Source organism: Halosimplex rarum (assembly GCF_047715405.1).
Classification (GTDB): domain Archaea; phylum Halobacteriota; class Halobacteria; order Halobacteriales; family Haloarculaceae; genus Halosimplex; species Halosimplex rarum.
The window spans coordinates 1-102,610 of record NZ_CP180414.1 but is presented as its reverse complement, the minus strand read 5'-3'; the positions used below and the strand labels follow the sequence as shown (position 1 = coordinate 102,610).

The 102,610-nt window shown below is 68.1% G+C and carries 98 protein-coding genes and 3 rRNA genes; 45 read left to right on the top strand and 56 right to left on the bottom strand.

Annotated elements, in window-relative coordinates; translation table 11 throughout:
* Positions 1-191 precede the first annotated feature (191 nt).
* A complete protein-coding gene (locus tag ACMGFH_RS23020) occupies positions 192-443 on the bottom strand; it encodes an AbrB/MazE/SpoVT family DNA-binding domain-containing protein (RefSeq protein ID WP_415383531.1) in 252 nt (83 codons plus the stop codon).
* Positions 444-579: 136 nt separating this feature from the next.
* Here ACMGFH_RS23020 and ACMGFH_RS23015 point away from each other — a divergent pair, with 136 nt between their 5' ends.
* The gene (locus tag ACMGFH_RS23015) at positions 580-1,581 is read left to right on the top strand and encodes an LLM class flavin-dependent oxidoreductase (RefSeq protein WP_415383530.1); all 1,002 of its coding nucleotides are present in this window, start codon (positions 580-582) and stop codon (positions 1,579-1,581) included.
* 49 nt (positions 1,582-1,630) lie between these two features.
* On the opposite strand, the gene ACMGFH_RS23010 is transcribed toward ACMGFH_RS23015, so the two are convergent.
* Together ACMGFH_RS23010 and ACMGFH_RS23005 are read right to left on the bottom strand one after the other, a co-directional pair.
* Entirely contained in the window at positions 1,631-1,969 is a 339-nt protein-coding gene (locus ACMGFH_RS23010; RefSeq protein WP_415383529.1) for a DUF6788 family protein, read from the bottom strand.
* 238 nt (positions 1,970-2,207) lie between these two features.
* The gene (locus tag ACMGFH_RS23005; protein WP_415383528.1) at positions 2,208-3,560 is read right to left on the bottom strand and encodes a Cdc6/Cdc18 family protein; all 1,353 of its coding nucleotides are present in this window, start codon (positions 3,558-3,560) and stop codon (positions 2,208-2,210) included.
* Between the two features lie 867 nt (positions 3,561-4,427).
* Here ACMGFH_RS23005 and ACMGFH_RS23000 point away from each other — a divergent pair.
* Positions 4,428-5,093: a cyclase family protein gene (locus ACMGFH_RS23000; protein WP_415383526.1), complete on the top strand. Its 666-nt coding sequence runs from the start codon at positions 4,428-4,430 to the stop codon at positions 5,091-5,093.
* A gap of 14 nt (positions 5,094-5,107) precedes the next feature.
* On the opposite strand, the gene ACMGFH_RS22995 is transcribed toward ACMGFH_RS23000, so the two are convergent.
* The gene (locus ACMGFH_RS22995) at positions 5,108-6,568 is read right to left on the bottom strand and encodes a hypothetical protein (protein WP_415383524.1); all 1,461 of its coding nucleotides are present in this window, start codon (positions 6,566-6,568) and stop codon (positions 5,108-5,110) included.
* 220 nt (positions 6,569-6,788) lie between these two features.
* Here ACMGFH_RS22995 and ACMGFH_RS22990 point away from each other — a divergent pair, with 220 nt between their 5' ends.
* Positions 6,789-6,965, top strand: coding sequence for a hypothetical protein (locus ACMGFH_RS22990; protein WP_415383523.1), 177 nt, complete (start codon positions 6,789-6,791; stop codon positions 6,963-6,965).
* A 25-nt stretch (positions 6,966-6,990) separates the two neighbouring features.
* Entirely contained in the window at positions 6,991-7,437 is a 447-nt protein-coding gene (locus ACMGFH_RS22985; RefSeq protein WP_415383522.1) for a winged helix-turn-helix transcriptional regulator, read from the top strand.
* 23 nt (positions 7,438-7,460) lie between these two features.
* Here ACMGFH_RS22985 and ACMGFH_RS22980 read toward each other — a convergent pair whose 3' ends face one another.
* Both ACMGFH_RS22980 and ACMGFH_RS22975 read right to left on the bottom strand, forming a co-directional pair.
* Positions 7,461-10,844 carry a family 78 glycoside hydrolase catalytic domain gene (locus ACMGFH_RS22980; protein WP_415383521.1) on the bottom strand — a complete coding sequence of 1,128 codons (3,384 nt, stop codon included), beginning with the start codon at positions 10,842-10,844 and terminating at the stop codon, positions 7,461-7,463.
* A gap of 46 nt (positions 10,845-10,890) precedes the next feature.
* On the bottom strand, positions 10,891-14,535 hold the full coding sequence (locus ACMGFH_RS22975; RefSeq protein ID WP_415383520.1) for an Eco57I restriction-modification methylase domain-containing protein: 3,645 nt from the start codon (positions 14,533-14,535) through the stop codon (positions 10,891-10,893).
* 140 nt (positions 14,536-14,675) lie between these two features.
* Between ACMGFH_RS22975 and ACMGFH_RS22970 the strand changes: the two genes are divergently transcribed.
* The 3 genes from ACMGFH_RS22970 to ACMGFH_RS22960 all read left to right on the top strand — a co-directional run bounded on the left by ACMGFH_RS22970 (position 14,676) and on the right by ACMGFH_RS22960 (position 16,482).
* Complete coding sequence (locus tag ACMGFH_RS22970) at positions 14,676-15,188, top strand: CinA family protein (protein WP_415383518.1); 513 nt, start codon at positions 14,676-14,678, stop codon at positions 15,186-15,188.
* 85 nt (positions 15,189-15,273) lie between these two features.
* Positions 15,274-15,963, top strand: a complete 690-nt coding sequence (locus tag ACMGFH_RS22965) for a nucleotidyltransferase domain-containing protein (protein WP_415383516.1) — start codon at positions 15,274-15,276, stop codon at positions 15,961-15,963.
* Positions 15,964-15,984: 21 nt separating this feature from the next.
* Entirely contained in the window at positions 15,985-16,482 is a 498-nt protein-coding gene (locus ACMGFH_RS22960) for a hypothetical protein (protein ID WP_415383515.1), read from the top strand.
* A 42-nt stretch (positions 16,483-16,524) separates the two neighbouring features.
* Here the strand turns inward: ACMGFH_RS22960 and ACMGFH_RS22955 are convergent, their stop codons facing one another.
* The 3 genes from ACMGFH_RS22955 to ACMGFH_RS22945 are packed head-to-tail and all read right to left on the bottom strand — an operon-like array spanning position 16,525 to position 20,029.
* Positions 16,525-17,781: an ABC transporter ATP-binding protein gene (locus tag ACMGFH_RS22955; RefSeq protein ID WP_415383514.1), complete on the bottom strand. Its 1,257-nt coding sequence runs from the start codon at positions 17,779-17,781 to the stop codon at positions 16,525-16,527.
* Entirely contained in the window at positions 17,774-18,817 is a 1,044-nt protein-coding gene (locus ACMGFH_RS22950) for an ABC transporter ATP-binding protein (protein ID WP_415383512.1), read from the bottom strand. Before ACMGFH_RS22950 ends, ACMGFH_RS22955 begins: the two co-directional genes overlap by 8 nt.
* Entirely contained in the window at positions 18,818-20,029 is a 1,212-nt protein-coding gene (locus ACMGFH_RS22945) for an ABC transporter permease (RefSeq protein WP_415383511.1), read from the bottom strand.
* Positions 20,030-20,174: 145 nt separating this feature from the next.
* Here ACMGFH_RS22945 and ACMGFH_RS22940 point away from each other — a divergent pair, with 145 nt between their 5' ends.
* Positions 20,175-21,119, top strand: a complete 945-nt coding sequence (locus ACMGFH_RS22940; RefSeq protein ID WP_415383510.1) for an ABC transporter permease — start codon at positions 20,175-20,177, stop codon at positions 21,117-21,119.
* A gap of 31 nt (positions 21,120-21,150) precedes the next feature.
* On the opposite strand, the gene ACMGFH_RS22935 is transcribed toward ACMGFH_RS22940, so the two are convergent.
* A complete protein-coding gene (locus ACMGFH_RS22935) occupies positions 21,151-21,501 on the bottom strand; it encodes a hypothetical protein (protein ID WP_415383509.1) in 351 nt (116 codons plus the stop codon).
* 903 nt (positions 21,502-22,404) lie between these two features.
* Between ACMGFH_RS22935 and ACMGFH_RS22930 the strand changes: the two genes are divergently transcribed.
* On the top strand, positions 22,405-22,842 hold the full coding sequence (locus ACMGFH_RS22930) for a hypothetical protein (RefSeq protein WP_415383508.1): 438 nt from the start codon (positions 22,405-22,407) through the stop codon (positions 22,840-22,842).
* A gap of 311 nt (positions 22,843-23,153) precedes the next feature.
* Here ACMGFH_RS22930 and ACMGFH_RS22925 read toward each other — a convergent pair whose 3' ends face one another.
* Entirely contained in the window at positions 23,154-24,353 is a 1,200-nt protein-coding gene (locus ACMGFH_RS22925) for a Cdc6/Cdc18 family protein (protein WP_415383507.1), read from the bottom strand.
* A 1,046-nt stretch (positions 24,354-25,399) separates the two neighbouring features.
* Entirely contained in the window at positions 25,400-25,651 is a 252-nt protein-coding gene (locus tag ACMGFH_RS22920) for a hypothetical protein (RefSeq protein ID WP_415383506.1), read from the bottom strand.
* Between the two features lie 282 nt (positions 25,652-25,933).
* On the opposite strand from ACMGFH_RS22920, the gene ACMGFH_RS22915 reads away from it, so the two are divergent.
* Complete coding sequence (locus ACMGFH_RS22915; protein ID WP_415383505.1) at positions 25,934-26,407, top strand: four-helix bundle copper-binding protein; 474 nt, start codon at positions 25,934-25,936, stop codon at positions 26,405-26,407.
* 161 nt (positions 26,408-26,568) lie between these two features.
* On the opposite strand, the gene ACMGFH_RS22910 is transcribed toward ACMGFH_RS22915, so the two are convergent.
* On the bottom strand, positions 26,569-27,117 hold the full coding sequence (locus ACMGFH_RS22910) for a hypothetical protein (protein WP_415383504.1): 549 nt from the start codon (positions 27,115-27,117) through the stop codon (positions 26,569-26,571).
* 369 nt (positions 27,118-27,486) lie between these two features.
* Here ACMGFH_RS22910 and ACMGFH_RS22905 point away from each other — a divergent pair, with 369 nt between their 5' ends.
* Positions 27,487-27,954: an SPW repeat protein gene (locus tag ACMGFH_RS22905; protein ID WP_415383503.1), complete on the top strand. Its 468-nt coding sequence runs from the start codon at positions 27,487-27,489 to the stop codon at positions 27,952-27,954.
* 45 nt (positions 27,955-27,999) lie between these two features.
* On the opposite strand, the gene ACMGFH_RS22900 is transcribed toward ACMGFH_RS22905, so the two are convergent.
* On the bottom strand, positions 28,000-29,670 hold the full coding sequence (locus tag ACMGFH_RS22900) for an FAD-dependent oxidoreductase (RefSeq protein ID WP_415383502.1): 1,671 nt from the start codon (positions 29,668-29,670) through the stop codon (positions 28,000-28,002).
* A 186-nt stretch (positions 29,671-29,856) separates the two neighbouring features.
* Here ACMGFH_RS22900 and ACMGFH_RS22895 point away from each other — a divergent pair, with 186 nt between their 5' ends.
* The 6 genes from ACMGFH_RS22895 (at position 29,857) to ACMGFH_RS22870 (ending at position 36,295) form a co-directional block, all read left to right on the top strand.
* Positions 29,857-30,402, top strand: coding sequence for an iron transporter (locus tag ACMGFH_RS22895; protein WP_415383501.1), 546 nt, complete (start codon positions 29,857-29,859; stop codon positions 30,400-30,402).
* Positions 30,403-30,642: 240 nt separating this feature from the next.
* Complete coding sequence (locus tag ACMGFH_RS22890; RefSeq protein ID WP_415383499.1) at positions 30,643-31,491, top strand: YihY/virulence factor BrkB family protein; 849 nt, start codon at positions 30,643-30,645, stop codon at positions 31,489-31,491.
* A 4-nt stretch (positions 31,492-31,495) separates the two neighbouring features.
* Positions 31,496-32,722 (top strand): hypothetical protein, encoded by a 1,227-nt coding sequence (locus tag ACMGFH_RS22885; protein ID WP_415383498.1) that lies wholly within the window; start codon positions 31,496-31,498, stop codon positions 32,720-32,722.
* Positions 32,723-32,850: 128 nt separating this feature from the next.
* Positions 32,851-34,200 (top strand): cation:proton antiporter, encoded by a 1,350-nt coding sequence (locus tag ACMGFH_RS22880; RefSeq protein ID WP_415383497.1) that lies wholly within the window; start codon positions 32,851-32,853, stop codon positions 34,198-34,200.
* 107 nt (positions 34,201-34,307) lie between these two features.
* The gene (locus tag ACMGFH_RS22875) at positions 34,308-34,529 is read left to right on the top strand and encodes a dodecin family protein (RefSeq protein ID WP_415383496.1); all 222 of its coding nucleotides are present in this window, start codon (positions 34,308-34,310) and stop codon (positions 34,527-34,529) included.
* A 77-nt stretch (positions 34,530-34,606) separates the two neighbouring features.
* Entirely contained in the window at positions 34,607-36,295 is a 1,689-nt protein-coding gene (locus ACMGFH_RS22870; RefSeq protein ID WP_415383495.1) for an NADH-quinone oxidoreductase subunit D, read from the top strand.
* A gap of 231 nt (positions 36,296-36,526) precedes the next feature.
* Here ACMGFH_RS22870 and ACMGFH_RS22865 read toward each other — a convergent pair whose 3' ends face one another.
* A complete protein-coding gene (locus ACMGFH_RS22865; RefSeq protein WP_415383494.1) occupies positions 36,527-36,766 on the bottom strand; it encodes a PRC-barrel domain containing protein in 240 nt (79 codons plus the stop codon).
* A 23-nt stretch (positions 36,767-36,789) separates the two neighbouring features.
* Here ACMGFH_RS22865 and ACMGFH_RS22860 point away from each other — a divergent pair, with 23 nt between their 5' ends.
* Positions 36,790-37,728, top strand: a complete 939-nt coding sequence (locus ACMGFH_RS22860) for a hypothetical protein (protein ID WP_415383492.1) — start codon at positions 36,790-36,792, stop codon at positions 37,726-37,728.
* 281 nt (positions 37,729-38,009) lie between these two features.
* On the opposite strand, the gene ACMGFH_RS22855 is transcribed toward ACMGFH_RS22860, so the two are convergent.
* Positions 38,010-38,348: a hypothetical protein gene (locus ACMGFH_RS22855; protein ID WP_415383491.1), complete on the bottom strand. Its 339-nt coding sequence runs from the start codon at positions 38,346-38,348 to the stop codon at positions 38,010-38,012.
* Positions 38,349-38,503: 155 nt separating this feature from the next.
* On the opposite strand from ACMGFH_RS22855, the gene ACMGFH_RS22850 reads away from it, so the two are divergent.
* Positions 38,504-38,797: a hypothetical protein gene (locus tag ACMGFH_RS22850; RefSeq protein WP_415383490.1), complete on the top strand. Its 294-nt coding sequence runs from the start codon at positions 38,504-38,506 to the stop codon at positions 38,795-38,797.
* A 91-nt stretch (positions 38,798-38,888) separates the two neighbouring features.
* Here the strand turns inward: ACMGFH_RS22850 and ACMGFH_RS22845 are convergent, their stop codons facing one another.
* Positions 38,889-39,632 (bottom strand): hypothetical protein, encoded by a 744-nt coding sequence (locus tag ACMGFH_RS22845; RefSeq protein WP_415383489.1) that lies wholly within the window; start codon positions 39,630-39,632, stop codon positions 38,889-38,891.
* Positions 39,633-39,724: 92 nt separating this feature from the next.
* A complete protein-coding gene (locus tag ACMGFH_RS22840) occupies positions 39,725-40,525 on the bottom strand; it encodes a mechanosensitive ion channel family protein (protein ID WP_415383488.1) in 801 nt (266 codons plus the stop codon).
* A gap of 166 nt (positions 40,526-40,691) precedes the next feature.
* On the opposite strand from ACMGFH_RS22840, the gene ACMGFH_RS22835 reads away from it, so the two are divergent.
* The gene (locus tag ACMGFH_RS22835) at positions 40,692-42,026 is read left to right on the top strand and encodes a hypothetical protein (protein WP_415383486.1); all 1,335 of its coding nucleotides are present in this window, start codon (positions 40,692-40,694) and stop codon (positions 42,024-42,026) included.
* A 78-nt stretch (positions 42,027-42,104) separates the two neighbouring features.
* On the opposite strand, the gene ACMGFH_RS22830 is transcribed toward ACMGFH_RS22835, so the two are convergent.
* The 3 genes from ACMGFH_RS22830 to ACMGFH_RS22820 all read right to left on the bottom strand — a co-directional run bounded on the left by ACMGFH_RS22830 (position 42,105) and on the right by ACMGFH_RS22820 (position 43,883).
* Positions 42,105-42,704: a hypothetical protein gene (locus ACMGFH_RS22830; RefSeq protein WP_415383485.1), complete on the bottom strand. Its 600-nt coding sequence runs from the start codon at positions 42,702-42,704 to the stop codon at positions 42,105-42,107.
* Positions 42,704-43,522 carry a DUF2391 family protein gene (locus tag ACMGFH_RS22825; protein WP_415383484.1) on the bottom strand — a complete coding sequence of 273 codons (819 nt, stop codon included), beginning with the start codon at positions 43,520-43,522 and terminating at the stop codon, positions 42,704-42,706. The genes ACMGFH_RS22830 and ACMGFH_RS22825 overlap by 1 nt, the downstream gene beginning before the upstream one ends.
* 88 nt (positions 43,523-43,610) lie before the next feature.
* Positions 43,611-43,883: a hypothetical protein gene (locus ACMGFH_RS22820; protein WP_415383483.1), complete on the bottom strand. Its 273-nt coding sequence runs from the start codon at positions 43,881-43,883 to the stop codon at positions 43,611-43,613.
* Positions 43,884-43,959: 76 nt separating this feature from the next.
* Between ACMGFH_RS22820 and ACMGFH_RS22815 the strand changes: the two genes are divergently transcribed.
* From ACMGFH_RS22815 to ACMGFH_RS22805, 3 genes are all read left to right on the top strand, one after another.
* The gene (locus ACMGFH_RS22815; RefSeq protein ID WP_415383481.1) at positions 43,960-44,712 is read left to right on the top strand and encodes a GNAT family N-acetyltransferase; all 753 of its coding nucleotides are present in this window, start codon (positions 43,960-43,962) and stop codon (positions 44,710-44,712) included.
* Between the two features lie 196 nt (positions 44,713-44,908).
* Positions 44,909-45,610: an SWIM zinc finger family protein gene (locus ACMGFH_RS22810; RefSeq protein ID WP_415383480.1), complete on the top strand. Its 702-nt coding sequence runs from the start codon at positions 44,909-44,911 to the stop codon at positions 45,608-45,610.
* A gap of 214 nt (positions 45,611-45,824) precedes the next feature.
* Positions 45,825-46,469, top strand: a complete 645-nt coding sequence (locus tag ACMGFH_RS22805) for a helix-turn-helix domain-containing protein (RefSeq protein WP_415383479.1) — start codon at positions 45,825-45,827, stop codon at positions 46,467-46,469.
* 39 nt (positions 46,470-46,508) lie between these two features.
* On the opposite strand, the gene ACMGFH_RS22800 is transcribed toward ACMGFH_RS22805, so the two are convergent.
* Positions 46,509-46,931 carry a hypothetical protein gene (locus ACMGFH_RS22800; RefSeq protein WP_415383478.1) on the bottom strand — a complete coding sequence of 141 codons (423 nt, stop codon included), beginning with the start codon at positions 46,929-46,931 and terminating at the stop codon, positions 46,509-46,511.
* Positions 46,932-47,352: 421 nt separating this feature from the next.
* Between ACMGFH_RS22800 and ACMGFH_RS22795 the strand changes: the two genes are divergently transcribed.
* The 3 genes from ACMGFH_RS22795 (at position 47,353) to ACMGFH_RS22785 (ending at position 49,687) form a co-directional block, all read left to right on the top strand.
* On the top strand, positions 47,353-47,712 hold the full coding sequence (locus ACMGFH_RS22795) for a HalOD1 output domain-containing protein (RefSeq protein ID WP_415383476.1): 360 nt from the start codon (positions 47,353-47,355) through the stop codon (positions 47,710-47,712).
* A 349-nt stretch (positions 47,713-48,061) separates the two neighbouring features.
* Complete coding sequence (locus ACMGFH_RS22790) at positions 48,062-49,093, top strand: hypothetical protein (protein WP_415383474.1); 1,032 nt, start codon at positions 48,062-48,064, stop codon at positions 49,091-49,093.
* 243 nt (positions 49,094-49,336) lie between these two features.
* Positions 49,337-49,687 (top strand): hypothetical protein, encoded by a 351-nt coding sequence (locus tag ACMGFH_RS22785; protein ID WP_415383473.1) that lies wholly within the window; start codon positions 49,337-49,339, stop codon positions 49,685-49,687.
* 162 nt (positions 49,688-49,849) lie between these two features.
* On the opposite strand, the gene ACMGFH_RS22780 is transcribed toward ACMGFH_RS22785, so the two are convergent.
* From ACMGFH_RS22780 to ACMGFH_RS22760, 5 genes are all read right to left on the bottom strand, one after another.
* Complete coding sequence (locus tag ACMGFH_RS22780; protein ID WP_415383472.1) at positions 49,850-50,188, bottom strand: hypothetical protein; 339 nt, start codon at positions 50,186-50,188, stop codon at positions 49,850-49,852.
* A gap of 128 nt (positions 50,189-50,316) precedes the next feature.
* Positions 50,317-50,604 carry a HalOD1 output domain-containing protein gene (locus ACMGFH_RS22775; RefSeq protein WP_415383470.1) on the bottom strand — a complete coding sequence of 96 codons (288 nt, stop codon included), beginning with the start codon at positions 50,602-50,604 and terminating at the stop codon, positions 50,317-50,319.
* Positions 50,605-50,709: 105 nt separating this feature from the next.
* A complete protein-coding gene (gene dps, locus ACMGFH_RS22770) occupies positions 50,710-51,405 on the bottom strand; it encodes a DNA starvation/stationary phase protection protein Dps (protein ID WP_415383591.1) in 696 nt (231 codons plus the stop codon).
* Between the two features lie 136 nt (positions 51,406-51,541).
* Positions 51,542-51,781 (bottom strand): hypothetical protein, encoded by a 240-nt coding sequence (locus tag ACMGFH_RS22765; protein WP_415383590.1) that lies wholly within the window; start codon positions 51,779-51,781, stop codon positions 51,542-51,544.
* A 6-nt stretch (positions 51,782-51,787) separates the two neighbouring features.
* A complete protein-coding gene (locus ACMGFH_RS22760; RefSeq protein ID WP_415383589.1) occupies positions 51,788-52,234 on the bottom strand; it encodes a hypothetical protein in 447 nt (148 codons plus the stop codon).
* A 107-nt stretch (positions 52,235-52,341) separates the two neighbouring features.
* Between ACMGFH_RS22760 and ACMGFH_RS22755 the strand changes: the two genes are divergently transcribed.
* Entirely contained in the window at positions 52,342-52,896 is a 555-nt protein-coding gene (locus ACMGFH_RS22755; RefSeq protein ID WP_415383588.1) for a uracil-DNA glycosylase, read from the top strand.
* 25 nt (positions 52,897-52,921) lie between these two features.
* On the opposite strand, the gene ACMGFH_RS22750 is transcribed toward ACMGFH_RS22755, so the two are convergent.
* A complete protein-coding gene (locus ACMGFH_RS22750; RefSeq protein ID WP_415383587.1) occupies positions 52,922-53,092 on the bottom strand; it encodes a hypothetical protein in 171 nt (56 codons plus the stop codon).
* 74 nt (positions 53,093-53,166) lie between these two features.
* Complete coding sequence (locus ACMGFH_RS22745) at positions 53,167-54,393, bottom strand: CBS domain-containing protein (protein ID WP_415383586.1); 1,227 nt, start codon at positions 54,391-54,393, stop codon at positions 53,167-53,169.
* Between the two features lie 297 nt (positions 54,394-54,690).
* Between ACMGFH_RS22745 and ACMGFH_RS22740 the strand changes: the two genes are divergently transcribed.
* The 4 genes from ACMGFH_RS22740 to ACMGFH_RS22725 all read left to right on the top strand — a co-directional run bounded on the left by ACMGFH_RS22740 (position 54,691) and on the right by ACMGFH_RS22725 (position 59,167).
* Complete coding sequence (locus ACMGFH_RS22740) at positions 54,691-56,616, top strand: archaea-specific SMC-related protein (RefSeq protein WP_415383585.1); 1,926 nt, start codon at positions 54,691-54,693, stop codon at positions 56,614-56,616.
* 185 nt (positions 56,617-56,801) lie between these two features.
* Positions 56,802-57,503: a helix-turn-helix domain-containing protein gene (locus ACMGFH_RS22735; protein WP_415383583.1), complete on the top strand. Its 702-nt coding sequence runs from the start codon at positions 56,802-56,804 to the stop codon at positions 57,501-57,503.
* 61 nt (positions 57,504-57,564) lie between these two features.
* Entirely contained in the window at positions 57,565-57,948 is a 384-nt protein-coding gene (locus ACMGFH_RS22730; RefSeq protein ID WP_415383581.1) for a DUF4112 domain-containing protein, read from the top strand.
* A gap of 187 nt (positions 57,949-58,135) precedes the next feature.
* A complete protein-coding gene (locus ACMGFH_RS22725; RefSeq protein ID WP_415383579.1) occupies positions 58,136-59,167 on the top strand; it encodes an AI-2E family transporter in 1,032 nt (343 codons plus the stop codon).
* A gap of 4 nt (positions 59,168-59,171) precedes the next feature.
* Here the strand turns inward: ACMGFH_RS22725 and ACMGFH_RS22720 are convergent, their stop codons facing one another.
* The 3 genes from ACMGFH_RS22720 to ACMGFH_RS22710 form a co-directional block, all read right to left on the bottom strand.
* Positions 59,172-60,191, bottom strand: a complete 1,020-nt coding sequence (locus tag ACMGFH_RS22720; RefSeq protein ID WP_415383577.1) for a sulfite exporter TauE/SafE family protein — start codon at positions 60,189-60,191, stop codon at positions 59,172-59,174.
* 111 nt (positions 60,192-60,302) lie between these two features.
* The gene (rdfA, locus tag ACMGFH_RS22715) at positions 60,303-60,935 is read right to left on the bottom strand and encodes a rod-determining factor RdfA (RefSeq protein WP_415383576.1); all 633 of its coding nucleotides are present in this window, start codon (positions 60,933-60,935) and stop codon (positions 60,303-60,305) included.
* A 1,380-nt stretch (positions 60,936-62,315) separates the two neighbouring features.
* On the bottom strand, positions 62,316-62,552 hold the full coding sequence (locus ACMGFH_RS22710) for a hypothetical protein (protein ID WP_415383575.1): 237 nt from the start codon (positions 62,550-62,552) through the stop codon (positions 62,316-62,318).
* A 459-nt stretch (positions 62,553-63,011) separates the two neighbouring features.
* On the opposite strand from ACMGFH_RS22710, the gene ACMGFH_RS22705 reads away from it, so the two are divergent.
* Both ACMGFH_RS22705 and ACMGFH_RS22700 read left to right on the top strand, forming a co-directional pair.
* The gene (locus tag ACMGFH_RS22705) at positions 63,012-63,701 is read left to right on the top strand and encodes a CBS domain-containing protein (protein WP_415383574.1); all 690 of its coding nucleotides are present in this window, start codon (positions 63,012-63,014) and stop codon (positions 63,699-63,701) included.
* A gap of 54 nt (positions 63,702-63,755) precedes the next feature.
* Positions 63,756-63,998 carry a hypothetical protein gene (locus ACMGFH_RS22700; RefSeq protein ID WP_415383573.1) on the top strand — a complete coding sequence of 81 codons (243 nt, stop codon included), beginning with the start codon at positions 63,756-63,758 and terminating at the stop codon, positions 63,996-63,998.
* A gap of 83 nt (positions 63,999-64,081) precedes the next feature.
* Here ACMGFH_RS22700 and ACMGFH_RS22695 read toward each other — a convergent pair whose 3' ends face one another.
* The gene (locus ACMGFH_RS22695) at positions 64,082-64,306 is read right to left on the bottom strand and encodes a DUF1328 domain-containing protein (protein ID WP_415383572.1); all 225 of its coding nucleotides are present in this window, start codon (positions 64,304-64,306) and stop codon (positions 64,082-64,084) included.
* A gap of 405 nt (positions 64,307-64,711) precedes the next feature.
* Here ACMGFH_RS22695 and ACMGFH_RS22690 point away from each other — a divergent pair, with 405 nt between their 5' ends.
* From ACMGFH_RS22690 to rrf, 4 genes are all read left to right on the top strand, one after another.
* Positions 64,712-65,452: a hypothetical protein gene (locus ACMGFH_RS22690; RefSeq protein WP_415383571.1), complete on the top strand. Its 741-nt coding sequence runs from the start codon at positions 64,712-64,714 to the stop codon at positions 65,450-65,452.
* Between the two features lie 1,301 nt (positions 65,453-66,753).
* Positions 66,754-68,227 (top strand): 16S ribosomal RNA (locus tag ACMGFH_RS22685).
* Positions 68,228-68,583: 356 nt separating this feature from the next.
* Positions 68,584-71,506, top strand: a 23S ribosomal RNA gene (locus ACMGFH_RS22680).
* Positions 71,507-71,649: 143 nt separating this feature from the next.
* Positions 71,650-71,771, top strand: a 5S ribosomal RNA gene (gene rrf, locus ACMGFH_RS22675).
* The 16S, 23S and 5S rRNA genes sit together here, the layout of an rRNA operon.
* Before the next feature lie 117 nt (positions 71,772-71,888).
* Here rrf and ACMGFH_RS22670 read toward each other — a convergent pair.
* From ACMGFH_RS22670 to ACMGFH_RS22645, 6 genes are all read right to left on the bottom strand, one after another.
* Entirely contained in the window at positions 71,889-73,133 is a 1,245-nt protein-coding gene (locus ACMGFH_RS22670; protein ID WP_415383569.1) for a tyrosine-type recombinase/integrase, read from the bottom strand.
* A gap of 296 nt (positions 73,134-73,429) precedes the next feature.
* A complete protein-coding gene (locus ACMGFH_RS22665) occupies positions 73,430-74,821 on the bottom strand; it encodes an MFS transporter (protein ID WP_415383568.1) in 1,392 nt (463 codons plus the stop codon).
* Between the two features lie 6 nt (positions 74,822-74,827).
* Positions 74,828-75,976 (bottom strand): site-2 protease family protein, encoded by a 1,149-nt coding sequence (locus ACMGFH_RS22660; RefSeq protein ID WP_415383567.1) that lies wholly within the window; start codon positions 75,974-75,976, stop codon positions 74,828-74,830.
* A 115-nt stretch (positions 75,977-76,091) separates the two neighbouring features.
* Positions 76,092-76,880: a CbiX/SirB N-terminal domain-containing protein gene (locus ACMGFH_RS22655; RefSeq protein ID WP_415383566.1), complete on the bottom strand. Its 789-nt coding sequence runs from the start codon at positions 76,878-76,880 to the stop codon at positions 76,092-76,094.
* Positions 76,881-77,048: 168 nt separating this feature from the next.
* A complete protein-coding gene (locus ACMGFH_RS22650; protein ID WP_415383565.1) occupies positions 77,049-77,777 on the bottom strand; it encodes a precorrin-8X methylmutase in 729 nt (242 codons plus the stop codon).
* Positions 77,767-81,825 (bottom strand): cobaltochelatase subunit CobN, encoded by a 4,059-nt coding sequence (locus ACMGFH_RS22645; RefSeq protein ID WP_415383564.1) that lies wholly within the window; start codon positions 81,823-81,825, stop codon positions 77,767-77,769. The genes ACMGFH_RS22650 and ACMGFH_RS22645 overlap by 11 nt, the downstream gene beginning before the upstream one ends.
* A 34-nt stretch (positions 81,826-81,859) precedes the next feature.
* Between ACMGFH_RS22645 and ACMGFH_RS22640 the strand changes: the two genes are divergently transcribed.
* From ACMGFH_RS22640 to ACMGFH_RS22625, 4 genes are read left to right on the top strand one after another with little or no spacing between them, the layout of a single operon-like run.
* Complete coding sequence (locus tag ACMGFH_RS22640; RefSeq protein ID WP_415383563.1) at positions 81,860-84,061, top strand: VWA domain-containing protein; 2,202 nt, start codon at positions 81,860-81,862, stop codon at positions 84,059-84,061.
* A gap of 58 nt (positions 84,062-84,119) precedes the next feature.
* Positions 84,120-84,308 (top strand): CbtB domain-containing protein, encoded by a 189-nt coding sequence (locus ACMGFH_RS22635; RefSeq protein ID WP_415383561.1) that lies wholly within the window; start codon positions 84,120-84,122, stop codon positions 84,306-84,308.
* A 2-nt stretch (positions 84,309-84,310) separates the two neighbouring features.
* Positions 84,311-85,132, top strand: a complete 822-nt coding sequence (locus tag ACMGFH_RS22630; RefSeq protein WP_415383560.1) for a CbtA family protein — start codon at positions 84,311-84,313, stop codon at positions 85,130-85,132.
* The gene (locus ACMGFH_RS22625) at positions 85,132-85,479 is read left to right on the top strand and encodes a (2Fe-2S) ferredoxin domain-containing protein (RefSeq protein WP_415383559.1); all 348 of its coding nucleotides are present in this window, start codon (positions 85,132-85,134) and stop codon (positions 85,477-85,479) included. The genes ACMGFH_RS22630 and ACMGFH_RS22625 overlap by 1 nt, the downstream gene beginning before the upstream one ends.
* A gap of 30 nt (positions 85,480-85,509) precedes the next feature.
* Here the strand turns inward: ACMGFH_RS22625 and ACMGFH_RS22620 are convergent, their stop codons facing one another.
* The 12 genes from ACMGFH_RS22620 to cbiT all read right to left on the bottom strand — a co-directional run bounded on the left by ACMGFH_RS22620 (position 85,510) and on the right by cbiT (position 94,462).
* On the bottom strand, positions 85,510-85,974 hold the full coding sequence (locus ACMGFH_RS22620; RefSeq protein WP_415383558.1) for a type II toxin-antitoxin system VapC family toxin: 465 nt from the start codon (positions 85,972-85,974) through the stop codon (positions 85,510-85,512).
* Positions 85,971-86,327 carry a winged helix-turn-helix transcriptional regulator gene (locus ACMGFH_RS22615; RefSeq protein ID WP_415383557.1) on the bottom strand — a complete coding sequence of 119 codons (357 nt, stop codon included), beginning with the start codon at positions 86,325-86,327 and terminating at the stop codon, positions 85,971-85,973. The genes ACMGFH_RS22620 and ACMGFH_RS22615 overlap by 4 nt, the downstream gene beginning before the upstream one ends.
* A gap of 316 nt (positions 86,328-86,643) precedes the next feature.
* The gene (locus tag ACMGFH_RS22610; protein ID WP_415383556.1) at positions 86,644-87,015 is read right to left on the bottom strand and encodes a DUF3209 family protein; all 372 of its coding nucleotides are present in this window, start codon (positions 87,013-87,015) and stop codon (positions 86,644-86,646) included.
* Positions 87,016-87,051: 36 nt separating this feature from the next.
* Positions 87,052-88,275, bottom strand: coding sequence for a CbiX/SirB N-terminal domain-containing protein (locus tag ACMGFH_RS22605; RefSeq protein ID WP_415383554.1), 1,224 nt, complete (start codon positions 88,273-88,275; stop codon positions 87,052-87,054).
* Positions 88,272-88,973, bottom strand: a complete 702-nt coding sequence (locus ACMGFH_RS22600; RefSeq protein WP_415383552.1) for a cobalamin biosynthesis protein — start codon at positions 88,971-88,973, stop codon at positions 88,272-88,274. The genes ACMGFH_RS22605 and ACMGFH_RS22600 overlap by 4 nt, the downstream gene beginning before the upstream one ends.
* Positions 88,966-89,226 (bottom strand): ferredoxin, encoded by a 261-nt coding sequence (locus ACMGFH_RS22595; protein WP_415383551.1) that lies wholly within the window; start codon positions 89,224-89,226, stop codon positions 88,966-88,968. Before ACMGFH_RS22595 ends, ACMGFH_RS22600 begins: the two co-directional genes overlap by 8 nt.
* Positions 89,216-90,199: a precorrin-3B C(17)-methyltransferase gene (gene cobJ / locus ACMGFH_RS22590; protein ID WP_415383549.1), complete on the bottom strand. Its 984-nt coding sequence runs from the start codon at positions 90,197-90,199 to the stop codon at positions 89,216-89,218. The genes ACMGFH_RS22595 and cobJ overlap by 11 nt, the downstream gene beginning before the upstream one ends.
* Before the next feature lie 2 nt (positions 90,200-90,201).
* Entirely contained in the window at positions 90,202-91,131 is a 930-nt protein-coding gene (locus ACMGFH_RS22585) for a precorrin-3B C(17)-methyltransferase (protein ID WP_415383548.1), read from the bottom strand.
* A gap of 1 nt (position 91,132) precedes the next feature.
* A complete protein-coding gene (cbiG, locus tag ACMGFH_RS22580; protein WP_415383547.1) occupies positions 91,133-92,149 on the bottom strand; it encodes a cobalt-precorrin 5A hydrolase in 1,017 nt (338 codons plus the stop codon).
* A 2-nt stretch (positions 92,150-92,151) separates the two neighbouring features.
* A complete protein-coding gene (locus ACMGFH_RS22575; protein WP_415383546.1) occupies positions 92,152-93,030 on the bottom strand; it encodes a cobalt-precorrin-4/precorrin-4 C(11)-methyltransferase in 879 nt (292 codons plus the stop codon).
* Positions 93,027-93,860 (bottom strand): cobalt-factor II C(20)-methyltransferase, encoded by an 834-nt coding sequence (locus tag ACMGFH_RS22570; RefSeq protein ID WP_415383545.1) that lies wholly within the window; start codon positions 93,858-93,860, stop codon positions 93,027-93,029. Before ACMGFH_RS22570 ends, ACMGFH_RS22575 begins: the two co-directional genes overlap by 4 nt.
* Positions 93,857-94,462 carry a precorrin-6Y C5,15-methyltransferase (decarboxylating) subunit CbiT gene (cbiT, locus tag ACMGFH_RS22565; RefSeq protein ID WP_415383544.1) on the bottom strand — a complete coding sequence of 202 codons (606 nt, stop codon included), beginning with the start codon at positions 94,460-94,462 and terminating at the stop codon, positions 93,857-93,859. Before cbiT ends, ACMGFH_RS22570 begins: the two co-directional genes overlap by 4 nt.
* 148 nt (positions 94,463-94,610) lie before the next feature.
* On the opposite strand from cbiT, the gene ACMGFH_RS22560 reads away from it, so the two are divergent.
* The gene (locus tag ACMGFH_RS22560; protein WP_415383543.1) at positions 94,611-95,426 is read left to right on the top strand and encodes a MarR family transcriptional regulator; all 816 of its coding nucleotides are present in this window, start codon (positions 94,611-94,613) and stop codon (positions 95,424-95,426) included.
* A 24-nt stretch (positions 95,427-95,450) separates the two neighbouring features.
* On the opposite strand, the gene ACMGFH_RS22555 is transcribed toward ACMGFH_RS22560, so the two are convergent.
* Positions 95,451-96,068 (bottom strand): class I SAM-dependent methyltransferase, encoded by a 618-nt coding sequence (locus ACMGFH_RS22555; RefSeq protein ID WP_415383542.1) that lies wholly within the window; start codon positions 96,066-96,068, stop codon positions 95,451-95,453.
* A gap of 367 nt (positions 96,069-96,435) precedes the next feature.
* Between ACMGFH_RS22555 and ACMGFH_RS22550 the strand changes: the two genes are divergently transcribed.
* Together ACMGFH_RS22550 and ACMGFH_RS22545 are read left to right on the top strand one after the other, a co-directional pair.
* Positions 96,436-96,744 carry a hypothetical protein gene (locus ACMGFH_RS22550; RefSeq protein ID WP_415383541.1) on the top strand — a complete coding sequence of 103 codons (309 nt, stop codon included), beginning with the start codon at positions 96,436-96,438 and terminating at the stop codon, positions 96,742-96,744.
* 264 nt (positions 96,745-97,008) lie between these two features.
* Complete coding sequence (locus ACMGFH_RS22545; protein ID WP_415383540.1) at positions 97,009-97,788, top strand: FAD-dependent oxidoreductase; 780 nt, start codon at positions 97,009-97,011, stop codon at positions 97,786-97,788.
* 18 nt (positions 97,789-97,806) lie between these two features.
* Here the strand turns inward: ACMGFH_RS22545 and ACMGFH_RS22540 are convergent, their stop codons facing one another.
* Together ACMGFH_RS22540 and ACMGFH_RS22535 are read right to left on the bottom strand one after the other, a co-directional pair.
* Positions 97,807-99,210 carry a bifunctional metallophosphatase/5'-nucleotidase gene (locus ACMGFH_RS22540; RefSeq protein WP_415383539.1) on the bottom strand — a complete coding sequence of 468 codons (1,404 nt, stop codon included), beginning with the start codon at positions 99,208-99,210 and terminating at the stop codon, positions 97,807-97,809.
* Positions 99,211-99,287: 77 nt separating this feature from the next.
* On the bottom strand, positions 99,288-100,019 hold the full coding sequence (locus ACMGFH_RS22535; protein ID WP_415383537.1) for a hypothetical protein: 732 nt from the start codon (positions 100,017-100,019) through the stop codon (positions 99,288-99,290).
* Positions 100,020-100,095: 76 nt separating this feature from the next.
* Between ACMGFH_RS22535 and ACMGFH_RS22530 the strand changes: the two genes are divergently transcribed.
* Entirely contained in the window at positions 100,096-101,046 is a 951-nt protein-coding gene (locus ACMGFH_RS22530) for a hypothetical protein (protein WP_415383535.1), read from the top strand.
* A 23-nt stretch (positions 101,047-101,069) separates the two neighbouring features.
* Here the strand turns inward: ACMGFH_RS22530 and ACMGFH_RS22525 are convergent, their stop codons facing one another.
* The gene (locus tag ACMGFH_RS22525) at positions 101,070-101,582 is read right to left on the bottom strand and encodes a hypothetical protein (RefSeq protein WP_415383534.1); all 513 of its coding nucleotides are present in this window, start codon (positions 101,580-101,582) and stop codon (positions 101,070-101,072) included.
* Positions 101,579-102,418, bottom strand: coding sequence for a ParA family protein (locus ACMGFH_RS22520; protein ID WP_415383533.1), 840 nt, complete (start codon positions 102,416-102,418; stop codon positions 101,579-101,581). The genes ACMGFH_RS22525 and ACMGFH_RS22520 overlap by 4 nt, the downstream gene beginning before the upstream one ends.
* Between the last annotated feature and the right edge of the window lie 192 nt (positions 102,419-102,610).

Genomic DNA, 102,610 nt, shown 5'->3' with positions numbered 1-102,610 from the left:
CCAAGCGACTTAGCCGAATAGAGTAGCTGAGCCGCCCAGCTAAGTCACATAGCTGACCGGGTTAGTTGATCGGGCCGGCTGAACCACTCCACTGAGTCGGCCGCCTGAGTTGATCAGCCGAACCGTTAGCTGATCGGGATGGCTGAACCAGTCGGGCGCCGGCGCTTCGTGCGGACGCGCGCTCGCGACATCTACTCGACGTCGACGCTCCATGCGTCGTGGTCGGTCGCGACATCGGTCGTTTCCTCGCCGTCGTACCCGTCGAAATCTGCGAACGTGCCCGTCCGCTGCTGGACGACCTGGACGCGGATACTCCCGCCGTCTTCGAGGTGCCAGCGGAGGTGGTCTCCGTCGTCGATGTCGAGTTCGCGCCGGATTCGGGCGGGGAGGTTCGCCTGATTCCCCGACACCGTGCTTTCCTCGACGATCCGGTCGTCGCTCATATACGGTAGTTAGGAATCGGTCGTCAAAACTCTAGAGTGTCGACACATTATTGCGATCGAGTCAGGCGAGCATGGAGATTTGGGGTCTGGGACACCACGTCGTTTCATTACGTGCGGGTTCGACCGCCCGGACACAATGCAGTTCGACTGGATGGTCCAGTGTTATCCCGGCGTCGGCGTCCATCGCGACGCGCCGCTCCTGGAGACGCTCGACCGCGAGACGACGATGGCCGGCGTCGACGCCGCCGAGGCCGCGGGGCTGGAGGGGTTGTGGGCGCCCGACCACTTCATGCTCGGGCCGAAACACCAGGAGTACGAGGTCTGGACGCTCCTGAGCGCGCTCGCCGAGCGCACCGACGACATGGAACTCGGGCCGCTGGTGGGGTCGGTCACCTACCGAAACCCCGCGTTGCTGGCGAAGATGGCGACCACGGTGGATATCCTCTCTGAGGGGAACCTCCGCGTCGGCCTCGGCGCCGGGTGGCACGACGAGGAGCACCGGGCCTACGACTTCGACTACCCCGAGATCGAGACCCGCATCGAGATGCTCGAGGAGACCATCCGCGTCCTGAAGGCGATGTTCACCGAGGCCGAGCCGACGTTTCAGGGAGAGCACTACCAGATCGAGAACGCCTACAACGAGCCCAAGCCCGTGCAGGATCCGTACCCCCCGATCGTCGTCGGCGGCGCCGGGCCGACCCTGCTCCGGGTGGCCGCCCGCCACGCCGACGAGTGGAACGTCGAGATCAGCGGCCGCGCTCGCGGCCCGCCGATCGAGTACAAGGTCGAGAAGTTCGACGAGTACCTCGAAGCCGAAGGTCGTGATCCCGACGACGTCGAACGGTCGTGGCTCGCGCACGTCCTCGTGCGCGAGGACGAGGGAGAACTCCAGCGCCTGTGCGACGAGATCTTCCCGCTCCCCTGGGGAGAGGAGGACGACATCGACGAACAGCTCTCGAACGCCGAGGAGGCCAGGGAGAAGGGCGACTTCCTCATCGGCACGCCCGCGGAGGTGACCGAACAGATCGAGTCGATCCGCGACCTGGGCTTCGGGAAGCTCCAGCTCATGTTCCTCGACTTCCCCGACACCCACGGGATCGAACTGTTCGGCGACGAGGTCCGGCCGGAACTGCAGTGATTCCCGGGACGCTCGCGTGAGGTGAGCGGACCCGTCTGTCTCCGGACGGTCAGTCCGTCACGGGACCTCTATAGTCCCACTGGAGGCCGTCGCCCTGTCGCCGGACGACGTACTTGTAGGGGCCGTGCAGTTCGCCGCGCTGGCATTTGCAGTTGTCCTTGCCGCAACTGACTTTCTTGATCACCACGGTCCCGTCGCTCGATTCCTCGACGGCTTCGATCGCTTCGTTCTCGTCTGCGTCGATGTCGTCGGCGCCGAGGTCGTGGCGGTACTCGAGGAGGTCGTCGATCCAGTCACGGAGCGCGCGTAAGTCCGCGTCGTCTTGCTTCGGGACCCCCTCCGCGAGATACTGCGGAAGCGAGTCGGGAGCAGGTGGATGGGTCGACATCGTCTTACCAAACAATGGGGCTGAGAGAGGATGGTTGTTTGGTAAGACCGGATTCAGACACACCACTGCTTCCGGAGAAAACGGGCGGTATTAGGACTGTGGACACCAGATACACCCGGTTTGAAAGCACCGGAAACGGTGGTGGTCTCATGATGATGATTGCGGACACACCCGGGGGGTGTAAATAGCGACTCCCGACGAGCCGAACGCCGCTACCCGAGCGGCTGCCGATTTTTCATCAGTTTTTCACGAAGTCATCGAAGTCAACTGAATCGAACCGGGAGACGGCTTCAAGGACGTCGATGGCCGTCGACGGCTCGACACGGAGTTCAAACGTGTACGCTTCACCGCCGACAGAGCCGGATGCGGACTTACGCGCCCGAATGATGCTCAACATGTCAAGCTCAATGAGGTGGTCGCGCATCCGTCGCTGAGCCAGTTGATCGGCATCGATGTAGTCGGACAGCGATTTGTACACTTCATAGACGTCACGAGTCCGGATCTCGGAGTGGCTACCGAGTTCTAGAACCGTTACCGCGGCTAACGCGAGGTGGCCCTGTGTCGTGAGCTGTTCCATCCCCTCGATAATGAGCTCCCGTTCGGCTTCGCCCTTGGCGGTCCGAACGTGTTCTTCCGCGACCCGGTTATCGTCCTCTGATTCAGCGATGGCGGCGGCCTTTCGGAGATATTTGATCGCCTGGCGAGCGCTCCCTTTGTCCTGGGCGGCGTACGCGGCACAGAGGGGAATCACGTCGCCTGACAGTACGTTCGAGTCGATATGTAAGAGGGTGCACTCGCTCCGGTCGGCGTCGAGGGAGTCGAAGCTTTCAGCTAACGAGCCATTGTCGTCGTCAAGGTCAACGCTGATCTCGATCTCTTCGCCAGCTGGCGTTTCGTACACGAGCGACGTGTCCCGGAACGCCTTGCTCGCACGCCGGGAGAGGATGTCGCGAAGTTCGGTCGCGTCGTACGGGGCAAAGAAGATCGAGTCGTCGTAGAGACTGTCCTTCGCGGCTGGATCGAGGTTATCACGCCACTGAAGGTCGTTGCTGATCCCGATGATCGACGGATAGACATCGTCGTCGACGTAGTCCTTGTCGCGTGCACGGGGAAGAGAGTAGAGGATCTTGTCGTCGGTCCCGAGATTGTCGATCTCGTCGAGGACGATGATGATCGTTCCCCCGATCTCGTTCATCGCATCCCAGAGGTGATCGAGAACCTTCTGCATCGGATGGCCGTTGGGATTCTCGCCGCCCAGTTCCTCACAGAGCCCACAGGCGAGCGTGTAACTTGAAGAAATTCCCTCGCAGGAGAAAAACACCGTCGTCAGGTTGAGGTTCTGGGCGTCGGCGAATGCCTCCAACTCCGCGAGTTCTGCTTTTGCGGCCGCCGTCTTCCCCTGCCCAGCCTTGCCCGAGAGGAATGTGTTCTCTGCGCCGGCACCACGGGCTGCGGGCTTCAACGAGCGTCGGAGTTTCAGAATCTCGTCCTGTCGCTCCGGGAGGGTCGTCGGGGTGTGACCTTCCTTGAGGTAGTCCTCGCCGCCGACCGCGAAAATCTCCGACGTCGTCGAGTACGGGGAGGAATCCATCGTCTCAACTTCGAGTACGCCTCACACATAAAACCCCTGCGTCCGTAATGTCCGTTTCGTCCGGGTGGCCCCCCACCACGTCCGGAATCACCCTCGTTGGGACAACAGACTACTCGGTGTGGTCTGTATCGCGGTCCACCCGGGCCCCCGGGGTCGTCCGCAATTATTCAGAAAACGGTAGGCGAGGTAGCCGCTACAGTCGTCGTAGATTCTACCGAACTTGCATATTCGACACGAGTGGAGGAAGGCAGATCAAGAAGCATAATATAAATCTTTCTGTTGGGTGTAGTGTTTAGGGGTTATAGGCTATGATGATAGATTTTATATCCAATCTATATCCTCTTTAATACAATACTGGCGATCGCAATTCATCCCGAGACATGATTTCCGTGGAATTGCGGACGACCCCGGGGGCGGGGGTAGCTTCTGTGCGTACGTTAACCAACACCTCTAGACTGGCGTTTCACTTGCAACAGTGGTGTGTGAGACAGCGGCAGTTTCACTCGTACTGGTGGTGTGGTTCACGGGGACTAGTGGTGCGTCTCTCGTCTCGCCTCCCGTAGGGTTGTCTCATCTCGGTTTACTCCCAGTGAGAACAGCCGACACCTCCGTATCACCGGACATATATCTCTGAAGGGTCCCACCCCACTGGTTCCGCTGTAAATCTGCTCAATCGCAGATGGGCACGAGTTGAGAGTGCTGTTCACTCTAACAGCGGAACCAGTGGGGTGGGTGTGTCGGCTGCTCGTTATCAAGGCCCTTTCTCTCCACTACCCCTCCTCTCCACACATCTTCAACCAATGGCTTCCACCGACGAGAACACGGACTGCCCGAACTTCTATAGGCCGACCGGGCGCCCACACGGGCATGAGCGAGTGGATCGACCTGACGCAGACGCTGGGGGAGGACAGTCCGACGCTGCCGCCGCTGCATCCGAAACCGGAGTTCAAGGACTACGCGGCCCTGGACGAGGACGGCTACAACTCGACGATGCTCCACCTGGAGACCCACTGCGGGACGCACATGGACGCGCCGACGCACTTCCTCTCGAAGGACGACCACCGGACCATCGACGAGATCACGCCAGACGAGATGATCACCGAGGGCGTCGTCTGCGATTTCACCCACAAGGAGCCAGGTAGCGCCGTCACCCGGGAGGAACTGGCCGAGCAGGCCGAACGCTACGACCTCGCGGCGGGCGAGTACCTCATCTTCGACTGCGGGATGGCGCCGGCCGACACCGACGAGTACCTGAAACACTACGTCTACCCCAGCGAGGGCGCCGCGGAGTACATGGTCGAGCGGGACATCGCCTGCTTCGCCATCGACGCGCTGTCCGCCGACGAGCCCGGGGCCACGCTCGAAGCGCACCACGTCCACAACACGTTGTTCCCGGAGGACATCCTGATCGTCGAGGGCGTCGCCAACCTCGATCAGGTGTCGGCCGGCCGGTACGACGTGGTCGCGACGCCGATCCCCTACGCCGACCGCGACGGGTCGCAGATCCGACTGCTCGTCAGCCCCCAGGAGTAGGTCTCCCGGTTTCGCTACGGAACGGTTTCGAAGACGCCGAGCCTGCCGTCGCCGAACCCCACGTAGAGCGTCCCGTCGAACCCCTGGGCGGTGAACACCGTGTCGGTCGGGCGGTAGACCGCCCGCGGTTCGCCGGAGGTGGCGTCGACGGCGAACAGGCTCGTGAAGTCGGCTTCGTCCGGCGTGATCGCCTCCGCGACGACGGTGTCGGCCGTCGCGGCGAGCGGCCAGCCGTTGTTCGAGGGCGTGACGAAGCGGAACCGCCGGTCGCCGCCGGGGAGGTCGTACGCGTCGACGGCGTTCATCCGGACGTTCGCCCGCGTGTACAGCCGAGTGCCGTCCGCCGAGAGCAGCGGATAGTGGCCGTGGGCTCGCTCGCGCCAGGCGACCGTGCCGTCGCTCGTGACGGCGCCGACCGACTCGTTCATCACGTACACGCGGTCGCCGGCGGGGACGAGCCAGCGCGTCGACATCGGCACCCGCCATAGCGTCTCGCCGGCGGTCGAGACCCCGACGAGCGACGACTCGTCGTCGCTGGGCCCCACCGTGGCCACGACGACGTCGTCGAGCGCGGTCGTCGCCCGGACCTCGTCGGCGAGTTCGCGCTCCCAGCGTCGCTCGCCCGCCGGTCCGAATCCGGAGAGCGTCCGCCCGCTGGCGACGTAGACACCGTCGGCGCCGACAGTGACGGCGGAGAGTCCCGACACCGCGGTCGACCAGCGCTCGTCGCCGTCGGCGGTGTCGAGCGCGGAGACGACCGTCTCCAGCGGCTCCTCCGGCGTGTCGTGCGTGGATTCGGGTTCGAAGAACTCCGTCGCGCCGACGACGACGGCGTCGTCGACGAAGCCGTGCACGGCGAGTCGCCGGTCCCGCTCGACCGACCACCGGCGCGTCCCGGTCGCGGCGGTGAGGGCGTGGACAGCGGTCCACTCGTAATCGTCGCCGCGGCCGTTGACGCTGTAGACCGTCCCGTCCGCGACGGTCACGCCCCACGTGTCCGTCCGGTTCGTCGGTTCGACGTGCGACCCGGCCTCCGAATCCCCCGCGAGGGACCGCTGCCAGTCGAACCGCCCGCTCCCGGGCGACAACGCCGCGACCGCGGAGTTGCCGTCCTCGTCGTTCGCCGTCACGTAGAGGCGCCGGTCGTCCGCGTCCAGACCGAGGACGTTCGCGTACCCGACGTCGATCCACCGATCGGGACGCCACGCCGGGAGGTCGCCCGACACCCTGGTGACGGTGTCGGGCGGGGCCTGCTCGTCGGTCCGCGTGGCGGTCGCCTCGTCGGTCTCGCCCGGCGCGTCTGTGTCGGCGACAGTCGGCGTCCCGGTGGGTGCCGGCGTGGGCGTGGCCGTCGGGTCGCTCGACGGCACCGAGGAGGTGGGCTCGCGGTCGGCGGTCCCATCGTCCCCGAGACAGCCCGTCAGAGACGCCAGTGCCGCGGCCGAGAGCGTGAGTGTGCGGCGTCGCGTTGGCATACTGGTAGTGCGTCCCCGCCCCGAAAGTGCCTTCTGGAGCGTCAAACGTCCGCTGAATCGCCGGGCCCGAAAGACCTTCGTCGGTCCCCGAGCCGTCGACTCTCGCCGCTTCCAGTCGCTCTCGACCGTCTTCGCTTACCACCAGGTAACCAGGTGAGGTCAAGGTTACCTCGGGTATTTAGATACGGAAGAGTAATTTACTATTAGAAGGTAACCTACCATGTCAGTCAGAAGTAACAGCAGTGCGAGCGACGAAATAGGCGGGCCCGTCCCCGATACCGATCCGCGGTACGTGGATCTGTGCCTCGAAAGCGGCGACGTGATCGTCTACGATCGAGAGGAAGCGGACGCGTGGATCCAGTCGACGGCAGCCGTCGACCTGGAAGCGGCGGTCTGACGCGGTACCGACGCGAAAACACACTATGAGCGATCGACGAACGACGAGAGAGAATCCCAACGGCGAGGGAGTGGGCGAAGGGGCGGACGAGCAACTGGAAGTGTGGTGCGCGGGCCAGGAGTGGTGTCCGGTGACGACGACGGCGACGCTGATCGGCAAGAAGTGGCACCCCGTCATCGTCCATCGCCTCCTCGAACACGGCCCCAGCGGGTTCAACGAACTCCAGGACAACGTCGACGGCATCTCCAGCAAGGTGCTCTCCGACAGCCTCGACGACCTGGAGGAGAACCGCCTCGTCGACCGCGATATCGTCAGCGAGAAGCCGTTTCGCGTGCAGTACTCGCTGACCGCGCACGGCGAGTCCCTCGAACCCGTCATCGCCGCCATGCATGAGTGGGGCCGAGAGTATCTGACCGAGCCCGCCGAAGAGCCAGCGAGTGGCGAGTCCGACGACGACACCACCGAACGCTGACGCGACCGTTCTATTTCGAGCGATCAGCTCACGGTGAACTCGTAGTTCCCCGAACCGATCTCCACCACGAGCGCGTCGCCCGCTCGGTCTACTGACTGGATCCCTCCGGGCAGTGAATCGACCGTCTCCGCCGCCTCAGCGACCGCCGACAGCGAGTCGCCCGATTCCCGAACCGTCGCGTCCGCGGCGGCCGCGACATCCGGGAGTCGGACCGTCGCGCTCCCGTTCCACGGGACGGTCACCGAGAGGTCGTAACCCCCCTCGGTCCGCTCCCACGCGCTTTCGAGCGGACCGTTCGGCGTCTCGACGCGCCCCTCGGCCCAGTCGAGGTCGTCGACCAGCGCCGGCGACACCGTGACGTGCTCGGTCACCGGCCGGTCACCGATCCGGAGGCCAGCGAGGACCTCGTAGAGGAACTCCGAGACGTGCGTGAACGGCGAGTGGTTCAGCGAGTTCATCCCCGAGCCGACGCTCTCGTCGGAGTCCCAGCGCTCCCACATCGTGGTCGCGCCGTTCCGTGCCATGTACACCCAACCGGGTTGCTCGGGCTGGCTGACCACCTCGTAGGCCAGGTCGGCGTACCCGTGGTCGGCCAGCGTGTGGATCAGCGGGCGGGTCCCGAGGAAGCCGGTCCTGAGTTTGCCCCCGTCCGCGCGGACTTTCTCCGCGAGGTTCGCGGCGACGGCCTCGACCTCCCCCTCGGGCACCAGCCCGAGGAAGAGCGGGACGGCGTAGGAGGACTGGGTTCCGGGACCGAACTCGCCCGCCCCGGCGTCGAAGAAGCGGTCGACGAACGCCTCGGCGACCGACCCGGCGCGGTCGCGGTAGCGCTCGGCGTCGGCCTCGTTGCCGAGGACGCTCGCGATCTTCGCGAATGTGTCCGTGACCTGGTACAGGAAGGCGGTGTTGAACAGGTCGTGCGGGAGGCCGCGCCGGGGCTCCTCGGGGTCGGCGTTCTCGAAGGTCAGCCAGTCGCCGTACTTCCCGTAGGCGTCGTCGAGGACGCCGTCCTCGGCGGCGTCGAGCCAGTAGTCGACGTAGGCGCGCATCCCCTCGTACTGTTCTCGCAGGATCCCGACGTCGCCGTCGTGGCGGTAGCAATACCAGGGGATCATCACACGGGTGATCGACCACGTCGGGTCGGCTGGGTCTTCGGGCGACTTGTCCGGGATCACGTCGGGGACGTAGCCCATCGCGGAGGCCGCGTCGTCGTGGTCGCGCAGCCACTTCTCGTCGAAGCGGACCGCGTCGAAGTTGAAGAGGAGCGCCCGCGTCGAGATCTGGGCGTCGCCCGTCCAGCCGAACCGCTCGTCGCGCTGCGGGCAGTCCTCTGGGATCGAGTGCGTGTTGCCCCGCAGGCCCCAGACGGCGTTGTGCTGGACCTGATTCAGGTCCTCGTTTGAGCAGGCGAACTCGCCGCGACGATCCATCGCGGTGTGGACGACCTTCGCCGTCACGTCCTCGGGGTCGAGGCCCTCCGCGCTGTCGGCGTCGCCCTGGCCCGCGGTGTCGCCCTCGCCCGGGTAGCCTGACACCTGGACGTAGCGGAACCCGTGGTATGTGAATCGGGGTTCGTAGGTCTCGACCCCGTCGCCGGCAGCGACGTAGGTGTCGGTCGCGTCCGCGCTCCGCAGGTCCGTCGTCGAGAGGGTGCCGTCCTCCGTGAGCGCCTCGGCGTGGCGGAGCGTGATCTCGTCGCCCGCCTCGGCGCCCTCGATATCGAGTTCGACCCAGCCGGTGAGGTTCTGCCCGAAATCGAGGATCGGGCCGTCCTCGCGCTCGGCGACGACCTCGGCGTCGAAGGTGTCGACGACCCCCATCGGCTCGACCCGCTGTGGTTCGAGCGTCCCGCCCGGGGCGTCGACGACCGTCGCGGCGTCCCAGGAACCACCCGCGTGGCCGGTGTCGGCAGTGTCGAATCCAGGCGCGGCCCACCCGTCCCGTTCGCGGCGGGCGTCGTACGCTTCGCCGTCGTAGATGTCGTTTTCGACCAGCGGACTCTCGGCGGCGAGCCAGTCGGGGCCCGTCGAGAGTTCGCGCGTCCGGCCGTCGGCGAACTCGACGGTCAGCGTGGCGCGGGCCCGCGGCGAGCCGTCGGCGAGCCAGTGGGCGCTACGCTTGGCGAACCACCCGCGGCCGAGCCACAGGCCGAGCGCGTTCTCGCCCTCCGCGAGGCGGTCGGAGACGTCGTGACTCGAATAGAGCACGCGCTGCTCGTAGTCCGTCCACGCCGGGTCGAGTCGCCCCCTCCCGACGCGCTCGCCGTTGCAGTACACCTCGCCGTACCCCACCGCGGCGACGTGCAACCGCGCCGATTCGACGGGGGCATCCAGGGTGAACTCCCGGCGGAGAAGCGGCGACGACGACGCCATTTCGGACTCGCTGACCCCGTTCACGAGGTGATCGCGTCCCCAGGTGTCCGTCTCGACCGTCGAGGACGCCGCGATATCGCTGCCCCGGGCGAGGTCGATGCCGTCGCCGTCTCGGACGGCGATCGCGGCGAGCGCGAAACACGCCCACTCGTCGTGAGACTCGATTCGCCGACCTGCGCCGTCGCGTCCGGAGTCGCCACTGGTGTTCGGCGCGACGGCGGCGAGTTCGGTGGCGGTGACGCGGACGTACCGCCCGCTCGCGTCGACCTCGTGACGCCGGGCGCGTTCCCGATCCGCCGACCGGCCGTCGGCATCGGTCGCTTCGGCCGCGCCGTCGCCATCGCGTTCGACGACCGCGGTCGCCGATTCGAAGTCGGGGTCGTCGGCGACCTCGACGCGATAGGCGTCGGGGAACCCGAACCCCGCGAGCGGGTCGTCTCTCCATGACGACGTGACGGCGTAGTCGTCGGGCGTCCGAACCACGGTGACGGGGTCCACCGGATGGAGTGCGATCTCGGCGAGGGCGTGCGACGCTCCCAGATCGACCTGGACCCATGCCTCGCCGTCGGCGTCCGACTCCTGCCACCTGCTCCTCCAGCCGTTCGTGTCGCCGGCGCCGGGCTGGTGGGCGATCCACTCGCCGCGCCAGTCCTCGGGCGCGAGCGCCGTCGAGAACGGTTCCGGGTCGGCCCAGGCCGACTCGCCGTCTCCCGCCTCGCCGTCGCCGGTCCACACCCTGACCGACCAGTAGTACGTCGCGTCGGCGGCGAGCGCGGGGCCGTCGTACGCGACGTCCGTCGCTCGGCGGGAGTCGACCTCGCCGGAGTCCCACAGGTCCCCGCGGCCCGCGGCGACGGCGTCGCGGTCGCGACCGACGACGATCCGGTAGGCCGTCTGTCGGGCGTCGCGCCGATCCGTCGGGAACCGCCACGAGAACCGCGGCGCGCCCGTCGGATCGACGTTCTCCGGCGCTCGCTCGTACTCGACGCCGAGGTCCGTCGGCACCGGAACCCCGACGTCAGATGACGTATCCATGGGCCGTAGCCGGCGAGTAGACACGTAAAAGTTGGTGCGCAGGCAGTCAGCGATCCTCAGTCGGCCCGAACGTCGGCCGCGACTCGCCGTCGGTGTGCTGGGCGCGTTCGATCGTCTCCACCCACGGATGTTCGGCGATCGCCGCCAGTTCCGCGTCGATCTCCGGCGTCCGGACCGCCTCGGCGACCTCTGTCGCCGTCCGGAACAGGTCCGCGGAGAACCGGTCGGCGATCGCCGCGTCGCTGTCCGCCCGCAGATGCGAGGAGTACCAGTCGAGATACTCCGTCTCGTAGCCGTCGAGGAGATCCGACAGCACCCCGCAGAGGTCTGTCTCCAGACGGTTCGTCGTCGCGTCTCGCAGGTACAGTTCGTAGGTCACGGCGTTCGCGACGCTCTGGAGTTCCCGGTACGCGTCCTCCGCCCCGGGTCGTCCATCGTCCGCCCCCACGACCCCCGGCAGTTCGTCGTGCTCGACGGCGGTGGCGGTGATCGCGAGCAGGCCGTAGAGGTCGTCGAGCAGGTCGGATTCGGCCGCCGATATCTCCGTCGGGAGGACGAGGTGTTCGAGGAAGTACGAGTCCAGGTGCATGTCGCGGATCGCGCGGTTGAAGATAGAGAGGTAGACGAACCAGTTGACGAACTGCGTGTTCAACAGGACGGCCAGCGCCGGAGCGGTCAGGTCGCTCTCCTCGGGGATCACGACGTTCGTCACCGTCTCGAAGTCGGAGACGCCGACGGGGTCGTACAGCGCCGCGACGACGATGTGGTCGTAGGGGTTCTGCTTGTGCGCGATGATGTTCTGGGCCATCACCTTCGGCGTCTCGAGGCGCCGGCGCGTCGCCGCCGAGAGCCCATCGAGCTCGATGTGGTCCTCGGGCGCGCGAGTGAAGTAGCGCTGGACCTGCTTGCCGTTGTAAGCGATTGGCGCGTCGTCGACATCGGTGGCATCTGCGTCGCCGGCACTGCCGGCCTCGTCGGTGCTGTCGGCCTCGTCGCTGATCCGGGTGGTCGTGCTCGCGCCTCGCCCGGCGTCGGCGCCGACCGATCCCAGCGTCGGGTAGTCGACCTCGCCCAGGCCCGCCGCGACCTCCTGTTCTGCGACGGAGAAACTGACCGGCAGGGTACCCAGTTTCGCCGCGAACGCCCGGTCGACGGTCGCGGCGCCGTCGACGTGATAGGAGCCGACCGCCAGCGGGCCGCACAGGTAGTCGTCGCCGGCGGCGTCCCGCGAGAGGTGGATCGTGACCTGCTCGTGGTCGACGTTCCGGAACGCCTTCCCGAGGTCGACGCCGCGGTGCATCTCGTCGAGGCAGAAGGCGCGGAAGTCCTCCCAGTTGGAGTTGTACGTGCTCGGTTTGGGGACGACGTAGCTGAGTTCGCCCTCCGTGAGCGCCCAGCTCCGCTCGGTGAACAGTTTGGCGACCTCGCGGCCCCCGTCGATCAGGTCGTAGCTGTCCTCGAGGATCGACTTCTGCAACGAGCCGACGTCGCTGCCGTGGGGCGGGTTCCCGATCACGACGTCGAACGCCTCGTCCTCGGTGGGCGAGTACGCCGTCGGGAACTCGAAGAGCCAGTGGAACGGGTCGAGCGATTCCACGTCCTCCGCGGTGATGGGCCGCTCGACGGTGACCGATCCCCGGTCGGCCATCAGTTCGAAGATCTCCTCCACGCGCTCCGGGTCGGCCGTCCGGACGTCCGCGTGGTAAGCCGTCGTCGCCCAGTTGCGCTGCTCCCGGAAGCCCGCCGCCGAGACCTGCTCGCGCTCCTCCTCGGTCATCGCCGAGTCGAAGTCCAGATTGAGCTTGACCGAGCCGGTCACCTCCGCCATCGTCCGCTCGAATTCGTCGAACGATTCGAGCGGTTCCTCGACGGTCACGTCGCGCTCCTGAGCGTAGACCCGGTTCAGCTCCGCCCGGAGGATCGCCCGCTGGGTCGTGACCCGCTCGCGGAGTTCCTCCGCGCGCTCGCCCGACGCGGTCTGGTACGCCTCGATCGTCTCGCGGTAGTCCGCGACAGCCACCGGGTACGTCGTCCGCTCGCCGTCGACCCAGTCGAATTCGAGGTCGGAGACCGGCGAATCGCCGTCATCAGCGGTCGCCACGCCCACGAGGCCGTTGCCCCGCCGGACGTTGCAGTCGACGTTCGGGAGTGTCTCGACGTCCGGCTCGCCCGCGTCGAGGTCGATCTCGTTCGCGCCGATCAGCCAGAGCCACAGCCGGAGCTTGCAGACCTCGACGGCGCCGTCGAGCAGGTCGACGCCGTACAGCGATTCCCGGATCACGTCCCGCCGGAGCGCGTACCGGTCCCGATCCCCGTCGCCGTCGCTGCACTTGCGGCGCCACGCTTCGAGGATCTCGCCGGCGGTCAGCAGGAAGGCGCCGCTCCCCGCCGACGGGTCGATCACAGATAGGGAAGCGAGGACGTCCTCGACGTCGGCGAGGTCGACGGCGGTGAGGGCTGGATCGCCACCCGCGGCAGACTTGGCGTTTCCGTCGCCGCGAATCCGTTCGAAGAACTCGTCGGAGTCGGGGATCGCGGCCGCGTCGAGGTCGGTCCGCGCCGCGAGCTTCTCTCTGACCCTGTTCCAGAGGGTCTCGCGGGCGTTCTCGTAGGCGACGTAGTTCGGCGTGTAGTAGGCGCCGACCTTCCTGTTGCCTCGCAGGAACTGTTCACCGCTCTCGGAGACGTCCATCTCGTCGAGCTCCGCCAGCGACAGCGACGCCTCGTCGGACAGCTCGCTCACCGTGACGACGAACTTCTCGAAGATGTGCCCGAGCACCGCGGGCGAGAGCTTGTCCGGTGAGTCGGTCCCCTCCGCGGGCGACTGCTCGATCAGCCAGTCGTACTCGTCGAGTTCGCCGACGAGGCGGTCCCAGTCGCAGTCCGCCCCGTCGAGTTCGCGCTCGCGGATCTCGTCCCCGGAATCGGTGGCGATGGCGTGGTTGCGGAACAGCCCGCCGTTGAGGAACGGGACGGCGACCGAGAGCGCGTCGCTGACCTCGTACTCCGTCCAGCCGGTCGCGTTCAGGTGGTCGAAGAAGGTCGCCGAGAGGAACGCGTAGAAGTCCCCGTCACCGAGGACGCTCTCGAACAGCTCCGTCGGGTCGAGCGCGACCCGGTTGCCCGCGCTGTCGATGCCGTGGATGACGTCTTTCTCGACGAGGAAGTAGCAGAAGATCAGCCGGTCGATCGTGCGCTGGGCGGCCATGAGTCGCGCTTCGTCGTCGATTTCGGCGCCCGGGGGACCGTCGAACGAGCGCGCGATGTCGATGCGGACGTCCCAGAGGTCGCGGTAGAAGCGGTCGACGACGTCGCGGATGTCGAACAGGCCCTCCAGGCCGTCGTCGACGGCGGCCAGTTTCCCCCGCTTGCTGTCGCGGATGTCGGGGGCGTGCCCGACGGACTGATCGTAGACGAACCACTTGTGCTCGCCGTAGCGATTGTAGACGGCGACGCGGTCGGAGTCGGGGTTCCAGAACCAGTAGTAGTCGAAGTTTCGGCCGCGGAGGCGGAGTTCGTCGACGACCACCTCCTGGCGACCGGGGTCGACGCTCTCGAAATACGCGAGGCGGGCATCCGGATCGAAGCGGAACCGCTCGGGCTCGCCGTCCACCCGAGCGGCATCTGTGTCCTCCCGCTCAAAGTAGCCCCGCTCCCGCAGAAACGTCAGACCGTATCGCGTGGCGTCCATCTGCTACCGGGTAGTCCCCGCACTCGCCCATTATCGTTTTGGCTGGGGGTCCCGCGTTCGGTTTCTCCCCTCTCCCGCGCCACGCCGGCGAGTCACGTATAGAGACGAGCGTTTTACCGTGCCGAGGCGTAGGGCCCTGCATGACCGACGACCGACCCGCCGCGGAACGCATCGGCGACGCGCTCGCGGCGCGCGACGAGACGCTGGCCGTCGCGGAGTCGTGTACCGGCGGCCTGCTCGGGTCGACCGTCACCGGCGTCGCGGGGTCAAGCGAGTACTTCGTCGGCGGGATCATCAGCTACACTGACCGGACGAAGCGGCAGTTGCTCGCGATCTCCCGGGAGTCGCTGGAGCGCCACGGCGCCGTGAGCGAGCCGGTCGCGAGCGCGATGGCCCGGCACGTCCGCGACGAGACCGGCGCCGACTGGGGCGTCTCGACGACCGGGTACGCCGGCCCGACCGGTGGCGACGACGAGACCCCCGTCGGGACCGTCTACGTCGGGATCGCCTACGCCGGCGGCGACGACCCACGGACTGAGCCCTTCGCGGTCGTCGAACGCGACCAGTTCGACGGCTCCAGACAGGAGGTGAAAGAACGGATCGTCGAGCGGGCGCTGACCGCGGCGCTGGAACGGATCGAGTCGGGACGGTAGTTCCCACCGAGTGCGGTCCCGCCCGCGCTGGACCGCCGCTGGTCCTGCCCGAAGGTATTTATCCCTCGTATCGGTAGATCGGACAGTGACCGACGAATCGAAACGAGGGATAAAAGTCTGCATCGACGTCCCGCCGAGCGGCGGCGCGGGGGTCTTCCGCACGAGCGTCGCCGACGAGGTGCTGCGGCTGCTGGCCGACGCGCCGGGGACGGAGTTCACGATCCCGGAGCTCGTCGAGGCGACCGGCGCCGCCCGATCGACGGTGTGGCGTGCGGTGGATCTCCTCGACGACGTCGGGGCGATCCGTGTGCGAGAGACGCCCCAGCGCAGCTACGTCGCCGCCGATCCGGACAGGCTCCGAACGGACGACCCGATACTCGCGATCCCCCAGTCGGAGTTTCACGGCCCGGTACGGACCTTCCTCGAGCGCGTCGAGGCGGCGGTTGCGGATGCCGACGACGTGGACGACCTCCTCGGGGTCGTCGTGTTCGGGAGCGTGGCCCGCGGCGAGGCCGACCGACGGAGCGACGTCGACCTGTTCGTCGTCGTCGAGGGCGACCGGACGAGCGCGCGCCGGCTCGTGGCAGGGGTCGTCGACGACCTAAGCGAGCACCGGTTCGACGGCGACCGCTTCGCGTTCGAGCCGTACGTCGAGACGGCCGAGAGCGCCGAGCGCGCCGGGTCGAAGCTCCGGGAGATCTTCGAGGAGGGGATCACGGTGTACGGCGGGGACGAACTCCACGCGCTCCGGACGGCGGTGTTCGCCGATGCGTAGCGCGCTCCGAGGTGGCGGCGAATGAGCAGCACTCGCATCGAGGCGCTGGTCGGGGAGGTCCAGGCCGCCTTCGATCGACGGTCGACGGAGGTCGAGACCGGGCTCGACGTCGACGACGCGGCGCTCCTGCAACTCCGGAAGGCGTGTCGGCTGCTGGACGGCGCCGGCGCGCTCCACGGCGAGGGGTACTACACCCTCGTCATCGAGGCGTCGTTCGTCGCGATCGAGCGGACCGTCGAGTTCCGGCTGCTGGACCGCGGTGCGGTCGAACCGACCGACCTCCCCGGAACGCACCCGGGCGTGTATCGACAGGCCGCAAGCGTCGGCGTCTTCTCCGAGTCGCTCGCCGCGGATCTGGCGGATCTCTGGCGTGACCACCGGGCGAAGACCTATTACCAGGACGGACTCGCGAGCGCCGAGCGCGCCGAAAAGACATACGAACTCGCTCAGGAGGTCCACGCGTTCGTCATCGGACGGTCCTCGCGCGGCTTCGAGTGCCAGTGCGACGAGCGCGCCTGACCCACGGCGACTCCCACCGCGAGACCGCGCCGGCGGCGACTCTCACTCCGACTTCGCGGACGGCCGCTCCGACAGCTCCGCCGACTCGCCCCTCCGCAGACACGCCGCCGGGTGGCCCGCGTCGGTCGGTTCCAGCGCCGGGTCCTCCCGCTCGCAGACGCTCCCGAACGCCTCGCCCAGTTGCGCCGCGGCCGCGTCGACGTCACCGGCGACCAGCGACTGGATCGCCTCGCCGATGACCCGCTCGGCGTCGGGATCGGAGAGTTCCTCGGGGAGGCCGAACTCCGCGCGGACCGCCGACGGGTCGTTGAATTCGCCGGGCTCGACGGTTCCGTCCGCGGCCCCTAGCCGGAGGTCGTGGACCGCGCGGAAGCGCCCGTCGGCGAACTCGAACGCCTCGGGCGGGATGACACTCGGACACCGGGGGTGGAACGAACAGCCGGCGGGCGGGTCCGCGGGGTCGGGCACGTCGCCGGTCAGTTCGACGGCGTCGTCGCGAGCGCGCGGGTCGGGCTCGGGGATCGACGAGAGGAGCGCGCCGGTGTAGGGGTGCTGGGGGTCTCCGAAGATCGCGTCGACCGGGCCGCGCTCGACGATCTCGCCGAGGTACATCACGCCGACGCGGTCGCACACCTCCCTGACCACGCTCAGGTCGTGGCTGATGAGGACCACAGCGAGGCCGAGTTCGGTACGCAGGTCCTCCAGCAGCGAGAGGATCTCCGCCTGGACGCTCACGTCCAGCGCGCTGACGGGCTCGTCGACGACGAGGAGGTCGGGGTTCAAAACGAGCGCCCGGGCGAGGGCGACCCGCTGTTTCTGCCCGCCGGAGAACTGCCGGGGGTAGCGGTCCGCGTCCGCTCGGGAGAGTCCGACGCGTTCGAGCGCGTCGACGGCGACCTCCCGCCGGCGCTCGGGGTCGCTGAGCCCGTGGATCGCGAGCGGTTCGGCGACCGACTCGCCGACGGTCAGCCGCGGGTCGAACGCCGAGTTGGGGTCCTGGAAGACGATCTGGGCGCGGCGGCGGAACCGCTCCAGTTCGTCGCCGTCGAGCGACGACACCGCCCGCCCGTCGAAACGCACCTCCCCGCCGGTCGGGGCTTCGAGTCCCAGCAGCGCCGACGCGGTCGTCGACTTGCCACAGCCCGACTCGCCGACGAGGCCGAACGCCTCGCCGGCTCGCACGTCGAAACTCACGCCGTCGACCGCCTTCACGTGGCCGGAGACCCGGCGGAGCAGCCCAGAGCGGACCGGGTAGTGTTTCTGCAGGTCGCGGACCGACAGCAACGGGTCGTCAGTCATCGGCCACCTCCAGTTCGGGCGGCAGCGCGTTCGCATCGTCGTAGAGCACGCAGGAGGCCCGATGATCGACTGCGGTCTCAGATCTGCCACCGTCCGACTCGCCGTCGCCCGGTCCGATCGACCGGAACGCGGGCTGGTCTCCCTCCTCGCACTCGGGCAGCGCGTGGGGACAGCGCGGATGGAACCGGCAGCCCGCGGGCGGATCGGTCGGGTCCGGGATCGACCCACCGATGGTCTCGAACCGCTCGCCGCGGCCGGGGAGACAGGCCAGTAGCGCCCGCGTGTAGGGGTGGGCGGGCGCCTCGAAGACGTCGTAGACGTCGCCGGACTCCATCACGTTCCCGGCGTACATGACGACGACGCGGTCGGCGATCTCGGCGACGACGCCTAGATCGTGGGTGACGAACAGCAGCGCCATCTCCCGTTCAGCCTGCAGGTCGGCGAGGAGTTCGAGGACCTGCCGCTGGATGGTCACGTCGAGCGCCGTCGTCGGTTCGTCGGCGATCAGCAGATCGGGGTCACAGGCGAGCGCCATCGCGACGACGGCGCGCTGTTTCATCCCGCCGGAGAACTGGTGGGGGTAGTCGTCGAACCGGGCCGCGGCGTCGCCGATGCCGACGCGGTCGAGCAGGTCGATCGCTTCCGCGCGAGCGGCCGACTTCGAGACGTCGCGGTGGATCCGGATCGCCTCGACGACTTGCGCGCCAACCGTGTAGACCGGGTCGAGCGCGTCCTGCGGGTTCTGGAAGACGTGGCCGATCCGGCCGCCGCGGTACGATTCCAGCGCCGACTCCGAGAGGGTCGTCAGGTCAGTGCCGTCGAAGCGGACTTCGCCCGTAATCTCGGCCGAGCCAGTCGGGATCAGGCGCGTGATCGACTCGCAGGCGACGGTCTTGCCGGAGCCCGACTCGCCGACGAGACAGACCGTCTCACCGGACCTCACGTCGAAGTCGACGCCGTCGACCGCGCGGACGGTCCCGTCGTCACCGTCGAACCGGACGTGCAGATCCCGGACGGAGAGCAGCGACTCGGTCATCTACTGCACCTCCTCGCGCGGGTCGAGCACGTCGCGAACGGTGTCGCCGAAGACGTTGAACGCGACGACGAGGCCGACGATGACGAGCACCGCCCAGAGCGTCGTCCACCACTTGGCGTGCCAGGGCATGTAGCGAGGGCGGAGGCCGAAACGGATGACGCCGCCCAGCGACGCGGGGCGCGTGCGGTTGAGTTCGAGGTAGGCCAGGCCGACCTGGGCGAGGATGAGCAGCGGGATGCGGCGGGTGAGCGCGGTGACGATGGTCGCCGTCGAGTTGGGGACGACGTGCCGGCGGATCACGCGGAGGTCGCTGGCGCCGGCGGCTCTGGCGGCGCGGACGTAACCGGCGGTTCGCCGCTGCATCGCCTCGCCGCGGACGAGTCTGGCGACACCGCCCCAGTCGAGCAGGCCGAACACGAGGACGAACGCGAACAACCCGCCGTCGGAGATGTTCTCGACGTTGCCGAGGAACAGCGTCGCGACCACGATGTAGACGACGACGGCGGGGATCGTCTGCTGGATGTCGACGTATCGCATCAGCAGGTCGTCGACCCGACCGCCGTAGTAGCCCGCGGTCGTCCCGACGACCGTCGCGACGACGGCCATGACGACCCCCGCTGAGATCCCGGCCTTGAACGCGATGTGGATCCCCGAAATCAGGTGTTCGATCACGTTCTCGCCGATGTAGTTGGTCCCGAGCGGGTACTGCCAGGTCCCCTGACAGTAGCCGTCGACGACCGGACCGAGACAGGAGTAGCCGTCGGTGACGCTCATGTTCACGCTCCCGAACACCGGGGGCTGGAGGTTTTGCGAGGGTTTCGCGTACGTGAACTGGAAGGCGTCCGGCCCGAGCAGCCCCAGCACCGCGAACGCGACGAGGTACGCGAGCGACAGGGCGCCGGCGGGCCTGCTCAGGAACGCCCGGACGTGGCGAGCGGTCCGCTCGCGGTCCGCTACCAGCGGCACGAGGACGTACCTGGCCAGGACCGCGAGCGAGACGAGCACGATCCAGCCCACCTGTCGCACGTCCCACTCCAGGGGCGGGATCGTCTTCGAGGGGGCGACTGTCAGGTCGTACGCGAGCAGGGCGCCGATAGCGGCGAGCGCGAGGACGAACCCGAGCGTCCGGGCGGCCGGCCGCCGTCGACCCCCCGTCTCCGCGTCCCATTCGATCCTGGTGAACTCGGGCGGGTCGGGATCGCTGGAGGGCATGCCCCGGATTGGAACGGCCGTCCAAATGAAGTTTTATTACGTGGTATGACATACCACGGGAACGACCGATGGTCCTCCGGCGGTACGCCCCCGAACCGATCGCGGCGGGATCCGAGAGGGTTCCGACGGACGAGCGTCGAGCCAGATGAGTTACCTCCGATACCTCCTCAGACGCGCGGCGTTCGCCGTCCTGTCAGTGTACGCTGTCGTGACGGTGACGTTCCTGGTCGTCAACAGCGTCGTCCTGCTCCCGATGAAGCGCCAGGTCGCCCTCGCGGAGTGGGGCGGCGCGTCCGAGGAGCGACTGGAGGAGATCCGGCAGGGGTACCTCCAGGCCCGCGACCTCGACGTCCCGGTCCACGAGCGCTACGTCGGGTGGCTCGTCGACGTGACGACGCTCGACTGGGGCTACTCCTTCGCCTACCGTCAGCCGGTGATCGCCGTCCTCGACGGCCGCGTCCAGGCGACGCTCGGCTACGTGGTCCCCGGCGTTGCGCTCGCGGTCGTCCTCGGCGTCGCGCTCGGGCTGTTCGCCGCGCTCGCGAAAGACACCGGGTTCGACTGGTCGGTCCGGGTCGCGGCCTACGCACTGTTCGGCGTCCCCGTGTTCATGTTCGTCATCTACGTCCGCCACCTGGGGGCGACGAACGGGGCCGTGCCGTCGCTCGGCCGCCACGCGCTCGCGACGAGTGCCGTCGCGGTGAGCCTCCTCGCGGGACAGGTGCGGTTCGCCCGCGCCTCCGCGCTCGAACAGACCGGTCGGTCGTTCGTGAAGATGCTCCGCGCGAAGGGGGCCGACCGGCTCCGGCTCGCCAGACACGTCCTCCGCAACGCGGCGATCCCGATCGTCTCGCTGTCGATGACCGAACTGCTGGCCGTGCTCGTGCTCAACATCTACATCGTCGAGGAAGTCGTGGGCATTCAGGGGCTGGCCGCCGCGAGCCTCCGGGCCATCCGCGCCAGCGACACCGCGCTGGTCATCTGGACGACGATGGTCATCGTCGTCGTCGGGATCGCCGGCAACTTCCTGCAGGACGTGATCTACGGCTCGCTCGACCCGCGGATCCGCTCGGAGAACGAATCCCGCTGACGGGAGTCGGCGCGCGCTCGGCGGCGATCGGTCACGCTCGTTCGACGAACGTCGCGTCGGCCGAGGTACGCCCCCGGTTGAACGAAAGCACTCGCGCCCGGACCGCGTCGCCTTCACCGACCGAGTCCGGCACGTCCTCCGTGAAGAGGACGAACCCCTCGACCTTGCCGACGGCGACCCGCTCGCCCGAGTGGTGGTCCGTGAACTCCGCGACGCCGAACTCGTAGGTCTCGCCGATCTCGACCGGTGGCTCGCGCTCCTGTGCCGCGTCGTGCGCGCGCTTGGACTCGCGCCGGCCGGCCGACCGACGCCACCGGACGACCGCGACGGCGACCACCAGCACCGCGACACCGGCTCCGGCCGCGATCCAGACGTGCTCCATACCCGACCCACCGACCGAGCCCGCAAGAACGCTGTGGAGTTCGACCCGCGCTGGGACCGCGACCGAACGCGGCTCTGTCGACCCGCGATTACGTGCCCGGTCTTTCCGGTTCATCCGCGAAACCATATATTTACCAACATACAGTTCTACTCGATAAATTCTATCGCTAACCGTGCTCGTCCGCACCTTATCTCGATCTCCGAAGCACCTCTCACTTATCAATCGGCGGGAGGCGACGTCGCGATCCGACTGTGGATTGGCAGGTTATAGTATGATATATTATATTCCGAATGAGTGCTAAATTTCGTGAACTGTTTCACAGTGACTTCGTGATGGGTTCGCAACGGCCGTGAGTGCCGGCCCGACAGAGCCTCGCTCCGGCCGCGCGGTCGTCCGCAGTTTCCGACTGATTCTGTCCACGGCGTCGGACCGTTGGGCGGGCCCGTCCAAGCAGGAGCGTATCGCTCGATCCGGAATGGTCGACGCGCTCGATTCACTGCGCCGTCCGGCGAACTGATCCCGCGGACGGCTTACAGTCGTACCGGTGTAATGCCGGAGGTAAGCGAAGTATTACCGGACCGCAACCGTTCGTTCAGCAGAGATTACTCCGTTCTCGGGGGCATGGCCCCTCAGTATCACGTCGGTGAACCAGAGTAACCGGTCCATGTGGTGGTTCGTCGGAAGTAACGCCGACTTTCCGTAGACGGGACAGACCGAACGATATCGAGGGTTTATGCGAATTTGAGCGGTACGTACGGGTGCGACCGGACGACAACGACCCAGCGAACTCTCATCATGAGTCTTTACGAACCTACGCACGGTCGTCGCCGCGGTAGTTCCGGCGACGGCGATCTCGACGCTCGGACCGGATCAGACCAGAACGGTTCCTGGATCCATCGACAGATGGACGGGCAGAACCAGCGCGCGGATCGACCCGACGACCGACCAGAGGGGGCGGTCTCGGACCTCGGTATCGACAGCGACGGGGAGGCCAGCCAAGCGGGCGCCGATACCGAGCAGTTCAACCCCGAATCACGCCGATTCAGCACGGTCGAGGGCGACGAAGAGGCAGACGGCGAGACGTACGAGTCGGTCGTCACGTCGATCAGGAGGACGGTGCTCGTCCGAACCTCCGCGGAGGAGTCCGAACTCGACCCGACCGATCGGTGCGATGGGATGCAATCCCGCCTCGGCCTGCGCCCCGAGAGAGTCTCGCGCGTCGACGGATGTGCTATCTCCGACGTCGCGGCCCATCGTGCGCGATCGAGCGACCGGAGCGCCGACCGCGACGAGCCCGACCCGTGCGTCGCGCAGGCGTCCGGATACCTCGCGCGCGACTGATTTTCCGCGTCCGTTCCGGTCTTCGAGATACCCCTCACTGACAGTACAGAAGACGACCCGAAGGAGGCGCGTCCGGCGCCGTCAGACGCTCGGGGTTGGAGACACCGGATTTCCGGTGAATCGTACGGCGAGACACGAAATCGAGCCGAAATTTGCGAACGAGGCACACCGTGTTTCCAGTGAAACGCGGGCGCCGGACCGAGACAGCCACAGTACGGTGTGAGACACCGAGTTTCCGGTGAATCGACCGCCGACCGAGCGGTACCGGCGAGGCGGTTCGTCGTGGGGGCCGCGACCGGGTCCGCGACGGCTCAGATGGTGTCGGCGAGCACGTCCCGGACGACGGCGGGGTCTTCGAGGAGTTTGTGGTTGGTGTAGCTCCCCTCGGCGCTCCCGCCGCTGTGTCGCGACTGCTCGATGATGTCGAGGAACGCGTGTTCCTTGAGCAGGTCGCGCACACGCCGCAGCGAGAGCATGTCCGAACTCTCCTGTCGGCAGATCTCCTTGTAGACGTCGTATATCTCCGTCGTTCGGAAGCCGTCCTGGTTGGTCTCGTTCAGCGAGAGGACGGTCAGGGCCTGGAGGACGTATCTGGAGTGGGGCGTCGAGCCGCGGATGAGCTCGCGGAAACGGTCCGTCTCCGCGCGTTCGCGAGCGTCGACGACGAACTCCTCGGTGACGCGGTCGGCGCCGCGGGACTGGGCGATCTCGCCGGCGTAGCGGAGGATATCGATCGCCTGGCGCGCGTCGCCGTGTTCCCGGGCCGCCAGCGCCGACGCCTTCGGGATGACGCCGTCTTCGAGGACGCCGTCGCGGAAGGCGTCTTTCCGCGCTTCCATGATGTGGTTCAGCTGCGTCCCGTCGTACGGCGGGAAGACGAACTCCCGCTCGCAGAGGCTAGATTTGACCCGCTCGTTGAGCTGCTCTTCTTTGTACTTGATCTTGTTGCTGATGCCGATGACCCCGATCTTGCAGGAGTCGATCTTGCCGGCTTCGCCCGCCCGGGAGAGCTGCATCAGGATGTCGTCGTCTTCGAGCTTGTCGATCTCGTCGAGGATGACGAGGACGACGTCGTAGCAGTCGTCGAGGATCGCCCACAGCCGCTTGTAGTACGTCGACGTCGCGATGCCCTTGTCGGGGATCTTGATACCCGTCCGGTCGGGGTCGTTCAGCGACGCGGCGATGGTCTGGACGGCCTGCGTCTCCGTCGAGTCCTGGGCGCAGTCGACGTACGCGAACGTCGCGGCGACCGATTCGTCGGTGGCCGTCGAGACGAGTCGCCGCGAGACGTGTTTCGCACAGAGGGACTTCCCGGTCCCCGTCTTCCCGTAGATGAGGACGTTACTCGGGCTCTGACCGAAGATCGCCGGGTTGACCGCGTTCGCGAGATTCTGTATCTCCTCGTCGCGACCGACGATCCGTCCCTCGTCCGGGAGGTGGTTGATCTCCAGCAGCTCCTTCTGGACGAAGATCGGGTCTTCGCGGATAAACAGATCGTCGGAGTTTGACATGCGATGGTGACACCACGTTTCCGGTGAAATCACTTTATTCTTTCCTAGCTCCCGAGATTATCGAACGGTGGGGTGAACGGGGTGGGGAGACACACACACCACGTTTCCGGTGAAACGGGGAAATCGGGGGGAAGGGGTTCCAGATGAAACGGAGGTTTGTGGGGCGGACGGGGATTGGGAGGGGGGATCAGCCGACCGAACCGATGCCCGTCGAGAGTGAGATAACGAGTGACACAACGGGAGGAGCAGCGGCGGTGTGAGTCCCAGATCGGATGTGCCCATCGGGACCGTCGCGTTACCGCTAAACGTCGGTTCTCGCGACGAGAAAATGGCGATAGAATATACCTATCCCGCAAATACGGAGATATTCGTGACTACGAGTGAGACTGGAAATTCACCGGAAACGTGGTGTGTCACTCCGACTCGTCCCGACGGCTCTCGGGGGGCGATGCGTTCCGAAGACGGGAACAGTATCCGCCGAATAGACAGGGAAGTGAGCGAGTTCACCAACGGAGACGGGAGGTGAAGTGGATCTGGGACCGACTTGCTTCAGTCCATTCGAGTGGGATGGTCACATACACCACGATATTCCCTGCGACACTGTCGATCACTTAAAGAAGTATATAAAGGTATTAAAAAGAGGTCTAGCTATCTATCTAGTAGTGTAGTAGTAGAAGACGATGAGTTATAGAGCAGTCGTTGAATAGATGATTCATCACTCTTGAGACCGTGTCTTGATTTGACCAGCTATGTTTCCAACCTAGCGACCTAGAACGAACCGTTCAACGTTCGTTTCGAGTCTACTAGCTAGATCTCACTCGCTGCCACATATATTAATTAAATCTTTCTTTATCTATAGTTAGTAGTAGTGTAGAGGAGGTGTTACCCCATGATACCCACAGCGGATTCAGAAAGATGTGGCACTTAAGTTAGATCGGCCGATCTCGTGGTTTTGCGGATCCGGCAATATTGCGTCTCATTCTCACCCCCACCACCCTCTTACCCCCGTTTCACCGGAAACGTGGTGTGTGTGTCTCGGTCGACTCTCACCTCCCGTCTTTTCCCCATCGTATCCCCGTACCAGTCAGATCGATTATCTGAAGTTGCGACGATGCAACCAGACCCGCTGTCTGCGGGAGTTCGTCTGCCTCGACCGGTCGCTCCTTTTCCTCCAGCAGTTCGTCGACGGACTGTTGGACAATCCGAAGCGTTTCGACGTCTTGTTTCGCGAGCCCCTTCCGGAGGTACCTCGGAAGCGTCGCCACTCCCGTCGGCCGGTCGGGATTGACCTCGGACACGGACTCGACCTCGGATTCAGTCTCGGACTCGCCAGTTCCTCCGGCCCCGCCGGTCCGCTCTCGTGTCACAGACCGCTCGGAAGACCGAACGCTTGGTACAGGAGAGACGGCGAGAACGGTTCGAGCCGGTCGTCTCCCTCGCGATGGCGCGGAGTAAGACCACGTTTCCGGGCTGGAACGGCGTGGAGAACGGAGTAACAGCCGTATAGACGGGACAACTATCGGTCGTCTATATGTGATCTGTCGGGCAAACGACGGACGGGTTCACGCCCGGTGTCTATCATGTCACAGCAACTCGGATCGACGAGCCAGGGGAATCAGATGAGCCAACAGCCCGCGATGCAGTCCGGCGGAACGCTGCCGCAACAGACACGGAGCGCGCTCCACGAGGTCGCACACGCGGTTCAGGTCTGCGGCTGGTGTGCAGACCAGTGCATCCAGACGGCGGACCCGAACATGATCGAGTGCATCCGACTGTGCGAGGACGTCGTCGAACTCGGGGAGACGGTCCTCGCGACGGCGCCGCGGTCCTCGCGCTACACGGCACAGATCGTCCAGGCGTTCCAGCAGGCCGCCCAGGAGTGCGCGCAGGAGTGCGGTCACCACCAGGCGTCCCACTGTCAGGAGTGTGCGAGCGTCCTCCCGCAGACCATCTCAGCGACCCAGCAGCTGGCGACCCAGGGCCAGCAGGTAGGCGGCCAACAGATGGGCGGTCAGCAGATGGGGACCATGGGCGGCGCGCAGCAGACCTGGTAGGGGCTCGCGGACGACGCCGACCTCGAATCTGACGACTGCTCGCGACAGTTTCGTTCTCACAATTCTTTCCGAGACGCGGTCGGGAGTGGCGACGCTCGCGAACGACGAACGGAACCGTCTGCTCGAATGTCGGGCGCTTGCCCACTCACACCGCGAGTCAGTTACTCGCGGGCTGTCGTTCGGGTCCCGACCCAGGCTCCGAGCGTGATCCCGTAGAGGACGTGTCCGACGTGGAACGCGACGCGGTCGTCGGGGTCGACGCCGAGGAGTCTCCCGAGGACGACCCGTTCGCCGACTGCGGAGAGGACGAGGCCGTAGAGCAGTCCGGCGACGGTCGTCGGGACCTCTCCAGCGTCGGTCGGCGGGCCGGGCGGGCGGTCCCGCCCCGGGTCGCCGCGGGCGACCGATTCGCGGCCGGCGAGCAGCGCGGCGAACGCCGCGCCGGCGCCGGCGCCGTACGCGAAGTGGAGGGCGAGCGCGGGAACGGGGTAGTCTTCGGGTTCGCCGCCGCCGACAAACTGCGCCCAGAACTCGGCGGTCGGCGGTAGCGAGCGGCTCACCGGGAGTCGATAGACGGTCATCACGAGCGTCGCGAGGAGGCCACCTTCGAGTCCGCGGCGGGTCCGTCCCACGAGTGCGGTGCTCCCGCTGGAGACAGACCGGTCGCCGTGGGCGCCGCTCTCACGTCGTTCCGAAATTGCTCGGCTCACGGTCGATCCGTCGCGTCCTCGGTCCCTAAGTGCTCGGTACGCAGTGTCCGGGACCGGCAGGGGGATCGTCGGCCACGGGCGGTGAACTCGACCGGAGACGGGGAGTGGTTGGAATCCGGTATCCGTCCACCGGCAACTGGAAGCTGCCAGTCCGCCGCCGGGTAGGGGAGGCGAGCCTGCGATCCGGGGCGGCGGAGGTGGCCCCGGTCGGCGGAACAGTCGCGGGGTCGAACGGGTAGGGGCCGACGAGCGAACAGACGTACCGTTTTCGGCTGTTCAGCGTCTAGGGGTGCCTTTCTCGGTAGCGTCCCGTTGGACGGAGTCGGCAATATAAACGTCTCCAGACCCAATCGAAACCTGGCGATACCCATGAGCGAGAGCGACGCATACGACCAGGACGAGTACCGCGAGGACGACTACGACGAACGCGAGGTAGACACGAACCCGACGGAGAGCGGGAAGTGGATCTCGCTCCTCGTCGCGCTGCTCGGGCTGTGGATGCTCGCGCAGTCGTTCCTCCTTGACCCGATCGCGGGGAACTTCTGGAGTGACATCATCGTCGGCGCTGCGCTGGTCGTCCTCGGCGGCTACAACTACTACCGCCGCGCGAACGAACAGCTCGGCAGCGTCGGCGTCGGCGCGTTCGTCGCACTGCTCGGGCTCTGGCTGATCGCGACGCCGTTCATCCTCGGCTCGACGGAGGGGACGGCCGCGGTCGAGACGGACATCGAGTTCTGGAACGACATCATCGTCGGTCTGCTCACGTTCCTCCTCGGCGCCTACAGCGCCTACGAGGCGCGCGACACCGACGTCGCGACGCCGGCGGCGCGGACCTGACCGGGCCGTCGATCGGGAAGTGACCCGAGCGATATTTTTCGCAGTTCAGCGGTCCACGGGATACTCCACGTCGACAGCGTCGAGGTCGTCGACCGCCGGCGTGTCGAGGACGGTCCCGTCGACGTCGAACCGCGAGCCGTGACAGGGGCAGTCCCACGATTCCTCGCCGTCGTTCCAGGAGACGAGACAGCCCATGTGCGGGCAGACCGCCGAGACGGCGTGGACCTCCCCGTCTTCGTCGCGATAGGCCGCGACGGGGTCGTCGCGCTCGTCGGCGACGGTCGCCTCGCCGGGCGCCAGCCCCGACAGGTCGAGGTCGGGACGGGACTGGACGTACCCTTCGAACAGGTGCTTCATCGCGTGTTTGTTGTGCGAGAGCAGGCCGGACTTCGACGCGCCGAAGTCGAAGCGCGTCGGGTCGTAGACGTCCGCCCACGGGTTCTCGCGGTCGCGGACGAGGTCGGCGAGGAGGAGGCCCGCGGCGGTGCCGTTGGTCATCCCCCACCCGCCGAAGCCCGTCGCGACGTAGACGTTGCTGACCTGCGGGGCGGCCCGCCCGACGAACGGGACCCGGTCGACTGACGTGAAGTCCTGGGTGGCCCAGCGGTATTCGATACGCTCGACGTCGAACAGGTCGCGGGCGCGGCGTTCGAGCGTCCGGTAGCGGTCGGTGGTGCTCCCGCCGTGGCCGGTCCGGTGGTTCTGGCCGCCGATCAGGACGAGCGAGTCGTCGCCGGCGTGCGGTCGCACGGAGAAGTACGGCTCGTCGGGGTCGTAGTACAGCCCCTCGGGCGACTCACCGGCGAGCCGGGCGGCGACGACGTACGACCGCTTCGGGGAGAGCCGGGAGAAGTAGAGCGCGTCGTCCTCGACGGGGAAGTGCGACGCGACGACGACCGAGTCGGCGACGACGTCGCCCCGGTCGGTCTCGACCCGACAGGGCTCGCCGTCGTCGACGTCCCTGACGGTCGTCCGCTCGAAGATCCCGCCGCCGTTCCCAGCGCCGTCGTCCGCATCGTTGCCGTCGTCCGAACCACCGCCGCCGTCCGTACCGTCGCCGTTCTCACCGTCGCCGCTGGCGCTCCCGGTTCCGTCGCCCTGAGCTGCCACCGCCTCGGCGAGCGCGAGCAGGTACTCGCGGGGATGGAAGTACGCCTGGTCGTCGAACCTGACGGCGCCGCGGCAGTCGACGGGCAGGTCGACGTCCTCGACGAAGGTGGCGGGGAGGCCCAGGCGGCGGGCGGCGTCGACCTCCGCGCGGACCTCCGGTCGGCGTTCCGTCGACGTGACGTAGGTGTACGCCGGCGCACGACCGAACTGGCAGTCGACGTCGAGCGCGTCGACGGTCTCGGCGACGTGTTCGATGGCGGTCTGGTTGGCGTCGGCGTACTGGTGGGCGCGCTCCTCGCCGAAGTGATCGATCAGGTGGTCGTAGACGAGGCCGTGGAGGGAGGTCACCTTGGCGGTGGTGCGGCCGGTCGTCCCGTCGAGGATCCGGTCGCGTTCGAGCACGGCGACCGAGTGGCCGGCCTCGACGAGTTCGTAGGCGGTCGTGACGCCGGCGATGCCGCCGCCGACGACGGCGGTGTCGACGCGCAGGTCGCCGTCGAGGGGGCCGTAGTCCGTCCGCTCGGACGTGTCCATCCAGATCGAGCCGTGGCGGCCGGCGAGGTCGTCGCTCCCGGTCGCGCGAGCCGCGTCGTCTGAGGGTGTCATGTGCTCGGGCCTCCGAAGGAGTGAGACAGTCGCCCGGAGGGCGGTTGAAAGTTCGCCCGGAACGTGCGCGGGTGGGGCGGGAACGTTCCGGGATGGGGTGCTGGGCGGCTCCGCCGGGCGAGGCGGTGACGCGCCCTTCCTTTGCCGGCCGAGCGCTTACCGACGAGTCGGTCGAACTGTCGCGGTATGAGCCAGCACGGCAAGACGACGAGCGAGGAGGTCGACGACCGCCAGCTGGAACTGGCCCGCGCGGAGGGAGAGGCCTACCAGCGGTCGCTGCGCTACATGATCGAGGAGGTCGCCCACACCGGCGACATGACCGAAGTCGACGACTACGTCGTCGGGTTCGCCCAGGAGGAAGCCGAGGGGCTCTACGAGCTCACCGGCGAGGGGGAGTTCGCGTGGCGCGAGCCGGGCGACGAGAACTGCCACATCGAGGTCGCGGTCGCGGACGTGGACGACGGGCGGTTCGTGCCGGGCGCGGAGGTGAGCGTCCGGATCGCCGACGGCGACGGCGAGGAGGTGGAGGCCGCGACGCTGCCGCTGCTGTGGCACCCTGGACTGTACCACTACGGGGCGAACGTGCGGCTGCCCGGCGACGGCGCGTACACGCTGGAAGTCCGCGTGGAACCGCCGACGTTCCACCGCCACGACGAGGAGAACGGCGACCGGTACGGCGAGCCCGTGACCGTCACCTTCGAGGACGTCGACCTGCAGACCAGTCAGTCCTGAGAGACGGAGTGCACGCCGGTCCGACCGGGACGGGAAACGGGGCCACCCCGGTCGAGACGGAGTCAGCCCAGCCGGGAGGGGCAACGGGGTCAGCCCGACCGGCGCGGGCAGCGCGCCGCGGATCGCCGCGAGAACCGGGCACCCCATCGCGAACCACCCACGAGAATATACGTCTTGCGGCCGTTGTACCGACATGTCCCAGTCAGGGACTGGCGCGGTCGGGAGGGGTGAGTCTCGGCGATGAGCCTCGCGACTCGCCGGCCGGTCAGTCGCGCCGCGTCGTTCACGCGCGGCCTCGTCTCGGTGTACCGGCAACGAGACGTCCCGTTCATGGCCGGGAGTGTCGCGTACGCCGCGTTCGTGTCGCTCATCCCGCTGGCGGCGCTCCTGGTCGTCGTCGCGTCGGTCCTCGGCGGCGAGCCGCTCAGCCGGGCTGTCGTCGACCTGACGTCGGCGTACCTCACCCCGACGTCGCAGGGGGTCGTCGCGCAGTCGCTCGAACAGGCGGGAGAGAGCGTCCGGCTGTCGCTCGTCGGCCTCGTCGCGCTCCTGTGGACGGTGCTGAAGGTGTTCCGGTCGCTCGATATCGCTTTCTCCACTCTCTACGACACCGAGACCAACGACGGGCTCGTAGACCGGCTCACCGACGGCGTCGTCGTCCTCGGGGCGATGTCGCTGGCGGTCCTGACGATGGTCGCGGTCGGGGCGATCGCCGCCATCGCGCCGTCGCTCTCGACTGGTGTCCAAACGGGGGCCCCAGTGATACGGGCCGTCGGGCTCGTCGCGCTCGTCGTCGGGCTGACCGTCGCGTTCCTGCCGATGTACTACGTCTACCCGGACGTGGCGATGACGGTCGAGCGGGCGCTCCCGGGGGCGGTCGTCGCGGCGGTCGGCTGGGCGCTGCTGCAGGCGCTGTTCCAGGTGTACGTCTCCATGACCGCGACGAACGAGCTCTACGGCGTCATCGGTGGCGTCGTCCTCTTCATCACGTGGCTGTACTTCGGGGCCGTCGTCGTCCTGCTGGGCGCCGCGACGAACGTCGTGCTCTCGGGCCGACACCGCTCGCCCGGGTACGGGTCTTCCGGGTGACACCATGGGGAGCGCAGACAGATACGCGTTCGTCCGGCGGTACGCGTCCATCGCCGCCGGACCGTTCGTGGCCGCGTACCACCGGATCTCGAACAGCCGCCTCGCCTCGTGGCTGCTGTACACCGGCCAGCGGCCGATGGTCACGCTCGCGCTCCTGTGCGGGGTGTTCGCCACCTTCCTCGCGCTCGCGCTGTTGCGCCCGGTCGACATGCAGCAACTGCTCTCGGACACGAACACGCTCCAGACGCTGTTCACGACGCTGCTGAGCGGTGCGATCCTCATCGTCTCGGTCGTCTCCTCGATCAGCTCGATCGTCCTCTCGCAGGAGATAACCGACATCGAGACGGAGCAGTCGCGGATCGACGCCTCGATCGAGTTCCGCAAGCGCGCCGAGAACCTGGCGGAAGTCGAGGGGAGCCCGGGCCAGCCCGCGGCGTTCCTGGAGGTCATTCTCTACTCGATCTACCGGGAGACGCGGGCGTTGCAGCGGGCGACCGAGGAGTGCGACGACGAGGAGTTCAGGGAGCAGGTCGACGCGCTGGCCGAGGAGATCGTCGACGAGGCGAGGGGCGCGGCAGAGACGCTCGACGGCGCCCGATTCGGGACGTTCAACGTCCTCTCGGCGGGGCTACACTACGACTACTCCTGGCAACTCAACACCGCTCGGCGGATCCGCAACCGCTACGAGAGCGAGATCGGCGAGGAGACGGCCGACGCCCTGCAGGCGCTCATCGACACGCTGAAATTCTTCGCCACCGGCCGTGAGTACTTCCAGTCGCTGTACTACAAGCGGGAGGTCGCCCGGCTGTCGAGCAACCTGCTGATCGTCTCGCTTCCGGTGATCGTCTTCATCTCGTACCTGCTCCTCGCGTTCGACTCCAACATCATCCCGATCTTCCGGATCGGCCCGCTCTCCTCGCTCCCGGTGTTCGTCCTGCTGGCGTACACGATCTCCCTCGCGCCCTACGTGGTCCTGACGGCGTACGTCATCAGGGTCGCCGCGATCACGCTCCGGACGCTCGCCGCGGGGCCGTTCCTGGTGCGCCAGCCCGACCACGACGACATCGTCGAACTCCAGGTCGACATCGACCCCGACTCGTGGGACGAGCAGGCCGAATCGGAGGCAGAAGGACGGGAGGACGAAAGCGGCGAGCGCGCGGAGGATCGAGACCAGGAGGCGGCCGGTGAGACGGGTGACGCGGAGGGGGACCGACCGGCGGCGGAGGACTGAGCGGCGGGGCCGACGGCGATTCGCGCGCCCGGACGGTCACGCTCGGCCGTCCAAATTCTGCCGCTGGCGCGGGCTGACACGCGCTCACACGCCAAAAGTTCCTTTCGTGGCCGGCCCCAATACGTGCCATGGCAGTGTACGACATCGCCCTGCTAGTGGTGAGCCTCGCCATCCTCGGCGCCGTGGTGTTGCCGCGAGTTCTCGCGGACAAGCCGATGTCGTTCCCGCTCATCTACGTCATCGGGGGGATGGCGCTGTTCTCGCTGCCGCTTGGCGTGCCGGCGCCGGACCCGGTGGAGTCGCCGGTGATCGCGGAACACCTGACGGAGATGGTCGTGATCATCGCGCTGATGGGCGCGGGACTGAAACTCGACAGGCCGTTCGACTGGCGGGCCTGGGCGCCAGCCTGGCGCCTGCTCGGGGTGACGATGCCGCTGACGATCATCGCCGTGGCGGGGCTCGGGTGGTTCTTTCTCGACTTGCACCCGGCGACAGCGGTCCTGTTGGGCGCGGTCGTCGCCCCGACCGACCCGGTGCTGGCCTCGACCGTCGAGGCGACGCCGCCGACGGCCGAGACCGACGCCGAGGTCGACCCGGACGACCAGGAGGGGGAGATCCGGTTCGCGCTCACGGCGGAGGCAGGCCTCAACGACGGTCTCGCCTTCCCGTTCACCTACCTCGCGATCGTGATGGCCGGGGTGAGTCTCCAGGCGACCGAGTCCGCGGGGTCGGCCGAGGCCGCGCTCGGGTCGCTGATGCCCTGGATCGCCGAGTGGTTCGGCTTCTACGTCGTCTACAAGATCGCGGTCGGGATCGTCGGCGGCGTCGTCGTCGGCTACCTCATCGCGCGGTTCATCTTCGGCCGTCCCTCCAGCACCGACCTCGCGCGGGTCATGGAGGGCGCCGAAGCGCTGGCGGCGACGCTGCTCGCCTACGGGGCGACGGAACTCGTCTCCGGCTACGGCTTCATCGCGGTCTTCGTCGCCGCGCTCGTCCTCAGACACTACGAGTGGGAACACGAGTACTACCAGAAGCTCCACGACTTCGCCGTGCTGGTCGAGCGCCTCCTGATGGCGGCCGTGCTCGTGCTGTTCGGCGGTACCATCGTCGGCGGTATCCTCGACCCGCTCACGGTGACTCACGTCGTCGTCGGCCTCGCGACCATCCTCCTCGTCAGACCGCTGGCGGGCCTGATCGGCCAGATCGGGTCCGACTCGCTCTGGCAGGAGCAGCTCATCATCGCCAGCTACGGCGTCCGCGGCATCGGTTCGTTCTACTACCTCGCCTACGCCCTGAACACGGCCTCGTTCCAGGAGATCGAACTCGTGATCGCCGCCGGCGAGCTGTGGGCGTTCCTGGCGTTCGTCGTCATCGCTTCGCTCACGATCCACGGTATCTCGGCAGCGCCCGTGATGAACTCCATCGACAAGTGGCGCACCGAACACAAGGACGACTTCACCGCGCCGGTGGAGGACTGACGCGGCGGCCGAGCGCTGACTCGCGGTCTCGCGGGGCCACCGACTCGCGGTCGCTTGCGAGGGCTTGCCGTGGTACCACCCGCGCCGCCTCCGAAGGAGGGCTACCGATGACTGCAGTCAAAATCGTCAAAGTGCTGGGTACGTCCGAGGAGTCGTGGAACGACGCCGCCGACGAGGCCGTCGCGCAGGCGAGCGAGACGATCGACGACATCCGCGGCGTCGAGGTCGAGGACTGGACCGCGAACGTCGAGGACGGCCGGGTGACCGAGTACCGAGCGACGGTCGAAGTGGCGTTCCCGGTCCACGCGGACCAGCGCGGCTCGCAGTGACCGCGAACCGAGTACCGCCCGTCTCTCCCGACGAGACAGATGAACGCGACAGTCACCGCTGACGGAGCGAGTCCCCCATGAACACGGACACGGAACTGAGCGAGGCAGAGGCGACCGAGGCGACGGCGCAACCGAGCGAGATCGAGGCGATCATCGGCGACCGCCTCATCGGACGGGACGACCACGTCAACGCCCCGGGGTTCGTCGTCTCGCCGGGCGACGTCCGGTCGGTCCTGTTCGACCTGCGCGACGAGGCCGGCTTCGACCACCTCAGTTGCCTCACCGCCCAGGAGTATCACGACCGCTACGAGTCGATCTACCACCTCACGAGCTACGACGAGCGGACGCGGGAGGTCGACGTCGTCGTCCCGATGCCGAAGGACGACCCCATCAACGAGTCGGCGGCGCCCGTCTACAGCACCGCCGGCTGGCACGAGCGCGAAGCCTACGACCTCGTGGGCATCGAGTACGAGGGTCACCCCGACCTCCGCCGGATCCTCCTCCCCGAGACCTGGCAGGGTCACCCGCTCTCGCTGGACTACGACCAGACCGAGCCGCAGATCGTCCCGTTCAAAGCGAACCAGCCGCTGCAGTCGGCGACGAGTTCGCCCGAGGGGACCGACGAACCCGGGGAGACCGACCCCGGGACGATGTTCATCAACATCGGCCCGCACCACCCGGCGACCCACGGCGTGCTCCACCTCAAGACGGTGCTCGACGGCGAGCAGGTCGACGAGGTCGACCCGGACATCGGCTACCTGCACCGCTGCGAGGAGCAGATGTGCCAGCAGGGCACCTACCGCCACAAGATCATTCCCTACTCCGACCGGTGGGACTACACGGCGAACATGCCCAACGAGTGGGCGGTCGCCCGCGCCATCGAGGGGCTGGCGGACATCGAGGTGCCCGACTACGCGCAGGTCCTGCGGACGATGGCGACGGAACTGGGCCGGATGTACGGCCACTTCCTCGCCGTCGCGACGTTCTCGCTGGACGTCAACGGCGACTTCACCGCCGCCTTCCAGTACGGGTTCCGCGACCGCGAGTACGTCCAGAACATCCTCGAGGACCTGACCGGCCAGCGGATGATGTTCTACTACTTCCGGGTCGGCGGCGTGGCGTGGGACGTCCCCACGCCGCGCGAGGAGTGGTTCGACAAGGTCCGCGGGTTCCTCGACGACCTGCCCGAGCGGGTCGGCGAGTACCACGACCTGCTCACGAACAACGAGCTGTTCCAGATGCGCTGCGTCGACACCGGCGTCCTCCTCCCCGAGGTCGCCAAGTCCTACGGCGCGACCGGCCCGGTCGCCCGCGGGTCGGGCATCGACTACGACCTGCGCCGGGACGACCCCTACGGCTACTACCACGAACTCGACTGGGACGTGGCCGTCCAGGACGGCTGTGACAACTACGCGCGCGTCCTCGTCCGCCTGCAGGAAGTCGAGGAGTCGGCCCGCATCGTCTCGCAGTGTCTCGACCTCCTGGAGGACTGGCCCGAGGACGAGCGCGACATCCAGGCGAACGTGCCCCGCACGCTCCGCCCGGACCCCGACACCGAGATCTACCGCGCCGTCGAGTCGGCGAAGGGCGAGATGGGCGTCTACATCCGCAGCGACGGCACCGATTCGCCCGCCCGGTTCAAGATCCGCAGCCCCTGCTTCCACAACCTCTCGACGCTGCCGGAGATGGCCGAGGGCGAACTCGTGCCCGACCTGGTCGCGGCGGTCGGCAGCCTGGACATCGTCCTCGGCAGCGTCGACCGCTGACCTAGCCTCCCGATACCCCCGACAGGCCGAGCTTAACAACGGTATCACTGTTAGGCAAACGCGTGGCCGCCGTTCGCGTCCGGCCGTTCCGGTCGCCGGCGCCGGCGAGACGGGGCGTCGCTCGAACTGCCCGTCAGCGGCGCGAAAAAACGTGATTACCGGGGGTGGGAGAAATGGGAACGTCGAAACAGTGGCGCTGAGCGGCTCTCGCCGGCCGGAGCGGACCCCCCGTTAGGAGAGCCGGATCTCGTCGTCGGTGATGACGCCGATCTCGTCGGCGGGAAGCGGGTAGTCGTCCTTGTCGGCGCTACTCCAGCCCATCTTCGACGACACCTTGTCGGTGATCCCGGGGTCCGGGTCGACGTAGGCGGTCCCGCCGCGGACCTCGGAGACGACGCCGATCTTCTCGCCGTGTTCGTCGACGATGGGTTTCCCCTGGTCGTCGTCGGAGACGGTCGTTCGGTCGGCCATCGTCACCGACCCCCCGAACTGTAGTGGTCGCTCTCCTGCTCGTGCTCGCCACCGCTCCGGTGCTCCTGGTAGAGGCTCTGCTGGTGCTGCTGGCCCCCCTGTTGCTGATGCTGTTGGCCACCGTGCTGCTGGTGGCGCTGCTGCCCGTGCTGTCCCTGCTGGCCCTGCTGTTGCTGGCTTCGGTGTTGCTGACCCTGCTGTGCCTGATTTCCGTGTTGCCCGGCCTGCCGGCCGTGACCGAACTGGCCCTGCTGGTTCTGGCCGCGCTGATACAGCTGGCCTTCCTGCTGGCCCCGCTGCTGGCGCTGGTGTTGCTGTCCGCCGTGCTGTGTGCCCTGCTGTTGGTGGCGCTGCTGCCCGTGCTGTGTGCCCTGCTGCTGGTGGCGCTGCTGCCCGTGCTGTGTGCCCTGCTGCTGGTGGCCTTGCTGGTGTTGCTGTCCGCCGTGCTGCTGACTCTGCTGGTGCTGCTGTCGGCGCTGTTGCTGGTGACCCGGCTGCTGACCCTGTTGTCCGACCTGGTGCTGGCGGCTCCGCTCGCCGAACTCGCCGGATCCGCGCTCCCGCTGGTTCCCGTAGTCCTGCTGTGTGCCGTACGGTCCCTGATCGTAGGACTGCTGTCCGTACTGCCGGCCCTGCTGCTGGTGGCCCTGCTGGCCCTGCTGGTGCTGCTGGTGTCGCCCCTGTCCGCCCGACCGGTGCTGTCCGAACTGGCTCTGCCGGCCCTGGTGCTGCTGCCCGTGCTGCATGCCCTGCTGATGGCGGCCCTGCTGGTCACCGAACTGATGCTGTTGACTCTGCTGGTGGTGTCCCTGCTGCCCGTGCTGGTCCTGCTGTCCCTGCTGTCCCTGCTGGACGTGCTGGCCCTGCTGGCCCTGTTGCTGGTGACCCTGCTGGACGTGCTGGCCCTGCTGGTCGTGTCGCTGGTTGCGGTTCGACTGTCGCTGCTGGTCGCTGTGGTTTGAACTGTGTCGGTCCATAGTAGTGATCGGTGGGTGATCGCACCGCTCGTCGCTCGGCGGTGGTCGGTCTGCCCAGTTTCGACAAGGCCGTACCGGGGCATAGTTACACGTCGCTTAGCGATCGCCGGGGATAGCGCCGGATTCCCGGACCGATCTAACGAGAGGATACTCGCCGCCGTCGTGCGTTCAGTGGCTCGATCGACGCCGGAATCGCTCGTTACCGGGTTCTCGAACGTCGAAGAATGTCGCTGGCGGTCCGAACGGGCTCGTCGAAGCCGCGCCCCTCACGCGGCCGAGTCCTCGGCGAGCTGCACGGTCCCGGAGTCGGGGTCGAAGTCGATCACGCCGTAGTCGTCGAGCATCGGCAGCTGTCCGTGGTAGAACCAGGTCTGGACGCGTCGCTCGACGTCGGTCGAGACCTCGTCCGGCGGGCTGTCGGTGAGCTGAGAGACGACGTAGGTCGCGACCTCGGAGACGGAGGCCGGCTCGCCGGTGTCCCGGAGGTACTTCAGCAGGTAGCGGCAGTGCGGGTCGTCGAGCACGTCCGCGAGCCGTTCGCCGTGGTCGCTCGAGTCCGCTGCACGCTCCTCTTTGACCGCTGGATTGTCAACCCCGTGAGTCATGATTGGCACGTTTCGGCGCTACCCACATCAGGACGGTGCCTAAAGGAATAGACTGGGCCCTGAGGACGACGATCTACGAACGGCCGATACAGGCTCTCTAGGGGCCGGTATCGACCGTCCTGACACCTTTCCCGCTGGGTCCCGTACGTGGCGGCATGGACCGGAGGCTAGCCGAGGCGCGAGACGCGATCGATTCCGCCCGCGAGATCACCGACGATCCGACCGCGGAGGAACAGCTCGCCTCGATCCGCGAGGCGCTGGAGACGCTCGACGAGGACCCGGTCGACGAGGCCGCGATGGGCGACCGACTCGAGGAGATGGAACGACAGTTCACGACGCTGGGGGACGACCTCGCGGAGCTGCCGACGTCGCACCTGGAGACCGCCCGCGACCACCTCGACGCCTACCGCCGGGAGCGCGCACCGGAGTGGGAGGCCGACCGCGACTGAAGGCCCGGAGCGGTCGGCGCGCCAGGAACACGCTCGGCGCGCCGTCTGGACGTGGTGCCACGCACGAGAGCACTGCGGCACCGCGCGACGGTCACGCGACGAGGAGCACCGCGGTGTAGACGGCGACGCCGGCGGTGAACGACCAGAACTTGCCCTCTCGGTCGGCGGGCACCTCCTCGCGGACGACGCTCAGCATGATCCCGCCGGCGAGGAAGGCGAAGAGGAGGCCGAGCGTCGCCCGGTCGAGTTCGGTGACCGAGCCCACGCCGGCGCCGACGAGGACGGCCACCGCGAGCGCCCAGCGGCCGGTCCGGTGGTAGGCCTCCTCGTGTCGGTCTTCCAGCGACACGTCGTTCAACAGGAAGTGCAGCCCGAGCGCGAGCGCGAACAGCAGCAGGTTACTGACGCCGGGCGCCTCCTGATGGAAGAGCAGGTAGCCGACGATCGCGTTGTAGGCCGCGTAGGACCCGACGTGAACGCGGAAGATCCCGGGACTCGGCCTGTCGTCCAGCGACTGCTCGGCGGACTGGTGGGCCAGCTGTTCGAGCCCGTAGTAGGTGATGAAGCCGAGCATCGTCACGAGATACACCTCCTTCTCGGTCGGGAGGGCGATCAGCGCGTGTTCGTTCATCGGCTTCCGGAAGTCGTCGATCTCCGGGAGCACGTGGACGAACACGTATGCGACCGAGACGCCGCCCGCGAACGAGAGGAACCGGCCCCGCGAGAGCCGGGCCAGGAACAGTTCGCTGCGGGCGAGGAGGTGGGTCGACGCGAGCGCGACTGCGAGAACCGCCGGGAGGACGCGTTCCGCGAGAACTGCCGACGACGGGTCCATCGGGTGGAATCACCCGCCGGCCGCCACTCGTCCGCTCGCGAGCGGGGTCACGGTGGCCCCGCTCGTCGTGGAGACCCCGTCACGGTCGGGAGTCAGTCGTCGTCTGCACCGTCCTCGGTCGAGCGGTCGGACCCGCCGTCGGTGACGCGGTCCGACCCGCCGTCGGTAGCGGTCGCACCGCTGGGCTCGGGCGTCGCCGACCTGGCCGATCCCATCCAGCGTTCGATGTTCTCGGCGACGTAGGAGTGGCCGCCCCAGCCGAGCGCGATGCCGGCGCCGATGGCGACGGCGGCCGCGAGCCCCCACGCGAAGGCCTCGGCGAACGTGTAGAGGATGCTGACGTCGATTCCCATCGTGTCCAGGCCGATGACGATGGCGGTGAAGTACAGGAACATGCGTGTTCCCGTGGCGAACCACGACGTGTAGGCCGTCTCCGTGGCTGCCCGCGTCTTCATGATCGCGTCGCCGATGAAGTCGGCGACGACGAAGCCGACGACGATCACCAGCAGGCCGGCGATGAACGCCGGCAGGTACGAGACGGCCGTCCCGACCCACTCCGAGAGCAACTCGATCGCGAGGACGTTCGCGGCCGCCAGGACCGCCAAGGCGATGACGAACCACTTGGCCAGCTTGCCGAACGTGGCCGAGACGGCTCCTTCGGACCCGCCCATGACTCGCCCGAGCGGGGTGTCCATCGTCATCCGATCGAGTTCGATCGCGTCCGTCAGCCGCTGGACGGCCTTCCCGAGCGCGATGCCGACCAGCCAGCCGACGAGCAGGATGATGAGCGCACCGACCAGCCGCGGCAGGAACGCGACGATGTCGCCGATCGTCTGTTGGATGGTGTCCGATACATCTGTCTGCAGGATCGTCGATGTGTACTGTGTCTTCATGGCTGACAGCAGTTCGCATACGGGTCCTCGCGCGGAAAGCCGAGAGGTTGCGCACGCAACCCTCGCAGGTAAAACGGGGACAACTCTCGGGTATGCCGACGATACCGGACCGAGCGCGACTGAACTGACTGTGTTCTTTTGAGTCGTCACCCCGAACGTCCGTGTGATGTCGGGAGAACGAGACACACGGCGAGAGAGCCAGATCACGACAGACACGGATACGATCAGGAACTGGGGGGAGACACACGAGGCCGTCCCCGTCCGATACGAGGAGGGAGGTGAGACGCGGATGGCGTTCGTCCGCGAGTCGGACCTCGAAGAGCACCACGAGCAGCTCGACTGGACCGATTTCGAGACCGGCATGGACGAACACGAGATGGTCGCCGTCCGTCACGACGACACGGACGAAATGGAGATAGTCGACCGGAACGAGGTGGTCGGGCACGCGGCGATCACGGACGAAGACGTCGAGGAACGCCTGCTCGAGGGGGAGACGGTCAGGTCGGAGTTCACCGAGCGCTCGGTCGTCGAGCGTACTATCGTCGAGGAAGTGACCGTCGAGAGCGAGGTCACCGATCGCGAGATGATCGAGTCCGACACCGTCGACGCAGAGTTGATCTCCCGGGAGGTCGAGGACTGCGAGGTCACGAACGTAGACATGACCGACACCGGCATCGAGGCGCTGAACACCTTCGGCACCGGGACCCGATCGGAAGTCGAGTGCGACGTGGATGTCACGATCGACGAGGCCTGGACGGTCACGAAGGAGAACGTCGAGCGAGTCACGATAGAGAGCCGGATCGTGGAGACGGACGTCGAAGAGACCGACACGCTGGAGAGCGACACCATCCGGGAGACGGTGGATCTGGAGGGCGTCGAGCGGACGGTACTCCAGGGCGAACTCGTCGACTCGAAGCACGCGGCCGACCGGGCGATCGAACACGGACACGTCGAGAGCCGGTTCCGCGACGACGACACCATCGAGACGCACCTGATCCGCAGCCAGGTGGTCGAGGAGGACCTGTCCATCCGCCGGATGGTCTCCGGCGAGGTGCGCGACGCCGAGACCCTCTCCTCGGAGACCATCTCGCACACGGCCGTAGAGAGCGACATCGTCGAACCCGCGGAGTACGACAGGGACCTCGCCGCCGAGCGCGAGGCGGGGATGGAGGATACGGAGTCTCTCGACGAGGACGAACGGACCACGGCGGCCGAGACGGTCGAGGCCGACGAGACGATGACGACCGGCGAGGCCGCGATGCCGTCGGAGGACGACGAGGGGAAGACGGTGGTCAACGCCAGCGGAGACGAGATCGGGATGGTCACGGCCGTCGACGACGGGCAGATGTACGTCGACCCGCACCCATCGATCACCGACCGGATCCGGACCGCGCTCGGCTGGAGCGGCCACGACGACGAGGACACCTACCCCGTCGAAAACGACCACATCGCCCGCATCGAGGAAGACGAGGTCGTCCTCGGTGTCGACCGGAAGGGATAGACCCCGTAGGGGCGGGGCGGCTCCCGACCGGGTCGCGGGTGACGGTCCGGCGGGTCGGAACCCCGGTGGACCGGGGACTCAGGCGGGGATCCAGGAAACGACGTCGGCCGTCGGCGTCGTCCCGTTGGGACACCGGACGGTCGCGTTCCGGTGGGCGTTCGCGGGGACGTTCTCGAAAGTGACCTGTCGGGACGGACGGGGACAGTCGACGGCGACGGTCGCCGAGACGAGGCCCGCGTCGCCCTCGTTCCGGAGCGTGACGCCGTAGTAGGTGGCGTTCTCGGTCGCTCCCTGCACGCTCGTGACGTTCGCGCTCGGATCGACCGCCGCGGAGGCGGCCAGCGCCTGCCAGAGCGCGAACGCGAAGAGCCCGACGGTGACGGCCAGCGCGACGACCATCACCGCCCGCTCGGCCGCCGAGACCGCGGCCTCGTCCGGCGGCTCCCCGCTCGTCCCGTCGACGTCGTCCGCGTCGGCGGCGTTCGAGTAGCCGCCGCGCCCGGAGCGGTCGCTCTCTCCCTCGGTGGGTTCGCCGGTCCCGTCGGACTGGCCGGGCTCGTCGACGGTGTCGGGATGTTCGGCGCTGTCGGTCGTCCCGTCGCTCACGTCCCTGGAGCGGCCGGCGTCGTCGGTGTCGCCGCCGCCGGAATCGCCGTCGTCGCCGGTTCGGTCGCCCATCAGAGGACCACCTCGCCGGCGCTGGCCCCGGCGGCGGCGGGGAACCCGAGGACGACCGTGAGCTGGACGGACTCGATGGGGGCGCGGCCGTTGAACTGCCCGAACCCGAGGAGCAACACGGCGGCGACGGCGAGCGCGACGACGTACGCGGTCGCGGCGGTGCCGAGCTGGAGGACGTGCGTGCGGCCCTCGATGCGGTCGCGGTGGCCGCGGAACTCCAGTTCGTGCAGGACGAGGTGGACGACGCCGACCGAGAGAACCACGATAGCCGCCAGTCGGGGCCAGCCGGCGTTGCGCGCGATGACGACGACCTCCTCGGTCGCCGCGACCGGGAAGGTGAGAAAGACCGCGCCGAGCACGAACACGGCGAGGTTTCGCGGGAACGCCTCTTCCTCGATGGGCGCGTCGGTCTCGCCGAGCAGCCGGTTGGCCAGCGCCGCGCCGAAGCCGAAGGGGACGACGAGGACGAGGCCGAGGCGAACGACCGACGAGAGGGGGTCGCCGAGGGTGACGACGCCGAAGACCAGCAGGACGACGAACGCGGCGACGAAGCTCTGCGCGACGAGTTCGGCGAAGTCCGCGAGGACCCGGTGGAGGGGCTCGTCGCCGCCGTTGCCGTCTCTGAACCCGACCTTCCGGGTGAGGACGAAGACCGTCCCGAGCCCGACGGCCGCGAAGCCGACGAGGTGGAGGACGGGGAGCTGCCAGCTGAGCCACCAGATCTCCGCGGTCAGCGTCATCGCTACCCCGACGACGAGGAGCGCGCCGGTGACGCCGCGCCCCTGGGTCCGGAGCGCGTCCAGGACTTCGCTCGACATGTCTCCGCTCCTACGGGCGCCCGCGGTGTGTCTCGCCCACCCGTCGGCCGGTCGGCGGGAAATCGACCGCGGTTCGACGGCGCATCGCTCAGCTCTCCCAGACGAGTTCGAGCGACAGCTGCGCGCCGCAGCCGCCCTCCCGCGGGGTCTCGTCGTCGCTCTCGGCGTTCATCTCGTCGCCGTCGACGTAGCCCGGGCAGTAGCCTTCCTCGATGATGTGCTGGATGGTGACGGTCGCGCCGCACTGCGGGCAGTCGACCGCGAGCCCGTCCTCCTGTTCGTGGATGGCGTCGGGCTCGAGCATCATCCGCGCGCCCGCCGGTGCGTCGTCGCTGTCGGCACTGGAGTCGGAGTCGGTCATGCGTCCGTGTTTCGGGCCCTCGCCGGAAAAAAGAACGGTGCCCGGACTTTACAGGGGCGGCGGTCGAAGGACGGGTATGGAAGTCAGGGACGCCCGGACCAGCGACGCCGACGGGATCGCAACCGCCGCGCGCGAGTCGCTCCGCGCCTCGTACGGCCACGTGCTCGACGACGAGACGATCGACGAGGTGGTCGGCGAGTGGTACGACGAGGAGCGCGTCGCCGAGTTGCTCGACGAGGAGACGACGTACTGGCAGGTCGCCGAAGACGACGACGAGGTGGTCGGGTTCGTCCAGGGCGCCCTGCTGGACGCCGACCCGCCGGTCGGGGAGATCCACTGGCTGCACGTCGCGCCCGACGCGCGCGAGGAGGGGCTCGCGCGGCAGCTGCTCGGCGCCGCCCAGGAGACCTTCGAGAAGCGCGGCGCGGGGGTCCTCCAGGGGGACGTGCTCTCGGCGAACGAGGAGGGGTGGTCGTTCTACGAGACCGATGGCTTCGAGCGGGTCGACGAGCGCGAGGTGACCGTCGCCGACGAGACTCACGAGGAGTACGTCTACCAGCGAGCGATCGGCGACGTGGCCGACGAATCGGTCGTCGAGGCCGTCGAGACCTCGGAGGGCGAGCTATTTGTAAACTTCAGCGAGGGCGAGCGCGGGTCGAAGGCGCCGTTCTACGCCGCCTATCGGACCGAGGACCTGGAGGAGAAGTACGGCTGGTACTGCAGCAACTGCGAGTCGGTCGCCACGGCGATGGACTCGATGGGCCACATCGAGTGCAACGACTGCGGGAACCGGCGCAAGGCGACTCGCTGGGACGCCTCGTACCTCTAGATGAGCGGGCGTCGGCACACCGGGCGATCGGACCGATTCGGGACGGTACGATCGACGTACCCGCGAAGGGTTTAGGGAGGTAGATAGCATACCCCATCGCCACGGAACTGCCCGATGCGGGCGCCTCCCGCCGCCGCTCACGCGTAGACCCGCGGATCGCGGCGGGGTGGCCGATCGGCGTCGGGCGTCCCACACTATGACGCGAACGAGAAACACACGAGCGTCACTCTCGGACCAGCCGCTGGTGCCGGCGGAGCGAGTCGACGGCGGGGCCCTCGACGAGGCGTCCCGTCGGGCCTGGACGGAGGCGATGACGGTCCGGCCGTTCGGCGACGGCTACCTCGTCGACTGCGAGGACGGAACCCAGTACGTCTCGCTGGCGCCGAGCGACTGCTCCTGTCCCGAGTCGGCCGACGACGCGCGCTGTGAACACGTCAGGCGAGTCGCCATCGAGATCAACCTCGGCCGGGTGCCGCCGCCGGCGGAGCGGACGGTCCCCTGTCGGGGATGCGACCGTCAAGTGGCCGTCTCCGCCGCGGATTCGCCGCCGGCGCTGTGCGCGGAGTGCCACCTGGAGCCCGGCGACGTGGTCGTCGACGCGGAGGCCGACGAGGAAACGCCGCTGCTGGTCGTCTCCGAGCCCGGGCGACCGGCGGACGTGGTCGCGCTCCCGGACGACGACCGCACCGTCGCGAGCTACCCCGGAAACGACGGCTATCCGCCCGACGAGCCGGTCGTCGAGGCGGTGTACCCGCAGGCGGTCTCGACCCGCCGGGACCCGCGACGCTACCTGTTCCCGCTCGCGCGGCTCCGACGACCCGAGCGCGACCGCGCGACGCCGCCCGAGCGCGGCGACGAACCGCGCGGTGACGGCGCGTACGGCTGCGACGACGGGTGAATCGGACGAATCGCGAGCGCGCGCTGGGCCCGCCGCGGGACGCGGCCGGGGTGGGAGCGATGGGAGAGACGGGAGCGTCTCCTTGCGACGGCAAGGGGCCGATTTACGCGAACGGCCCGTCGGGTAATCGGGGCCTTTCGGTACGCTAACCCGGCATTTGCAACGGTGGGGTCCGTATACTATTGGCCGGCGAACGCGAAGGCCCGGTGTTCAGATGAGTACCATCGTCAAAGCCGGGTTGCCGGCCGAGCAGTTCGCGCTCGCGGACACGTTCGAGGAACTCCCCGAGGCGGAGTTCGACGCCGTCAGGCTCGTCACGCACGGCACCGACCGCGTCGTCCCGCTGCTGTGGGTCACCGACGCCGACTCGCCGGAGGTCGCGGAGGCCCTGGAGGCCGACGAGACGACCGACGACGTGTCGCTCGTCTCGCGACGCAACCACGACTCGCTGTTTCGAATGCGCTGGACCGCGCGGATCAGGTTCGTCACGCACGTGCTCGTCGAGGAGGAGGGCGCGATCGTCAGCGCCCGCGGGACGGACGACGGCTGGACGTTCAGAGTGTTCTTCCCCGAGCACGACGCCGTCTCGCGCACGTACGACGCCTGCGCGGAGCACGACATCGACCTCGACGTGACGCGGATCTACAACCTCGACGACGCCCCCTCGCTCGGCGGCTTTCACCTGACCGACGAGCAGTTCACGACGGTCAAGGCGGCGCTCGACCGCGGCTACTACAAGGTGCCGCGGGAGGCGACGCTGGAGGAACTGGCGAACGAACTCGACGTGTCCCACCAGGCGCTCTCCGAGCGGCTGCGACGGGGCCACCGCACGCTCATCGAGAACGTCATCGGCCCCTGAGGGGGTCGCCCGACGAACCGGTCAGTCCCGGCCCGGCGCTCACTCGGTCGTCGTGGACGCGCTCGACTCGCCGGCGGCAGTGCCCGTCGGCTCCGACGAGCCGTACTCGGTCGACTCGGTCCCGGAGGCGCGCTGGTCGTCGAACTCCGACCAGGTTGACTGCTCGGTCTCGCCGCCTCGCTTGCGGAGGGCGTAGACGGCGCCGGCCGCGACGGCGAGACCCAGGACCACGAGTCCCATCGACGGACCGCCGGAGCCGCCGTCGTCGTCCGTCTGGTCCTCGGCGTAGGACACCGTCGCGCCGCCGCCGTCCTCGTCGGCCGCTCTGACGTCTGCTTCCTCCCGGAGGGCCTCCTTGACGGCTTCCTTGACCGGTTCGCGGATCAGCTCGCGCGCCAGGTAGCGGGCGCCGTCGGTTATCGCGTCGCGTTTCGTGCCGGTGGCTGTCTGCTGACGTTGCATGCGTCCCCTCTCCGACTGGCTGGCCCGATACGATTCGGCTTGCGAATACAGGGAGCCGCCGAGACGGGGACGCCACGGTCGCCGCTCTCCAGACCGGGCCGCACGCCGGCTGTCGGGCTGGCTGCGGACGCCTCGTCGACGATCGGGAGCCCGCCCGATCGCAAGGAGCAACCGGGTGTGAGGAACTGACGCGTTCGGAGACCGTGTGAATGATCGATCGGTTTTCGCGGCTGTCGGGTAGCGCTCGGAGCCGGACGGATCGCCGCGAATAAGCCGAGATTACCGGGCGTTCCGCGCAGTTGCGGACGGCCCGAGGCGCCTGCGAACCCGCTCGCGTCGGCGGATTGGGTCCGTGTACTAACAGTTGACCGAGCAGAAAGGCTTTTAGTAATCGATGGATAATGAGAGCTTGTCACAAACAATGTATCGCAACCAAACGTACGTCAAACCGGTCGCCCAGGAGGGCCAGCGTGCCGGGGATGCGCAGACGTACTACGTCAAACACGACTTCGAGGGGTCGGCGGAGCTGACGACGACGCTTGCACACGCAATCTCGGACGTGACCGGTGTCGACGTGACGGACACGGGCTTCACCCTCAACGACCACGTGGACCCGGAGGCCATGGACCGCCTGTTCAAGCCGAAAGACGACGGCAGCCCGCGGATCAACGGTCACCTGTCGTTCACCATCTGGGGTCATCAGGTGACGGTGTACAGCGACGGACAGATCGCGATCGTGCCGCCGCGTCAGCCGGCCCAGCCCCAGCAGCCCCAGCGGTAACGGCCGCTCCGCTCTCCGCTCTCTGGTTTTTCTCGCTCGCGACCGGGGCGTCGGTCAGGAGTTCCTTACCGACGGCGCGCGCCGCTCGGTTGTGACTGTCCCGAAACGACGACTGATTACTCGGTGCGGCCGCGATCGAAAATCGCCGTTTCTGGCGGTAGTACCCCTCGAACGTGCGCATTCGGCCTGAACAGTACGGCCGATTTATGGGAATCCCGCGGTTCGATTGCGTTGCAGCCGACGGCGTTGCGGGGCCGGCCAGTCGCCGCCAGCGACTGCCAGTGGACAGGCGAGACGCCGTCCGCGACACGCACCGCCCGCTCACCGCCGCAGTTCCGCCGTACTACCAATGAGTCAGACAAATCAGATCTTCAGCAAAGCGATCGAACTCCAGCAGAACACACTCGAGAACAGCCAGCGCGCCATGGAACGGGCCATGGAGATCCCGATCGAGGGGACCGTCGACTTCCAGCGAAACGCCGCCCAGCTCATGCTCGACGGGCTCGAGATGAGCAACTGGATGAGCAACCAGAGCGTCGAACTCACCCGGAACGCGATCGACGCGTATCTCGAGACGGTCGAGGACACGGCGCGCGAGACGACCCAGATGGCCGAGCAGGGGATGCAGCAGGCGAGTGACATCGGGCAGCAGGGGCTCGCCTCGACGCAGCAGTTCGCGACGAGCGCCACTGGAAACGGGAGCCAGGCGAACGGGGCCGCGACACCACCGTTTGGGACGGCCAACCAGCCCGGACAGCCGCCGCAGGGCCAGCCCAACGGCGACGCCCAGTACCGGCCGCCGGCGCAGCCTCAGCAACAGCCGACCGGGCCCCAGCAACAGCCCCTTGGTCCGCAGCAGCAGCAGCAGTCACCGCCGATACCACAGCAACAGGCGACGACGCAGCAGCAGCCACCGGTGCCACAGCGACAGCCCCCTGGTCCGCAGCAACAGCCGACTGCGCCTCGGCAACAGCCGACTGCGCCTCGGCAACAGCCGACTGCGCCTCGGCAACAGCCTCCTGCCCCGCAGCAGGCGCCGGGGACCGGGCAGTACCAGCAGTCGCCCGCCACGACCCACCAGCAGCCGTCCGCGATCGGACAACCGCCGTCCGGCGCACAGGCGACCGACCAGGGCACGCAGCGGCCCACCGACCAGCGGCCGCAGGCGCCGCCCGCCGGGTCGCTCCCGCAGTTCCAGTCGGGCGTCACCACCCGCCCGCCGGCGCAATTCCAGACGCAGCCCCCGCAGCCGCCCCGAACGTCGCTGGACGATCAGTTCGAGCCCACCAGCGGGACGACGCCCGACGGCCAGCAGCCCAACCAGGGGCGCGTCGCGGAGAGCGAGTCGACTACCGAGGAGATGCCTGTCGAAAACTTCTGAGTCGCCGGGGGTTACGACCGCACGGGGCCGTTTCCTCGACGTCCGCCGACCATCGGCCGCGCCCCGCGAGGAGTCGATCCGTGGACGCGACCGAGCCGAGCGCGCCCGCGGGAGCGAATTTCGACGGGGTGACCGTAGCTTCGGGCGAATTCGCCGGTAACCCGACGGTACCCGCGGGGTCCGGGTGTGATAGTTCGCCGATACTTATTGGAGCACGCGCCGAACCGCCGGTGGTGTTTCACGATGCACGTAATCTGTAAGGACGGTACCGCGATCCAGTGTAACGACTTCGAGGCGGTCGACTCCGGCGTGCTCCTCTACCAGGAGCAGGGCCGGCGCGAGACGCGCTCCGAGGACGAGGAGGAAGCCGAGGAGGAGGAGCGTCGGGCGACCGGGTTCGTCCCCATCACCGAACTGAAGTTCGTCCTGCCGGACGAACTTGTCGGCGGGCAGCAGACGGCCGCGACAGAGCGCGCCCGGGGGACGCCGCCGGGCGCGCCGACCGGGCCCGGCGGGCAGGTCGCCCAGCAACAGCAGATGCAGCAACAGCCGGGCGGCCCCCGACAGCGCCCCTACGACATGGGCGGCCAGTGAGCGGCGCCGAGCGGTAGACCCGTCGGTTTCCGGTCGTCGCACTCCGTGCCGTCTGTTCTGCGGCCCCGCGGGCCGACCGGTCGGGCGCGCCCGGCGGCGGTGACGCTGTCGATGTCCGATCCGCGCCGCTGCGGCGGGCGACCAGTCGGCCCGATAGGATCCTCAGTCCTCCGTCCAGTACATCAGGTTCTCTTTCTCGGTGCCGCAGTTGGGACACTCGTCGGGGAGCCCGTCCTCGATCTCGCCCATCTCGCCGCACTCGGTGCAGCGCCACATGAGCTCGGCCTCGCCGAACGAGTGGCCCGAGCGGGCGTGCTCCACGCTGAGCGACTCGACGCCGTCCCGGGTCGTGACGAACACGCCGCTCTCCTCCATCCCGCGGACTGACCCGACGGGGATGCCGTTCTCGTCGTAGAGCGTCTGGCCGAACGACAGCGACGTGGCCTCGTCGGTGGCTTCCTGGTCCGATTCCTCGTCGGGAGTTTCGCCTCGTCCGCTCATACCTCCGATTGGGGTCCCTCGTGCAAAACTCTGGTCCCGGCGAACCGGGCCGTCAGGCAACGAGTCCGTCCGGAGCGCGACCTCGCTGTCGCGTCGGTCGTCCAGTCGACCCCGGGAGGGCGTCGCGGTCAGTCGACCCGGACGAACCGGGCGCTGCCGTCCTGGTCGACGGTGATCCGGTAGCTCTCGTAGGTGAACTCGACCTGGATCTGGGCCTCCGGGGAGGGCGGGTTCGAGAACAGGTGGTCGATCACGTGGTCGACGTGCTCGTACATCGTCGCGAGGTCCGTCGACTCACAGTTCTCCATGTCCGCCACCGCTTCCGCGACGGCCGTCGCGGGGTCGTCCTGGTCGGTGTCGAACTGCCGGTGGACGATCGAGGCCTCTTCGGACTGCTCCGTCTGGTTGTCCGCCATGCCAGCGGGTCACCCGTCCCGCTGAAGTTCTTTCCGACCGTTCGACAGTTCCCCCGCAGTAACTGCCTGCTTACGCGGGCGACGACCTCGACGCCGCGACGCCGCTTACTGCTGGGGGGTCTGCGAGTTCGGCGACTGCTGGAAGCCCGTGGTGGTCATCGACAGCCCGGAGGACTGCCCGCCGTGCTGGCTCCCCGCAGCGGGCGCGCCCTGCAGGTGCGCCTCCAGGAACCACAGCGACTTGGCGACCGCCCGGGAGATCTCGTTGAGGAGGTCGGCGGTGTCGAGGTCGTTCTGCTGGGTGACCGTCTGTAGCTGCTCGTAGAGGTTCGCGTCGAGGATCGCCAGTCGGTCCGCCAGCTCGGCGACGAGCGCCACGCCTTCCGTGGTCTGTGAGGGGAGCGCCGGGATCGTCGTGTTCTGCGCGACCTCGCGGGCGGTGCCTGGGGGGCGGCCCCCGAGGGCGCTGGCCCGCTCGGCGACCTCGTCGATGAACGCGTCGAACTCCTCGGCCAGGTCCTCGAAGAGCTCGTGGAGCTGGTAGAACTCGTGGCCCTTGACGTTCCAGTGGGCGGACTTGAGCTGCATGGTGACCGCCGTGAGGTCGGCGAGGCACTGGTTGAGGACGCCGATGCTCGTCGTTCTGACCTCCTGTGAGAGATAGCTCCGCGTCGGGAACAGCTGACCGACCGGGGCGGTCGGTGTCCCGGACTGTCTCTGTCCGCCGGTCGCGGGCTGCTGACCGGTGTTCTGTCGTTCGCTAGACTGCTGGTCGGAGATAGATTCGTAGGTCTGGCTCATGTGTCGCTCCGACCGGCCGGTTAGCGGGGTGACGCCATCAAGTTTGACGGTGGGTTTGCAAGCGCGCTCGCCCGCGAGGAGGACCTCCTGGTCGTACTCGGCCGGCTGACGGGGATGCCCGGGGTTCCGTCGGCTCCTACAGGTCGACTCGCAGACGAATCGTCTCGTCGCCGACGTCGGCGACCGCTTCGCGTTCGAGCGGGAAGGCCGCCTTCCCGTGGTCTTCGACGCCGAGTTTCGCCGCGACCGTCTCGGCGATCCCGGGGTTGGGGTCGACAAAGGGCGTCTCGTTCTCGTAGTCGACGAGCTTCCCGACCCGCTCGCCGTCGTGGACGACGGGTTTGCCGACGTCGTCTTCCGTGATCCGGTCGCCCACGCGCGGTCACTCCGGACGGGGGTCGTCGTCGAGGTCGTGGTCTGGTTCCTGGGCTCCACCCCCGGGTTCGGTCCGGCGAGTCGCGCCGTCGCGCTCGTCGTCGTCGATGGGGTCGAGCGGCCGACCCTCGTTGTACTCCTCTGGGCCGGCGGCCTCGCCGGTCAGTTCGTGGTAGATCGCCTCCCGGGCCTCCTCGGCGGACTCGAAGCGCTCGTCGACGAGCCGGTCGAACACCGACCCCAGCGACTCCGTCTCGTTGCCGAGGTCGATCTGCTGGTCGCCGTACTCGACGGCGAGCTCCTCGGTGGTGGTGGGGTACTTGGCCTCGCCCAGCATGTCGCCGACGCGACCGAGTTCGTCCTCGACGATCCCCGTCCGCTCGCGGCGACGGTCGACCGCGCGCTGCTGGACGCGCTCCGGGTCCGGGTCGTACGAATCGCCGTCGTCTGGCATCGATCGCCTTTGGCCGACGATCCGGAAGTGTCTGTTCCCGGCGCTCGCCCCGCGCCGGCGGCACGCGCCGTCGAAAGCCCGTTTGCCGTCCGCGCCCAACCGGGCGCATGGCCGAGTTCGACTTCGAGGCGCTGTTCGCGGAGGAGCTCGACGCCGTCCCCGACGAGTTCGTGGACCGCTCGCGGTTCGTCCCCGGTGTCGGGCCGGCCGACGCCGACATCGCGTTCGTCGGCGAGGCGCCCGGCGCGACGGAGGTTGAGGAAGGCGAGCCGTTCGTCGGCCGCGCCGGGAGCCGACTCGACAGCCTCTTCGGGACGACCGGGATCGACCGCGACGCCGTCTACGTCACGAACCTCGTGAAGGTGCGCCCGCCGGAGAACCGCGACCCGACCGCCGACGAGCGGCGGGCCTGGAAGCCGCTGCTGGACGCGGAGCTCGACCGGGTCGACCCCGCGGTCGTCGTGACGCTGGGGTCGGTGGCCAGCGGCGCGCTGCTGGACAGCGACGAGCCGGTCCGGGACCTGCGCGACGAGACCTACGAGGTGGACGGCCGGCTCGTCCTGCCGACGTACCACCCCGCGGCGACGTTCTACGACGACGCCGTGGAGCCGATGCTCGAGCGGGACCTGCGGGTGGCAAAGCGGATCGTCGAAGGGGAGTAAGCGGCCGGGTGATGGCGACTCCGATCTAGGAGTCGGCCTCGCCACCGCTGCCGAGGAGCTTGTCGACGACGTAGTACAGCAGGAAGAACGGCAGGAGCGGCAACAGGCCGACGAAGAGGATCGCGGCGATGCCGTAGCCGATCATGCTCATCTCGCCGTTCGGGTACATGCCGCGCGATTTTGAAACGGTGTCCATGGTGTGGGGTCTCCGTGTCGCGTCGGTGCCGAGTGCGTGGCGGCCGTCCGCGGTCGGTCGCTCGCCGCTCCGGATCAGGTTTCGAGCCACCAGCCGAGGAGCCGCTCGGCGTCCTCGGGGGAGCGCTTCCCGCGTCGCTCCTGCATCGTCTGTCCCTTGTCGTCTAGTACTGTTCGTTCGAGGTTGTCCCGCGCGGCGCGGATGGCGGGGGCGTCGCCGTACTCCTCGCCGGTGCCGGCGAAGCGGCCGCGGTCGGTGAACAGCCGGATCGTCGCCTGGATGAGCGGCGACCCGCGCTGGCGCTCCTTGTGCTTGTGGAGGATGACGTACGCCTCGATGACGTCCATCTCGTCGTACTTGCCCTCGACCTTGTCGATGATGTCCGCGACCTCCTCTCTGGTCATGCTGGTGAGGTAGCGCGTGCCGAAGATCTGGAGACGGGTCCCCCCTTCGTCGGGCGTCCAGGTGAGCGACCGGAGCACGTCGGTCAGCGTGACGATGCCGTCGACGCCTTCCGAGGGGATCTCGACGAGCAGCGAGGAGTAGTCGTCGTCGAGCATCTCGTGGACGGCCTCGCCGAGGCCGGTCGTCGGCCCGGTCGTCGCGACGGGCGAGTTCATCACGTCGCGCGCGGGCAGGTCGAGCAGGCGCGTCTCGACGCCGGCGCGCTCGCCGAACCCGCCGTGAGTCTGCGAGGTGTCGCCCGCGACCGACCCCTCGCCGAAGCCGCTGGCGTTACCGCCCTGTTCCTGGTTCGTCTCGCGGATCGTGAACTCCAGCAGGTCGAAGGTGCTGATCATCCCGACGGCGTCGCCGTCGTCGATGACGGGCACCCGGGAGATGGCGTTGGTGCGGAGTTCGTGGATCACCTCGCCGAGGGTCGTCTCGGGCCCGACCGACCGCAGGTCGCGGCTGTACACGTCGCTGACGTCGACCGCGTCGAGGAACTGCTCGGTCGCCGCGGCGACGCTCTCGTTGGTGACGACGCCCGCGAAGTCGTCGCCGTCGTAGACGGGGAGGATGGTGAACTCGCTCTCGACCATCCGGCGGGCGACCTCGCGGATGTCGTCGCCGCGGTCGACGTGCGGCACGTCGTCGCGCATGACCGACCGCGCCTTCTGGTCGGGGTCGTGCTGTGAACTGATCAGCACGTTGCGCGTGACGACGCCGACGATCCCGTCGTCGGAACCGATCAGCAGCCCCGGGTCGCGGTGCGTCTGGAACGTGCCCAGCAGCTTCGACACCGGCGTCTCGGCGTCGAACTCGCGATACTCGGTCGTGACGGCCTCCGCGATATCCATTCGTCTCCCGATTCGGGCGCTCGCGGGATAGGGCGCGGGCTTGCAGTCGCCACCTCCCGCCTGCGCGCGCCTCAGAATCGGCGACGCGCGCCCCGGAACCGGCGTGCCCGCCCCGGATCGCACACCCACCCGGCTGACGACGGGCGTGGACTTTTGCCCCGGCGAGGGGAAGTACGCCCGTCGCCGCCCCCGTCTCGCTCTCCGGCTGCCAGCGGCCGCGGACGTAGCGGTAAGCGGGCGATACTCCCGGTAAGCGCGTCCAAAGCTTGAAGTGTCGTCTGACACACCGGACTGTAGATGACGACGCTCGACGAGTCCGTGACCGTCTCCGTCAGGAACCTCGGGGGGATCGACGACGAGGAGGTGACGCTCGACCCCGGGGTGACGGTGCTCACGGGTCGGAACGCGACGAACCGCACGTCCCTGCTGCGCTCGATAGCCGCGGCGCTGGGCGGCAGCGCTGGCGAACTCAAGGCCGACGCCGACGAGGGCTCGGTCGAACTCGCCGTCGGCGGCGAGACATACACCCGCCGCTTCGAGCGCACGAACGGGAGCGTCGCCGACAGCGGCGACCCCTACACCGACGACGAGTCGATCGTCGACCTGTACAGCTGCCTGCTCGCGACGAACCCGGCGCGGCGGGCGGTCGAGCGGGGCGACGGCGAGGCCCTCCGCGAGGTCGTGATGGACCCGATCGACACCGCGGAGATCCGCGCCGAGATCGACCGCCGCCAGCGCGAGGTGCGCACCCTCTCGGAGGAACTCGCCGAGGCCGACCGCGAAGCCGAGCGGCTGCCCGACCTCCGCGAGCGCCTGGAGGCGCGCCGCGAGGAGCGCGAGGCGGTCGTCGACAGCATCGAGTCCGTCGAGGAGGCCGTCGACGCGGCGGAGATCGACGCGACCGACGCCGAGGACGCCGAACGGGTCGTCGAGGACCTCCGGGAGACCCGCGAGGAGTACGAGGCCGTCCGCGACCGGCTCGACACGCAGCGCAACTCCGTCGAGTCCCTCGAAGACGAGCGCGAGACCGTCGCCGGGAAACTGGAGGAGGTCGACGCGCCGCGGGCGGAACTGGAGGAGGCGGCCGACGAACTCGACGCGCTCCAGCAGCGCCGGCGCGCCCTCGAGAACACCATCAACAACCTCGTGTCGATCGTCGAGTTCAACGAGGAGCTGGCCGGCGAGTCCGCCGACGCGCTGCCCGGCGACGGCGGGGACGACGACGTCGTCGCGGCGCTGGACCCGACCGCCGAGACCGTCGACTGCTGGACCTGCGGGACGACGGTCGAGCGGGCGGCGATCGAGGAGCGCGTCGACGACCTCCGCGCCGTCGTCGACGAGAAGCGCCGCGAGCGCAACGAGTTACGGACCGAGATCGGCGAACAGCGCGAGTACGTGGGCGACCTGCGCGCGGACGTCCGAGAGCACGAGTCGCTGTCGGCCGAACTGGAGGACATCGACGCGGAGATCGAACGGCGGGAGTCGCGCATCGACGACCTCGACGGGCAGGCCGAGGAGCTACGCGAGCGGATCGAGGAGCTGGAAGCGGAGGCGGCCGAGTCCGACGACCTGCGCGACAGCGACCTGCTCGACCAGTACCAGCGCCTCTCGGAACTCGAGTACGAGCGCGGCCAGATCGACGAGGCGATCGACGCGCTGGAGTCGGAGATCGAGTCCGCCGAGGCGGAGGGCGACCGCCGCGACCGGCTGGAGTCGGAGATCGAGACCCACCGGGACGAGCTCGCGGCGCTGCGCTCGCGGATCGCGGACGTCGAGCGGGCGGCCGTCGAGACGTTCAACGACCACATGGAGACGGTGCTGGGCCTGCTCGGCTACGAGAACGTCGAGCGGGTGTGGATCGAGCGCAAGACCGACGCGGCGGCCGACGAGGTCGCGCCCGAGAGCACCTTCGACCTCCACGTCGTGCGGTCGACGCCGGCGGGGTCGGTGTACGACGACACCGTCGCGCACCTCTCGGAGTCCGAACGGGAGGTGATCGGCCTCGTCGTCGCGCTGTCGGGGTATCTCGTCCACGACGTCCACGAGGAGGTGCCGTTCGTCCTGCTCGACTCCCTGGAGGCGATCGACGCCGAGCGCATCGCCGACCTGGTCGAGTACTTCGCCGACTACGCGCCGTACCTCGTGGTCGCGCTCCTCCCCGAGGACGCCCAGGCGCTCCCCGAGCGCTTCGCGCGCGTCCAGACGACCGAAGCGGTCACCTGAACGGCGCGCTGTCGTCCGCCGGTGCGCGCTTCACGCTGACATCACTGTTAAGCGCGGCTTATCGGGCCTGTGGGCGCGGAGGTCGAGACGGACACGGCCGCGAGCGGGCCGGATTCCCGCGATTACCGGCGATCGAATCACGTAGGGGGCACGTTCTTTTGCCGGCCGAGTCGAACGTGTACCCGATGAGCACGATCGTCGAGGCGACCGTTCCGGCGGAGCAGTTCGCACTCTCGGAGACGCTGGCGACAGTTCCCGACGCGGAGGTACGCATGGTACGCCTCGTCGCGCACGGGGCCGAGCACGTGATGCCGTTCCTCTGGGCCGGCTGCGAGGACACCGACCGGCTCCACGACGCGCTGGTGAACGACCCGACGACGGAGGACGTCGACGCGCTCGCCGACTTCGACGGCGAGTCGCTGTTCCGGGTCGAGTGGGCGACCCGCGTGCGCGTCCTCGTCTCGATCATCGCCGAGGAGGACGCGACGATCCTCGACGCCTCCGGCCAGGGCGACACCTGGCACCTCCAGATCTTCTTCCCCGAGCACGAGCGCGTCTCCGAGACCGACGAGTTCTGCGCGGAGTACGGGATCGACCTCTCGCTCGAACGGATCAACCGCCTCTCCGAGGCCGCCGAGTACGGTCACCTCGGGCTCACCGAACGCCAGTACGAGACGCTCTGTAGCGCCTACGAGGCGGGGTACTACGACGTGCCGCGGACGGTCAACCAGGAGGAGCTCGCCGAGTACTTCGACGTCTCCCACCAGGCGCTCTCCGAACGGCTCCGCCGCGCCCACGAGACGGTCATCACGAACGCGCTCTACCACAAGATCCACCGCCGCGACCACGAGGTATCGCCGCGGATGCGCCACGAGATCGACACCTGAGCCGCGCGCCGCTCGGACCCCCCGACCAAACACGTAATCGTCGCCGGGCCCTACGGATCCCATGGCCGCGACCACGAACTCGGACCGCGAAACGACAGCCGAACCCGACCACGAGGCGGCGCTGGACCGCGCCCGCTCGGTCGCCCACGCCCTCGACGAATCGTTCACCGTCCCGGGGACGTCGTTCCGCGTCGGGATCGACCCCATCCTCGGGATCGCGCCCGTCTCGGGCGACTTCGTGGCCGCGCTCGCCTCGCTGTACATCGTCTTCAAGGCCGTGGAGGTCGGCGTCCCGACGCGGCGCGTGGTCGCGATGCTCGGGCGCGTCCTCGTCGAATTCGCCGCCGGATCGATCCCGGTCGCGGGCACGCTCCTCGACGCCGTCTGGAAGATCAACAAGCGCAACGTCGACGTGATGGAAGCCCACGTCGAGGGGACGGAGTGACCGCCCCGGTCCCGTGCTCCCGCCGCTCCCGACGAATGTCTCGGCAGTAACACGTCTCTACTTATTCCGACTCGGGCCCACCCTCCGCACGGTGTGACCCGCTCGTGGGCTCTCGTCACCGGTATCCGATCGTCAGGACGGTCCGAACAACGACTGTGACCGCTGTCTCCCGGAGCTTCGCCGGATCATGAGCGCACGACCGAATCGTTCGAACAGGTTCCTCACTGCCGTCGGAATCCTCGCCGGAGTGCTCTCCGTGCTGATCGTCCTGCCGTTCCTCAACTGGATCCTCGCCGGCGCGATCCTCGCGTACGTCCTCACCCCGATCGACGACCGACTCTCGCATCGGCTCGGCTCGGGGCCCTCGGCCGGGGTCACGATACTCGTCGGCCTGTTTCTCGTCGTGCTCCCGGTCGTTGCCGTGATGGGCGTCGCGGCGAGCCAGGCCAACCGGTTGCTGGGGACGGTCGAGCCCGGAGCCGTCTCCCGGATCGACGACGTGATCGCGACCCGATTCGGGATTCAGGTCGATATCGCGGTGATTCAGGACGCGCTGACGGCCACCATCAAAACGGGTGCGACCGGTCTCCTCGGCAACTTCTTCAGTATCCTCGGCGGGCTCCCCGAGCTCTTTATCGGCGTCACGGTCACGTTCTTCGTCCTGTTTTACCTGCTCAAGGACGGCGAACGGACCGTCGAGTGGATCCGGGCAGTGGTCCCGGTCGAACCCGCGGTCCGGGAGGAGCTGTTCGAGGGATCGAGACTGCTGCTGTACAACTCACTGGTAGGCACCGTGACCGTCGCGGGGGCGCAGGCGGTCCTGCTCGGCGTCGCCTTCTTCGCCCTCGGCATCTCGAACGTCGTCTTCTGGATCGCCGCGACGTTCGTCACGGGGATGATCCCGCTCGTCGGCGCCTCGATCGTCTGGATTCCGGCGACGCTCTACCTCCTCGTCGTCGACCGTCCGGTCGCCGCCGTCGGGCTGCTCCTCTTCGGAGCGGTCGCGATCAGCACGGTCGACAACGTCCTCCGTCCGCTCGTGATGGAGCGCGGGACCCAGCTCAGTCCCGCCGTCACGATCGTGGGTATCTTCGGTGGCATCGCCGTCTTCGGCTTCGTCGGTCTGTTCGTCGGTCCGATCGTCCTCGGGATGACGAAACTCGTCGTCGAGATCCTCGTGCGGGAGCCCCCCCGATCGGCACCGGTCGACGAGGGGTGAGCGCTCACCCGAGTAGCTGGACGAGCGCGAACGCGCCGATGGCGAAGGCGTAGAGCGGGATCAGGTACTTCAGCACCCGGCCCGGGAGGACGCGCACGAGATAGGGCGCGACGATCGCGGCGAGGAACGCGCCCGTGAACAGCGACGGGAACAGGCCGTACTCGATCGGGAAGCCGCCGAGGAACAGCCCGAAGTACGCGAACGCGCCGACGAGGGACACCAGCCCCTCCGCGAGCGACGTGATCGCCGTCGCCGTCTTCTCGTAGACGCCGGCGTAGATCTGTCCGAGCGTCGCGATGGGCCCGTAGCCGCCGCCGGAGATCCCCTTGTTGAGGCCCGCCAGCAGCGCGAACCCGGCGAGTCTACGCGGGCGGTAGATCACTTCGGTCGGCAGGAACTGCCGCAGGAGGCCGATGACGCCCATAGTGATGACCAGCACGGCGACGTACACCTCGATGGCTCGTTCGGGCAGCTCGACCACGAGGTACGCGAAGCCGATCGAGGCGAGCGTTCCGAGGACGCCCACGCCGGCCAGCAGCGCGACCGCCCTGGTGGCGTCGGTCAGCGGCGGCGTCACCGAGAACTGGACGTTCCCGAACTCGTGGTGGAGCGCGCCGGCGAGCAGTCCGGTCACGGTCTCCGTGACGAACAGCACCGGGACCACTTCCAGCGGCGCGTACCCGAACGACAGCAGCAGCGGGGTCAGCGACGTGCCGAACCCCATCCCCGAAGCAGAGTCCAGCGTCTCGAAGACGAACCCCGCGATGAAGACGCCCGGGAGAAACAGGGCCCGAATCGACCGGGTGTCGGCGGGGCCGTCGCCGACGACGAGCACGCTCCCCGCGAGAACCACCAGATACCCCGTCACCAGCAGCACCAGCCGTCGACGGGTTCGACTACCGAGCCTGATCCTGTCGCCGACGGACTTCTCGTCGAGTCGGCGGGCCGCTCTGTCGATCGCCGGCTCCGCGTAGTCGACGGGTTCCGCGAACGCGGAGTCTGTCTCGGTGGATGGGTCCGACATCTGGATAGAACGGTGTCTCGCGATACGTGGCGCGACGGCTATTGTTTATGCCCCGTTATTTCACCGTTGTGTCGGATTACGGCCACGAACCGCGGGTCCGGCGAGCCGGTTCTACGATCCGCCGCCCTCGGCGGTCGGGCAGTCACAGCCGCCGCGGTCGACGAACTCGTCGACGGGCGCGGTCGCCCCGCAGTCCTCGCAGGTCACCCGGACGACGTGAGCGGTCGTGAGGTCGCCCGCGGTGAACCCGTCGGTGTCGGCCAGTCGGTCGAGCGTCCGCTCCACGATGCCCTCGCTGCGCGAGCGCGCCCACTCGACGGTGCCGCGGGCGTCCTCGACGGACAGCGGCGTCCGACGGTCGGTGTCGTAGTCGAGGCACTCCCGGAAATGGGTGCGGACGGTCTGGTAGGAGACGAAGTCCTCCTCCAGAGCGTCGACGTCGACCCCGGCGCGGGCCAGTCGGTCGCGGAGTTCGGCGCGCTCGCCGGCGCTGGCGGCGTCGCCGGTCAGCCCCTCGTAGACGCTCGACACGTCGCCGATCACGTCCGCGTCGGCCTCGCGGAGCGCGGCGCGCAGGATCGCCTCGTTGACGACGGTCTCCAGGTCGCGCAGGCTCGCGCCGTCGCGCCGGCGGTCGGTCAGCGTCCGGTCGAAGGCGCCGAGGCCGTAGCGCCGAACGTTTCGGCCGATCTTGCAGGAACAGCCCGCATCACCCGCACCGTCGGCCGCGTCGGAGTCCGTCATTGTCACTCTCTAGTGAAAACGGACACTTAGAGGCTACGCGTCCGCCTGGGGGAGTCGGCGTCGGATCCGTGACCGCTATCTCGGCGGTCGGTCCGGGCCGCGCTGTCGATCCGGGTCCGGCGACGACCCGGGCGTCGGCGCGGGACCGCGGGGCGGACGGACGTTCCCAGCCGGCGGCCCCGACCGCGAAGTTTCGCGCCCGGGCGGTCCCGCCTGTGGATTCGCGCCCCCGGGCTGGGGATCCTGCGGCCGCGCGTTTGCGAACGAATGCGGCTGTCCGGCCGGACGTGTGGGCGGCGCCTGGCGCGCAGACTCCGCGGGCGCTCGATCGCGTTGCCCTCCGGACATCTGCCGTCGCTGGGGACGCTCGACGGTGGAAACCCGATTCGACCCGACCGGGCGCCCGGCCCAGTCGACCTGCATCGGCACGAGGTCGAGCGCGGGCGGCAACTCCCGTTCGACGCTCTCGCCCGCCGATCGCGGCGCGCTCACCGGTGCGGTCGCGGCGGGCGTCTCGGGCTGTCGGCGCCGCTCGATCGACGGGCCGCCGGGATTCCCGGGCTGTCCTGCCGGCGGTCCGCCGGAGGGTGCTCCGTTCGGCGGTGTCCCAGCCGGTGGCGCTCGCTCGGCGGGACGGGACTGCTGTTCCGTCGCCGGGCGCGACTGGTGTCCCTCCGCCGGCGGCGAACGGTCGGGTGGGACCTGCTGGGCCCCCGTCCCCGGTGGACTCCGTTGCGGGCTCGATCCTGGGGGCTCCCGCGGCGGTCCGGTCGCGGGAGATCCGTTCGGCGAGCGCCCGGGTCCCGGGGAACCGGATTCCCCGGTCGGATCGGGGGGACGACCGACGGGCGCGTCCGCCGTACTCGACCGTCCGCCGGGGGCTCGCTGCCGCGATTCGGGGACGCGCTGCGCACCGGTTGCGCCGTCGGTCGCACCGCCGGCGTCCGCGGGCTCCGCGTGCGCGCCCTCGCCCCCGTCCTCCTCGCTCTCGTCCCCCGCGTCGGCGTCTGTCCCGCCGCGTTCGTCTTTCGGCAGGAACTGCCCGGTCTCCGGGTCCCGGGGCTGACCGTCCGATTCGGTCCCTCCCGCGGGCGCCACGTCCGGGGCGCTGTGCTCGCTGTCGGCCGTGTCGGTGTCGTCGGAACTCATGGTGATCGCCAGCCGTGCGACGCGCTGACACGGGCAGTTCCGGGTGCTGACGCTTAAAAACGGGTGACGATTCGAGCGGTTTCCCCGGCCTTACCCGGCGAGCGCGCGGGCTTTCGACGCTCCCGACCGTTGCAGTCGGCGGTCGACGGTGGCCGCGAGAGCCGCCCTCGGTCGGGAGGTGCGACTCGCGGTACCGCCGGCGGGCGGGACGTCGGTCCGAGACTGGGGCGGTCAGCCCGGCCCGGCGCACTCCTCGGGGAGGTCCCGCTTCGAGAGCCGCTCGGCGCCGCAGGTGACGCAGCGGTAGAACGACTCGCGATAGCCGCGCTGGCCCGCGTGGCCGCGGTGTGATTCGGGGTGCCGCCCGGGGACCCACTCGGTCTTGTCGATGACCAGGTGTGGGCCGACCGGTTCGGCGTCGGGGTAGGACGGTGCGACGGATCTGACGGTGCTGTTGTGGGTGCTCATGTTTCTCGGTCCCACGGCGGTCTGACCCGGCCGTCGACCGCGAATCGGCGCGTCGAGGGGGTCGCCCTCTCTACGCTGTCGACGGGCATAAGCGACTCCCCTGGCAGGGGAGTGACCTGTCGCGGTCCCGGGGTTTCGGCGGCGAATTCACCATTAGCCGTTCGACCGCGTTCGCCGGGCGAGTGGGCCGAGAATCCGGGGGGCCGGCAAAGTTTATTGAGCAATGGAGCGAACGTTCGCCCGTCGGCCGGCGAGCGGAGCGTCCGCGCCGACGCACTTGCCATGACACCGAATCAGGGAGACCCGTCCGACCCGCGGGCACGACAGCAGCGAGGCACCGGCCAGCAACCGCCCCGACAGTCACAGGGCGCGCCGCCGCACCCGCAACCGCCGCGGACACAGCCGCAGGCGCAGCCACCGCAGCCCCAGTCGCAGGGACCGCCCCAGCAGGGCCAGCCGATGCAGGGACAACCACCGCAGGGGCAGCCGTTGCAGGGGCAGCCGTCGCCGACGCCCCAGCCGTCCGCGTCGCAGTACGGGGCGCCCCAGGGGCAGCCCCCCCAGCCGCCGATGGCGCAGCAGGGGATGCCGACGAGCGAGGGATCGCCGGGCGCCCAGCCCCAGCAGATGCAGCAGCCGCCCCAGTCCGAGGTCGGGGCGCAGGGCGGTCGGCAGTCGCCGCGGACGCACAGGAGCCAGACACCGCGAGGGCGATCGCTGCTCAGGCCGGTATCGGTCGACGACGTCGTCGCGGAGGACGTCGTGACCGCCGAGCGGGACGCGCCGGTCCGCGAGGCGGTCGAGAAGATGCGCGAACGCGACGTCGGTGCGGTCGTCGTCGTGGAAGACGACAAGCCGGTCGGCGTCCTCACGGACCGGACGGTCGCCCTGTCGCTAGCAGACACGCCGAACGTGGCGGACACGGCCGTCGAAGAACTGATCGGAGACGACCTGATCTCGGTCGACGCCTCGACGGACATCTTCGAGACGCTCCAGCTGATGCGCGACGAGGGGATCAGGCGGCTCCCCGTCGTCGACGACGAGGGCCAGCTCCAGGGGATCGTGACGCTCGACGACGCGCTCGTCTTGCTGGGGAGCGAACTCGACAAGCTCGCGACGACCGTCCAGAAACAGTCGCCGCGGCTGTGATCGGGGTCGGTCTGACCGAAGAAGTTATAATCGTCGATTAGAAAGCCCGTCTTAATGGCGACCCGAGACCGCCCGTCCTTCGAGGAAATGTGCCGGGCGTTTCCGATCCGGACGAGCCTTTTCACCTTCGGACCGCTCGCAGTCGGTGCCGCGCAGTCGCTCAACGCCGTCGTTCACGGGACGAACCTCTGGATCGTCGCGCTCATCGCCGTCGCGATGGTGGCGTACTCCGTCCTCGTGACGAACTACCATCTGGCCTCGTTCCGGCGGCGGACGATCTGCCGAGGAACCGAGTAAGATGCGGCGCCAGCCCCGGCGCGGACCGATCCCGTCTCAGGTCGCCGTCTCTGTGGGACGATTCGCGGACGGTCGACCGCCGGTCACAAGACCAACGAGACGACCGCCAGTACGAGGAAGATGAGCACGAGCCACTTCGCTATCTCCATGCTCAACCCCGCGATACCGCGCGCGCCGAGCAACGCGGCCACGATCGCGAGGACGAAAAACGCGATCGCGAGCGTGATGAAGTCCCCCGAGAAGAACTGCAAGGGGACCGCGGTCAGCGCGCTGAGCGGGTCGGACAGTCGACCGGCTGCCGTGAGCATACTGAACATGCGTTCTCACCGATGGCTACTCGCCGGCGCCTCATTGTAATAGAGCGGGTACCCCACCTAACGCCGCGTTATTCCCCGAACCGGGGAGTAACGCCGTCTTACCCCGATACACGCCACTTTCAGACCTGGTACCGCTTCCACCCGCACGCCCCACGAACGCGACCGACGCGCCAGTCGCGGCGTCCGCTGCCGGACGGCACGAGACCGACCACGTGCGAGATCGAACACCGGAGCGGCGACGTCGGTCGGTAGGGACGGAAACCCCGGCGGGGAGAGCGGGCCGTCGTCTGAACTGATCGCGATCTGACACAGGTAGGATAGTGCGGAGTGAGCGGAACATTCTTACGTCAGTCTTTCCGATGGTACGCCGACGCTACCGGCGCCGGATCCCAGAGTATGCCAGACGAACCCACCCCCGATCCCCGAATGGAGTCTGACTACGTCGAGACGTACAGCGTCGCAGACGGCGACGGGTCGGTGACGCTCGTCGGCGTCGTTCACGACCACCCGTCCAGCGTGTATCGCGTGCGTCGCGTCGTCGAGCGAGAGCGCCCCGCCGTCCTGGCGGTCGAACTCCCCCCGCTCGCGGTGCCGCTCTACGAGACGTACGCGTCGGACCAGGAGACGCCACCCCCGTTCGGCGGCGAGATGAGCGCGGCGATCCAGGCCGCCGAGACCGACCACGTGGTCGGCATCGACGGGCCGTCGACGGCGTTCTGTCGCCGTCTCGCCCGAACGCTCGTCGCCGAGCGGGCGTCACTCGAGACGGCGGTGCGATCGGTCCGCGGGGTCGCGTCCGTCGGCAAGACCGCGCTCGCGTGCCGCACCGCCGCGGCGCTCACCAATCGCACGGGCCTCCGGATCGCCGTCGGCGACCCGACGAGTCACGAGGTGACCCGGACCGACCCGCCGCGACAGCAGGCTGACGACGAGGGTCGACAGATCCGGACCGCCACTGCCGTCCTCGACGCGCTCGAATCCCCGCCGGCCTCGCGCGTCCGGTCGGAGACGCGCGAGGCGCACATGGCCGACCGACTACGAGACCTGTGCGCGCGTGGCGACGTCGTCGCCGTCGTCGGACTCGGTCATTTCGAGCCGATCCGCGATCGGCTGACCGACCGCCACGAGACGGCGTAGTCACCGGTCGGCCTCTCGCGTTGACCCTGTCCCTCCCCGAGCAACTCTGTTCCAGCAGCACGCGTTCGCTCACCCACGTTCGGCAGTCCGTCTATCCGTTCCCAGATATATTCGAATTATCTAATACTTCTAATTTTGGTATGACTGCTCGATATTGGCCGGGGACTCCGGATCGTTAATATCCTATGAGAATTGATCAGATCCCACGAGAATAGATCGAAAGACCTCACAATATGGCGAGTATTTAGTACTAAAATACAGATATTTGAGCGAATCTCGGACGACACTCCTCTTAGCGGCCGCACTAGCTGTCGGTCCCTGGCTATACTATCTACCTCCAGATTTACTCGTTATACCGTCCAATATCTGGGAGTACGGCTTTCCACATTGTTGTTCGACTACTCGGCATATCACTCGCGACTGTTCCGGAACGATACATATATTTAGAGTGGCTAGAATAGTTTTCTAAAATAACTCTGTCACTCTCGCTATCCGGTTCTGGTGCGAGATCGGGTTGCCTCGATTCAGTACCGCGGGGGCACTGGTCAGCTGCGCTTCGGAAGCCACGTTACGTATCTCCCCAGGTCAACGCCAACTCGTCCAAGTCCCGTGCGCCTTTCGCCCGCACGCGCATGAAGAGAAACCCAAACTCGAATTGTCTGTCGTCAGCATCGGGTCGGCCACGTCGACTCGTCGAGGTCCGTACGTGTGCGAACGGTTCGAACCACGCAGGCAAGTCGAAAGTATTTAAACTAACTACCTTGGTATTGAGCCATCCCCACGCCTTCGTGTGGTTATCACTCACAGAGGTGGTCTGTTTTCGCAACGTTTAATATGGGTAGCCGTCTACGATTATATCCGTTCGAGGGCAGTGGAAGCGGGGACGTCCCGTGGTCCATTGTCCGCGACTACGCGGTGACGAAGCCCGGACCCGACCGCCGGATCGCACTTAAGGTCGGTGTGGCTGCGATTGTCACACCGGCGCCGTCGTGTGATTTCGGGACACGGTGGGTGCGGACTTCGAAACCATTAAGTGGGGTAACCCACTACGATGATATCCGCACGAGGGAAAACGGGACGCGGCCTCAGGCCGCACCGTCTTCCCGACCCATGAGGATTCCACCCCTGCGGTCCGCCGTACAGATGGGATCTGATGTGAGCCTTGACAGTTCGGTGATACCCGATCGGAACGGCCGATGTGGTGTTACCGACTGACGGACCAGACATACGCACACGTTCATTCGTGTGCACACACGTTGATAGCGTGTCTCCGCCAGATCCCAGCCTCGAGCTGGGAAACCATTCCGGTTGATCCTGCCGGAGGCCATTGCTATCGGAGTTCGACTTAGCCATGCTAGTCGCACGGGTTCAGACCCGTGGCAAATAGCTCAGTAACACGTGGTCAAACTGCCCTACAGATCGGGATAACCTCGGGAAACTGAGGCTAATCCCGAATCGGGCTCTCAGGCTGGAGTGCCGAGAGTCTCAAACGCTACGGCGCTGTAGGATGTGGCTGCGGCCGATTAGGTAGACGGTGGGGTAACGGCCCACCGTGCCGATAATCGGTACAGGTTGTGAGAGCAAGAGCCTGGAGACGGAATCTGAGACAAGATTCCGGGCCCTACGGGGCGCAGCAGGCGCGAAACCTTTACACTGCACGACAGTGCGATAGGGGAACTCCGAGTGCGAGGGCATACAACGCCCTCGCTTTTCTACACCGTAAGGTGGTGTAGGAACAAGTGCTGGGCAAGACCGGTGCCAGCCGCCGCGGTAATACCGGCAGCACGAGTGATGGCCGATTTTATTGGGCCTAAAGCGTCCGTAGCTGGCCGTTCAAGTCTGTCGGGAAATCCAGTGGCTCAACCACTGGGCTGCCGGCGGAAACTGGACGGCTTGGGACCGGAAGATCCGAGGGGTACGTTCGGGGTAGGAGTGAAATCCTGTAATCCTGAACGGACCACCGATGGCGAAAGCACCTCGGAAGCACGGATCCGACAGTGAGGGACGAAAGCTTGGGTCTCGAACCGGATTAGATACCCGGGTAGTCCAAGCTGTAAACGATGCTCGCTCGGTCTGGCGCAGGCTACGAGCCTGTGCTGTGCCACAGTGAAGACGCAAGCGAGCCGCCTGGGAAGTACGTCCGCAAGGATGAAACTTAAAGGAATTGGCGGGGGAGCACTACAACCGGAGGAGCCTGCGGTTTAATTGGACTCAACGCCGGACATCTCACCAGCACCGACAATGTGCAGTGAAGATCAGGTTGATGACCTTATTGGAGCCATTGAGAGGAGGTGCATGGCCGCCGTCAGCTCGTACCGTGAGGCATCCTGTTAAGTCAGGCAACGAGCGAGACCCGCGTCCGTAATTGCCAGCAGCACCCTTGTGGTGGCTGGGTACATTACGGAGACCGCCACGGCTAACGTGGAGGAAGGAACGGGCAACGGTAGGTCAGCATGCCCCGAATGTGCTGGGCAACACGCGGGCTACAATGGCCTGGACAGTGGGTTACAACACCGAGAGGTGGCGTTAATCCCCTAAACCGGGTCGTAGTTCGGATTGAGGGCTGAAACTCGCCCTCATGAAGCTGGATTCGGTAGTAATCGCGTGTCAGAAGCGCGCGGTGAATACGTCCCTGCTCCTTGCACACACCGCCCGTCAAATCACCCGAGTGGGGTCCGGATGAGGCTCGGATACCCGAGTCGAATCTGGGCTCCGCAAGGGGGATTAAGTCGTAACAAGGTAGCCGTAGAGGAATCTGTGGCTGGATCACCTCCTACTGACCGAGACCGGGGCGACGCCCCGGCTCACTTACGAAAGTCCTGCCCTCGTGGCAGGCACCCGGTGACACTCCCGGTCGTCGCGATCGGGCACCGAACTGTCAAGGCTCACACTTCCCTCTCACGAGGGAGACCGAGCAGGCAGCGCACCTCTTTGAGGTGTTCTCGGTTCGAATCCGAGTCGGTCAATATAGCGGGCATCGCGCCCGCAGAACATATGCACCATCCCGCGAAAGCGAGGTTGGGAAGGGTTCGATGCCGTCTCCGACGACCGCCGGAGGCGCGCGATGACGGCCGTGTGTACGTGCAATCCAGACGTCAACTGGATCCGTATCATCGGGATACGTGTATCCGACGAAGTGGCTACTATGCCACTCGGTGAATGGCTCGGCTCGAGTGCCGACGAAGGACGTGCCAAGCTGCGATAAGCCTGCGGGAGCTGCATGGAAGCGAAGAACGCAGGATGTCCGAATGGGAATCCCCACCGCAATTGCTTCGCGCAATGGGGAACGCCGGGAATTGAAACATCTTAGTACCGGTCGGAAAAGAAATCAACCGAGATATCGTCAGTAACCGCGAGTGAACGCGATACAGCCCAAACTGAAGGCCTCACGGCCAATGTGGTGTATTGGGCCGGCGATCAGCACCAGACCCTTTCTGTGAAGTCTCCTGGAACGGAGCGCGATACAGGGTGAAAGCCCCGTAACGGAAGGCAGTACGGTGTGAGCCGGTTCCGGAGTAGCGGGGGTTGGAAATCCCTCGTGAATACAGCAGGCATCTACTGCTAAGGCTAAATACTCCTCGAGACCGATAGCGAACAAGTAGCGCGAGCGAACGCTGAAAAGTACCCTCAGAAGGGAGGCGAAACAGGGCCTGAAATCGAGTGGCGATGGAGCGACGGGGCATACAAGGCCCGTTCGAAAACGACCTGTGGGCGACCACACAGTAGGACCGAACGGGAGCCGATGTTCCGTCGTACGTTTTGAAAAACGAACCAGGGAGTGTGTTTGTTTGGCGAGTCTAACCGGTTCATCCGGGAAGGCATAGGGAAACCGACATGGCCGCAGCGCTTTGCGCCAGGGCCGCCGTGTTCAAGCGCGGGGAGTCAAACTGACACGACCCGAAACCGGACGATCTACGCGTGGGCAAGACGAAGCGTGCCGAAAGGCACGTGGAGGTCTGTTAGAGTTGGTGTTTTACAACACCCTCTCGTGACCTACGTGTAGGGGTGAAAGGCCCATCGAGTTCGGCAACAGCTGGTTCCGACCGAAAAATGTCGAAGCATTACCCCTGCCGAGGTAGTTCGTGGGGTAGAGAGACTGATTGCGCGGACCGCCCTCGAGAGAGGTCGGCCGTGCTGTCAAACTCCGAACCTACGAACGCTGTCGACGCAGGGAGTTCGGTGCGCGGGGTAAGCCTGTGTACCGTGAGGGAGACAACCCAGAGTCGGGTTAAGGTCCCCAAGTGTGGACTAAGTGCGATCGAAGGTGGTCTCAAGCCCTAGACAGCCGGGAGGTGAGCTTAGAAGCAGCTACCCTCCAAGAAAAGCGTAACAGCTTACCGGCCGAGGTTTGAGGCGCCCAAAATGATCGGGGCTCAAGTCCACCACCGATACCTGACCGCAGATTTCAACTTCTGACCGTGTAGGTCGGCGTTCTGATTGGGTGGAAGCACGGCCGAGAGTTCGTGTGGACCGATTAGAAACGAAAATCCTGGTCATAGTAGTAGCGAAAGTCGGGTGCGAATCCTGACGGCCAAAAGAGCTAGGGTTCCTCAGCACTGTTCGTCAGCTGAGGGTTAGCCGGTCCTAAGTCTCACCGTAATTCGAATGAGACGAAATGGGAAGCAGGTTAATATTCCTGCGCCGCTGTTCATTGAAAGTCGACGCCTTGGGTTCACCTGAGCCGGGCAATCGCCCGGTCGACCTGTCCAACTCCGTGGAAGCCGTAATGGCACGAAGCGGACGAATGGCAGTATAGCGCAAGTCAGGCTACCCTGGGGCCCGTGAAAAGACGAGAACAGTGTCCGTACCGAGAACCGACACAGGTGCTCATGGCGGAGAAAGCCACGGCCTGTCGGGATCAATCGACGTTAGGGAATTCGGCAATCTAGTCCCGTACCTTCGGAAGAAGGGATGCCTGCCTCGGAGAGAGGCAGGTCGCAGTGACTCGGGGGCTCCGACTGTCTAGTAACAACATAGGTGACCGCAAATCCGCAAGGACTCGTACGGTCACTGAATCCTGCCCAGTGCGGGTATCTGAACACCTGGTACAACAGGACGAAGGACCCGTTAACGGCGGGGGTAACTATGACCCTCTTAAGGTAGCGTAGTACCTTGCCGCTTCAGTAGCGGCTTGCATGAATGGATCAACGAGAGCCCCGCTGTCCCAACGTTGAGCCCGGTGAACTGTACGTTCCAGTGCGGAGTCTGGAGACCCCCAAGGGGAAGCGAAGACCCTATAGAGCTTTACTGCAGGCTGTCGCTGGGACGTGGTCGCTACTGTGCAGAGTAGGTAGGAGCCGTTACACAGGTACCCGCGCTAGCGGGCCACCGAGGCACTCATGAAACACTACCCGGTAGTGACTGCGACCCTCACTCCTGGCGGAGGACACCGATAGCCGGGCAGTTTGACTGGGGCGGTACGCGCTTGAAAAGATATCGAGCGCGCCCCAAGTCCATCTCAGCCGTGTCGGAAACGCGGCGAAGAGTGCAAAAGCAAAAGATGGACTGACAGTGATCTTCCCAACGAGGATCGCTGACGTGAAAGCGTGGTTTAGCGAACCAATTCGCCCGCTCGATGCGGGCCATTGCTGACAGAAAAGCTACCTTAGGGATAACAGAGTCGTCACTCGCAAGAGTACATATCGACCGAGTGGCTTGCTACCTCGATGTCGGTTCCCTCCATCCTGCCCGTGCAGAAGCGGGCAAGGGTGAGGTTGTTCGCCTATTAAAGGAGGTCGTGAGCTGGGTTTAGACCGTCGCGAGACAGGTCGGCTGCTATCTATTGGGGGTGTCATTGGTATCTGACGGGAACGTCCGTATAGTACGAGAGGAACTACGGATGGTGGCCACTGGTGTACCGGTCGTCCGAGAGGGCGCTGCCGGGCAGCTACGCCACACGGGGTAACGGCTGAACGCATCTAAGCCGGAAACCCACCTGGAAAAGAGATACCGCCGAGGTCACTCGTAGAAGACGAGTTCGATAGACTCGGGGTGTACGCACCGAGGCAACGAGGTGTTTAGCCCGCGAGTACTAACTGACCGAAGCCACCAATCATAACCGCATTTGGATATACGGACCCGTGATACGGGTCCAGGCGGAACCTGGATTGCACGTACATACGGTCGTCGCATCGGATCACCGATACTGGCGTCCCGGACATCGTCCGGGCGCGCGGTTCGATTCCGCGGATCGGCGTTAGGGCGGCCATAGCGGCGGGGTTACACCCGTACCCATCCCGAACACGGAAGTTAAGCCCGCCTGCGTTTCGGCGAGTACTGGAGTACGAGAGTCTCTGGGAAACCTGATTCGCCGCCTCCATTCATCTCCGGCCACATCCGGCCGGGCCCGTTACCCTCGACCAGTCTCAACGCTGGTCGAGGGTTTTCGTCGTTTATTGCAGAGTACCAACAGCGTCGCGTCGGAACTCGTCTGCGCTTAGAGGCCGTCGACGTCTTCGAGCGCCTCGGTCGCGACATCGCCGAGCTCGCCGGCTTCGATGTGGGAGTAGCGCTCGCGGACCATCTCCTCGGAGTTGTCGAGGTAGCGGGCGGCGACGGTGTAGCCGAACGCGCGGACGAGGACTTCGCCCATCCCGCGGCGGCCGCCGTGGGGGGCGAGGTAGTCGTGTTTCGGGTGGTCGACGTCGATATCGGCTGCGTCGGTGAGCCGTCGGAGGACCGAGCGCGCGCCGTCGGTCGTCATCGACGGTGGGCGGACGTCCTTGTCGAGAGCGAGGAGGAGATCGCGGGCGAAGCCGTCCCGACGTTCGTCGACGGCCTCCGGACGGAGACCGCGGTCGGCCAGCTCGTTCTGGACCAGAGTCGCGAGCGTTCGATGGTCGAACGTCGGGAAGACGGGCCAGCGTTCGGAGGGGGGATCGAGCAGGCGACGGTAGGTGGCGAGCGGTCTGTGGGTGGGGTCAGGGAGACCGGCAGCGTCCCACTGCTGCTTCTTCCGGTAGACGGTCATCCGGCCGTCGTCGAGGTCGACGTCCTCCCAGCGGACGCCGCGCCGCCGCGGATCATCGGGGTCGCGGAGGAGTTCCCCGACGCGGACGGCTGTGTACGCGAGGACGAACACGAGCGCGCGGTCGCGAGCAGCCCTGATCGCGCCGTACCGAGCGCGCTGTCGGTCCGTCCGATCGTATTCGGAGTCGGAGGTTCTGCTTCGATATCCCGCGAATCGTTCGACCGCTTCGCGAGCGCGTTCGTCGACGTGGCGCGTGAGGCTGTGGCGCTGCTCGGCGCTCCAGGCCTGTTGGTCGCCTGGCTTGCGGCCGTCGTCCTCGGGGAGCGGCGCCATCGCGCTCGCCCGCTGGGCGTAGTGGGCCTCCAGATATCCTTCGTTGACGCACCAGCCGCACCACGCGGAGACGTAGGCGTAGTACGTCCGGACGGTGTTCTGTTTCAGCCCGCGGTCGCCGGCGAGGTGGCGCGCGTACTCGCGGAAGACGCGCTCGTCGAGGTCGGTAAACGCCGGATCGCGCTCGGCCTCGGTGGGGGTGATACCGTGCCAACTGTCGCCCCCATAGTTGCCGGCGGCCCACCCGCGGAACCGATCGAGTTCGCGCGCGGCGTTCCGGCGATAGTTCCCGCCCTCGCCGCCGCGGCCTTTCCCTTTGTCCCGCAGGTAGCGATCGAACGTCTCGTCGAGTGAGGTCGAGCGCGCGCGATCAGTCATCGAGCACGCTCCGCAGTTCGGTCGGACTCAGTTTCAGCGGCGCTACCCCGGGGGAAGCCCCTCGCTCAGACGGTGGTCGCATTCGTGCGTCACCGACGGGGTGACCACACTTCAAACTGGTCGTGATTATCAGCGTAATCGAGCCCACCTGGCATGCCGATGGTAAGAACCGATATGCCGTTTCTGAGCCCGTCAACACGCCGTTTCGGGAACATCAGCTATTTATAAATCCTATTTCGATATACGAATTTGGGGCAGAGATACGAGTTAGCGGCGTGGACTTCCAGAAGGTTCGGTTAGTCCATCCGTTCGTCGCTGGCGGCCGCCGTCGATAGCGCTTCCCCGGCCTCGGTTTCGGAGCGGTCGGGCGTCGGGTCGGAAGCCTGTTCGACCGTCCGGGTCCCACCGGACAGCGCCCGGAGTGAGAAGACGAGGACTGCACCGAGAAGCACGAGTGCGCCTGCGACGCCGAAAGCCACAGCGTACCCGAATGAGGCTGCCCAGCCGCCGAGTAGACCACCGATCCCGCCGGCAACGGCGCCGAGCGCGGTGTGGACGCCGAGGACGTCCCCGCGGACGCTCGGCGGCGCGAGGCGCGTGACGATGGCGGTGCCGACCACGGCGATGACCGCCCAGGTCAGTCCGATGGCGGCCAGTCCGACGCCGGCGACGCCGAGTCCGACCGACAGCGCACCGATCCCGGCCACGAGAGCGACGGCGGGGAAGAGGAGGCCGCGAGCAGCGAGCGCGGCCGACTGGAGCAGGCGGACGTCGTACTTCGACGCGAACCGCCCCGCGCCCTCGTAGAGGACGGCGGACGCGAGACTGGACACCAGGTACAGGGCGAAGATCTGGCCGGAGTCGAACCGGACGTCGGTGAAAAAGAGCGGGAGCGGCGCCCAGAAGGCGGCGAAGCCGGTGAAGAAGAACACGACCGCCACCAGGTACGTCGCCAGTGCGGGGTCGAGTCGGCGAAGCGCCTGCCGTGGAGCGAAGTCGCGAGTCGTCCAGTACAGCCGGTTCGGCGAGAACGCGAACGTGGCGCCCCTGACGTTACGCCGGGAGTTCGTCACGAGTCGCGCGATCCGTCGCACCTTCTGCTCGCCCGTGACGTGCGCGTCTGCAGAGGGCCGAGGCAGCGTTCGCGCGGCGCTGAGCGCGCTCGCCCCCGCACAGGCCGCGAGCACCCAGAACAGCACGCGAGTGGCCGCGTCCGCGCCGACGACGCGGACGCCGACGAGCGGCCAGACCGTCCCGAGCACGAGCCCGCCGGCCCAGCCGTACCCCTGATACTTGTTGAGGAGGCCGATCCGCTCGCTCCACGCCGACTCCGGCGCGTCGTCGACGACGACCATCGTCAGCACGGGTGCGACCGACGCGACGACCAGCCACAGGACCGCGTTGGCGGCGATCACTGCACCGACGTCGGTCAGCAGCGGGACCGCCGCGAGCGCGAGGGCGACCGTCGCCAGCGTCGCGAGGACGAGCGAGCGGCGGTGGTCGACCCGGTTAGCGAGCCGGCCGAACGCGACGGCACCGGGCGCGCCGATGAGCGCCGCCGTCGACGCAAGGATTCCGAGCTGGAACGGCGAGGCGCCCAGCTGCACGAGATAGAGCGGCACCAGCAGCGAGGCCCCGCCGAACGCCACCGAGCCGAGGCCCCACGAGTACAGCCAGCGTTCAGCCACGGGGTCTCAGAACGCCTCTTTCGGGGCGACGCCGACGCCGTCGCGGCGGAACTGGAGCACGTGCGTGAAGTCGTCCATCGACACCAGGCCGACCGCCCGGCCGTCCGATTCGATGAGAGCGAGCCCGGAGGGGTGCTGGCTCAACTGGGCGAACGCCTCGAAGGCGTCGGCGTCGAGCGCGAGCGTCGGCACGTCTTCGACCATGATCGACCGCACCGGCGTCGACTCGCGGTCGGCTGCGTCCGAGCGCCGCACCGCGTCGAGTGTGACGACGCCGACGATGGACCCGCCGTCGGTCACGGGGTAGACGGTTCGGCGGTCGCGGACCATCCGGTCGGTGAACTCGGCGACCGACGCGTCGGCGTCGATGGGCTCCGCGTCGAGCGTGGCGACGTCTTCGAGCGTGACCCCGTCGAGCAGCGCCTGCAGGGCGACGGCCCGCGACTCCGAGGAGGCGGCGCCGTAGAGGAACAGCGAGAGGAGGATCAGCAGCGGTGCGAAGTTGAGGACGCCGACGATGGCGAACAGGATGGCGAAGGCGGTGCCGAAGCGGGCGGCCGACCGGGTCGCGACCTCGTAGGGCTGTGTCCGCGCCAGCAGCGCGCGGAGGACGCGACCGCCGTCCATCGGGAACGCCGGGAGCATGTTGAACACCGTCAGGACGACGTTCGTCACGACGAGCCAGCCGAACACGAACGTCGTGATCGGGGTCGACGCCGGCAGCGCGAGCACGACCAGGTAGCAGGCGGCGGCGACGAGCACGCTCGTGATCGGACCGGCGATAGCGATCCAGAACTCGCGGTTCCACTCGCGGGGCATCGACTCCAGCGCGGCGAGACCGCCGAGCAGCCACAGCGTGATGGACTCGGTGCCGATACCGTACCGGCGGGCCGCCCAAGCGTGGCCGAGTTCGTGGATCCCGACGCTGACGAACAGCCCGACGGCCGCCGTCGCGCCGATCACCCACGGCGTCGAGCCCTCCCGGAGGGCGGCTGCGTCGACGGCGTGGGGCGCGAAGCCGTCGACGATGCCCGCGTAGGTGTCGATCTGCGTGCCGCTCCCGATGACCCAGGCCAGGATGGGGAGGAAGACCAGCAGAGAGACGCTGATCTTGATCGGAATACCCCAGATGCGCGCGATGGTGTAGTTTCTCACTGGCCTATTTCGGGTCTCGTGGACGGTAATACCCATTGGTCGCGGCACCTCTGGGGCGGTCGCTCGGCCGTTGTCTCGGCTCGTCGTGTCAGTTCACCGCGTCGGCTCGACTGGGTCAGCGACGCCGGCCGTCCCCGTCGGTTGCGAGCGGGCGTCGGGATTCGGCGAATCCCGCCTCGACAGACGGGGACTGCTCGACGTCGCGGGCCGCGAGCGCGCGCCGTCGCTCGACCTCTGCCTGGACGGCGTCGGTGACTCGGGGATGGGTTCCGAAGGGGTCGGCGTAGGCCATCCCGCCGCGCTCGAGTTCGAGCGCCGCAGGCACCCGTTCCTCGGTCGCCTCGGAGCGGGTCACGAAGAGCGGAACCGCGACGGCCGAGTCGTTGGTCACGTTGTACCTGACACACTCCACTGCCGGATTCTGGAGGAGATAGCAGGTCACGATCTCGCCGTAGTCGGTCCGCTCGCGGAGGCGAGTCGCGTGGTAGTCGGCGGTCCGACGGTGGTACGGCTTCGAACTGCTGCCGAAGCCGACGAGGACGAGCGACGCGTCCGCGGCCGCCGGCGCCAGTTCCGCGCCGCGTTCCGCGATGACCTCGGTGACTGCCGGGCTCGACCCGATCGGCTCGCAGTACCGCACGTCGCCCGAGAGGTACGACAGCGCGCGGGGGACGCGGTCGAGCGTCTCGTGGGTGTGCGCCGCGCACATCGGGACCGCGTACACCGTGTCGGCGTCGATACCCTCGAACTGCGCGCGCAGTTCGCGGACCGGTTCGCGCTCGTAGGTCGCCACCTCGACCGCGTCGACGACGCCCCGCCGCCGGAGCCTGTCGGCGTGGGCGCTCATGACCTCCCCCCCGTTTCGCGCCGCGCGGCCGACGAGCAGGATCGATTCCGTCGTCATGTCTCGCCCTGTATAACAATCATACTTGAACTACACCAATCTCGGTTGTGTTATCGGGTGAGTCGGGCTCCCAGATAAGTGTTGGCCACCGGCGTCCGCGGTCGGAACTCACCGTCGGTCGGCGAATGGTATCTGGTCGCGAGAAGCGTCTATTCGGGCGTTCTCCCGCTATGGGAGTTCGATCGACCCGTTCCGCGCGTCGCTGGCCACGTGGACGAGTTCGTTCGTCAGTCCGGCCGCCAGACCGCTCCCGCCGCGTCGGCCGACGTTCGTGATCGCCGGAACGCCGTGGGAGGCGGCGACCTCTCGGAGCCGCTGCCGGCTCTCGGCGGCCTTCACGAATCCGACCGGCGTGGCGACGACGACGGCCGGCCGCGTTCCGTCCTCGATGCAGTCCGCGAGGGCGAGCGCCGCGGTCGGTGCGTTCCCGACCACCGCGATGGCGTCGTCGTAGACGCCCCCCCGGTCGAGTTCGAGCACCGACGCGGCGGTCCGGGTCATCCCGGTCCGCTCGGCCAGTTCCGCGCCGTTCCCGATGGCTTTGCGGACGGGGCAGTCGTGGCCGCGACCGGTGATCCCGGCTTTCACCATCGTGATGTCGGTGACGATCGGTCGCTCCGCGCGGACGGCGTGCGCGCCGGCGACGACGGGTTCGTCCGCGGTCTCGCCGGTGAACCGGACGAGATGCTGGAATTCGGGGTCGCCGGTCGCGTGGACGCTCTTCTGGCGGATCCGGTCGGCGAGCGTCTCGTCGGGGACGAGTTCGCGCACGCGGTCCATCGAGGTCTCGGCGATCGCCATGGCGTCCGCGGTGGTCGCACCGAGGTCGGCGTACTCGTCGGTGTCGTCGGCTCCGCAGGACTCGCCGGTCGCCGCTTCGCCCCCCTCAGTCGTCATCGCTGAGTACCCCTGGTGGGCCCGCAGAACCCGCGCGTCCCTCGATATCGCCGTCCGCCCGGAGGTTGAGGTCGCGGAGCCGGTCGGCGGTCGCCTGGTCGGCGTCCCACAGCCCGCGGTCGATCGCTTCGAGGAGAGTGTCGGTGATCGACTCCAGCGCCCACGGGTTCACGTCGCGCAGCCACGCCTGGCGCTCGTCGTCGAAGGCGTAGCGCTCGGCGACCGAATCCCAGAGCGCGTCACTGACGACGCCGGTCGTCGCGTCCCAGCCCAGCACCACGTCGACCGTCGACGAGAGGTCGCCGGCGCCCTTGTAGTCGTGGTCCTCCATCGAGTCGAGCCAATCGGGGTTGAGAACCCGCGCCCGCATCGCCTTCCGGACCTTCTCCTCGTTGGTGTACACGTCGACGTTGTCGGGATCGCTGGAGTCGCCGACGTAGGACGCTGGCTCCTCGCCCGCGGCCTCTGTCACGGCAGTGATGAACCCGCCGTGGAACGCGTACCAGTCCGAAGAATCGAACTCGTCCTGTTCGGCGGTGTCCTCGATCTTGACCGTCGCCTCGACGCTGCCGAGGCGGCGCTCGAAGGCGTCGTGGGCTTCGGTCGTCTTCCCGCGGGAGCCGAGCGCGTAACCGCCCCACTGGACGTACACGTCGGCGAGATCCGATCTGTCTTCCCAGTTGCCTTCGTCGACGGCCTTGTTCGTCCCGGCGCCGTAGCCGCCGGGCCGCGTCGTGAACACGCGGTGTTTCACCGCGGATTCGGCGTCGCTCTGGTCCATCCCGTCGGCTGCCAGCTCCGCCGCGTCTTCTTCGACGTGCTTTTTCACGTAGTTCCGCTCGTGCGGTTCGTCGAGCGCGACGACCGCGTCGACGGCGTCGTGGACCACACTGGCGGCCTGCGGGAAGGCGTCGCGGAACAGGCCGGAGACGCGCGTCGTCACGTCGATCCGCGGGCGGCCGAGGTCGTCGAGCGGGATGGGGTCCACGTCGTCGATCCGCCCGGCGTCGGTCCAGACAGGCTCGACGCCCATCAGCGCGAGCACCTGTGCGATGGTCTCGCCGCGAGTCCGGACCGTCGGTGTGCCCCACGCGACGACGCCGATCTCCTCCGGATACTCGCCCTCCTCGTCGTGGTGTCGTTCGGCCACGCCGTGAGCGACCTCGCTGCCGACCTCCCAGGCGGACTTGGCGGGCACCTTCCGGGGGTCGAGCGTGTAGAAGTTCCGCGCCGTCGGGAGCAGGTCGACGCCGCCGCGGGTGGGAGCACCGCTCCCGCCCGGCGGGACGTACTCGCCGGACAGTGCTTCGGCGGTCCGCGGAATCTCCTCGGCGGCACCCCGAACGCGCGGCGCGGCCTCCTCGCAGATGAACTCGAGCACTTCGCGCAGCTCGTCGTGCGCACCGGGTCGGGCACGAGCGTCGCCGAGGGGATCGATGTCGACGACGAGCAGGTTCATCGTCGTCTCGTCGTCCGGACCGGCCTCAACCTCGCTCGCCGGCAGATCGAAGCCGTGGTCGGCCAGCGTCTCGACGAGGTCGAGGCTCCGCTCGTACACCGCGTCGGCGGCCTGCGCGTAGGTCGTGCCGAGGGCCTCGTCGTACTCGCCGGGTCGGGTCCGCATCGCGTCGTAGTCGACGCCGAGCACGCCCGCGACGCTCTCGCGGAGGCTCGGCGCGCCGGGGTTCTCCAGGCGAGTGAGTGCGACGAGGTATTTAGTGAGTCGCTCGCCCGCCGGCGGTTCGCCCATCGTGTGCAGTCCCTTGCGGATCTGCGTCGTCTTCACGTCCGTGAGGTACTCGTGGACGCGCTCGACGAGTTCGTCGATGTCCACGTCGTCGCCGGACACTTCGCCGTCTGCGAGCGTGGTTCCGGCTTCGTCGGGTCCACGTACGTCCGCTCGGTCTCGCAGGTCACTTCGCTCCCCGCTCGACCGTTCCGGGGCGCTACGCGCCCCGCGCTCGTCGATTTCTCCGGCGATACCCAGCTCGACGGCCAGGTCGAGTTCGTCGACGGCCTCGCGGATCAGGTCGTCGAGGTGGTCGCCGTCGTCGCTGCGGGCGTCCTCCATGCCAGCCTCACGGTAGCGGTCGGCGAGCTCCTCTAGATCGGCGAGTTCGTCGTAGGTGCCGGCGGTGTCCATCACGGGCGTCAGGTAGTCGACGACGGCGGCGTACGAGCGGCGTTTCGCCTGGGTTCCCTCGCCGGGGTTGTTGACGATGTAGGGGTAGACGTTCGGGATATCGTCGATCAGCTGGTCCGGCGCGCTCTCGCCGTCGAGACCGACGGTCTTGCCGGGCAGCCACTCCAGGCTGCCGTGCGTGCCGAGGTGGACGACGGCGTCGGCCTCGTAGGTGTTGCGAAGCCAGCGGTAGAAGGCGACGTAGTCGTGGGGCGGCTGGAGGTCCGAGTCGTGATACACCTTCGAGGGGTCCATCCCGAACCCGCGCGGCGGCTGGACGGTGACGAGGACGTTCCCGAACTCGACGCCCGGGATCGCGAACGGTCGGTCAGGCGGGTCGCCCCACTCCGCGACGACGTTCTTGCGGAAGTCGGCGTCGAGCGCGTCGAACCACTCGCGATACCGTTCGGGTGCGACGGTGTCGACGCTCCGCTCGCGAACACCGACGGACGAGTCCGTCGAGCCCGCGCTCGCGTCACTCGCGCGGACGTCTTCGGGCGCGACCCAACGGTCGTCGAGGGTGAGCTGGGCGGTGAGTCGTTCGACGAGTGACTGGCCGCTCTCGGGGAGCGGACTCGTCGACGCGCCGTCGGTAGCGCCCAGATCGTAGCCGCGGGCATCGAGTTCGTCGAGCAAGTTGACCGTGCTCTTCGGCGAGTCGAGGCCGAACGCAGTGCCGATGCCGTCGTCGCTCGGCGGGTAGTTGTGGAGGACGACCGCGACGCGCTTCTCCTCGTTCGGAGTGTGGCGTAGCTCGGCCCAGTTGACCGCGAGCCGGGCGGCGTGGTCGACGCGATCGTCGATCGGGAAGTGCCGTTTCGGCGCGGTGCCGATGTCCGCTTCGTCCTCCGTGCGTTCCTTGCCGCTGATCGGGTGGGTGATCACGTTGCCGTCGAACTCCGGGAGCGCGACCGAGAGCGCGAGTTCGAAGCCCATCACGCCCGTCTCCGACCCGTCGTAGCGCGACCGCGAGCGCATCGTCGTGACGGTCTGCAGGACGGGGACGCCCAGTCTGTCCAGGAACACGTCCTGTGCGCCGTCGCCTTCGTCGTCGCCGGACTGCGTCCGGCTGCCTGAGGGATTCCATCCCTCTCCGCTCGCCGACCGGCCGCGCTCGTCCATCGACAGCGAGAACATGAACGACGAACAGACGGCGTCGACGACGGGGTCGCCGTCCTCCAGCAGCCACTCCTCGGTCACCTGCTCGGCGTCCCACTGCCCCTCGGTATCGGTTGCAGGTTCGCAGAAGACGGGGAGCGCGTCGGCGCCCTGCGCTTCGATGGCGCGGACCTGCGCGTCGACGTAGCGGGTGTTCTCGTGTGTCCAGTGGGACTCGTAGAACCAGACCGCGACAGTCGGCCTGTCGGGGTCGTGCGTCGCGCGGAGGTCCTCGTAGGACGCGCCCGGGTGGTCCGGGTGGTAGACGCCCTCGGTGGGCAGGGCGACGGGGTCGTCGTACTCTCGGCGTTCGCCGCCGTACTCGTCGACGAGGAAGCGGACGCAGTTCGCGAGGTTGCTGGCGCCGCCGCGGTCGAGGTACTCGCAAACGCGCTCGCGGTCCGCCGCGGGGACGGACGTGTCCTCGACCGCGTAGGCGTCGCCGGTCGACGCGACGGCGAGCGGCACGCCGGCGTCGGCGAGGCGGTCGACCGCGTGGTCGTACCCCGGCATGCTCTCCTCGGCGCCGTGGAGCCAGAAGACCACCGCCGTCGCGTCCTCGATTTCGTCGACGAAGGCGTCGACGTCGGTGCCGTCGTCGAAGTCGCTCTCCGAACGGACGACCAGGTCCGCCTCGCACTCGTCCGCCGCCCGCTGGAGCGCTCCCAGTTCGTTCTCCGTCGCGGTGTAGAGACCGATCGTTGGCATAACGTTGTTAAACCCTCATTGCCCTAATACAAGTATGATTGATTTCGGCGCAAGTATAAATGCTTCGCAGGGGCGGAGGGACGGGCTCGCGTTCTCGGCGATCGTCGGGCAGGACGAGCTCAAGCGAGCGTTGCTCGCGGTGGGGGCCAACGAGCGACTGGACGGGCTGTTGATCCGCGGCGAGAAGGGGACGGCGAAATCGACCGCGGTCCGGGGGCTGGCTGATCTGCTGCCGGAGCAGACGGTCGTCGCGGACTGTCCGTACGGCTGTCCGCCGGACGACCCCGACGGCCAGTGCGTCGACTGCCGCGAGCGGGCGGACCCGCCGACGGCCCAGCGAGCGGTCCCACTCGTGACGCTCCCGCTCGGCGCGACGCGCGACCGGGTCGTCGGGACGCTCTCGACCGCCGGGGCGCTGGCCGGCGAGCACGAGTTCGAGCCGGGACTGCTCGCTCGCGCCAACCGGGGGATCCTCTACGTCGACGAGGTGAACCTGCTCGACGACCACCTGGTCGACGTGCTCCTCGACGCGGCGGCGAGCGGCGTCAACCGCGTCGAACGCGACGGTGTGAGCGTCACGCACCCCGCCGAGTTCACGCTCGTCGGGACGATGAACCCCGAGGAGGGCGACCTCCGGCCGCAACTTCGCGACCGGTTCGCGCTGGGCGCGACGGTCACCGCCTGTGAGGACGTGGATCGCCGAGTCGCGATCATCGACCGGGCGCTCGGGCGGACAGCCGCCGACAGTTCCGAGTCGGCGGACAGCGAGACAGACGCGAACGGCCCCGACACAGCTAGTTCCCACGAAGGAAAAACAGGAGACCGTCAGTATCGTCGCCGGCTTCGGGAGGCTCGCGATCGGCTCGACGGCGTCGACCTCCCCGACGAGTTCGCCGCGGAGATCGCCGAGCTGTGCCGGGACGCGGGGCTCGACGGCCACCGCGGCGACATCGCCACCGCCCGCGCCGCGCGGACGTTCGCGGCGCTCGACGGCCGGTCGAAGGTGATCGAGCCCGACGTGCGGCGGGCGGCGACGCTCGCGATCCCCCACCGTCTCCAGTCGCGACCGTTCGAGGACGCCCCCGACCCCGACGAACTCCTCGACGAGCGGTTCGGCGACGGTGACGACGAGGAAGGCGGACGGGGTCCGGACGATCAGCAGACGGACGACCAGCAGGCCGAGGAGGGGAGTCAACCGGCCGACGGCGACGACGCGAACGGCTCGGCTGAGCCGGGTGACTCAGCCGACGAGGACAGCCGAGAGCGCGAGCCGGATCGCGACTCGTCCGGGCCGAACGCGGAGAGCGGCGCGGCGGTTGAGACGGAGAGCCGCGATGCAGCGGGCGACGAAGGAGACACCGACGGGCACGATGCCGACGGGTGCGACGCCGACGGGTGCGACGCCGACAACGGCGACGAGCGGGAAGCGACGCCGGTCGTTCCGGGACAGTCCCGTGCAGCGGTCGGGAACGCGAGTGCGCCCGATATCGAGGTCTCGGAGGCCGTCGATGCAGGCGCGGCCGACGGCGGGAAGCGAGCGCAGGCCCGGCCCACAGCCGACGGCGACGGGCCGCGCGTCCGGGAGCGGCGTGCAGACGACGCGGATGACGTGGACGCCGCGGCGTCGGTCCGGGCGGCCGCCGCCCGCGGTGCGTCCTCGGTCGATTCGCGGGATCTGCGTCGGTCTGTCCGGCGGAGCGACGCCGGTGCGCTGGTCGTGTTCGTCGTCGACGCGAGCGCGTCGATGCGCTCGGCCATGCGGGCGGCGAAGGGCACCGTCATGGAACTCCTGCGGGGCGCCTACCAGCAGCGCGACGCGGTCGCGTTCGTCGCGTTCGCCGGCGACGACGCCGAGGTCCTGCTTCCGCCGACCGACAGCGTCGCACACGCGGCACGTCACCTCAAGGACCTGCCGACGGGCGACCGGACGCCGCTCTCCGCCGCGCTCGACGCCGCGGGCGACGTGCTCGACCGCGCCGACCCCGCGGCCGGCGTCGTCGTCCTGGTCACCGACGGCCGGGCGAACGTCGCCAGCGAGAGCCCGGTCGCGGAGACCCGCGAGGCCGCGAAGCGACTCGATCGCCGCGACCCGCACGTAGTCGTCGTCGACGCCGACGCTGACGCTCCCGGCCTCTGTGACCTGATCGCCGACGAGACCGACGGCGCCCGTGTCCCGCTCTCGGCGCTGTCCGCGGACCGGATCGACGCGGCCGCCGGCGCCGTCCGCGAAAGCTAGCTTTCGTTCGTCCGGTAGATTTACAATCTAATTTGTTGTAGTCCAACCGTAGTTTCATATGTCGACCGCCAACGACACCGTTCACGGCCGCATCGAACAGGCACGGGTGGAACTGACCCCGACGCAACTGATCGCGGGGCTCGGACTCGCCGTCGCGCTCGGGTTCGCGCTGCTGTTCGTACAGGAACCGACGATGCACGACGCGATGCACAACTTCCGGCACGCCGCGGGCGTCACCTGCCACTGACCATGCTCGCACGACACGTGACGCGGGGGGTGAAAACGGGGCTGGTCGCCGGGCTCGCCTTCGGGCTGCTGGTCGCGCTCGTCGCCAATCCGCTCGTCGCGTTCGCCGACGAACTCGGCCACGAGGGAGGCCACGCGACCGGCGGACAGCACGCCGACCACGCCGAGGGCGCTCACGCCGGCGGAGGCGACACCGGTGCAGACGGTGCCGACCACGAATCGCCCCACGACGGCGCCGTTTCGGCGGCGGTCACTAGCGCCGTGAGCGCCGTCTCGGGCGTCCTCTGGGGCGTGCTCCTCGGCGGCGTCGTCTTCGGCGTCGCCTTCGCCCTCCTCGAACCGGCGATCCCCGGGACCGGCGCCGCGAAGAGCTACGTCCTGGCCGCGGCCGGCTTCGTCACCGTCTCCGGCGCGCCCTGGCTCGTCCTCCCGCCGCAGCCGCCGGGCGCCGAGCAGGCGCTCCCGACGGCGACGCGACTCCCGCTCTACGCCGGGATGATGGTCGCCGGCGCGCTCGCCTGTCTCCTCGCGGGCGCGCTCTACCGGGAGCTGCGCGAGCGACGCGGACGCGTCGCCGCGGCGGCCGCCGCGTCGCTGTCGCTCGGGCTCCTCGCGGCCCCGGCCGCACTCGCGCCGGCGAACGGAGTGACGCACTCGCTGCCGGCCGCCCTCTCGTCCGGGCTGGTGGGACTGGTCGTCTTCGGCCAGGCGTTCCTCTGGCTGGTCCTCGCAGCCGCCCACGCGCGGCTCCGCCGCCCCTCGACGGACGAGCGGGTCAGTGAGGTCGCGACGGAGCCTTCCCGAACGAGGGCCGCGGCGGACTGATGCGCGATCGCACCGAAGAAGTCCGCGAGCGCGGCTTCTCCGACCACGTGCTCGTCTGTACGAACGACCGCGACTCGGAGTACGCCGCCTGCGCCGAGGCCCACGGGGCAGAGGTGTACGAGGCAGTGACCAACTGGCTCCGCGAGCGTGACGTGTTCTGGTCGCGCATCCACGTCGCCGAGACGAGCTGCCTGGGGCTCTGCAGCGCCGACGGGACCGCCATCGCGATCCACCCGCGCGGCCGCTGGTTTTCGGACGTGGTCCCCGGCGACGTCCCCGCGCTGCTCGAACGCGAGTTCGGTCCCGAGGCCACGCGTCTCGGAATCGGTGGCGACTCTATCAGGTGAACGAGTCGAGAGTTCCGAGCGGACGGGACACTACTCGCTGAATCGTGCGACATCGCCCGTCTCAGCCGGGACGGTCGTGAATCCGAGCGTCTGAAAGTCACTATCGAACGTGAAGACGAACTCGATATCGCGGCGTTCGGCGAGCACGCCGGTGAGGTGGTCGACGAGCGTTATCTCCTGATCGTCGTAGCGTTCCAGTGCCTGACAGGCTTCCTCGAAGGCCGCCTCACTCGGGTGAACGACGGTGAATAGCGCCGAATCGCGGACGCGTTGCACGGCCCGTGCCGCCGCGACGGGTCCACCGTACTGGAGGGTCAGCGTGGCGAATTCCGCGAGAACATGCGTGTTCACGTACAGCGGCCGGTAGACGAGATTGCCAGCGGCGATACTGCGAAACACCGTGACGGCTTCGTCGTGGTGCTGGTCGTCGTCGTCGAACCGGGCGTACAGCGCGCCGGTATCGACGAAGAGCGGTGTCGTGCCGGGGCCGCTCATCTACCGTTTTCGTCGTTGACTGCGGCGGCGAGCTCGTCGTCGACCGATTCGGAGACCCCGCTGCGGCCGCTGGAGAACGTCTCCGCGTTCATGAACGGGTCGTCGCTGGACGTCGGTGCCGGCTCGTCGGCGCTGTCGGGGAGCCACCAGACCGCACTCCGGTCACCGACGTCCTTCCGTCGAACGGCGCCTTCGTCGGCGAGTCGAGCGAGTCGCCGGAGCGCCGTCCGTCGAGAGACGTCGACCCCGTCGGCCACTTCCGACGTCGTGAGGACGTGTTCCCCGCTCTCCCGGAAGTACCGGAGGATGTCTTCGTCCGTCACCGACTGCGGACGTCCGCCAGAGTCGCTCATGCAGGTACGTCGACGGGCGAACGGCAAAGGTCTTGTCCGTGAAGGGACGTAACACCGCGGACTGAGTTTTCGTTTTTATAGTTGAGGCCTAAGAAGGACATTTGGGTCGACTCACCTGGGACGGTAGCTGTAGGGGCGGGCGGGCACCGCACTCGACGTCCTCGTGCAGTAGACGGCGAGTTCTTCCACGGGTGCGACCGTCGAATCGTCCGGTGGGACCGCTGTGATGACGCCGTCACCCGTCACGTACACGTAGTATTGTGACGTATACAGTCGCTCTTCGTCGACGGTCGTCTGGGTCCCGTTTTCCGTCGTCTCACTCCTCGACCGGGAACGCCTCGTGGAGCACGTCGTGGGCCTCGCCGAGGCCGTCGCGGACGCTCTCACCCTGTGCCGTCAGCCGGCGGACGGCCCGCTCGGCGTCGCGGACGGCGACGAGTCGGCCGCGCAGGTAGTCGTACTCGGGGTCGTCGGTGTCGGTCGCGGCGACCGTCTCTTCCAGATCGACGAGCGCGGCGTCGAGGTGGCGTTCGACCGCCGAGAGGGTCTGTGCCTCCGCGAGCGCGCCGACGGGGCCGTCGCGGTGGCCCTCCAGTTCCTGCTCCGCGTGTTCGCGGGCGTGGTCGTCGTCCGTGCCGAGGACGTTCATCAGTCCGAGTCGCAGCGCTTCGAGTTCGTAGCAGCTCATGAGTCTGTTGGGTGTTGTGGCGTCGATATTCGCCGTTCAGAGCGTCTGATCGACGAGGTCGGAGACGATACGGTCGCGGTCGAGGTGCGACGAGACGATGCGGTCGGCGTCGGCGGCGTCGACGTCGCTGTACCAGACGCCGTCGGGGGAGACGGCCACCATCGGGCCGTCGCCGCAGCGGCCGAGACAGGACGAGCGAGTGATCCGGGCGTCGCAGGCCTCGGAATCGCGGGCGGCCTGGCGCAGCCGTTCGAGGACGGCTGGCGCCCCGTCCGCGGCGCAGGTCTGGTTCGTGCAGACGGCGACGTGGTGGTCGGGGGCGTCGTGGACGTGCGGGTCGTCGTCGACGGCCTCCCGGTCGGCGTGTGCCTCCCGGTGAGTGAGCGCCCGGAGCATCGCCCGCGCGCCGCCGGCGTCCTCCTCGTAGCCGTCGAGTTCGACCTTGTACTTGCACGTGTCGCAGGACATGTCGACGCTGTCCGTTCGGGCCTCCTGCCAGCGGTCGCCGAGGACGTCCAGCAGCCGCGGGTCCGTCCCGAGCGGGTCGCCCGCCGCCGCGTCGACGTAGGGGTACTCCGCGTCGAATTCAGCTGTTCGGTCCCGGATCCGCCCCGCCAGCACGCCGTCGCCGAGCATGTACGGGAGCACGACGACCGCGTCGGGCCGCCCCTTGGCGACGGTGTGAAGCGTGTCGTCGAGGACGGGTTCGGTGACGCCGATGAACGTCGCCTCGACGCGGTCGAACGCGCGGCCCTCGTAGAGCAGGCGGGCGAGTTTGTGCGCGTCGCCGTTGGCGTCGGGGTCGCTGGACCCGCGGGCACAGAGGACGATCGCCACGTCGTCGGCCGCGCGGTCGACGCCCAGCGAGCGCTCGACGGCCGCCGCCCGGTCGTCGAGCAGGTCGACGAGCGCCGGGTGGATCCCCAGGTGAGCGCCGTTGTGAACGGTGATCTCGTCGTGGTCGGCGCGGGCCCGCTGGACCGCCAGCGGCACGTCGTTTTTGACGTGGCTCGCGGCGAACAGCGACAGCTGGACGACCGTGATCCGGGAGACGGTGGCCGCGAGGCCGGCGATCGCCTCCGAGATGGCCGGTTCGGCGAGTTCGAGGAAGCCGGCGTCGGCGGGGACGCCCAGCCGCGCTTCGAGGTCGGCGGCGAGCGTCCGGACCTGCTCGTTCGACTTCTCGCGGCGGGAGCCGTGGCCGACGAGCAGGACCGCCTCGTCGTCGAGGTTGCCCGGCGCGGCCTGGGTGGCGGTCACGAGAGGTCACCCACCTCCGCGCCGGTCGCGCGTTCGACGCTCCGGCGGAGTTTCCGCCGCCGGTCGGCGGCGTACAGCCCCGAGTCGCCGCTGCCGGCGTAGACCCAGTCGGCGAATCCGGCCGTATCCGCCCCGTCGGCCAGTCCGAACCAGTAGCCGCCCGAGGACGTCTCCGCGAGGTCGTCGGTGGGGGCGTGGGGTTCGGCCGCTCCGAGGAGCGTCCGGACCGTCTCCAGCAGGCGCTCGTCGTCGTGGACGAACGAGACGCCGACCGAGCCCGCGGACTCGCGGAAACAGACGGTGCCGCAGGCTTCGAGGAGGCCGCGGACGAGCGGCGCCCGGTAGTCGTCGAAGGCGTCGAAGCGGTAGCCGCCGGGTCGACCGTCCAGCGGGAGCCCGAGCGCCGCGCTGGCTCGCTCGGCCGGCGCGCCCATCACCTGAAGTTCGTACTCGTCTTCGAATCGGACGATGGAAGCGTCGTGGGCCGACTCGCGGGCCGCGACGCGGCGGTCCGGCCGGTTCGCGCCGGCGACGGTCGCCAGCGCGTCGGCCGCCTGCTCGTCGCCCGCGCGGACGGTCACGCAGTCCGCGACGAGTTCACCGTCACCGGCGACTCGCCCCCAGAAGTACGCCGTCGCCGGCGTCGCCGCGAGCAGGTCGACGGCGGGGTCGGGCGTCGGGCCCTCCGCCTCACTCATCGCCGACCACCGTCACGTCGATGGCGTCAACCGGGCAGGCGCTCGCTGCCTGCCGTGCGTCGTCGAGTCGGTCGTCGTCGAACGCCGCGACGGTCTCGTCACCGTCGTCGCGAGTCCCCACCGGTTCGGCCGACCCGCCCTGGATCCCGGCCAGTCCGTCGGTCGCTTCGACGAATCGGTCGTCGCGGACGAGGCAGGCGAAGACGCCGTCGCAGGCCTCGCGGTCGAGGCGCACGCGGTACTCAGTAGTCATACTTGGACTCGTAGCCTCGCGGCGTGACCATGCGGTCGTCCCAGACGTACGTCTCCGCGTTGCCGACGATGATCGTCGTCGTCATGTCGATAAGGTCGGTCTCACCTAGCTCAGCCAGGTCGCCGAGTTCGACGATCTCGACCCGCTCGTCCTCGCGACCGGCGCCGTGGACGATCCCGACCGGCGTGTCGGCGGCGCGGTGTTCGCCGAGGATCTCGCAGCACTTCTCGAAGTTCTCGCGACGCTTGCGGCTCCAGGGGTTGTAGATCGAGATCGTGAACCCCTCCTTGGCGGCGGCGTGGAGGCGCGACTCGATGGTCGGCATGTCCGTGAGGTGGTCCGACAGCGAGATGCTGACGGTGTCGTTCACGAGCGGCGCGCCGAGTCTGGCGCCGCAGGACTGGGCCGCCGGGACGCCCGGCACCACGTCGAAGTCGACCATCGACGCCGTCGCACCCTTCGATTCGAGGATTTCGAGCGCGAGTCCGGCCAGCGCGTAGACGTTCGGGTCGCCGCTGCCGATGATCGCCACGTCGTTGCCGGCGAGCGCGCGGTCGATCGCTTCCTCGGTGCGCGAGACCTCGCCGCACATCGGCGTGTCGTACAGTTCGTCGGCCGCCTCGCGGACCTCCTCGGGCAGCAACTCGACGTAGGTCGTGTAGCCGACGACGTGCTCGGCGTCCAGCAGCGCCTCGCGGGCGCGCTGAGTCATGCCCTCGGGCTGGCCGGGGCCGAGACCCACTGCGACCAGCCGTCCGGGGTCGGCGTCGAAGTCGTCCACCGTCGATCCGACTTTCTCGTCGGTCGAATCGGACGAGCCGCCGCAACTCGATCCCGAAGCGGACGACGACGTGTCAGATTCCGACGACGCACCGCAAGATGACGACGTGTCCGTTCCGTCGCTCGATGCGCCGCAGGTCGGTTCCGCGTCTGTGCTCGCGTCCGTGGTGTCGGTGGTATCGTCGGTGCTCATGGTCAGAAATCGTCGACGTCACGCCCGCCGCGCGGGGTGACGAGGTGTTTCCCGCGGTCGTTCTCCCAGACCGCCGTCTCCGCGTTCCCGACGAGGATGGAGGTGCCCATCCCGCCGACCTCGTCGTCGTGGTCCGTCGCCTCGCCGAGGGTGGTGATCGTGTAGGTCTCGTCGTCGAGATTGCGGCCGGCGTCGCCGCGCCCGGTGTCGTTGACGATGCCGACGGGGACGTCGTCGGCGCGCTCCTCGCGGATCACCGCGATCGCCCGCTCGTAGTCGCGCCAGCAGTTGTAGAGGACGATCACGAACCCCGAGATGGCCGCCGCTCGCAGTTTCTCCTCGATCTCCTCCCAGCCGCGCCACTTGTCCGACAGCGAGACGGTGCAGAAGTCGTTCGACAGCGGCGCCCCGAGGTTGGCCGCGCCGCCGAGCGCCGCCGTGACGCCCGGGACGACCTCGATCGGCACGTCGTAGGCCTCCTCGGCCTCGGCCATCGTGAACAGCAGGTCGCTCTTGCCGTAGACGTTCGGGTCGCCGCCGGAGACGTGGGCCACGTCCTCGCCGGCGCGGACCCGTTCGAACGCCTCGCGGGCGAGTTCGACCTGCCTCCCCATCGACGAGCGGACGAGCGTCTGCCAGGCGCCGCTGGGCCGCTCCAGCAGTGTTCCCGACTCCGAGCCGGCCGTGGCACCGTCGTCGGTCGCGGTGCCGCCGTCGGTCGCGGCGTCGGGGTCGTCCTCGACCTCGGCGCTCTCCGGCGGCAGGGTCCCGTCGCGGCGGAGGAACTCCTGGTAGAGGGTCGACGCGACGACGCAGTCGGCGGTCTCGATCACGTCCTTGGCGCGCTGGGTCATCGCGTGGGGGAGCCCGGGACCGATGCCGACGACGTAGAGGGTTCCCAGGTCGTCCGCGTCGGCGGTCGCGTCGCTCACGCTACCGCCCCACCGCGACGGTCACGGCGTCGTCGAACCGCTCTTTCTCCCGCGCGAGTTCGTGGTCGCGACCGCCGGCGATGGCCGAGGCCTCCGCGATCCCCGGCCAGCCGATGAGCTCCTTCGATCGGGAGGGCGAGGGACCCTCGAAGCGCTCCAGCGTCTCCTTCTCGAAGAGGACGACCCCGGCGCCGATGGAGTCGGCGGCCTCGTAGAGGCCCTCCTCGCCCTCCTTGCGGGTGCCCGTGGCGACGAAGTCCACGTCGTCGACGGTCAGGTCGAGGTCGTCGAGCGCGCGCTCCCAGGCGTCGACGACCTGCGCGGCGTCGACACCTGAGACGGTGCCGGTGCCGAGGACGACGCCGTCGTCGGCGTTGCGCTTCAGCACCGTGACATCGTCGCCGACGAGTACGGCGCGCGGACCGTCGAGGCGGGCGACCGGGCCGAGTTCCTCGTTCAGTACGGCGAGATTCGTCGCGACGGTGGAGTCGCCGTTGACGACGTGGGTATCGAGGGCTTTGGCCTTGCTCTCGACGCCCTGTTTGCCGGCGGCCTCGCTCGCGGTCGTCATCGCGGGCACGGCGCCGAGCTTCGAGAGGTCGTGGGCGACCTGGTTGGCGCCGTGGTGGCCGCCGGTGATCGGGATGGCCCACGTGAGCGCCTCGTCGACGACGACGATGGCCGGGTCGTCCCACTTGTCGTCCAGCAGCGGCGCGGTCTTGCGCATCGCGATGCCCGAGGCCATCAGCCCCACGAAGCAGTCGTACTCGCCCCAGAGCTCCGCGAAGACGTCGCCGTGGTACTCGACGATGTCGATGGTCTCGTACTCGTCGCCGATCCCCTCGGCGATCTCCTCGGCGGTGTCGAGCTTGCGCTCGAAGCTGATGATCGCGATCTCCTCGGCCACCTCCCCGTCCGAGTCAGGGGTCGAACAGTGGCCGCCGGAGTCGTTCGCGTCGTCCGATGCGTCCGATGCGTCCCTCTCGGTCGTGTCGGTGTCGTCTGTCTCCGTGCTCATTGTCAGTCGTCCGCCTCCTGTTGGGAGTCGTCCGGACTCTCTCCGTTCGCGAACCCGTCGTAGAGGTACGAGCGCTCGTAGCCAGCCTTGCGGGCGGCGTCGCCGATGAGAACCATCGCCGAGGCGCGGTAGCCCGCCTCGTCGAGGCGTTCGCCGATGGTCGCGACGGTCCCCTCGATCACGTCCTCGTCGGGCCAGGAGGCGTGATAGACGACGGCCACCGGGATATCGGGGTCGTGGCCGGCGTCGAGCAGGCGGTCCATCGTCTCGGCGACCGCGTGGGTCCCGAGGTAGAGACAGGTCGTCACGTCGCCCATCCCGACGAACTCGCCGATGTGGTCCTCCTCTGGGTCGAGCGTTTTCCCCTGCGGGCGGGTGAACGCGACGTGGTTGGCGACGCCGTTGAGGGTGAGTTGCGTTCGTAGGGTCGCGCTGGCGGCGAACGCCGAGGTGACGCCCGGGACGACGTACGTCGGCACGCCCTCGTGTTCCAGCGCGTCCATCTGCTCGACGGCAGCGCCGTAGATGGCGGGGTCGCCGCTGTGCAGGCGGACGACCTCGCGGCCGTCCTCGTAAGCGTCGGCCATCAGCGGGACCAACTCTTCGAGTTCCTTCCCGATGCTTGACACCTGGTCGGCGTCGGCGCAGTACTCGGTCAGGAGGTCGCTGTTGACCAGCGACCCAGCGTGGACGACCAGGTCGGCGGCCTCGACGAGTTCCCTGCCGGTGACGGTCAACAGTCCGGGATCGCCCGGCCCGGCGCCGACGAACGGGATCCCCTCCTGGACCTCGCCGGCGGTGCGGTCGGCGACGCGAGGGTCCCGTTCGGTCGCCGCCCGGGCGTCCGCCTCGGCGTCGATGGCGTCCTGCGGGTCGGTCATCGGGCCGCCCCCGGGAACTCGTCGCCGCAAGCCTCGCCCTCGGCGCGTTCCAGCCGCTCGCGCTCGCGGTCGCGATCGCCCGCGTTCGCGTCGCCGTCCGGTACCCCGCCGTCGGTACGGACACGTCCGGTCGACTCGTCGTCGGCGTCGGCGAACGCCGCGGTAGCGGGTTCGTCGTCGAGGCCCGCCTTCTCGGCGTAGGCGAGCGTGTAGTAGTCCCGCTCGGCGAGGTCGGTCGGGTCGTCGGTCACGACCGTCTCGCCCTGCTCCATGAACAGGCGGCGGCCGTAGACGACGTCGTATCCCTCGGCGACGAGTTTCTCGTGAGTCGTCGGTGCGTCGGTGACCTTGAACAGGAGCAGTCGGTCGGGGCCGGTCGGGGCCGCCCCGCGGGCGGCCTCGCGGAGTGCCAGGCTCGCGCCCGCGGCGATCTCGACGTCCAGCGCGGTCGCGAAGGCGGTCACGGCGCTGACGCCGGGGACGGTCTCGACGGCCACGTCTGGGTGAAAGGCGTCGAGCGTCCGCCGCAGGTGGCCGAACGTCGAGTAGACGTTGGGGTCGCCGAGCGTGACGAACGCGGCCGTGCCGTCGCGGGCCCGCGGCGCGATCTCGCTCGCGGCCGCCTTCCAGGCCCGCCGGAGCTCCTCCTCGTCGCGGGTCATCGGGAAATCCAGGTCCCCGATGCGGTCCTCGGGGACGTGCTTGGCCGCCACCGACCGCGAGAGGCGGCCGGGCGAGTACACCACGTCCGCCGATTCGAGGACTTCGCGGCCGCGGACGGTCACCAGGTCCGCGTCGCCGGGGCCGAGCCCGACGCCATAGAGGGTCACCGTTTGCCTCCGTCCGTCGCGACCTCCTCGTCGCTCCTGTCGGTCGCGTCGTCCTCGGCTCCGTCGACGCCACCGACGAGCATGTAGACGGGGTTGTCCGACTCGAAGCTCGTCGCGCCGGCCAGTTCGTAGCCGTGGCTCACCTGGAACTGGACGACGTCGTCGAGGAGCCCGCGCTCGCGGAACGCCTCGGTCGCGGCGCCGGCGACCTCCAAGCGGGAGACGTTCATGACCACGCGGTCGACGCCGGTCTCGACCGCGCGGTCGAGCACCGCCTCGTAGTTGCGGCTGCCGCCGAGGAACAGCGCGTCGGCGTCCGCGGGGAGCCCCTCGGGCGCCTCGGCCTCCCGGAGCTCGACGTCTGCGGTCGTCTCGTTGGCGGCGAGGTTCTCTCTGGTGACGGCGAGTCGTTCGGGCTTGCGTTCGAGCGCCGTGACCCGACCGGCCCGCCGCGCCGCCTCGATGGTGACGGCGCCGGTGCACGATCCGACCTCCGCGAAGTGGTCGGTCGAGTCGAGGGCGAGTTTCCGCTGCAGGACGGCCCTGACCTCCGGCTTCGTCGGCCCGGCCTTCGCGTCGTTGGGGAGCGAGACGTGCGCCATGGCCGAAGACAACTGCCGTAGATCGTAAAACAATTTTGGTTGTTTTAGAGAAATCGGAGTTGTGTTAGAGAGCGAGATTCGGGCAGATACACCAACTACACGCTCGCTAGGGCAAAAATACTTGAACTCAAGGGACCGAGGGGACGTAATGGCGAACGACGCGGGCGACGCCGACAGGTACGGGGTACTCCGGAGCAAGCGGAACGCGACGCGGTACCAGATCCTGGTGGAGATCGCCGAGCGCCAGCCGGCGGTGAACCAGCAGGAGATCGCCGACGCGATCGGCATCACGGCCCAGGCCGTCAGCGACTACCTCCAGGACCTGGTCGAGCAGGGGTACGTCGACAAGCACGGCCGCGGGCGCTACGAGGTCACGAAGGAGGGCGTCGACTGGCTCATCTCCCAGACCGACGAGTTGCGCACGTTCGTCCGGCACGTCTCCGAGGACGTCATCGGCCAGGTGGAGATCGAGACGGCCATCGCGACCACGGACGTCAGCGAGGGCGAGACGGTGACGCTGACGATGCGCGACGGCGCGCTGCGGGCGATGGCGGGCGACACCGGGAGCGCGACCGCCGTCGCGGTGACCGGCGCGGCGACCGGCGAGGACGTCGGGATCGCGAACTTCGAGGGCGTCGTCGAGTACGACCTCGGGGACGTGACGATCGTGTCGATCCCGCAGGTCCAGAACGGCGGCAGTTCCGTGGTCGACGCCGACCGAATCGCGGCGATGGCCGACTCGCACGACCTGGTCGCGGTCGCCGGCGCCGAGGCGCTCGCCGCCGCGTCGGCCGCGGGCCTGGACCCCGATATCCGGTTCGGGAGCGCCGCCGCCGTCCAGGAGGCCGCCGCGAAGGGGCTAGACGTGTTGCTCCTCTCGGCGACGGACGCCCTCTCGACGCACACCGACAGGCTCCGCGACCAGAACGTCAGCTACGAGGTCGTCGACGCCGCCGAGGAGTGAGCGCCGTTTTCAAGCCGGACGCGCTCAGAGCGCGCGGAAGGCCCGTATCGTGTCGCGGTTGGTCGGCTCGCACACCAGTTGCGCGAGCCCGAGGTCGGAGAAGACGCGCTTCCAGTCGCGGTGATACAGCGGGAAGTCGTCGTCGACGTAGCTCACGTCGTCGTCCGAGCGGCCGCGGTCGGGGCTGTTGCCCTCGTTCTCCGCGGTGACGAGCAGGTCGCTCGTGATCCGAACGAGTTCCTCGAACACCCACTCGTCGTCGGGGTGGACGTGCTGGAGCGTCTCGACGGAGTAGACGACGTCGAACGCGTCGTCGGAGAACTCGGGGACGACCTCCTCGATCGGTCCGGTGTGGAAGGTGCCCGTCTCGGCGAGGGCGGGGTAGTACTCGGCCATCACGTCGAACGACTCGTCGTTGATGTCGATCCCGGCGAGGTCCTCGAACCCCTCGTCGCGCAGGTGCGCCAGGTGGCGGCCGGAGCCGCAGCCGACTTCGAGGATCGCCGCGTCGTCGTCCGCGTAGTAGTCGAGGACGGTCGCGAGCGTCTCGCTCACCTCGTTGGGGCCGATCTCCGCGTAGTACGCCGGCGAGTACGCCTCCGAGCGGTCGGCCCAGACGCGACGGTTGTCCTCGGGGTCCATACCGAGCGGTACGCGAGCGCGCCCGTAAGTCCGATCGGTTCCGGCCGCGGCGTCCCGGTCGTGGCGACCCAGTTCCGGTCCGCAGCGCCCCGGTTCCAGTCCGCGGCCGGCGCCACCAGGCCGCCCGCCGCTCGCCACCACCTCGCCAACCCCGCCGTCGGGCCTCCGCCGGCGGAACCCCTCGCCGATCGGAACACGTACCGACCCCGTACGGAGTCCGCGCCGATTCCACGCGAGCGCGGCGCCGTTTCGCCGCCGTCGACCCGTTCGCCGAGTGTACTATCGACCTAATCACTTCTAGCGTGACCTTACGGGTGAACGGACACTTTGTCGAGTTAGACCGACGGAAGAACGTAGAGTTCCTATCATGACGGACACAACTACCGACCGATCGACCGAGTTCACGAGTTCCGCAAACCTCTCCGACGCCGACCGATATCTGCTGTTCAGTTCCGAGCGCCGCCGGCTGGTGCTCGACGTCCTCTCCACCGAGTCCGGCGTCGTGGCGCTGGACGAACTGGCCGAGGAGGTCGCTGCGCAAGAGAGCGATCTCGACGCGGCCGACGAGCAGGCGATGGAGCGACTGAAGACCACGCTCCACCACAATCACCTGCCCAAATTAGCTGACGCGGACGCTCTCGACTACGATCCGACCTCTCATCGAATCGAACCGTAGCGGGAGCGAGAGCGGGGAGCGAGAGGGTTCACGGGGGTGACGAAGTTAGATGCGTGTTCACGCCTCCCATCCCCGTGTCGAGGCTGGGGCCCGACCCCCAAGAACCCCCGAATTGAGGAGTATCATCAACGGTTCGTCGGCTGACACCGGAGCGGTCGAAAGCCGTTCTTACTGGCCCACGATCGCCCGGCCGATCCCCGCCGGTCGCTCCGACCCGCCGGCCGGGCCCGGAAGGCTCATTCCAGTGACCGGAGACGTACTCGTATGACGCGCGAATCTACCGCACGAACCGGTCCGTCGAGCGGCGAGAGCGATCGATACGCGGTCGCGGTCGTCGGCGGCGGGATCGCCGGGCTCTCCGCGAGCGCGTTCACCGCCCGCGCGGGCCTGGAGACGCTCGTCCTCGATTCGGGCGGGTCGCTCCTCCGCCGGAACGCTCACCTGGAGAACTTCCCGGGCTTCCCCGCGGGCGTCAACGCCCGACTCCTGCTCGACATGCTCGGCGACCAGGTCGAGAACGCCGGCGCCGAGCGGCGGGAGGCGACGGTCGCGACGGTCGAGACCCGCGACGACGGGTTCGCCGTCGAGACGGCCGACGGCGACCGCTACTACGTGGACCACGTGATCGCCGCGACGAAGAACGAGACTTCCTACCTCGACGGGATCGACGGCGTCGGGATCGTCGACCGCGGCAAGGAGTACGTCGACACCGACGAGCGCGGCCGCACGGGCGTCGACGGGCTCTACGCGGCCGGTCGACTCGCCGAGAAACCCCACCAGGCGGTCGTCTGCGCCGGCCACGGCGCGGAAGTGGCGGTGACGCTACTGGAGGAGGCCGACCGGGGATTCTACCACGACTGGGTCGCGCCAGAGGGGTATTTCACCGGCCGCGACCGCGACGTTCCGCCCGGTTGCGAGGAGATCGACGCCCCCGAGCGCGAGCGCCGAGAGGCCGAGTCGCTCGACGCGATGCCCGAGTACTTCGCCGAATCCCACCCCGACGAGCAGGTCACGCATCCGAGCCTGCGCGAAGAAGACGAGTGAGTCGGTACTGCTGATCGCTCACGGGCTGTGCGGCCAGTCGCGTTCGGGGACGGCGTCCTCGTCGAGCGTCGGGCGATGGATCCGCCCATCGAGTTCGGGATCGAGGCCGGTCTCGCGGACGTACTCGACGACGGCCTCGTACTGGCGGCCCCAGCGGTCGACCACGTCCCCCGGGCCGAGCGCGGGGAACAACCGGTCGCTCGCGACGAAGAACTCGGTGGTCGCGACCGCGTAGGACGACGCCGGATCGATCCGCTCGCCGTCGACGCGGGCCTCCCGGAGTTCGCCGGTGGCGTCGTCCCAGACGACGCGCGCGCCGCTCACGTGGCCGAAGTGCCACGCCGGGAGGTCGGCCGGGGCCGATTCGAGCGCCAGCGCACGGAGCGTCGCGGTCAGGGCCCCTCCGTCGACCTGGAGGCGCACGAGATCGGCCGCGTACGGGGTGACGCTCACGAGGTCGAAGGCGGTCACGTCGCCCGCGAGCGAGGCGCGGCGCCGGAACCCACCGCCGGAGTTCACGGCGACGTCCGCGCCGGTCCGCCAGCGGTACGCGTCGGTGATCAGGTTCCCGATCCGGCTCTCGCCGCGCTTGCACGCCCGCATGTCACAGACGACGGGTTCCGTGGCGGTCCCGACCACGTCGGAGAGTCCCGCCGCGTCCATCCGGTCGCAGATCGCGTCGGCCACGTCAGCGTCGAGCGGCGCGTCGTCGACCGCGTGGTGGGTCGCGGTCGGTCGAGCGCCCTCGAAGGAGACTTCGAGCAGGGAGCGCCCGGTCCCACCGGGTCGGCAGACGAGCGTCCCGTCGATCCGGTCGGCCCACCGCTCGTGGTCGTGCCCGCCGAGCACGAGGTCGACGTCGACGGCGCGGGCGAGGTCCGCGTCGTCGCCGCAGTGCGAGACGACGAGCGTCCGGTCGACGTCCCGCGCCCGGAGCGCGTCCGCGGCCTCGCGGACCGCCGGTATCGGGTCGGTGAACGCGACGGGGGCGGCGTTCGGGTTGATCGCGGCGGTCTCGGGATGGGCGACGCCGACGATGCCGACTCGGATCCCGCCGGCCTCGGTGATCGTCCACGGCTCCACGCCCGCCTCCGCGCCGAACGGTTCGCCGTCGCGGGTCGCGTTGGCGCACAGCCACGGCTGGGGCGCGTCGGCGACGACCGACAGCAGGGCGTCGACCCCGTGGTCGAAGTCGTGGTTCCCGAACGTCTCGGCGTCGGGGTCAACCGCCCAGAAGAACTCGAGCGACTGGCGGCCGTCGGTGACGACCGAGAGGACGCCCGGGCCGGTGTCGTCGCCGCCGCCGCAGACGACCGTCTCCGCGTCGCGCAACTCGTCGACCAGCCCGGCGAGTCGCCCGACGCGCTCGGGGGCGTCGTAGGCCGCCTCGACGTCGGCGTAGTGGAGGACGCGGAGGGCCATTCGTGCGGCCGGTCGGCTGGCGAGGACAAAACCGTTCTGGCGGGAGCGGCGACTGCAATCGCGTCGATTGGACGGAGCTACTCCTCGCTGTCGCGGCCCTTGAACGCCCGCTGGCCGGTCATGGCCGACCTGACGGTCTCGATGGCGACCGTCCCGCCGACGGCGTCGCTGTCTTCGGCGATGCGGTAGATCTGTCCGGGGATGTCGGCGACGCCGGCGAGCAGGATGACGGCGCCGACGGCGACGGCGGCGGGGAGGTAGACGAGCCCGGTAAAGGCGGCGACGACGCCGACGCCGAGGCCGAGCGTCCCCGCGACGGTCCCGAGGATGGCGAGCGTGACGAGGAACGCCTTCCGGAGGTTCGTCCGCTGGTTGTGCCGGATCCAGTCGGCGTAGCTGTCGACGAGCCACGCGAGCGACTCCGACTCCGAGAGGTCGGCCGCCGCCTCCAGCCCCTCGGGGTCGGCGCCGACCCGCTGGCCGGCGGTCGCGTAGGTCAGCCCCGAGGCGGCCGCCGAGAGCACGAACAGGCTGACGCCGATCCCGACCGATGGGTTGAGTACGAGCGAGACGGCCGCCGCGTCGGTCGCCGCCGCGAACGACAGCGCCGAGAGCAGGACGCCGACGATCGTGACGTTCAGTCGGAACACCGACAGCGCCTTCCCGTCGATGTCGTCCAGCGTCGACAGCTGCGCGTCCAGCGTCGTCCGCGCCTCCTCGCGAGCGATCCGGAGCGCCTCGACGTCGGCACCACCCGTGTCGCCCGCACCGTCTGTATCGACCGCCCCGTCAGTCGGACCACCGGACATATAACCCAGTCGTAGCTTCACTTGCGTAATACTATCGGACAGAAAGGTTATATGACAGTGTGCGTGAATACTGGGCATGGATATCCCGCGATCGGTCCGCGAGGACCTCGAATCCCGCGAGAACGTGGTCGGGACCTGCATCGGTCCCAAGCGCGTCGGCGACCAGCCCACCGACGAGGAGGTGCTCATCGTGCTCGTCTCGGAGAAGCTCCCGGAGACGCACCTCGCCGAGGTCGACCGGATACCGCGGGAGATCGAGTTCGACGACACGCGCATCAGGACGGACGTCCAGGAAGTGGGTGACGTGCGGACCCAGGCCACGGCCACCCAGCCGGCCGAAGAGCCCGACCGCGAGCGGCGGTGGCGACCGGCGCCCGCCGGCGTCTCGCTGGGTCACTCCGAGATCACCGCCGGCACGCTCGGGAGTCCGCCGCTGGAGACCGAGGACGGCGAGACGGTCGTCCTGACGAACGCCCACGTCGCGGCGCCGATCGACACCGCCGAGCCGGGCGACGACATCCTCCAGCCGGGCCCGGCCGACGGCGGGACCGACGACGACGTGATCGGGACGCTCGTCGAGGGGAGCGAAATTCGCCCCGACGAACCGAACACGACCGACAGCGCCATCGTCGAGGTCGACCCCGAGCAGTTCACGGGCACAGTCCTGGGCATCGGCGAGTTCACTGGATTCACCGAGATGTCGGCGGATGCGACGTTCACGAAGAGCGGCCGGACGACCGGCGTGACGACCGGTGACCTGCGCGGCCGGGACGCCCGGATCAAGGTCCGTGGCTACCACGACGAGCCGACGGTCTTCGAGGGGATCGACGTGTTCGGCCCGATGAGCGCCGCCGGCGACAGCGGCAGCCTGATCGGGATCGACGGCGACGACGGGTTCCGCGCGACGGACCTGCTGTTCGCCGGGAGTGACCGGACGACGCTCGCCGTCCCGATGGACGCCGTCGAGGAGGAACACGGGGCGCTCGCGCCCGTCGAGTCGGAGAGCGGTGGCGGAGTCGAAAACTGACGAATGCCGGCCTGATCAGTCGTTCACGACCAACCGTAGCCCCACTCTTCGAGCTTCGCGAGGACGAGCTCGGGGTTCTCCTGGGCGACGGCCATCGCCGCCTCGGTCACATCGGTCTTGTAGACGTCCGCGTCGAGTTCGGCCTCCATCTCCGCGACGAGGTCACCGATGCCCGCCTCGACGTGGTCGCGCAGGAAGACCGGCCGCTGGGTCCGCCCCTCCTTGACGCCGTCGCGCGCGTGGATGTACGGAAGCGTCTGGCGCTCGGAAGTCGCATCGCTGCCCGAGGAGCCGGATTCGTCGCTCGCGTCCGTGCGCTCGCGCTCCGCGGACGCCGACCCGCTGTCGGCGGTCGTCGACGCCGGGTCGATCGATCCGGTCGCCGGAGCGGAGTCCTCGCCGTCCGCATCCGGTCGGTCGTCCGCGACAGCGTCACCGTCCGCCGCGTCCGGCTCGGCCGGCTCGTCCGGTTCGTCCCCGGCGTCGCCGTCCTGCGGTTCCTCGGCGAAGGGATCGTCCGTCGAACCCTGCTTCATGCTTCCACCGCCTTGGTCTCGCGGATGCGCTCGGCGAGTTGTTCGATCTTCTCCAACGTCTCGGTCTCGTGCTCACGCTCGCGGTCGCGGTGGGCCTCGGTATAGCGGAACGCGGTGCATTGCTCGGCCCAGCAACCTTCGAGCAGGGACGAGCGCTCGCGCAGTCGGATCGGGATGTCCCAGCCGTCCTCCTGCAACTGTTCGAGGAAGCGCTCCTGGTCGTTCATCCCCTTGAAGCGGTTCGGGACGACAGCGAGGACGCCGACCTCGATGCCGAGCTGGTCTTCGAGCCCGCCGACCAGCTGGTCGAGGCCCCGGACCGACTCGTAGCCCTTCCCGCTGGGCTCGAAGGGGATGACGAGGTGCCGGGTCGCGTGGATCGCGTTGTGGAGTTTGATGTCCGCGGTCGCCGGCGGGTCGACGATCAGCGTGTCGTACTGCTCGTGGACGCCCGCTTCTCGCAGCACGCGCAGGAGTTGCTTGTTCGGGTTCCACGACTCCCCGAAGTCGGCGGCCTCCTCCTCGCGGCGGCGCAGGTGCTTCGACGCGTACTCGAGGATGTTGTGCGACGGGACGACGTCGATCCCCTCGCTCGTCTTGATCAGCTTCGAGAAGTCGTCGCGCGGGCGGTCGATCATGTGCCGCAGCAGGCTGTCGGCCTGGTCGTCGTCGCGGTCGTCGTCGACGTCGAGCAGGTACGACAGCGACGCCTCCTGCGTGTCGAGGTCGACGACGAGCACGTCTCGACCGGCCCGCTCCTCGGCCTTCGCGAGACTGGCGGCGAGCGTCGTCTTCCCGACGCCCCCCGCCTCCGAGTACACCGTGTAGGCCAGCATACTCAGCCAGTTGAGCCGCTCAGCTATAAAACTCAGTCAGACGAGCCAGCTAACTGACTTAGCTGATCGACTCAGCTGGCTTACCCAGCTGATCGGCTTAGCTAATCAGCTTAGCTGAGCAACTCAGCTGGATCAGTCAGCTAGCCAGCTTAGCCATCCGGCATATCTGGCTGGGTTAGCCGAGCGACTTGG

Excerpts from the sequence above, each read along its gene's own strand:
- ACMGFH_RS22535 (WP_415383537.1), bottom strand. The coding sequence starts at position 100,019 with ATGTCCGGTGGTCCGACTGACGGGGCGGTCGATACAGACGGTGCGGGC.
- ACMGFH_RS22575 (WP_415383546.1), bottom strand. The coding sequence starts at position 93,030 with ATGACCGACCCGCAGGACGCCATCGACGCCGAGGCGGACGCCCGGGCG.
- ACMGFH_RS22865 (WP_415383494.1), bottom strand. The coding sequence starts at position 36,766 with ATGGCCGACCGAACGACCGTCTCCGACGACGACCAGGGGAAACCCATC.
- ACMGFH_RS22630 (WP_415383560.1), top strand. The coding sequence starts at position 84,311 with ATGCTCGCACGACACGTGACGCGGGGGGTGAAAACGGGGCTGGTCGCC.
- ACMGFH_RS22720 (WP_415383577.1), bottom strand. The coding sequence starts at position 60,191 with ATGTCGGACCCATCCACCGAGACAGACTCCGCGTTCGCGGAACCCGTC.
- ACMGFH_RS22985 (WP_415383522.1), top strand. The coding sequence starts at position 6,991 with ATGAGCGATCGACGAACGACGAGAGAGAATCCCAACGGCGAGGGAGTG.
- ACMGFH_RS22875 (WP_415383496.1), top strand. The coding sequence starts at position 34,308 with ATGACTGCAGTCAAAATCGTCAAAGTGCTGGGTACGTCCGAGGAGTCG.
- ACMGFH_RS22640 (WP_415383563.1), top strand. The coding sequence starts at position 81,860 with ATGATTGATTTCGGCGCAAGTATAAATGCTTCGCAGGGGCGGAGGGAC.
- ACMGFH_RS22615 (WP_415383557.1), bottom strand. The coding sequence starts at position 86,327 with ATGAGCGACTCTGGCGGACGTCCGCAGTCGGTGACGGACGAAGACATC.
- ACMGFH_RS22645 (WP_415383564.1), bottom strand. The coding sequence starts at position 81,825 with ATGCCAACGATCGGTCTCTACACCGCGACGGAGAACGAACTGGGAGCG.
- ACMGFH_RS22780 (WP_415383472.1), bottom strand. The coding sequence starts at position 50,188 with ATGAGCGGACGAGGCGAAACTCCCGACGAGGAATCGGACCAGGAAGCC.
- ACMGFH_RS22815 (WP_415383481.1), top strand. The coding sequence starts at position 43,960 with ATGGAAGTCAGGGACGCCCGGACCAGCGACGCCGACGGGATCGCAACC.
- ACMGFH_RS22995 (WP_415383524.1), bottom strand. The coding sequence starts at position 6,568 with ATGCCAACGCGACGCCGCACACTCACGCTCTCGGCCGCGGCACTGGCG.
- ACMGFH_RS22750 (WP_415383587.1), bottom strand. The coding sequence starts at position 53,092 with ATGGACACCGTTTCAAAATCGCGCGGCATGTACCCGAACGGCGAGATG.
- ACMGFH_RS22900 (WP_415383502.1), bottom strand. The coding sequence starts at position 29,670 with ATGACACCCTCAGACGACGCGGCTCGCGCGACCGGGAGCGACGACCTC.
- ACMGFH_RS22545 (WP_415383540.1), top strand. The coding sequence starts at position 97,009 with ATGACGCGCGAATCTACCGCACGAACCGGTCCGTCGAGCGGCGAGAGC.
- ACMGFH_RS22855 (WP_415383491.1), bottom strand. The coding sequence starts at position 38,348 with ATGACTCACGGGGTTGACAATCCAGCGGTCAAAGAGGAGCGTGCAGCG.
- ACMGFH_RS22960 (WP_415383515.1), top strand. The coding sequence starts at position 15,985 with ATGAGCAGCACTCGCATCGAGGCGCTGGTCGGGGAGGTCCAGGCCGCC.
- ACMGFH_RS22775 (WP_415383470.1), bottom strand. The coding sequence starts at position 50,604 with ATGGCGGACAACCAGACGGAGCAGTCCGAAGAGGCCTCGATCGTCCAC.
- ACMGFH_RS22990 (WP_415383523.1), top strand. The coding sequence starts at position 6,789 with ATGTCAGTCAGAAGTAACAGCAGTGCGAGCGACGAAATAGGCGGGCCC.
- ACMGFH_RS22980 (WP_415383521.1), bottom strand. The coding sequence starts at position 10,844 with ATGGATACGTCATCTGACGTCGGGGTTCCGGTGCCGACGGACCTCGGC.
- ACMGFH_RS22890 (WP_415383499.1), top strand. The coding sequence starts at position 30,643 with ATGAGCCTCGCGACTCGCCGGCCGGTCAGTCGCGCCGCGTCGTTCACG.
- rdfA (WP_415383576.1), bottom strand. The coding sequence starts at position 60,935 with ATGACGGACTCCGACGCGGCCGACGGTGCGGGTGATGCGGGCTGTTCC.
- ACMGFH_RS23010 (WP_415383529.1), bottom strand. The coding sequence starts at position 1,969 with ATGTCGACCCATCCACCTGCTCCCGACTCGCTTCCGCAGTATCTCGCG.
- ACMGFH_RS22930 (WP_415383508.1), top strand. The coding sequence starts at position 22,405 with ATGGACGGGCAGAACCAGCGCGCGGATCGACCCGACGACCGACCAGAG.
- ACMGFH_RS22620 (WP_415383558.1), bottom strand. The coding sequence starts at position 85,974 with ATGAGCGGCCCCGGCACGACACCGCTCTTCGTCGATACCGGCGCGCTG.
- ACMGFH_RS22600 (WP_415383552.1), bottom strand. The coding sequence starts at position 88,973 with ATGAGTGAGGCGGAGGGCCCGACGCCCGACCCCGCCGTCGACCTGCTC.
- ACMGFH_RS23005 (WP_415383528.1), bottom strand. The coding sequence starts at position 3,560 with ATGGATTCCTCCCCGTACTCGACGACGTCGGAGATTTTCGCGGTCGGC.
- ACMGFH_RS22555 (WP_415383542.1), bottom strand. The coding sequence starts at position 96,068 with ATGGACCCCGAGGACAACCGTCGCGTCTGGGCCGACCGCTCGGAGGCG.
- ACMGFH_RS22905 (WP_415383503.1), top strand. The coding sequence starts at position 27,487 with ATGAGCGAGAGCGACGCATACGACCAGGACGAGTACCGCGAGGACGAC.
- ACMGFH_RS22935 (WP_415383509.1), bottom strand. The coding sequence starts at position 21,501 with ATGGAGCACGTCTGGATCGCGGCCGGAGCCGGTGTCGCGGTGCTGGTG.
- ACMGFH_RS22835 (WP_415383486.1), top strand. The coding sequence starts at position 40,692 with ATGTCGGGAGAACGAGACACACGGCGAGAGAGCCAGATCACGACAGAC.
- ACMGFH_RS22560 (WP_415383543.1), top strand. The coding sequence starts at position 94,611 with ATGGCGAACGACGCGGGCGACGCCGACAGGTACGGGGTACTCCGGAGC.
- ACMGFH_RS22820 (WP_415383483.1), bottom strand. The coding sequence starts at position 43,883 with ATGACCGACTCCGACTCCAGTGCCGACAGCGACGACGCACCGGCGGGC.
- ACMGFH_RS22810 (WP_415383480.1), top strand. The coding sequence starts at position 44,909 with ATGACGCGAACGAGAAACACACGAGCGTCACTCTCGGACCAGCCGCTG.
- ACMGFH_RS22970 (WP_415383518.1), top strand. The coding sequence starts at position 14,676 with ATGACCGACGACCGACCCGCCGCGGAACGCATCGGCGACGCGCTCGCG.
- ACMGFH_RS22755 (WP_415383588.1), top strand. The coding sequence starts at position 52,342 with ATGGCCGAGTTCGACTTCGAGGCGCTGTTCGCGGAGGAGCTCGACGCC.
- ACMGFH_RS22975 (WP_415383520.1), bottom strand. The coding sequence starts at position 14,535 with ATGGACGCCACGCGATACGGTCTGACGTTTCTGCGGGAGCGGGGCTAC.
- ACMGFH_RS22705 (WP_415383574.1), top strand. The coding sequence starts at position 63,012 with ATGCAGGGACAACCACCGCAGGGGCAGCCGTTGCAGGGGCAGCCGTCG.
- ACMGFH_RS22940 (WP_415383510.1), top strand. The coding sequence starts at position 20,175 with ATGAGTTACCTCCGATACCTCCTCAGACGCGCGGCGTTCGCCGTCCTG.
- ACMGFH_RS22760 (WP_415383589.1), bottom strand. The coding sequence starts at position 52,234 with ATGCCAGACGACGGCGATTCGTACGACCCGGACCCGGAGCGCGTCCAG.
- ACMGFH_RS22800 (WP_415383478.1), bottom strand. The coding sequence starts at position 46,931 with ATGCAACGTCAGCAGACAGCCACCGGCACGAAACGCGACGCGATAACC.
- ACMGFH_RS23015 (WP_415383530.1), top strand. The coding sequence starts at position 580 with ATGCAGTTCGACTGGATGGTCCAGTGTTATCCCGGCGTCGGCGTCCAT.
- ACMGFH_RS22790 (WP_415383474.1), top strand. The coding sequence starts at position 48,062 with ATGAGTCAGACAAATCAGATCTTCAGCAAAGCGATCGAACTCCAGCAG.
- ACMGFH_RS22925 (WP_415383507.1), bottom strand. The coding sequence starts at position 24,353 with ATGTCAAACTCCGACGATCTGTTTATCCGCGAAGACCCGATCTTCGTC.
- ACMGFH_RS22830 (WP_415383485.1), bottom strand. The coding sequence starts at position 42,704 with ATGGGCGACCGAACCGGCGACGACGGCGATTCCGGCGGCGGCGACACC.
- ACMGFH_RS22850 (WP_415383490.1), top strand. The coding sequence starts at position 38,504 with ATGGACCGGAGGCTAGCCGAGGCGCGAGACGCGATCGATTCCGCCCGC.
- ACMGFH_RS22880 (WP_415383497.1), top strand. The coding sequence starts at position 32,851 with ATGGCAGTGTACGACATCGCCCTGCTAGTGGTGAGCCTCGCCATCCTC.
- ACMGFH_RS22950 (WP_415383512.1), bottom strand. The coding sequence starts at position 18,817 with ATGACCGAGTCGCTGCTCTCCGTCCGGGATCTGCACGTCCGGTTCGAC.
- cobJ (WP_415383549.1), bottom strand. The coding sequence starts at position 90,199 with ATGAGCACCGACGATACCACCGACACCACGGACGCGAGCACAGACGCG.
- ACMGFH_RS22870 (WP_415383495.1), top strand. The coding sequence starts at position 34,607 with ATGAACACGGACACGGAACTGAGCGAGGCAGAGGCGACCGAGGCGACG.
- cbiT (WP_415383544.1), bottom strand. The coding sequence starts at position 94,462 with ATGGCGCACGTCTCGCTCCCCAACGACGCGAAGGCCGGGCCGACGAAG.
- ACMGFH_RS22735 (WP_415383583.1), top strand. The coding sequence starts at position 56,802 with ATGAGCACGATCGTCGAGGCGACCGTTCCGGCGGAGCAGTTCGCACTC.
- ACMGFH_RS22710 (WP_415383575.1), bottom strand. The coding sequence starts at position 62,552 with ATGAGCACCCACAACAGCACCGTCAGATCCGTCGCACCGTCCTACCCC.
- ACMGFH_RS22550 (WP_415383541.1), top strand. The coding sequence starts at position 96,436 with ATGACGGACACAACTACCGACCGATCGACCGAGTTCACGAGTTCCGCA.
- ACMGFH_RS22520 (WP_415383533.1), bottom strand. The coding sequence starts at position 102,418 with ATGCTGGCCTACACGGTGTACTCGGAGGCGGGGGGCGTCGGGAAGACG.
- ACMGFH_RS22885 (WP_415383498.1), top strand. The coding sequence starts at position 31,496 with ATGGGGAGCGCAGACAGATACGCGTTCGTCCGGCGGTACGCGTCCATC.
- ACMGFH_RS22530 (WP_415383535.1), top strand. The coding sequence starts at position 100,096 with ATGGATATCCCGCGATCGGTCCGCGAGGACCTCGAATCCCGCGAGAAC.
- ACMGFH_RS23020 (WP_415383531.1), bottom strand. The coding sequence starts at position 443 with ATGAGCGACGACCGGATCGTCGAGGAAAGCACGGTGTCGGGGAATCAG.
- ACMGFH_RS22610 (WP_415383556.1), bottom strand. The coding sequence starts at position 87,015 with ATGAGCTGCTACGAACTCGAAGCGCTGCGACTCGGACTGATGAACGTC.
- ACMGFH_RS22540 (WP_415383539.1), bottom strand. The coding sequence starts at position 99,210 with ATGGCCCTCCGCGTCCTCCACTACGCCGACGTCGAGGCGGCCTACGAC.
- ACMGFH_RS22595 (WP_415383551.1), bottom strand. The coding sequence starts at position 89,226 with ATGACTACTGAGTACCGCGTGCGCCTCGACCGCGAGGCCTGCGACGGC.
- ACMGFH_RS22795 (WP_415383476.1), top strand. The coding sequence starts at position 47,353 with ATGTATCGCAACCAAACGTACGTCAAACCGGTCGCCCAGGAGGGCCAG.
- ACMGFH_RS22785 (WP_415383473.1), top strand. The coding sequence starts at position 49,337 with ATGCACGTAATCTGTAAGGACGGTACCGCGATCCAGTGTAACGACTTC.
- ACMGFH_RS22650 (WP_415383565.1), bottom strand. The coding sequence starts at position 77,777 with ATGACGACTGAGGGGGGCGAAGCGGCGACCGGCGAGTCCTGCGGAGCC.
- dps (WP_415383591.1), bottom strand. The coding sequence starts at position 51,405 with ATGAGCCAGACCTACGAATCTATCTCCGACCAGCAGTCTAGCGAACGA.
- cbiG (WP_415383547.1), bottom strand. The coding sequence starts at position 92,149 with ATGAGCACGGAGACAGACGACACCGACACGACCGAGAGGGACGCATCG.
- ACMGFH_RS22730 (WP_415383581.1), top strand. The coding sequence starts at position 57,565 with ATGGCCGCGACCACGAACTCGGACCGCGAAACGACAGCCGAACCCGAC.
- ACMGFH_RS22670 (WP_415383569.1), bottom strand. The coding sequence starts at position 73,133 with ATGACTGATCGCGCGCGCTCGACCTCACTCGACGAGACGTTCGATCGC.
- ACMGFH_RS22625 (WP_415383559.1), top strand. The coding sequence starts at position 85,132 with ATGCGCGATCGCACCGAAGAAGTCCGCGAGCGCGGCTTCTCCGACCAC.
- ACMGFH_RS22845 (WP_415383489.1), bottom strand. The coding sequence starts at position 39,632 with ATGGACCCGTCGTCGGCAGTTCTCGCGGAACGCGTCCTCCCGGCGGTT.
- ACMGFH_RS22700 (WP_415383573.1), top strand. The coding sequence starts at position 63,756 with ATGGCGACCCGAGACCGCCCGTCCTTCGAGGAAATGTGCCGGGCGTTT.
- ACMGFH_RS22695 (WP_415383572.1), bottom strand. The coding sequence starts at position 64,306 with ATGCTCACGGCAGCCGGTCGACTGTCCGACCCGCTCAGCGCGCTGACC.
- ACMGFH_RS23000 (WP_415383526.1), top strand. The coding sequence starts at position 4,428 with ATGAGCGAGTGGATCGACCTGACGCAGACGCTGGGGGAGGACAGTCCG.
- ACMGFH_RS22915 (WP_415383505.1), top strand. The coding sequence starts at position 25,934 with ATGTCACAGCAACTCGGATCGACGAGCCAGGGGAATCAGATGAGCCAA.
- ACMGFH_RS22745 (WP_415383586.1), bottom strand. The coding sequence starts at position 54,393 with ATGGATATCGCGGAGGCCGTCACGACCGAGTATCGCGAGTTCGACGCC.
- ACMGFH_RS22725 (WP_415383579.1), top strand. The coding sequence starts at position 58,136 with ATGAGCGCACGACCGAATCGTTCGAACAGGTTCCTCACTGCCGTCGGA.
- ACMGFH_RS22740 (WP_415383585.1), top strand. The coding sequence starts at position 54,691 with ATGACGACGCTCGACGAGTCCGTGACCGTCTCCGTCAGGAACCTCGGG.
- ACMGFH_RS22805 (WP_415383479.1), top strand. The coding sequence starts at position 45,825 with ATGAGTACCATCGTCAAAGCCGGGTTGCCGGCCGAGCAGTTCGCGCTC.
- ACMGFH_RS22895 (WP_415383501.1), top strand. The coding sequence starts at position 29,857 with ATGAGCCAGCACGGCAAGACGACGAGCGAGGAGGTCGACGACCGCCAG.
- ACMGFH_RS22945 (WP_415383511.1), bottom strand. The coding sequence starts at position 20,029 with ATGCCCTCCAGCGATCCCGACCCGCCCGAGTTCACCAGGATCGAATGG.
- ACMGFH_RS22635 (WP_415383561.1), top strand. The coding sequence starts at position 84,120 with ATGTCGACCGCCAACGACACCGTTCACGGCCGCATCGAACAGGCACGG.
- ACMGFH_RS22840 (WP_415383488.1), bottom strand. The coding sequence starts at position 40,525 with ATGAAGACACAGTACACATCGACGATCCTGCAGACAGATGTATCGGAC.
- ACMGFH_RS22690 (WP_415383571.1), top strand. The coding sequence starts at position 64,712 with ATGCCAGACGAACCCACCCCCGATCCCCGAATGGAGTCTGACTACGTC.
- ACMGFH_RS22955 (WP_415383514.1), bottom strand. The coding sequence starts at position 17,781 with ATGACTGACGACCCGTTGCTGTCGGTCCGCGACCTGCAGAAACACTAC.
- ACMGFH_RS22825 (WP_415383484.1), bottom strand. The coding sequence starts at position 43,522 with ATGTCGAGCGAAGTCCTGGACGCGCTCCGGACCCAGGGGCGCGGCGTC.
- ACMGFH_RS22655 (WP_415383566.1), bottom strand. The coding sequence starts at position 76,880 with ATGACGACGGAATCGATCCTGCTCGTCGGCCGCGCGGCGCGAAACGGG.
- ACMGFH_RS22525 (WP_415383534.1), bottom strand. The coding sequence starts at position 101,582 with ATGAAGCAGGGTTCGACGGACGATCCCTTCGCCGAGGAACCGCAGGAC.